105 protein-coding genes (2 of these 105 cut by a window edge) are annotated in these 111,905 nt (G+C 69.0%); 41 read left to right on the forward strand and 64 right to left on the reverse strand.

Annotated elements, in window-relative coordinates:
* The 12 genes from V5F74_RS08035 to arsH form a co-directional block, all read right to left on the reverse strand.
* Positions 1–8, reverse strand: partial view of an ABC transporter substrate-binding protein gene (locus V5F74_RS08035; RefSeq protein ID WP_394007242.1) — the beginning only. It extends 1,039 nt beyond the left edge of the window; only the first 8 of its 1,047 coding nucleotides appear in the window; the start codon lies at positions 6–8; its stop codon lies off the left edge, out of view.
* Positions 9–172: 164 nt separating this feature from the next.
* Positions 173–1,102 (reverse strand): NAD(P)-dependent oxidoreductase, encoded by a 930-nt coding sequence (locus V5F74_RS08040; protein WP_394007244.1) that lies wholly within the window; start codon positions 1,100–1,102, stop codon positions 173–175.
* A gap of 25 nt (positions 1,103–1,127) precedes the next feature.
* The gene (locus V5F74_RS08045) at positions 1,128–1,940 is read right to left on the reverse strand and encodes an alpha/beta fold hydrolase (protein WP_394007246.1); all 813 of its coding nucleotides are present in this window, start codon (positions 1,938–1,940) and stop codon (positions 1,128–1,130) included.
* A 113-nt stretch (positions 1,941–2,053) separates the two neighbouring features.
* Complete coding sequence (locus V5F74_RS08050; protein ID WP_394007248.1) at positions 2,054–2,836, reverse strand: GntR family transcriptional regulator; 783 nt, start codon at positions 2,834–2,836, stop codon at positions 2,054–2,056.
* A 59-nt stretch (positions 2,837–2,895) separates the two neighbouring features.
* Entirely contained in the window at positions 2,896–3,702 is an 807-nt protein-coding gene (locus tag V5F74_RS08055; protein WP_394007250.1) for an N-acyl homoserine lactonase family protein, read from the reverse strand.
* Complete coding sequence (locus tag V5F74_RS08060; protein WP_394007252.1) at positions 3,699–4,739, reverse strand: NAD-dependent epimerase/dehydratase family protein; 1,041 nt, start codon at positions 4,737–4,739, stop codon at positions 3,699–3,701. The genes V5F74_RS08055 and V5F74_RS08060 overlap by 4 nt, the downstream gene beginning before the upstream one ends.
* Positions 4,732–5,457 (reverse strand): enoyl-CoA hydratase/isomerase family protein, encoded by a 726-nt coding sequence (locus V5F74_RS08065; protein ID WP_029555562.1) that lies wholly within the window; start codon positions 5,455–5,457, stop codon positions 4,732–4,734. Before V5F74_RS08065 ends, V5F74_RS08060 begins: the two co-directional genes overlap by 8 nt.
* A gap of 171 nt (positions 5,458–5,628) precedes the next feature.
* Positions 5,629–8,595, reverse strand: coding sequence for a putative bifunctional diguanylate cyclase/phosphodiesterase (locus tag V5F74_RS08070; protein ID WP_394007254.1), 2,967 nt, complete (start codon positions 8,593–8,595; stop codon positions 5,629–5,631).
* A gap of 169 nt (positions 8,596–8,764) precedes the next feature.
* On the reverse strand, positions 8,765–9,259 hold the full coding sequence (locus tag V5F74_RS08075) for a hypothetical protein (protein WP_394007256.1): 495 nt from the start codon (positions 9,257–9,259) through the stop codon (positions 8,765–8,767).
* 92 nt (positions 9,260–9,351) lie between these two features.
* On the reverse strand, positions 9,352–14,259 hold the full coding sequence (locus V5F74_RS08080; protein ID WP_394007258.1) for a beta strand repeat-containing protein: 4,908 nt from the start codon (positions 14,257–14,259) through the stop codon (positions 9,352–9,354).
* Positions 14,260–14,577: 318 nt separating this feature from the next.
* Complete coding sequence (locus tag V5F74_RS08085; protein WP_394007260.1) at positions 14,578–15,765, reverse strand: MFS transporter; 1,188 nt, start codon at positions 15,763–15,765, stop codon at positions 14,578–14,580.
* Positions 15,762–16,484, reverse strand: a complete 723-nt coding sequence (arsH, locus tag V5F74_RS08090; RefSeq protein WP_394007262.1) for an arsenical resistance protein ArsH — start codon at positions 16,482–16,484, stop codon at positions 15,762–15,764. Before arsH ends, V5F74_RS08085 begins: the two co-directional genes overlap by 4 nt.
* Before the next feature lie 300 nt (positions 16,485–16,784).
* On the opposite strand from arsH, the gene V5F74_RS08095 reads away from it, so the two are divergent.
* Positions 16,785–17,930, forward strand: a complete 1,146-nt coding sequence (locus V5F74_RS08095) for a hypothetical protein (RefSeq protein WP_394007264.1) — start codon at positions 16,785–16,787, stop codon at positions 17,928–17,930.
* Between the two features lie 12 nt (positions 17,931–17,942).
* Here the strand turns inward: V5F74_RS08095 and V5F74_RS08100 are convergent, their stop codons facing one another.
* The 8 genes from V5F74_RS08100 to soxY form a co-directional block, all read right to left on the reverse strand.
* Positions 17,943–19,214 (reverse strand): FCSD flavin-binding domain-containing protein, encoded by a 1,272-nt coding sequence (locus V5F74_RS08100; RefSeq protein WP_394007266.1) that lies wholly within the window; start codon positions 19,212–19,214, stop codon positions 17,943–17,945.
* A gap of 4 nt (positions 19,215–19,218) precedes the next feature.
* A complete protein-coding gene (locus tag V5F74_RS08105) occupies positions 19,219–19,740 on the reverse strand; it encodes a DsrE family protein (RefSeq protein WP_029555570.1) in 522 nt (173 codons plus the stop codon).
* Between the two features lie 99 nt (positions 19,741–19,839).
* Positions 19,840–20,220 carry a c-type cytochrome gene (locus V5F74_RS08110; protein ID WP_394007490.1) on the reverse strand — a complete coding sequence of 127 codons (381 nt, stop codon included), beginning with the start codon at positions 20,218–20,220 and terminating at the stop codon, positions 19,840–19,842.
* Between the two features lie 96 nt (positions 20,221–20,316).
* A complete protein-coding gene (locus tag V5F74_RS08115; RefSeq protein ID WP_394007268.1) occupies positions 20,317–21,111 on the reverse strand; it encodes a c-type cytochrome in 795 nt (264 codons plus the stop codon).
* Positions 21,095–22,408, reverse strand: coding sequence for a sulfite dehydrogenase (gene soxC, locus V5F74_RS08120; RefSeq protein ID WP_394007270.1), 1,314 nt, complete (start codon positions 22,406–22,408; stop codon positions 21,095–21,097). Before soxC ends, V5F74_RS08115 begins: the two co-directional genes overlap by 17 nt.
* Before the next feature lie 78 nt (positions 22,409–22,486).
* A complete protein-coding gene (gene soxB, locus V5F74_RS08125; protein WP_394007272.1) occupies positions 22,487–24,181 on the reverse strand; it encodes a thiosulfohydrolase SoxB in 1,695 nt (564 codons plus the stop codon).
* A gap of 101 nt (positions 24,182–24,282) precedes the next feature.
* Positions 24,283–24,612, reverse strand: a complete 330-nt coding sequence (gene soxZ, locus V5F74_RS08130; protein WP_250167219.1) for a thiosulfate oxidation carrier complex protein SoxZ — start codon at positions 24,610–24,612, stop codon at positions 24,283–24,285.
* 82 nt (positions 24,613–24,694) lie between these two features.
* On the reverse strand, positions 24,695–25,168 hold the full coding sequence (gene soxY, locus V5F74_RS08135; RefSeq protein WP_374250041.1) for a thiosulfate oxidation carrier protein SoxY: 474 nt from the start codon (positions 25,166–25,168) through the stop codon (positions 24,695–24,697).
* A gap of 256 nt (positions 25,169–25,424) precedes the next feature.
* Here soxY and soxA point away from each other — a divergent pair, with 256 nt between their 5' ends.
* Positions 25,425–26,255 (forward strand): sulfur oxidation c-type cytochrome SoxA, encoded by an 831-nt coding sequence (gene soxA, locus V5F74_RS08140; protein WP_394007275.1) that lies wholly within the window; start codon positions 25,425–25,427, stop codon positions 26,253–26,255.
* Between the two features lie 14 nt (positions 26,256–26,269).
* Positions 26,270–26,896, forward strand: a complete 627-nt coding sequence (gene soxX, locus V5F74_RS08145; protein ID WP_394007277.1) for a sulfur oxidation c-type cytochrome SoxX — start codon at positions 26,270–26,272, stop codon at positions 26,894–26,896.
* Positions 26,897–26,938: 42 nt separating this feature from the next.
* On the opposite strand, the gene V5F74_RS08150 is transcribed toward soxX, so the two are convergent.
* Together V5F74_RS08150 and V5F74_RS08155 are read right to left on the reverse strand one after the other, a co-directional pair.
* Entirely contained in the window at positions 26,939–27,502 is a 564-nt protein-coding gene (locus V5F74_RS08150) for a SoxW family protein (protein ID WP_029555579.1), read from the reverse strand.
* A gap of 17 nt (positions 27,503–27,519) precedes the next feature.
* Positions 27,520–28,248 carry a cytochrome c biogenesis CcdA family protein gene (locus tag V5F74_RS08155; RefSeq protein ID WP_029555580.1) on the reverse strand — a complete coding sequence of 243 codons (729 nt, stop codon included), beginning with the start codon at positions 28,246–28,248 and terminating at the stop codon, positions 27,520–27,522.
* A 117-nt stretch (positions 28,249–28,365) separates the two neighbouring features.
* Between V5F74_RS08155 and V5F74_RS08160 the strand changes: the two genes are divergently transcribed.
* The 3 genes from V5F74_RS08160 to V5F74_RS08170 all read left to right on the forward strand — a co-directional run bounded on the left by V5F74_RS08160 (position 28,366) and on the right by V5F74_RS08170 (position 30,348).
* Positions 28,366–28,758 carry a thioredoxin fold domain-containing protein gene (locus V5F74_RS08160; protein ID WP_038192615.1) on the forward strand — a complete coding sequence of 131 codons (393 nt, stop codon included), beginning with the start codon at positions 28,366–28,368 and terminating at the stop codon, positions 28,756–28,758.
* Positions 28,759–28,790: 32 nt separating this feature from the next.
* A complete protein-coding gene (locus V5F74_RS08165) occupies positions 28,791–29,162 on the forward strand; it encodes an ArsR/SmtB family transcription factor (RefSeq protein WP_024280680.1) in 372 nt (123 codons plus the stop codon).
* Positions 29,163–29,241: 79 nt separating this feature from the next.
* Complete coding sequence (locus V5F74_RS08170; protein WP_024280681.1) at positions 29,242–30,348, forward strand: YeeE/YedE family protein; 1,107 nt, start codon at positions 29,242–29,244, stop codon at positions 30,346–30,348.
* 9 nt (positions 30,349–30,357) lie between these two features.
* Here V5F74_RS08170 and V5F74_RS08175 read toward each other — a convergent pair whose 3' ends face one another.
* Positions 30,358–31,701 (reverse strand): ATP-binding protein, encoded by a 1,344-nt coding sequence (locus tag V5F74_RS08175; RefSeq protein WP_394007280.1) that lies wholly within the window; start codon positions 31,699–31,701, stop codon positions 30,358–30,360.
* A complete protein-coding gene (locus V5F74_RS08180) occupies positions 31,698–32,360 on the reverse strand; it encodes a response regulator (RefSeq protein ID WP_394007282.1) in 663 nt (220 codons plus the stop codon). Before V5F74_RS08180 ends, V5F74_RS08175 begins: the two co-directional genes overlap by 4 nt.
* 76 nt (positions 32,361–32,436) lie before the next feature.
* Between V5F74_RS08180 and dsbD the strand changes: the two genes are divergently transcribed.
* The 3 genes from dsbD to V5F74_RS08195 are packed head-to-tail and all read left to right on the forward strand — an operon-like array spanning position 32,437 to position 35,594.
* On the forward strand, positions 32,437–34,257 hold the full coding sequence (gene dsbD, locus V5F74_RS08185; protein ID WP_394007284.1) for a protein-disulfide reductase DsbD: 1,821 nt from the start codon (positions 32,437–32,439) through the stop codon (positions 34,255–34,257).
* A gap of 22 nt (positions 34,258–34,279) precedes the next feature.
* Positions 34,280–34,909, forward strand: a complete 630-nt coding sequence (locus V5F74_RS08190) for a DsbA family protein (RefSeq protein ID WP_394007286.1) — start codon at positions 34,280–34,282, stop codon at positions 34,907–34,909.
* Between the two features lie 7 nt (positions 34,910–34,916).
* The gene (locus V5F74_RS08195) at positions 34,917–35,594 is read left to right on the forward strand and encodes a L,D-transpeptidase (RefSeq protein WP_394007288.1); all 678 of its coding nucleotides are present in this window, start codon (positions 34,917–34,919) and stop codon (positions 35,592–35,594) included.
* A 103-nt stretch (positions 35,595–35,697) separates the two neighbouring features.
* On the opposite strand, the gene V5F74_RS08200 is transcribed toward V5F74_RS08195, so the two are convergent.
* On the reverse strand, positions 35,698–37,800 hold the full coding sequence (locus tag V5F74_RS08200) for a c-type cytochrome (protein ID WP_394007290.1): 2,103 nt from the start codon (positions 37,798–37,800) through the stop codon (positions 35,698–35,700).
* 277 nt (positions 37,801–38,077) lie between these two features.
* Here V5F74_RS08200 and trxC point away from each other — a divergent pair, with 277 nt between their 5' ends.
* Positions 38,078–38,524, forward strand: coding sequence for a thioredoxin TrxC (gene trxC, locus V5F74_RS08205; protein WP_394007291.1), 447 nt, complete (start codon positions 38,078–38,080; stop codon positions 38,522–38,524).
* Between the two features lie 33 nt (positions 38,525–38,557).
* On the opposite strand, the gene V5F74_RS08210 is transcribed toward trxC, so the two are convergent.
* Together V5F74_RS08210 and V5F74_RS08215 are read right to left on the reverse strand one after the other, a co-directional pair.
* Positions 38,558–39,472 (reverse strand): alpha/beta fold hydrolase, encoded by a 915-nt coding sequence (locus V5F74_RS08210; RefSeq protein ID WP_394007293.1) that lies wholly within the window; start codon positions 39,470–39,472, stop codon positions 38,558–38,560.
* Between the two features lie 64 nt (positions 39,473–39,536).
* Positions 39,537–40,112: a TetR/AcrR family transcriptional regulator gene (locus tag V5F74_RS08215; RefSeq protein ID WP_038192618.1), complete on the reverse strand. Its 576-nt coding sequence runs from the start codon at positions 40,110–40,112 to the stop codon at positions 39,537–39,539.
* 371 nt (positions 40,113–40,483) lie between these two features.
* On the opposite strand from V5F74_RS08215, the gene V5F74_RS08220 reads away from it, so the two are divergent.
* Genes V5F74_RS08220 through V5F74_RS08230 form a run of 3 tightly spaced genes read left to right on the forward strand, consistent with a single transcriptional unit; the run spans position 40,484 to position 45,740 of the window.
* Positions 40,484–41,581, forward strand: coding sequence for an efflux RND transporter periplasmic adaptor subunit (locus V5F74_RS08220; protein ID WP_156026237.1), 1,098 nt, complete (start codon positions 40,484–40,486; stop codon positions 41,579–41,581).
* Between the two features lie 14 nt (positions 41,582–41,595).
* Complete coding sequence (locus V5F74_RS08225; RefSeq protein WP_029555593.1) at positions 41,596–42,654, forward strand: efflux RND transporter periplasmic adaptor subunit; 1,059 nt, start codon at positions 41,596–41,598, stop codon at positions 42,652–42,654.
* Entirely contained in the window at positions 42,651–45,740 is a 3,090-nt protein-coding gene (locus V5F74_RS08230; protein ID WP_029555594.1) for an efflux RND transporter permease subunit, read from the forward strand. Before V5F74_RS08225 ends, V5F74_RS08230 begins: the two co-directional genes overlap by 4 nt.
* A gap of 16 nt (positions 45,741–45,756) precedes the next feature.
* Here V5F74_RS08230 and V5F74_RS08235 read toward each other — a convergent pair whose 3' ends face one another.
* From V5F74_RS08235 to V5F74_RS08270, 8 genes are all read right to left on the reverse strand, one after another.
* Positions 45,757–46,824, reverse strand: a complete 1,068-nt coding sequence (locus V5F74_RS08235; RefSeq protein WP_394007296.1) for an ABC transporter ATP-binding protein — start codon at positions 46,822–46,824, stop codon at positions 45,757–45,759.
* Positions 46,824–47,672: a sn-glycerol-3-phosphate ABC transporter permease UgpE gene (ugpE, locus tag V5F74_RS08240; protein WP_394007297.1), complete on the reverse strand. Its 849-nt coding sequence runs from the start codon at positions 47,670–47,672 to the stop codon at positions 46,824–46,826. Before ugpE ends, V5F74_RS08235 begins: the two co-directional genes overlap by 1 nt.
* Positions 47,669–48,550 (reverse strand): ABC transporter permease subunit, encoded by an 882-nt coding sequence (locus V5F74_RS08245; RefSeq protein ID WP_394007299.1) that lies wholly within the window; start codon positions 48,548–48,550, stop codon positions 47,669–47,671. Before V5F74_RS08245 ends, ugpE begins: the two co-directional genes overlap by 4 nt.
* Positions 48,551–48,573: 23 nt before the next feature.
* Complete coding sequence (ugpB, locus tag V5F74_RS08250) at positions 48,574–49,914, reverse strand: sn-glycerol-3-phosphate ABC transporter substrate-binding protein UgpB (RefSeq protein ID WP_394007301.1); 1,341 nt, start codon at positions 49,912–49,914, stop codon at positions 48,574–48,576.
* Positions 49,915–50,036: 122 nt separating this feature from the next.
* Complete coding sequence (locus V5F74_RS08255; protein ID WP_394007303.1) at positions 50,037–51,740, reverse strand: diguanylate cyclase; 1,704 nt, start codon at positions 51,738–51,740, stop codon at positions 50,037–50,039.
* A gap of 388 nt (positions 51,741–52,128) precedes the next feature.
* Positions 52,129–52,623 (reverse strand): lipocalin-like domain-containing protein, encoded by a 495-nt coding sequence (locus V5F74_RS08260; RefSeq protein ID WP_394007305.1) that lies wholly within the window; start codon positions 52,621–52,623, stop codon positions 52,129–52,131.
* Positions 52,624–52,649: 26 nt separating this feature from the next.
* On the reverse strand, positions 52,650–53,621 hold the full coding sequence (locus tag V5F74_RS08265) for a c-type cytochrome (protein WP_394007307.1): 972 nt from the start codon (positions 53,619–53,621) through the stop codon (positions 52,650–52,652).
* A gap of 137 nt (positions 53,622–53,758) precedes the next feature.
* On the reverse strand, positions 53,759–54,697 hold the full coding sequence (locus V5F74_RS08270; protein ID WP_394007309.1) for a hypothetical protein: 939 nt from the start codon (positions 54,695–54,697) through the stop codon (positions 53,759–53,761).
* A 316-nt stretch (positions 54,698–55,013) separates the two neighbouring features.
* Between V5F74_RS08270 and V5F74_RS08275 the strand changes: the two genes are divergently transcribed.
* Positions 55,014–55,562, forward strand: a complete 549-nt coding sequence (locus V5F74_RS08275) for a hypothetical protein (protein WP_394007310.1) — start codon at positions 55,014–55,016, stop codon at positions 55,560–55,562.
* 15 nt (positions 55,563–55,577) lie between these two features.
* Here V5F74_RS08275 and budA read toward each other — a convergent pair whose 3' ends face one another.
* Positions 55,578–56,411: an acetolactate decarboxylase gene (gene budA / locus V5F74_RS08280; protein ID WP_038192622.1), complete on the reverse strand. Its 834-nt coding sequence runs from the start codon at positions 56,409–56,411 to the stop codon at positions 55,578–55,580.
* 171 nt (positions 56,412–56,582) lie between these two features.
* Between budA and V5F74_RS08285 the strand changes: the two genes are divergently transcribed.
* Both V5F74_RS08285 and V5F74_RS08290 read left to right on the forward strand, forming a co-directional pair.
* Positions 56,583–56,771, forward strand: a complete 189-nt coding sequence (locus tag V5F74_RS08285) for a hypothetical protein (protein ID WP_024280704.1) — start codon at positions 56,583–56,585, stop codon at positions 56,769–56,771.
* 94 nt (positions 56,772–56,865) lie between these two features.
* Positions 56,866–57,492 (forward strand): glycosyltransferase, encoded by a 627-nt coding sequence (locus tag V5F74_RS08290; protein WP_394007312.1) that lies wholly within the window; start codon positions 56,866–56,868, stop codon positions 57,490–57,492.
* 2 nt (positions 57,493–57,494) lie between these two features.
* Here V5F74_RS08290 and V5F74_RS08295 read toward each other — a convergent pair whose 3' ends face one another.
* The 6 genes from V5F74_RS08295 to V5F74_RS08320 form a co-directional block, all read right to left on the reverse strand.
* Positions 57,495–58,448, reverse strand: coding sequence for a cupin domain-containing protein (locus V5F74_RS08295; RefSeq protein ID WP_394007314.1), 954 nt, complete (start codon positions 58,446–58,448; stop codon positions 57,495–57,497).
* A complete protein-coding gene (locus tag V5F74_RS08300; protein WP_394007316.1) occupies positions 58,445–59,692 on the reverse strand; it encodes a Zn-dependent hydrolase in 1,248 nt (415 codons plus the stop codon). Before V5F74_RS08300 ends, V5F74_RS08295 begins: the two co-directional genes overlap by 4 nt.
* 201 nt (positions 59,693–59,893) lie before the next feature.
* The gene (locus tag V5F74_RS08305) at positions 59,894–60,799 is read right to left on the reverse strand and encodes an alpha/beta fold hydrolase (protein WP_394007318.1); all 906 of its coding nucleotides are present in this window, start codon (positions 60,797–60,799) and stop codon (positions 59,894–59,896) included.
* Positions 60,800–60,969: 170 nt separating this feature from the next.
* Complete coding sequence (locus tag V5F74_RS08310) at positions 60,970–62,103, reverse strand: pyridoxal phosphate-dependent aminotransferase (protein ID WP_394007319.1); 1,134 nt, start codon at positions 62,101–62,103, stop codon at positions 60,970–60,972.
* Positions 62,104–62,168: 65 nt separating this feature from the next.
* Entirely contained in the window at positions 62,169–62,948 is a 780-nt protein-coding gene (locus V5F74_RS08315; protein WP_024280710.1) for an SDR family oxidoreductase, read from the reverse strand.
* Positions 62,949–63,053: 105 nt separating this feature from the next.
* Positions 63,054–63,758, reverse strand: coding sequence for a GntR family transcriptional regulator (locus V5F74_RS08320; RefSeq protein WP_250167247.1), 705 nt, complete (start codon positions 63,756–63,758; stop codon positions 63,054–63,056).
* 240 nt (positions 63,759–63,998) lie between these two features.
* On the opposite strand from V5F74_RS08320, the gene V5F74_RS08325 reads away from it, so the two are divergent.
* From V5F74_RS08325 to V5F74_RS08355, 7 genes are all read left to right on the forward strand, one after another.
* Positions 63,999–64,850 (forward strand): ABC transporter ATP-binding protein, encoded by an 852-nt coding sequence (locus V5F74_RS08325; RefSeq protein WP_245279273.1) that lies wholly within the window; start codon positions 63,999–64,001, stop codon positions 64,848–64,850.
* A gap of 14 nt (positions 64,851–64,864) precedes the next feature.
* A complete protein-coding gene (locus V5F74_RS08330; RefSeq protein ID WP_394007492.1) occupies positions 64,865–65,656 on the forward strand; it encodes a class II aldolase/adducin family protein in 792 nt (263 codons plus the stop codon).
* 202 nt (positions 65,657–65,858) lie between these two features.
* Positions 65,859–66,881, forward strand: coding sequence for an ABC transporter substrate-binding protein (locus V5F74_RS08335; RefSeq protein WP_250167249.1), 1,023 nt, complete (start codon positions 65,859–65,861; stop codon positions 66,879–66,881).
* Positions 66,878–67,684: an ABC transporter permease gene (locus V5F74_RS08340; RefSeq protein WP_250167250.1), complete on the forward strand. Its 807-nt coding sequence runs from the start codon at positions 66,878–66,880 to the stop codon at positions 67,682–67,684. Before V5F74_RS08335 ends, V5F74_RS08340 begins: the two co-directional genes overlap by 4 nt.
* Positions 67,681–68,433, forward strand: coding sequence for an ABC transporter permease (locus tag V5F74_RS08345; RefSeq protein WP_029555614.1), 753 nt, complete (start codon positions 67,681–67,683; stop codon positions 68,431–68,433). The genes V5F74_RS08340 and V5F74_RS08345 overlap by 4 nt, the downstream gene beginning before the upstream one ends.
* A gap of 203 nt (positions 68,434–68,636) precedes the next feature.
* Positions 68,637–69,935 carry an LLM class flavin-dependent oxidoreductase gene (locus V5F74_RS08350; protein ID WP_394007323.1) on the forward strand — a complete coding sequence of 433 codons (1,299 nt, stop codon included), beginning with the start codon at positions 68,637–68,639 and terminating at the stop codon, positions 69,933–69,935.
* Between the two features lie 78 nt (positions 69,936–70,013).
* Complete coding sequence (locus tag V5F74_RS08355; protein WP_394007325.1) at positions 70,014–70,415, forward strand: VanZ family protein; 402 nt, start codon at positions 70,014–70,016, stop codon at positions 70,413–70,415.
* Between the two features lie 15 nt (positions 70,416–70,430).
* Here the strand turns inward: V5F74_RS08355 and V5F74_RS08360 are convergent, their stop codons facing one another.
* Together V5F74_RS08360 and V5F74_RS08365 are read right to left on the reverse strand one after the other, a co-directional pair.
* A complete protein-coding gene (locus tag V5F74_RS08360; RefSeq protein ID WP_029555617.1) occupies positions 70,431–70,976 on the reverse strand; it encodes a copper chaperone PCu(A)C in 546 nt (181 codons plus the stop codon).
* A 69-nt stretch (positions 70,977–71,045) separates the two neighbouring features.
* Positions 71,046–71,405 carry a hypothetical protein gene (locus V5F74_RS08365; protein WP_029555618.1) on the reverse strand — a complete coding sequence of 120 codons (360 nt, stop codon included), beginning with the start codon at positions 71,403–71,405 and terminating at the stop codon, positions 71,046–71,048.
* Between the two features lie 195 nt (positions 71,406–71,600).
* On the opposite strand from V5F74_RS08365, the gene zigA reads away from it, so the two are divergent.
* Positions 71,601–72,848, forward strand: coding sequence for a zinc metallochaperone GTPase ZigA (gene zigA / locus V5F74_RS08370; RefSeq protein ID WP_394007327.1), 1,248 nt, complete (start codon positions 71,601–71,603; stop codon positions 72,846–72,848).
* Between the two features lie 88 nt (positions 72,849–72,936).
* Here the strand turns inward: zigA and V5F74_RS08375 are convergent, their stop codons facing one another.
* Positions 72,937–74,436: a CoA-acylating methylmalonate-semialdehyde dehydrogenase gene (locus V5F74_RS08375; protein WP_029555620.1), complete on the reverse strand. Its 1,500-nt coding sequence runs from the start codon at positions 74,434–74,436 to the stop codon at positions 72,937–72,939.
* Between the two features lie 96 nt (positions 74,437–74,532).
* Here V5F74_RS08375 and V5F74_RS08380 point away from each other — a divergent pair, with 96 nt between their 5' ends.
* The gene (locus V5F74_RS08380) at positions 74,533–75,435 is read left to right on the forward strand and encodes a LysR family transcriptional regulator (protein WP_394007330.1); all 903 of its coding nucleotides are present in this window, start codon (positions 74,533–74,535) and stop codon (positions 75,433–75,435) included.
* Here the strand turns inward: V5F74_RS08380 and V5F74_RS08385 are convergent.
* A complete protein-coding gene (locus tag V5F74_RS08385; protein ID WP_394007332.1) occupies positions 75,422–76,315 on the reverse strand; it encodes a LysR family transcriptional regulator in 894 nt (297 codons plus the stop codon). The two genes, V5F74_RS08380 and V5F74_RS08385, sit on opposite strands and share 14 nt — an antisense overlap.
* Before the next feature lie 130 nt (positions 76,316–76,445).
* Between V5F74_RS08385 and V5F74_RS08390 the strand changes: the two genes are divergently transcribed.
* Complete coding sequence (locus V5F74_RS08390) at positions 76,446–78,086, forward strand: GMC family oxidoreductase (RefSeq protein ID WP_029555623.1); 1,641 nt, start codon at positions 76,446–76,448, stop codon at positions 78,084–78,086.
* Between the two features lie 22 nt (positions 78,087–78,108).
* Here V5F74_RS08390 and V5F74_RS08395 read toward each other — a convergent pair whose 3' ends face one another.
* The 3 genes from V5F74_RS08395 to pdxR all read right to left on the reverse strand — a co-directional run bounded on the left by V5F74_RS08395 (position 78,109) and on the right by pdxR (position 82,032).
* Positions 78,109–79,641, reverse strand: a complete 1,533-nt coding sequence (locus V5F74_RS08395) for a class I adenylate-forming enzyme family protein (RefSeq protein WP_394007334.1) — start codon at positions 79,639–79,641, stop codon at positions 78,109–78,111.
* Positions 79,642–79,829: 188 nt separating this feature from the next.
* Complete coding sequence (locus V5F74_RS08400) at positions 79,830–80,534, reverse strand: class I SAM-dependent methyltransferase (RefSeq protein ID WP_038192635.1); 705 nt, start codon at positions 80,532–80,534, stop codon at positions 79,830–79,832.
* 19 nt (positions 80,535–80,553) lie between these two features.
* On the reverse strand, positions 80,554–82,032 hold the full coding sequence (pdxR, locus tag V5F74_RS08405) for a MocR-like pyridoxine biosynthesis transcription factor PdxR (protein WP_197022930.1): 1,479 nt from the start codon (positions 82,030–82,032) through the stop codon (positions 80,554–80,556).
* 197 nt (positions 82,033–82,229) lie between these two features.
* Here pdxR and V5F74_RS08410 point away from each other — a divergent pair, with 197 nt between their 5' ends.
* Together V5F74_RS08410 and V5F74_RS08415 are read left to right on the forward strand one after the other, a co-directional pair.
* Complete coding sequence (locus tag V5F74_RS08410; protein ID WP_081837459.1) at positions 82,230–82,754, forward strand: CinA family protein; 525 nt, start codon at positions 82,230–82,232, stop codon at positions 82,752–82,754.
* Between the two features lie 10 nt (positions 82,755–82,764).
* Positions 82,765–83,724 carry a CobW family GTP-binding protein gene (locus V5F74_RS08415; protein WP_051678798.1) on the forward strand — a complete coding sequence of 320 codons (960 nt, stop codon included), beginning with the start codon at positions 82,765–82,767 and terminating at the stop codon, positions 83,722–83,724.
* A gap of 63 nt (positions 83,725–83,787) precedes the next feature.
* Here the strand turns inward: V5F74_RS08415 and V5F74_RS08420 are convergent, their stop codons facing one another.
* Positions 83,788–84,282 carry a hypothetical protein gene (locus V5F74_RS08420; RefSeq protein WP_029555629.1) on the reverse strand — a complete coding sequence of 165 codons (495 nt, stop codon included), beginning with the start codon at positions 84,280–84,282 and terminating at the stop codon, positions 83,788–83,790.
* A gap of 293 nt (positions 84,283–84,575) precedes the next feature.
* Between V5F74_RS08420 and V5F74_RS08425 the strand changes: the two genes are divergently transcribed.
* From V5F74_RS08425 to V5F74_RS08470, 10 genes are all read left to right on the forward strand, one after another.
* A complete protein-coding gene (locus V5F74_RS08425) occupies positions 84,576–85,325 on the forward strand; it encodes an orotidine 5'-phosphate decarboxylase / HUMPS family protein (protein WP_051678799.1) in 750 nt (249 codons plus the stop codon).
* Positions 85,322–86,779, forward strand: a complete 1,458-nt coding sequence (locus tag V5F74_RS08430) for an aldehyde dehydrogenase family protein (RefSeq protein ID WP_394007338.1) — start codon at positions 85,322–85,324, stop codon at positions 86,777–86,779. Before V5F74_RS08425 ends, V5F74_RS08430 begins: the two co-directional genes overlap by 4 nt.
* Before the next feature lie 119 nt (positions 86,780–86,898).
* The gene (locus V5F74_RS08435) at positions 86,899–88,155 is read left to right on the forward strand and encodes an amidohydrolase family protein (protein WP_024280732.1); all 1,257 of its coding nucleotides are present in this window, start codon (positions 86,899–86,901) and stop codon (positions 88,153–88,155) included.
* A gap of 114 nt (positions 88,156–88,269) precedes the next feature.
* The gene (gene nadC, locus V5F74_RS08440; protein ID WP_197022931.1) at positions 88,270–89,142 is read left to right on the forward strand and encodes a carboxylating nicotinate-nucleotide diphosphorylase; all 873 of its coding nucleotides are present in this window, start codon (positions 88,270–88,272) and stop codon (positions 89,140–89,142) included.
* 37 nt (positions 89,143–89,179) lie between these two features.
* A complete protein-coding gene (locus tag V5F74_RS08445) occupies positions 89,180–89,935 on the forward strand; it encodes a pyrimidine 5'-nucleotidase (protein ID WP_394007340.1) in 756 nt (251 codons plus the stop codon).
* 2 nt (positions 89,936–89,937) lie between these two features.
* On the forward strand, positions 89,938–91,065 hold the full coding sequence (locus V5F74_RS08450) for an ABC transporter substrate-binding protein (RefSeq protein ID WP_250167267.1): 1,128 nt from the start codon (positions 89,938–89,940) through the stop codon (positions 91,063–91,065).
* A gap of 195 nt (positions 91,066–91,260) precedes the next feature.
* The gene (locus V5F74_RS08455; RefSeq protein ID WP_374250096.1) at positions 91,261–92,145 is read left to right on the forward strand and encodes a branched-chain amino acid ABC transporter permease; all 885 of its coding nucleotides are present in this window, start codon (positions 91,261–91,263) and stop codon (positions 92,143–92,145) included.
* Positions 92,142–93,023 (forward strand): branched-chain amino acid ABC transporter permease, encoded by an 882-nt coding sequence (locus V5F74_RS08460; RefSeq protein ID WP_394007342.1) that lies wholly within the window; start codon positions 92,142–92,144, stop codon positions 93,021–93,023. Before V5F74_RS08455 ends, V5F74_RS08460 begins: the two co-directional genes overlap by 4 nt.
* On the forward strand, positions 93,023–93,793 hold the full coding sequence (locus V5F74_RS08465) for an ABC transporter ATP-binding protein (RefSeq protein WP_394007344.1): 771 nt from the start codon (positions 93,023–93,025) through the stop codon (positions 93,791–93,793). Before V5F74_RS08460 ends, V5F74_RS08465 begins: the two co-directional genes overlap by 1 nt.
* The gene (locus tag V5F74_RS08470; RefSeq protein WP_394007345.1) at positions 93,786–94,514 is read left to right on the forward strand and encodes an ABC transporter ATP-binding protein; all 729 of its coding nucleotides are present in this window, start codon (positions 93,786–93,788) and stop codon (positions 94,512–94,514) included. The genes V5F74_RS08465 and V5F74_RS08470 overlap by 8 nt, the downstream gene beginning before the upstream one ends.
* Positions 94,515–94,599: 85 nt before the next feature.
* Here V5F74_RS08470 and V5F74_RS08475 read toward each other — a convergent pair whose 3' ends face one another.
* Entirely contained in the window at positions 94,600–96,315 is a 1,716-nt protein-coding gene (locus tag V5F74_RS08475; protein WP_394007347.1) for a SulP family inorganic anion transporter, read from the reverse strand.
* Between the two features lie 187 nt (positions 96,316–96,502).
* Here V5F74_RS08475 and V5F74_RS08480 point away from each other — a divergent pair, with 187 nt between their 5' ends.
* Positions 96,503–96,997, forward strand: a complete 495-nt coding sequence (locus V5F74_RS08480; RefSeq protein ID WP_029555640.1) for a DUF2165 family protein — start codon at positions 96,503–96,505, stop codon at positions 96,995–96,997.
* 78 nt (positions 96,998–97,075) lie between these two features.
* Here V5F74_RS08480 and V5F74_RS08485 read toward each other — a convergent pair whose 3' ends face one another.
* The 3 genes from V5F74_RS08485 to V5F74_RS08495 form a co-directional block, all read right to left on the reverse strand.
* A complete protein-coding gene (locus V5F74_RS08485) occupies positions 97,076–98,329 on the reverse strand; it encodes an ABC transporter substrate-binding protein (RefSeq protein ID WP_394007349.1) in 1,254 nt (417 codons plus the stop codon).
* A gap of 74 nt (positions 98,330–98,403) precedes the next feature.
* Positions 98,404–100,098 carry a dihydroxy-acid dehydratase gene (gene ilvD, locus V5F74_RS08490; RefSeq protein WP_394007351.1) on the reverse strand — a complete coding sequence of 565 codons (1,695 nt, stop codon included), beginning with the start codon at positions 100,096–100,098 and terminating at the stop codon, positions 98,404–98,406.
* 17 nt (positions 100,099–100,115) lie between these two features.
* On the reverse strand, positions 100,116–101,441 hold the full coding sequence (locus tag V5F74_RS08495) for an FAD-dependent oxidoreductase (protein WP_394007353.1): 1,326 nt from the start codon (positions 101,439–101,441) through the stop codon (positions 100,116–100,118).
* A 119-nt stretch (positions 101,442–101,560) separates the two neighbouring features.
* Here V5F74_RS08495 and V5F74_RS08500 point away from each other — a divergent pair, with 119 nt between their 5' ends.
* Positions 101,561–102,613 (forward strand): LacI family DNA-binding transcriptional regulator, encoded by a 1,053-nt coding sequence (locus V5F74_RS08500; RefSeq protein ID WP_394007355.1) that lies wholly within the window; start codon positions 101,561–101,563, stop codon positions 102,611–102,613.
* 21 nt (positions 102,614–102,634) lie between these two features.
* Here the strand turns inward: V5F74_RS08500 and V5F74_RS08505 are convergent, their stop codons facing one another.
* From V5F74_RS08505 to V5F74_RS08530, 6 genes are all read right to left on the reverse strand, one after another.
* On the reverse strand, positions 102,635–104,239 hold the full coding sequence (locus V5F74_RS08505; RefSeq protein WP_394007357.1) for an MFS transporter: 1,605 nt from the start codon (positions 104,237–104,239) through the stop codon (positions 102,635–102,637).
* Positions 104,236–104,643 carry a DoxX family protein gene (locus tag V5F74_RS08510; RefSeq protein WP_156026242.1) on the reverse strand — a complete coding sequence of 136 codons (408 nt, stop codon included), beginning with the start codon at positions 104,641–104,643 and terminating at the stop codon, positions 104,236–104,238. The genes V5F74_RS08505 and V5F74_RS08510 overlap by 4 nt, the downstream gene beginning before the upstream one ends.
* 39 nt (positions 104,644–104,682) lie before the next feature.
* Positions 104,683–106,548, reverse strand: coding sequence for an amidohydrolase (locus V5F74_RS08515; protein ID WP_394007359.1), 1,866 nt, complete (start codon positions 106,546–106,548; stop codon positions 104,683–104,685).
* A 39-nt stretch (positions 106,549–106,587) separates the two neighbouring features.
* Positions 106,588–106,875, reverse strand: coding sequence for a XapX domain-containing protein (locus V5F74_RS08520; RefSeq protein ID WP_374250109.1), 288 nt, complete (start codon positions 106,873–106,875; stop codon positions 106,588–106,590).
* A 61-nt stretch (positions 106,876–106,936) separates the two neighbouring features.
* Positions 106,937–107,767, reverse strand: coding sequence for an alpha/beta fold hydrolase (locus V5F74_RS08525; protein ID WP_305852723.1), 831 nt, complete (start codon positions 107,765–107,767; stop codon positions 106,937–106,939).
* A gap of 196 nt (positions 107,768–107,963) precedes the next feature.
* Positions 107,964–108,587, reverse strand: coding sequence for a hydrolase (locus tag V5F74_RS08530; RefSeq protein ID WP_394007494.1), 624 nt, complete (start codon positions 108,585–108,587; stop codon positions 107,964–107,966).
* A gap of 119 nt (positions 108,588–108,706) precedes the next feature.
* On the opposite strand from V5F74_RS08530, the gene V5F74_RS08535 reads away from it, so the two are divergent.
* Positions 108,707–109,069: a winged helix-turn-helix transcriptional regulator gene (locus V5F74_RS08535; protein ID WP_051678803.1), complete on the forward strand. Its 363-nt coding sequence runs from the start codon at positions 108,707–108,709 to the stop codon at positions 109,067–109,069.
* 189 nt (positions 109,070–109,258) lie between these two features.
* Here V5F74_RS08535 and V5F74_RS08540 read toward each other — a convergent pair whose 3' ends face one another.
* The 4 genes from V5F74_RS08540 to V5F74_RS08555 all read right to left on the reverse strand — a co-directional run.
* Entirely contained in the window at positions 109,259–110,155 is an 897-nt protein-coding gene (locus tag V5F74_RS08540; RefSeq protein ID WP_394007362.1) for a helix-turn-helix transcriptional regulator, read from the reverse strand.
* Between the two features lie 136 nt (positions 110,156–110,291).
* Entirely contained in the window at positions 110,292–110,915 is a 624-nt protein-coding gene (locus V5F74_RS08545; protein ID WP_029555653.1) for a HupE/UreJ family protein, read from the reverse strand.
* A 47-nt stretch (positions 110,916–110,962) separates the two neighbouring features.
* Positions 110,963–111,484: a DUF1097 domain-containing protein gene (locus V5F74_RS08550; RefSeq protein ID WP_051678804.1), complete on the reverse strand. Its 522-nt coding sequence runs from the start codon at positions 111,482–111,484 to the stop codon at positions 110,963–110,965.
* A gap of 141 nt (positions 111,485–111,625) precedes the next feature.
* Positions 111,626–111,905, reverse strand: the 3' portion of a protein-coding gene (locus tag V5F74_RS08555; protein WP_051678805.1) for a nitrile hydratase accessory protein. It continues 59 nt past the right edge of the window; the window shows 280 of its 339 coding nt (coding positions 60–339); its start codon lies off the right edge, out of view; its stop codon occupies positions 111,626–111,628.

Raw genomic sequence — 111,905 nt, forward strand, 5'->3', positions numbered from 1 at the left:
ATGGACATTAGCTTCCTCCACGGATGCGACATTTGCTTGGCGGCGTCGCTTGAGGGGCGCTTGGCGCCCTCTTCATTTTCTGACTTATTGTATGACAATATGGCCAATGAGATGGATGTCAACCATGTCCGACTGACTTTCCGTCATCCGGCCCTCCCGCAGAAAGTCGCCGCTACTTTCCCCTGTTCAGAATCCCGTCCAGCGTCTCGCGGTCGACCTTGATCGCGACACCGGCGCGCTTTTCCTGCACCAGCATGGCGACACGGGAATCCCTCTTTCCCCAGCCCCGGTTGCGGGCTTCCGTCATCTCGGCCAGCGTCATCTCGGTGAACCGTGCCGGGACGCCGACCTCCCGCGCGAGGGCCGCGGCCAGCGACACGTCCTTAAACGCAAGATCGAGGGCGAAGGACACCTCGTCGAAGGCCGCCGGCAGGAACTGGTCGGCGAGACGGTCCACCACATTCTGGCGCCCGAGCGATCCTTCCCGGATCGCGGCGAACAGGGTGGCGGGGTCTACACCCGCCTTGACGCCGATGGTGATGACCTCCGCCAGAACCATCTGGATGCCGTAGTTCGCGCTGTTGTGGACCAGCTTGGCCGTGGTGGCCGCGCCGAGCGCGCCGAGGAACATCACCCGGTCGCCCAGCAGGTCGAGATACGGCCGGCAGGCCTCGAAAGCGTCCTCGCTGCCGCTCACCCAGATGGCCAGCCGGTGCGTGCGCGCGCCCTTGGGCCCGCCGCTCACCGGCGCATCCAGCAGGGCGACGCCACGGGCCGCGAGGCGCTCGCCCAGGGCACGCACCGCTGCCGGCGCGCTGGTGGTCATGTCGATGAGCGTCGCGCCGGCCGAGAGCCCCTCGGCGAGGCCGTCGTTGCCGAACACCACCGCCTCGACCTCGGCCGGACCGGGCAGCATGGTGAAGATCTCGCGGGCCCTTGCCGCGACATCGCGCGGCGACGGCACCCACAGAGCCCCCAGCGCCTCGAAGGGTGCCGCGGCCTCGCGTCGGCGCGTATGGATGACGAGTTCCTGGCCGGCTTCGAGGAGCCGCGTCGCCAGTGGAGCGCCCATGGCGCCGAGGCCGATGAAACCGATGGGCACGGACGTCACCTCCTGTTGCGCGGTGTCAGAGAGCGTTGTGGAAGGCGAGAAGCCGCCGGTTCACCTCGTCCGGGGCTTCCAGCGGCGCCATGTGCGAGGCGTCGGGAATGATCTCCAGCCGCGCGCCGGGGATGCCGCGCGCGATGACCTCGGATGCCGCGACGGGCGTCGTCGGGTCCTGCTCGCCCACCATCACCAGTGTTGGCTTCGCGATCTCGCCGAGGCGCGGCGCGACGTCGAGGGTCGAGATCATGTCCCACATGGCGGCATGAACATGGGGATCGGCCGCGCGCAAGGTCTTCGCGACCCGGTCGAGCACGTCGGGCCGCCGCGCGGCGAAGCCGGGCGTGAACCAGCGCTCCAGCGTGGGCGCGATGATCGCCTCCATGCCGCCCGCCCGCACCTGCGCCGCACGCCCGCGCACGGCCGTCCGCCCCGCATCGGCGAAGGTGCTGACCGTATCCATAAGGCACAGCGCGCGGACAAGATCGGGGCGCGCGAGCGCCAGCGTCTGGGCGATCATGCCGCCAACGGACAGCCCCACCACGCAGGCCGGCCCCGCCCCTGCCGCTTCGATGACCCGGGCGAGATCGGCGGCCGCATCATCGAACCCCAAGGGCATGCCGGGCGCGGGCGAGGCGCCGTGGCCGGCAAGGTCGTAGGCGATCACGTCGAAGCTTTCGGCGAGCGCGCCGATCTGCCGGTCCCAATAGGTCAGGTCGAGCGCGACGGCGTGGATGAGCACCACCAGCGGGGCGCCATGGCGTCCGGCGCGCACCTGGTGAAGCGCCGGGGTGGTCCCCGAAAGCGGCGGACTTGACGGGTCGGCATGGGGCATCACGCAAGCTCCTTCGGCGGCCCACGCTGGGCGTGCGCCATCAATCGCGCGCTCGAGGCGGCTGCACGGGTGTTTTCAACGGAACAGGCGCGGCCACCGCGCCTGAAGGCGGACTACATGCGGGCGAGGCGCGGCTCGCCCACGGCCGGAGCGGCGGCCCCCTTGTCCCTGGCGGATGTTTCCTTCGTGCCCCGCTTGCGGACCGGGCGGTCGCGCTCCGCCTCCTTGGCGGTGAGCACCGCATCGGCGATGGCTGCGGCGTTCATCACATGGCGGCGACAGGCCTGTCCGGCCGCCTCGGGATCGCGCCGGGCGATGGCCTCCATGATGTCGCCGATTTCACCGAGGCTCTTCGCCAGCCGGCCCGGCTGGGACAGCGTATGGGCGCGCAGCATGGTGACCCGCCAGTGGATCATGCGCAGCATGTCCTCCAGCATCGGATTGTGCGCGCCGGCCGTGAGCGCGGCATAAAAGACCGTCTTGACCAGCAGGAGATCGCTGCCCGGCTTGCCGCGGCTGGCTTTCCTGAAGGCGGCGAAGGCGCTCTCCAGCGCCTTGTGCTCGGCCTCCGTGGCCCGCTCGGCGAAGCAACGCCCGGCCATCTCCTCCAGCGTCGCGCGCAATTCATAGATCGAGCGCGCGTCCTCGGCGGTATAGATGGCGACGATGGGACCGCGATGGGGGATGATCTGCAGGATGCCCTCCGCGGCGAGCTGGCTCAGGGCCTCCCGCAGCAGGGTTCGGCTCACCTGGAACATCTCGCAGATCTCGCGCTCCACCAGTCGGTCGCCCGGCTGGAAGCGCCCTTCGAGAATGGCGGTGCGCAGGGCCTCGATCACCTGTTTCTTGAGCGATGCCGCCTGGTGCATGGCCGCAAGGCTGGCTGGCGTGGTCATTGCTGGCTTCCTTGGCTCGCGGTCCCGATGGATTCGATGCGCTGTGTCCACTGACGAAATCAGATGACGGGCGGCTCGTCGAGCCGCACGACGATGCCGTCCAGTTCCGGCTTCGGCGGCCGGTAGCGCTTCATCACCAGCGGATCGTGCCCGGGGATGATGTGGTCCGGCGAGGGCGCGGCCGCCTTCAGCCGATCGAAGCCTTCGAGCATGCATCCCACGTGGAAGGCGGTGACGAACGGACGCTCGGTGTCCATGTTCTCGTAGAAATGGGTCACGTCCGACGCCAGCACCACCAGTCCGCGGCGGGTGTTGACCCGCACGAACTGGAGCCCGGCGGAATGCCCGGGTGCGGGGTGCAGCGTCACGCCCGGCGCCAGTTCCGCACCGCCGTCATAGAAGCTGACGCGGCCGGCATAATTGGCGCGGACCATGCCCGCCACATCCTCCACCTCGAAGGAATGGCGCAGGCGGCGGTAGCGCATGTAGCGCCCCACCGCAAAGTGCATCTCCGCCTCCTGCAGGTGGAAGGTCGCGGCGGGAAAGAGGTCGAAATTGCCCACGTGGTCGTAGTGCAGGTGGGTGAGGATCACATCCTGCACGGTCGCCGGATCAAGCCCCACCAGCTTCAGCGCCTCGGCCGGGCAGCGCAGGAAATCGCGCTTGCGGCGGGCCGCGACCTCGGCGTTGAAGCCCGTATCCACCACGAAGCTGCGCGCTTCGCCGACGATGGCCCAGACGTAATAGTCGAGCGGCATGGACGCATCGTGGGGATCGCCGCCGATGAAATTGTCCGCCCGTTTCGCATCTCGCGTGGCGTAGCGGATGGCGAAGACCTCGTAGGTGGGGATCGCCTGTGCGCTCATGCCGCCTGCCCCTTCGGGTGAGACCCGCTCGCGCCGGCGAAGGCGCGGTAGCGCTCCGCATAGTCGCGGATGCCCTGTTCCAGCGTGAATTCCGGCGCCCAGCCGAGCACCGCGCGGGCTGCGGAAATGTCGAGGGAGGCGCGCATGCGCGCATTCACATCCTCCAGGGGCGACAGCGCGTCACCGATCTCGATATCGGCACCGGGCACGACCTGCCGGACGATCCGCGCCACCTCTGCGGCCGCCGTCGCCTGTCCAGCCGCCACGTTGAAGACGCGTTGTGCGCCCTCCGCCGGGGCTGGAACGGCGAGGGCGCGCACGACCGCCCTGGCGCAGTCCGGGACGTAGGTGTAGTCGCGCTTCATCGGCCCGCCGGTCACGAACCGCACGTGCCGGCCCAGCACCGCCCCCTCCACCATGGGCTTGATGAACATGGGCGTGCGCATGCCAAGGCCGTAGACGGCGGTCACGCGCAGCGCCAGCACGTCGAGTGCGTGGAAGGAGGCATAGGCGAGGCCGATGGCCTCGCAGGCCATCTTGGTGGTGCCGTAATGACCGGCGGGGTTGCCCTGCACCACCGAGAAGACCGAGTCCGTCTCCTTCAGCGGCGAGCCGTCGCCGCCATGGTATGCGGCGTTGCTGGACAGGTAGACGAGCCGCGCCATGCCGAGCTGCCGTGCAGCCTCGCACACATTCACCATGCCGGTGATGTTGGTGTGGTAGGTCGCCGCCGGCTGGGCGAGGGAGGTCTCCAGCCCCACGATGCCGGCGCTGTGGACGATGGCCTCGATCCGCTCTGTCCGGCACACGTCCATGAGACGGGCAAGGTCCGTAGTCTGGCCCGTGGCATGGACGACGTCGCCCGCCTCCGCGGCGGCGAGTGTGACGAGGGCTTCGGGCCCCGGCGCGGCCATGTCGTAGCTGACGACGCCATGTCCGGCCTTGGCGAGCGCCGCCGCCACATGGCTGCCGAGAAAGCCGGACCCGCCCGTCACCAGCACGCGCATGGGGCTGCCTCCCGAACCGGCCTCAGCCATGGGCCTTCTGCGCCCGCTCGGCGAGCAGGACGCTCATGAGCGAGACCGCGTATTCGCTGCGCTGCGGGTCGGAGAGCCCGGCGGCTTCGCGGCCGAACTTGCGCAGCAGGGTGATGGACATGGGGTCCTGGGCGGCGACGAAATCGGCGACACGCAGCGCTTCGGCCAGCGCGGCGCCGGGCGGGACCACGGAGGTGACGATGCCGTAACCCTCTGCGTCCGCAGCGGAAATTTCCCGGCTCGACAGGGACAGCTCGAAGCCCCGTTTGTAGGAGACGAAGCGGAACAGGTAGGACAGCACGATCAGCGGCGGCATGCCGTGGGACATTTCCGGCAAGGCGAAGCGGGCATTCTCGGCCGCGACCACATAGTCCGCCTGGGCCGACATGCCGAAGCCCCAGCCGAGCGCAAGGCCTTCCACTGCAAGGATAGTCGGCACCGGCAAGGCGGCGAAGGCGGCATTCACCTTGAGGATGGCGTTGAGGTCTTCCGCGACATCGGATGCCCGAGTCAGGCCCTTCTTGCCGACACGGCCGCCGCAGAAGTTGGCGCCCTGCCCGGCGACCACCAGGGCCCGCATACCGGGTTGATTTGCAAGGGTTTTGGCCGCCTCGGCGAGGTCCAGCAGGGCCTCAGTGTCCAGATGGTTCGGCTCGCCTTGTCCCACCAGCGTCAACACGATGACGCCATTGCCTTTTTCCTCGACGCGAACGGCCATTCCCGGGGCTCCCTGCGCGGCCCTCTGGCGGGCCGCCTTGTTTTTTTCATCGGGAGGGAGTGTGGCACCGCGGCCGAGGAATGTAAACTGATTGTACGACAATAATCTGCACAGACAAACGGACAGCCGGAGCCCGCGCGTGGAGGCATGGACCGCCCCGAAGGTCCCCGTTCAGCGCGATGCGGACTTCGCGCCGGCGGCACCAAAAGCGTTGGAAAACAAAGCCTCGAAGCGCTCCGGAGGCAGCGGCCGGCTCCAGAAATAGCCCTGCCCGAAGGTGCAGCCGTTGGCGACGAGGAAGGCCATCTGTGCGGCCTCCTCGACCCCCTCCGCCAGGATCTCGATGTCGAGCGCTCGCGCCATGGCGATCATGGCCCGGACCAGTTCGCCGTCGACCGCGGAGGCGGGCAGGTCGCGCACGAAACTCTGGTCTATCTTCAGCCGGGAGATGGGGAAGCGCTTGAGGTAGGCGAGGGAGGAATAGCCGGTGCCGAAATCGTCGATGGCGATCCTGACACCCAGTTCCGCGATGCGTTTCAGCTTCGATTCAGCACCGGAATCGGCGCCGAAAAGCATGCTTTCGGTGATTTCGAATTCGATGCTGTCAGCCGGCACCCCGGCGGCGGCGAGCGCCGCCTCGGTCTTCGCGCAGATGTCGGTGGCGTTGAGCTGCCCGGCGGAGATGTTCACGGCGACGAACGCGCACGGCAGCCCGGCCGTCCGCCAGCGCGCCATCTGGGTACAGGCGGTCGCCAGCACGAAGTCGCCGAGGGGGACGATGAGGCCGGTTTCCTCGGCCACCGGGATGAAGCGGTCGGGGCCGATCATCTCGCCCTCGGGGGTGATCCAGCGCACCAGCGCCTCGGCGCCGACGATGGTCTGGTCTTCGAGGCGGACGATGGGTTGGTAGTGGACGGTGAATTCGTGCTCCGCCAGCGCCCGGCGCAGGTTCGCCACCAGTTCCACGCGCGCCCGCGCATCGCGGGTCAGGGCGTCGGTGTAGAAGGCATAGGTCCGTCCGCCCCGGCTCTTGGCCTGGTAGAGCGCGGAATGGGCGTGCTGGAGCAGGGTCTCGGCGTCGCTCGCATCCTCGGGATAGAGGCTGATGCCGATGCTGGCATTGATGAAGAGATTGCTCACGCCCTCGGCCGCGAACGGCTCGCCGAGGGCGTCGATGAGCCGGTCGGCGAAGCGGATGGCCTCCTTCGGCCCCTCGCAGCCGTCGATCAGCACCACGAACTCGTCGGCGCCGTAGCGGCCGATGGTGGCATCCTCGGGCACCGCCTTGCGCAGGTGCTGCGCGGCCGCCCGCAGCACCTCGTCGCCGGCGGCGAAGCCGAGGCTGTCGTTGATGGTCTTGAGATGGTCGATGTCGATGTAGAGCACGGCGCACTGGGTGTCCGGGCGGGTCAGCTCGTGCTCGATCAGGGAGAAGATGAGGGTGCGGTTGGGCAGGCCGGTGAGCGGATCGTAGCGCGTCAGGCGGTCCACCTCGAGCTCGGACTTGCGCGCCTGGGTGATGTCGTTGAAGGCGCCCACATAGCTTTCCGGCGCGCCGGTGCGGCCGTAGACCGTGCTGATGACCGTCTGCTGCAGGTAGAGCGCGCCGTCCTTGCGGCGGTTCCAGATCTCGCCGCGCCAGACGCCGTTGTCCTTCAGGGCGGCCCACAGCAGCTGGTAGAACAGCCGGTCGTGCCGCCCGGAGCTGAGGAACCGCATGTTCTGGCCGAGCACCTCGGCCTCCCCGTGGCCGGTGATGGCGACGAAGGCCGGATTGACCGCCGTGATCCGTCCGGCGAGGTCCGTCACCACCAGCCCCTCCTGGGTGTTGGTGAAGACGGCCTCCGCCAGCGTCAGGTGATGCTCCGCGACGATGCGGGCGGTGGCATCGGAGGCCATCAGGATGATGTAGCCCTCGCCTTCCGGCGTGTCGCGCGCGATGGACTGGACGCACGACAGCCAGATCTCCTTGCCGGCACGGGTGAGGTGGGGCTGGTCGCTGCGCGCCTCGACGACCGTCCCCGAGGGCAGCGACGAGACGGCCTCGCGGCTGGTGCCGCCGACCGCCCCGGCCCGGATGTTCGGCCGCACGTCGGCATAGCTGCGCCCGAGCAGGTCCGCCCGGCCATAGCCCAGGAGGGCGCAGAGGGTTTCGTTGACCCTGAGGAAACGCCCGTCGAGGTCAAGATGGGCGATGCCCTCGGCGGCCTGTTCGAAGGTCGCCCGGAAGCGCTCCTCCGCCGCATGGAGCGCGGCCTTCTGGTCGGCTTCGGCCAGCGCGACGCGCAGCCTCTGGCGCTGGACGAAAAGCAGCGTCAGCGCGCCTACCACCACGAGGCAGGCGGCGGCGGTGATGGCGGAGAGGAAGGCGACGCCGCGCACGTCGTCCACCACGTCGGCCGTGGCGACGGTCGCGATGAGCACCGCGTTGGCCGCGGGCACCATCGCCGCCGCCACCAGCAGTGGCACGTCGTCCGGCGGGGTGATGACGTCGGCGGCGAGGCCGGCCGCGCCGGCGGCAGCGAGGGGCACCAGGGCGTCGGGCAGCGCCTGCTGGGCCCCGGCGATCATCCATCGCCCGTCGCTGCCGGTCTTGCTGGCGAGGAGCACCCGGCCGCTGTCGCCCATCAGGCCGGCGAATTCCTGCAGGCGGCTGAAGCCGGCGCTGCCGTCGGTGACGATGGCGAGGAGGGCCGCCTGCGGCTGTTGCGGCGCTTGCGGCGTCGCATCCAGCATTCCCCGCGCTACGTCCGCATCGATGGACCGGGCCACCGCCTCGGTCATGAATTCGAGCTGCCCCCTGCGCTCGCCGAGCAGCGTGTCGGAGGCCGACCGGAAGACCGCATAGCTGATGAGCCCGACCGGCAGCGTGAGCAGCGCGAGGAGCGCGAACAGCACCCAGCTCCGGAACGCGAGGACCGGCCGGGCCTCGTCCGTGCCCTGGGCGGCGGCATGCAGCGCGAAATAGAGAAGGGCGGTCGTGACCGCGACGAACACGAACCCCTTGAGGGTGGAGAAGACGCCGAAGCCGATGGAGCCGCCGACGCTCTCGATGAAGCGGTCGGACAAGTAGACCCACAACAGCGCGCCGACCGCGTAGGCGATCGTCACGGACGCGATGTACGAGCGGCGTTTCATCGGCGCGCTTCTTTCCGAAGCCAGCATCCGTCCATAGCACATATCCGGAGCTGAAAGTGCGGCCGGGCTCGGGATTGCGTGTCAGCCCAGCAAAAAAATACGTCCCCGCAAGGGGGTACGGCAAACCATCCGTACGGTCGAGCCCCACGGCGCGGTGGGGCGGACCGGCTCAGGGGATGGGCGCGACCACGTTGTCGAAGCTGATGACGACGTCGGTCTGCTGCTGCTTGGAGGTCATGCGGATCGGCAGGCCGCTGTCCACCGCGATCCACACCCGCTGGGGATCGAACGCGGGGGCTCCCGGCATGGGCGGCGGCGTGTAGTCGTAGGCCACCGCATTCTTGCCCTGCACCGTCTCCGGGCCGACGCGCCGGCAGTCCTTGAGGCTGGAAGCGCCGGGAATGACCTTCTTCTGCATCTCCACGCGCCCGCCCGGTCCAAGCGGCATCTTGGCCCACTTGGCCCCATGCTTGACGTACATGACATCGCCGACGATCACGGCCTCCATCAAGGGCGCGCCGGCCATCGCGGCCACCTGCCGGTAGGCCGGAACCTTGCTGAGCCGATCATAGGCGTCCGCCACGCTTTGGCAGTCATCGGCCCGCGCCGACGAGAGCGGCGCGACGAGACAACCCAGCACCAGGACCGCTGTGGCGGCGCGCATGACGTTTCCTTTCAGATTGGGCGCGCCAGCTTAGGCCTCACCATGCGGCTGCACAATCAACCGTCAGGACGTGGGACACACCTGCCATGTCCCTACCACTGATAGCGCACCCCGCCCCGCGCGTTCGCCGCCGCGTAGCCTTCGCCGAACTTGAGACTGGCGGTGGTGAAGCCATTCCAGCCGTTGCCCTTGGCGAACACGTTGAAGCCGCCGCCGATCTCGCCGAAGGCGCCGTTGAAGTCGTCGGCGACGGTCAACGGCAACCCGGGATTGTAGATGGTCACCGTATTGTCCCCAAGGAACTCGTACCAGAGTCGCGCATTCAGATTGGCCTCGATGCGCAGCGACGCGTTGTCGTAAACCGGCCCGCCCACGCGGGCGCCGAGGCCCACCCTCAGGCTGTCATTGCTGCCGAAGTCCGCCGCCGTGCCGGCGAGGAGCGGCAGGTTGTTGATGCGGGTGGACACATAACTCAGCGTTGCAATGGGCTCGAAGAAGCCGGTGGCGCCGAGCTTCGCCCGGTATCCGGTGTCCAGCGTGAAGCCGAGGCTGGTCGCCCGCACGCTCTGCCCGTAGGCCGCCACCCCGCCGAGGGTGGGCGCGGTGTAGTTCATGGAGAGGATGTCGGCCTTGAACAGGCCGTCCACGAACCAGTTGCGGTTGAGGTAGGTGGCATAGGCGCCCACCGTGCCGCCGGAATAATTGGCGGAGGTCGGCGAGGCATCGAAGCCGAGCTGGGAGGTGACGTAGCCGCCCATCACGCCGAACATCACCGCATCCCTGCCGGACGCGGACAGGTTCGTCTTGCCGAAGTCGGCGCCGGCGATGAAGCCGTAGGTGTCCTGCGCATAGCCCATGTCGTAGGTGTAGGCCCCGCCCGGCACCGTGGCGGTGGCGTTCGAGTCGCGCAGGCCCCAGCTACCCACGGCCTTGGCCCACACGCCCGGCGTCACGCTCTGCGATCCGGTGCTGGGGGCCTTGCCGACCACGCCCCCATTGCCCCCGTCGAGATAGGTGCGCAGGTCCGCCTGCCGGTCCAGCCAGCCGCCGCTGGTCTCGTACCAGATGCTCTGCGCGCCGGTGACGAGGCGCGGCAGTTCGTAGGCCTCCCGGTCGGGCACGCCGACGAGGTAGGTGTCGTTGCCGCGGGTCACGAGGTCGTAGAAGAACACGCCCTTGTCGATGACGCCGCCGAAGCGCGGATCGTAGCCGGCCGACTGGGAGGAGATGACGAAGCTCGCCTCCTGCGTGCCGTACTTGCCGTAGGAGACGGCATCGGGGTTCACCACCTCCACCACCATCATGCCCTTGGGATTGTAGCCGCCGGCGCTGCCGCTCACGTCGTTGATGACGATGGCGGTCTGCCCCTGCGTCGCCACGGTGCCGGCGGGCAACGGGTTGCCGTTGGCATCGAGGCCGCCCACCACCAGCTTGTCGGCGGTGGAGCCGGGGCCGCCGAGCCAGGCGTCGATGCCGAGGCGGCTGTTGCCCTGCCCCACGAACACGCCGCTCACATAGGTCACGTCGCGAGCGCCGTTATAGGCGGTCTGGCCGGGCGTTTCGTCGATCATGGTCAGCAGCCCGGCATCGGTAGAGACGAGGCTGCCGTTGACGAAGGTTTCGAGGCCCGTGAACGTGGTGGTCTCCCCCTGCGCGCCGTTGAGGGCGGTGACGGTGAGGCCGACATTGTTCACCTGGTCGATGCCGCCGCCGAAGCTGTTGGCGCCCACCGTGACCCAGGTGTTGGAGCTTCGATTGTTGAAGGTGTCGTTACCGTCGGAAAAGCTCACCCGGCCCACCACGGTGCCGTTGTTGGTGACGGTGGTGGAGCCCGCATCGGCCCGCATCGCCACGCGCCCGGCGGCGCTGGCGAGGTCGCCATTGGCCGCGTAGGTCCAGGAGCTGACCAGCGAACCCGTGCCGACATCGATGGTGGTGCCGGTGCCGCTCGACACGCGGATCACCGCCTCGTCCTCGGAGGAGCCCGAGCCGGACACCACGCTGAACGCGCCGATGCCCACCGCGACGGTGCCCGTCCCGTCGGCGCGGATGCCGTTGCCGGTGCCCCCCTGCCCCGCATCCGCATAGACGCGCGCGCCGGTGCCGAGGGTGACGACGGTGGCGCCGCCGCCGCCCGCCAGCGTGCGGATGCCGGTGCCCCCGGAGAGGATGCGGACGCCGTCCGCCAGCGTCACCGTCACGTCGCCGGTGCCGCCCGTCTGCGCCGCGACGCCGGCGCCGGCGCTGGTGATGTCCGCGCCCACGTCGACCCGCGCCGCCCCCGTGCCGCCGGAGGTCGCGCCCACGCCGAAGCTGCCGCCCGCCGTGATCTTGCCGGCGACCGTGACCGTGGTCGCGCCGCCGGTGTTGAGGGCGAGGATACCGGAGCCCGTCGCGTCGATCTCCGCCGTGTTCTTGACCGTCACCGTGCCCCCGGCGCCGGAGAGGCCGGCATCGATGCCGGTGGCGCCCGCCGTGACCTTGGCGTTGGTGGTGACGTTGACCGTTCCATTGTCGCCGGTGAGCGCGGCGAGGATGCCGGCGCCGCCCGCCTTCACGATGCCGTCCGTGGTGACGGTGACGCTCATGCCGGTGCCGGTGGCGCTGGCGTCGATGCCCTGCGCGCCGGAGGTGATGGCGCCGTTCGCCGTCGTCGTCACCGTGGCGGAACCGCCGGTGCCGGTGGAGACGGCGCGCACGCCGAAGCCCGAGACGGTGATGGCATTCTCCACCTTCACCTCGGTGGTCGCCGTGCCCGCCGCCGTGGCAGAAGCATCGGCGCCGCTGGCGCTGTCGGTGATGGCCCCGCGCAGGGTGAAGCGGCTCACGGCGTCGCCCGTGGTCGAGGTGGCGAGCCCCTTCACCGCCGTGCCGGTGCCGCCCTTCACGGTGGCGTCGGTGGTGATGAGCGTGGTGGCGTTGCCCTTGGTGCTGGTGGCGTCGGCGACGATGCCGCCGACATTGCCCGTCACGGCACCGGAGACGCCGATCTTGGTCTGGGTCGTCCCCTCCACCGAGGAGACGGCCGCGATGGCCGCGCCGCCGCTGCTGGAGACGGTGCCGGCGGTCGTCACGTCCACATTGCCGGAGATGCCGGTCTTGTCGATGCGGATGCCGCCCACCGCGCCGGACACCGAGGTGCCGGCCGCCGTTTCCACCACGATGTCGCCGGTGCTCGCCGCATCCGACGACACGCGCAGGCCGACGCTTGATCCCTTCACCTCGGTGGTGCCGCCGAGGTTCACGGAGACCTTGCCGCCCATCTGTTTCAGGAACACGCCGTCCGCCGTGCCTTCGATGGCCGCGCTGCCTGACGTGGTGAGGGTGATGGTGCCGGTGGCCTCGCCATAGAGGCCGAACCCGCCCGCCGCCGTGGACTTCGCCGTGCCGGAGAAGGTCTGGATGGAGAGGTCGCCGCCGGTGGCGTTGAAGAAGGCGCCGTATTGCCCGCCCGAGGCGCTGCCGCTGAAAGTGTCGGCCGTCACGCTGCCGCTCAGCGTACGCGCGAACACGCCCGCCCCGGTGCCGCCCGTCGCCGTGCCGGAGAAGCCGGAGACGGTGATGTCCCCGCTGGTGCCCGCCTGCGCGAAGATGCCGTACTGCCCGCCCGAGGCGCTGGCGGCGAAATTCTTCATGCTGATGCCGCCGGTGTCGGTGAGCAGCATCACGCCGTTGGCGCCGCCGACGATGTTGGGCGACCCGGCGGAGCCGCCGGTGAAATTGTCGGCGGTGATGGCGCCGCTGGTGGTGCGGCCATAGACGCCGTAGTCGCTGGTGCCCGTCGCGGTGCCGGAGAAGCCGGAGACATTGACGCTGCCCGCCCCGGTCTGGGCGAAGATGCCGTATTGCCCGCCCTGGGCGCTGGAGCCGAAATTCTGGATGCTGATGGCGCCCGACGTGGACAGCGCCTGGATGCCGGCAGCGCCGCCGGTGATGAAAGGTCCGCTGCCCGTGCCGGGGGTGAAATTGTCGGCGGTGATGGCGCCTGATGTGGTGGAGAGCAGGAGGCCGCTGCCCGCCGTACCCTTCGCCGTGCCGCTGAAGCCCGAGGCATCGATGGTGCCTGATGTGGCGAAGGCGAGAATGCCGTTCTGGCTACCCGTGGCACTGCCGCTGAAGGTCTTCAGCGAGATGTCGCCGGTGGTCACCACCTGGGTGAAGATGCCGTTGGCGCCGGAGCTTTGCGCCGTGCCGCTGAAGCCGGAGAGGTCGATCTTGCCGGCATTGGTCTGGGCGAAGATGGCATTCTGGCCCGCCGTGGCGCCGCCGCTGAAGTCGCGGATGTTGACGTCGCCCGTCCCGGTCACCTGCGCGAACACGCCGCTGGCGCCGGTGCCCTCGGTGGTGCCGGTGAAGCGGTCGATGGTGATGGTGCCGTTGCTCGACTGGGCGAACAGGCCGTTCTGGCCGCCCGTGGCGCCGCCGGCGAAATCATTCACCGTGATATTGCCGCCGGCGATGAGGGTGAGGCCGTCCGAGGTCGTGCCCTTGAAGGTGCCGCCCTCGGCCGCGATGTCGATGTTGCCGGTGGTGGAGGCGAGCACGCCGCTCGCCCCGCCGCTGAGGCTCGCGCCCGCCAGCACCCGCACGCTGGCATCGGTGGCGGGGAGGAGCGTGAGCGCGTAGCCGTCCGCCGTCACCGTGGCGCCGATGCCGGTGCCGGACGCCTGCGAGATGGCGCCGCTGGAAATCAGCACGATGCCGTCGGTGGTGGCCGTGAAGCTGCCGCCGATGTTGTTCAGGATGATGTCGCCGCCGCCAAGCCCGGAGCCGACGACCACCGAGATGGGTGCCGCCGCCGTGATGCTCGTGTCGTCGGCCGTGGTGATGGTGATGGTGTTGTCCGTGACCACCGCCGCGGCCGAACTCGCGCCCGAGCAATCGAGCGCCGTGGGGTTGCCCACCGGTCCGGAGGTGACGCAGGCGCCGTAGGCGACCGTCGCCGGCATCAGGCCCGCGAGCACGGTGGCGAGCGCCGATCCCGAGAGAAGCGCGCGCATGAGGCGCGCGCGCCGATGGGTCCCGGTTACGACCCGGCCAGGCCTGTGCCCGTGCGTGGCGCCGAACATGCGCTTGTCCTCCCTCCCGGTCCCGGACGCGCCCCCTTTAGCGCGGCACAAGGACTCCGGCGCACGTTCGCGCACGCGACCGGCCCGCCAGAGGGGCGCCGGTCGGCGACAGCGAAGCAGCCGTTTCGGGTGGGGACAGAATTTCCCATCATGGTTAACCTAGAGTTACGTAACGCAACAAATGCTCGCAAGGTCTTCCCGAAGCTCTCGCCGGCATTCTTCGCGCCCTGAGGGCTACACGCCTGAGGGCTACACCTGCCGCCACAGCAGCGCGAGCAGCACCGCCGCGCCGAGCCACAAGGTGATCAGCGCCGAGAGCACCGCGCCCGCCCCGCCGGCCGTCAGCAGCTGCGCTGCACCGAGCGGCGCCAGCGCCTGCGCCAGCAAGGCCGGCCGGGCGAGGCGGCCGGCGAGGACGGGATAGCGCTCCGCCCCCAGCACAGCCAGCGGCACCGTGCCCTTGGAAATGGAGAAGATGCCGTTGCCGGCGCCGTAAGCCACCAGCGCCACCGCGACGATGGGAAAGCCGGCTGCCAGCAGCACCAGCCCCAGCCCCATCAGCGCCACCGCCCAGATCATCGTCCAGAGCGGATGGTGACGCCCGCCGGACGCCTGCTCGATGATGCGCGCGAAAACCTGCGCCGGGCCGATGAAGGCCCCGGCGGCCACCGCCTCGGCGAGGCTCAGGCCGCGCGACTGGAGCAGCGCCAGCACCTGCACCGACATGGCGGAGGCGATGGTGCCGATGAGGGTGACGATGCCGGCCATGAGCAGGAAAGAGATGCGCTCGGGCCCGCCCAGCACCACCGGCCCGCCCCGCGCCGGCCGGCCGGTCTCCGCCCGCGGCGCGATCGCCGGCATGAAGGCCAGCACCAGCGGGATCGACACGAAGAGATGGAGGCCGGCATAGACGAGGCAGGTCGCCCGCCAGCCCAGATGCGCATCGAGGAAGGCGGTGATGGGCCAGCACACCGTGCTGGCGAAGCCGCCCCACAGGGTGAGCAGGGTGATCGCCCGCCGCGCACCGGCGCCATAGAGCCGGCCGAGGGTGGCGAAGGCCGCGTCATAGAGGCTGGCCGCCATGCCCGCGCCGGCGATGCACCAGCCCAGCATGAACATCGCCGGCCCCGGCGCCAGCGCCAGCAAGGCGAGGCCGCAGGCCAGCAGCGCGCATCCGCCCGCCAGCACGGGCCGCCCGCCGCGGGCATCGATCAGCGCGCCCACCTTCGGCGAGACGAGTCCCGCCACCAGAAGCCCGACGGAGAGGCTGCCGACGGTCCATTGCAGCGGCCAGCCCGTATCCCTGGAAATCGGCCCGGCCAGCACCGTGAGCAGATAGAAGGACGAGCCCCAGGTGAGGATCTGCACCACGCCCAGCGCGGCGATGACCGAACGGCCGGCGCCTTCCGTCCCGGCGGGTGAAGCGGCAGGGGTCACCGCACGGCCGCGTCGAGGGCGAGCCGCGCCTCCAGCGCCTCGGCCGCTTCCTTGCGCTCGCTGTAGCGGTCGGTGAGATAGGGGGAGATGTCGCGCGTCAGCAGCGTGAACTTCACCAGCTCCTCCATCACGTCCACCACCCGGTCGTAAAAGGCGGAGGGCTTCATGCGGCCCGCCTCGTCGAACTCCTGATAGGCCTTGGCGACGGACGACTGGTTGGGAATGGTGAGCATGCGCATCCAGCGGCCGAGGATGCGCATCTGGTTCACGGCGTTGAAGGACTGCGAGCCGCCGCACACCTGCATCACGGCCAGCGTGCGCCCCTGCGTGGGGCGGATGGCGCCCAGCGCGAGGGGGATCCAGTCGATCTGCGCCTTCATCACCGCGCTCATGGCGCCGTGCCGCTCCGGGCTGCACCACACCTGCCCTTCGGACCACAGCGTGAGTTCGCGCAGCTCCGCCACCTTGGGGTGCTCCACCGGGGCACCATCGGGCAGAGGAAGGCCGTCCGCGTGGTAGACCCGCGTTTCCGCGCCGAGCCGGTTCAGCAGCCGCTCCGCCTCCAGCGTCAGCAGGCGGGAATAGGAGCGCTCGCGTAGCGAGCCGTAGAGCAGCAGGATGCGCGGCGGATGGCGCGACGGTGCGGCCGGGAGCAGCCGGTCGAGGCTCGGGACGTGAAACAGGGCCTCGATTACGTTGGGTAGGGTGTCGTCGGTCACGGGGGCGTCCTCGCCTGGGCTGGCTCCGGCGCTCTCATAGCAGGCCCGCGCACGGCTCACAGCATCGATCCGCTCCCGGCGGCGTTGCGCCGCGCGGGAGCATCTGCACGCGGCTTGAGCAGCGCGAAAGTCAAAATATCATCAAAAGTACAAATACCGCGCACGATTGCGCGGAAAGCAGAAATTCCCTCCAATCATTCCGCCGCGATCCGAACTATTCGATTGACGCCGCGCGCGCCTGTCCGAATATATCCCGAAGCCTTCACGGCCCCGCATCCGCTTCGCAACCGGGAGATTGCTATGGGTCTTCAGTCCATGGGCGATTTCAAGTGGCCCGGCCTCATGCAGCCGGATGGCGCGCCCATCGCCCTCAATCGCGACGCCTTCATCGCCATCGATCGCTACAAGGACATCAGCTACGATCCGGTGTACCGGCCGCAGGCCCTCTATCACCGCGCGCTGGAAGGCCTTAACGCCAATAACGGCGCCTTCCTGCTGCAGGAGGTGGCGACCAACCTGCCCATCTACCGCGATGACACGGGGCCCACCGACTTCCACCTGCATCTGCCGCCCGGCGGCTTCCAGCTGGTGCTCGTCACCTCCGGCATGTTCACCTTCGACTATGACGGCAAGGTCCATTACGTGGGACCGGGCGCGGCGATGCTCCAGAGCGCCATCGTCCACCGCCAGCTGTTCTACACGTGGTCGGGCCTCTCCACGGAAGAGAACCTGAAGACGCCGCAGACCGTGGTGCCCGACCCTTTGTGCATGGGCTATTCCGGCAAGTTCCTCGAAGCCTTCATCACCGATCCCTCCACCTTTCCGAACCCCACCGTGGTCGGGCCGGACAAGATCCGCGAGGACGAGACGCCCCGCACCGCCTGGAAGCATCCGCTGCACAACCGGCCAAAGGGCGCGGGCTTCTGGGTTCAGGACCCGCTCGCCCTCGACGCCCTGTTCCGTCCCTATCCGGCCGATGCGCTGGGGCGGCTGGCCTCGCCCATGCCGGTGCATGTGCGTGACCTCGGCATCGAGGCGCCGAGCGGCCATCTCGTCACCGGCCACATCATCGCCACCGATCCGCGCGGCGGGTCGCTGCTGCCCAAATCGGCGATGGCGGCGGACGCGGAGGGGCTGGCGAAGGGCGAGGTCGTGGTCTACCGCATCATTCGCGGCACCGCCGGTTTCACAGACGGCGCGGGCAAGATCATCGAGCTGGCCACCGGCGATACCGTGACCGCCGGCAAGAGTGCCATCCGGCTCGCGGAGATCGGCGAGGACACGCAGATCCTGCGCCTCGGCCTCCTCAACGGCTTCGATGCCCTGAAGATGTGGACCCCCGGTCAGCGCGACGAGATCGACGCCCTCGCCGGCCGGATCATCACCCGCGCGGACCTGCGCTCGGATCGCCTCGCCGGAAGCCCGGTGGGCTATCTCTACGAATAAAGCGGGTGCCGGTCAGCCGAACATGCCCGCCACCATGGCGCGGTACCAGTCGGCATTCTCCTCGCGCAGGCGACGGCGCAGGGCCGGCGGTTCCCCGGCCGCTGAGACGGTGCCCTCAACCTCGCGGATGCGGCCGTCCTCCGGCCGGTAGAGCCCGCTCACCTTCACCGCGTCGTCGGCCGTGATGAGGCTCCAGCAGGTGCTGGCATAGCTGGCCGATGGGGCAGCCGCGCCGAACAGGCCGGCGAACAGGGCCCGCGCCGCCACCTGCGCCTGGCTCCCTGCGGCGAACGCGGATTTCGGGATATCGCCGCCGATGGCCGCATCGCCGATGACGAAGACGGACGGGTCCAGCGCCGAGGCCATGGAGCCGGCATCCACCGGGCACCAGCCCGATGCGTCCGCGAGCCCCGCCTGCCGCGCGATGCCGCCGGCCTTCTGCGCCGGGATCACGTTCACCAGAGCCGCCTCTTTGTAGGTCTCGAAACCGGTGACGACGGTGCCCGTCGCCGGGTCCACCGAGACGAGGCCGTCGGAGATATCAGGCGCCATCCATTCCACCATGCCGGGATAGTGCCCCTCCCAGCCTTCCTGAAAGAGGCCCTGCATGGAGAATTTCGGCTTCGGATCGACGATGACAATGCGCGCCCCGCCACGCCCGGTGCTCTTCAGGCGATGCGCCATCATGGAGGCGCGCTCGTAGGGCGCCGGGGGGCAGCGGAAGGGGTTGGGCGGGGCGGTGATGACGATGAGGCCGCCGTCGGGCACCTGATCCAGCCGCTCCTTCAGGAGGCGCAATTGCGCGCCGCCCTTCCAGGCGTGGGGCATGGCCGTCTCGGCGGCACGGCTCCAGCCGGGCACGCTGTCATAGTCGAGATCGATGCCGGGGGAGAGGATGAGGCGGTCGTAGGGAAGGCGGCCGCCATCGGCGAGCCGCACCTCGCGCCGCTCCCGGTCGATGGCGTCGGCCCGTTGCGGCACCACGCGCACGCCCGCCCGCGCGAGGCCCTCATAGCCGAATTCCAGCGCGGCGAAATCGATGATGCCGCCGAGCCAGAGGTTGGAGTGGAACACCGCCACGTAACGCGGCTCCGGCTCCACCAGCGTGACCTCCACCCGGCTATCGCGCAGCAGCGCCCGGGCGGCATTCGTCCCGCCGGCACCGCCGCCCACGATCACCACGCGCGGCTTCCCCTGCGCGGCGACGTGCGGCGCGCAGAGCAGCGCCGCCGCCAGCGCCGAACCGCCCAGCAGCGCCCGCCGCGAGACGCCCGCGCGCGTCATGCCGTCAGCCGACCTTGAGGTAGCCGAACCCCTTGCCCTGCAATGCGCCGGCGGTGGCGATGCCGGAGGGCACGAAGGCGATGAAGGCCTCATCGCGCGCCTTCTCCTTGGGCACATGATTGCGCTCGAAGGTGTAGGCGCACAGGTAGACCTTCAGCCCGTTCTTGGCGAGGGCGGCAATCTTCTCGTTGAGCGTGGGATCGAGGGTTTCCTTCTCCCACATGGTGCCGTTGAGATTGTCGAGGAAGAATTTGATGCCGCCCGCGTGGGCCACCATCACGATCTGCAGCGCGAAGGGATCCGCGCCGTAGGAAGCGTAGTGGTTGTTGATGTTGTTCAGCGTCTGGGCGAAGCGGGCATGGTCGCCATAGTCCACGTGATAGACGCAGGCGGTGTCCGCTTCCTTCTTGATGTCGGCGAGCTGGAGCGACTGCACGGCGGCATGGGCCGACGTTGAAGCCGCGATCGGCGCGGCGCCCGCAAGCGCCATGGTGCCGAGGAAGGCCCGGCGGTCGAACTGGGGCATGGTTTCCTCTCCCGTCATCGGCGTCTGGCGCGCCGTGTGCTTCGGACTGTGCCACCCGCCGCCCCCGCTCCGCAACGGCGCGGCGGGCTGGCGCGCGACCTATTTCTTCGAGCCGTCCGGCTTGAACTGGGCGAGGAAGGCGATGAGATCGGCGCGCTCCTGCTCGTTCTTGACGCCGGCGAAGGCCATCTTGCCCTTGGGCGCGAGGTGCTTGGGATTCTCGATGTAGTCGTTGAGGTTGGCCTCGTCCCACACCTTGCCGGCGGCGGCGCCGTCCTTGATGTCCTGGGAATAGGAATAGCCCTCGAAATGCGCCCATTTCGCGCCGACGATGCCATTCAGAGGCGGGCCGACCTTCACCTTCGCGTCGGGGCCGACCGCATGGCAAGCCATGCACTTCTTGAACACGGTCTCGCCCTTGGCGATGTCCGGGTCGGCGTGCGCCGGGGCAGCGGCGACGCAGAGCAGGAGGGCGACCATCACGGGGATGCGCACGATCCTCGTCCTTTCCGTTGGAGGGGCTGTGTGGTGTCCCGGACGCGGCCGGGACCCTTCCTTGGTGTCACGACGGACGGCTTACTCCAGATTGCCTTTGGGCGGATCGCCATCCGGCGTCACGTTGAGGATCTGGGCGCGGGCGGTGACATGGACCTCGCCGCTGCAGTCCTTCATGCAGGGGTTCTTCTTCCAGAACGCCTTTTCCGAGGTCTCCCGGTCGTCGTCGTAGAAGTTGGCCTCGTTGGGCAAATCCACCTTGGGGAAGTTCTCCTTCGAGAGCACGTAGTCTTCGGCAACGAGATCGTTGAGGTTCAGAAGATACGCGACGATGGCGTAGGTCTGGTCCGGCGAGAGCGACAGATTGCTGCCGAAGGGCATGGCGCGGTGCACGTAGTCATAGACCGTCGAGGCATAGGGCCAGAAGGAGCCTATGGTCTTTTCCGGCCGCTCGGATTTCAGGGTGCCGCGCCCGCCGGCCAGCACCGGCCAGCGGCCAGCGCCCTCGCCGAACTCCCCGTGGCACTGGGCGCAGTTCTGCAGGAACAGCTCCTCGCCCTCCTTCACCGAGCCCTTGCCCGGCGGCAGGCCCTCGCCATCGGCGCGCACGTCGATGTTCCAGGCGGCGATCTCCTCGGGCAGCGCGGGGCGGCCGAGGGCGATGGTCTTGGCGGCGGCCGGCGTTGTCGCGGCGGGAGCCGCCACGTTCACCGCCTGCCGGGCCTTCTCCGCGCCCATCTTGTCCGTGCCCGCCTTGTCCTTCTCGGCCTTTGCCGCGGGCTTTGCGGGCTGGGGATCGGCCACGGCCATGCCGGAGACGGCCAGAGCGCCGGCGAGCACGGCGGAAGCGAGGAGCGTCTCAGCCGACTTCCACATTTTCCGTCTCCCCGTTGGAGCGCACCAGCCACGTCTGGATGCCGTTGTTGTGATAGATGGAATTGGTGCCGCGAATGGCCCGCAGCTCCTGCTTGGTGGGCTGGACATAGCCGGTGTCGTCCATGGCGCGGGACTGCACCATCAGCTCCTGTCCGGCCCAGTCGAAATCGAGATAGAAGCGCGTCATAGACATGGGCGTGGCGGGTCCGTCGAGGCGCGCCGTGGTCCAGTTGCGCCCGCCGTCCAGCGACACGTCCACCCGCGCGATGGTGCCGCGCCCGGACCAGGCGATGCCGGAGAGCACGTTCGGCCCCTTGTGCTTCAGGGGCGCCTGCGGGCTCGGGCTCGTCACCACGGATTTCGCATCCATCACGAAGGTGAAGCGGCGCGAGCGGCCATCGGCGAGGAGGTCAGTGTATTTCGAGGTTTCCTCGCGCTGCTGCCAGGGCTGGTCGCCGATCTTGAGGCGGCGCAGCCACTTGACCCACATGTTGCCTTCCCAGCCCGGCACCACGAGCCGCACCGGATAGCCCTGCTCGGGCCGGAGCGCCTCGCCGTTCATGCCGAAGGCGACGAGGCAGTCATTCATCGCCTTTTCGAGCGGGATGGAGCGCGTCATCACCGCCGCGTCGGCGCCCTCGGCGAGCACCCATTTGCCCTTGGGATTGACGCCGGCCATGTCCAGCAGCGTCTTCAAAGGCACGCCGGTGTAGAAGAGATTGTGGATCATGCCGTGGGTGAACTGGCAGCCGTTGAGCTGCGCGCCGCGCCACTCCATGCCGGAATTCGCCGCGCATTCAAGAAAGTACGCACGGTTCACCCGGCCGGGCATGCGCTTCAGGTCTTCCAGCGTGAAGACGAGGGGCTTGTCCACGAGGCCGTGGATCATCAGCCGATACTTGTCCGGGTCGATCTCCGCCTGCCCGCCATGGTGCCGCACGAAGCACAGTCCGTTGGGCGTGATGACGCTGTCGAGGGCGTAGAGCGGCGTGAAGCTGACCGAGCTTTGCGAGCTGGCGGTGAGCCACGTCACCTCCCGGCGCACCACGTCCTTCTCGAACACGGAGGGCTTGCCATAGGGGTTCTCGTTGACCGGCGCGCCCAGCGTCTTGGTCCAGTCGGGCACCGGCACGATGTTGGGATCGGGCGTGCCGGCGGCCGGGGCGGCAAGGGCGGAACCTCCGCCGGCGGCAACGGCGCCCGCGCCGATCCCGGCGAGGTTGAGGAAGCGCCTGCGGGAGAGCGACGGTGTCGCGCCGGTCGCGCGTTCCGTCGGGGGCAGACTGGTGTCGGACATGGACGTCCTCCCTGATATTCTTTTATTCGTAGATTTGAATATTTCGATTGGAATCGTGTGCCGGAGGGGCGTTGCGCCTCACGCACCCGTCACCTTCACCGAGGCGTTGGGGGCGATCTTCACGGCCTTCGTGTCGGTCACGTAGCGCTCCACCAGCTCCCACACCGGCGGGCCTTCCACATTCTGGGCGATGGAGGCCCAGCCGGCGACCGTATAGGCCTTGTCGGCCTCCAGCGGCTTGCCGGTCTTGAGGAAGGTGAGGTCGGAGATGCGTTGGCCGGAGCCCTTCGACACGTCGATGGCGTAGCCCACCCCGCCGACGCGCACCATGTCGCCGCCGCCCTGGAAATAGGGATCGGGATTGAAGATGTTGTCGGCCACGTCTTCCAGCACATCCTTCAGCTGCTTGCCGGTCATGGTGTTGCGGTAGCAGGCGGGATAGGTGATGGCGGTGGCGTTGGCCACGGCATCGAAGGTGATGGGATCGCCCGGCAGCAGCGTGCCACCCCAGCGGAAGCCGGGGGAGAGGGCGATCTCCGCGTCGCGCTCCTTCATGATCGCATCGCAGATCATGTCGTCGAACGTGCCGTTGAAATTGCCGCGGCGATAGAGAAGGCTGTCGGCGCGGCCGAGTTCGCGGGAGAGATCCTTGGCGTAGGGCGCGCGGATGTCCGTCACGAGCTTCGCCATCTCCGGGTCCGGCGTGATGACGTCCGAGAACACCGGAATGAGCTGGAAGCGATAGCCGGTGACCTTCTTGTCCTTCACGTCGAGATCGAGGCGGGACACGAACTTGCCGTGGGAGCCGGTGGCCACCAGCAGCGCCTTGCCCACCTCCACCACGCGCGGCATGGCATCGTGGGTGTGGGCGGTGAGGATCACGTCGATGCCGGAGACGCGGGACGCCATCTTGCGGTCCACGTCGAAGCCGTTGTGGGAGAGCACCACCACCGCATCGGCCCCGCCGGCGCGGGCGGCGTCCACCTGCTTCTGCATGTCCTCCTCGCGGATGCCGAACTCCCAGTCCGGGATCATCCAGCGCGGATTGGAGATCGGGGTGCGGGGGAAGGCCTGGCCGATGACCGCCACCTTCGCGCCGCCCTTCTCGAAGGTCTTCGCCGCCTCGAATACCGGCTCCTGCCACTCGGCGGAGCGCACGTTCTGGGCGAGGAAGGCGAAGGGCGCCTTCTCCTTGATCTCGGTCACGCGGTCGGCGCCGTAGGTGAATTCCCAGTGGCCGACCATGGCATCCGTGCCGAGGGCGGAGAACACCTTCACCATGTCCTCGCCATGCGTCTTCAGGGAGGACCAGGAGCCCTGGAGCCCGTCACCGCCGTCCAGCAGCAGCACCTTGTCCGCGCCGCGCTCGGCCCGGATGGCCTTCACCAGAGTGGCGATGCGGTCCACCCCGCCCATGCGCCCATAGGTGTGGGCAAGCTGGGTGAAGTCTTCGGAGGTGAGGGAATAGGCGTCGCGGGTGCCGCCCTTCAGCCCGAAATACGTGAGGAAAGCTGCATCCGTGAGGTGCGGCGGCACGCCCCGCGCCTCGCCCACGCCGAGATTGATGGAGGGCTCGCGGAAATAGAGCGGCACGAGCTGGGCGTGGATGTCGGTGATGTGCAGGATGGTGAAGGTGCCGGCATTGCCGAACTTCAGCAAATCCGCCTGGCTCAGCGCCTGCGCGCCGACCGCCTGCGCCAGCCCGGTGCCGGACGCGGCGAGCAGGCCGGCGAGGGCCGTTCCGGCGGACAGAAAATCGCGCCTTGAGATCATGAGGGCCACGCTTTCTCAGGTCATGGCGGGAGCGCCCGCCGGATCGCGAGATCCGATGGCACGTCCACCGACAACAACGGAACAATGCGAGGGGCGTCGCCTCAGGCGACGGTGAGCTTCGCGGTGGCCTTCTGCTCGGCGCCGCCGTCATCCTTCCAGGTGAAGGTGAACTCGCCGCTCTCCTTCGCCTTGAAGAAGAAGGACTGGTAGGGGTTCGCCGAAATGGAGGTGAACCACTCCGCGGTGAAGAAGGGCTTGCCGTTGAAGGCGGCCTGGAAGGTGTTGATGATGTCGCGCGGCACGGTCTTGCCGGCGGCGTCCTTGCGCTGGCCGCTTTCCATCTCGTGCGAAATCAGGGTCTTGATCTCGATGATCTCGCCCGCCTTGGCCTGGGCAGGCACGCGCACGCGCGGCTGGGACTTGAGGGCCATGGGTTTCCTCCGGTTTCTGCTCGGCGGCGCTCCGGCGCGCGCCTGTTCTGTTCTTGTGTTGTCTTGCGATTCGTCTTGGTCGTCAGCCGCCGCAGCCGCCGATGGTGACTTTCACCTGCACCTTGGCCGAATAAAGCTGTCCGTTGGACATCTCCGCCACGGCGATGACGTTCTGCGTCTGCGCGAGGCGCATACGGGTGGAGGCGGAGGCTTTTCCGCTCTCGGGGGTGAAGTGATAGGTCACCACCTGCGGCAGCGGATTGCCGTCGGCGAAGACGTGGACGGACTTCACGAAGTCCGCCTCGGTCATCGGGCTTTCCACATCGATGTTGATGGGCACGACAAGGCCGTTCTCGGCGATCTCGGGCATGTCGAGCTTGATCTTGCCCTCGCCCATGGCCTTGCCGGCGAACAGCTTCTTCATTTCGTCCGCCACCTGCGCCTCGGTGGCGAGCGCCATGCGCGGCGCCAGCACGGCGGCGAATGCGGCAAGGCCGGCGAGCTTCAGCGCGCGGCGTCGCGTGGAGACAAGGGTGACGTCGAGACGGGGCGGCATGCGTTTTCCTCCTGGCACGACCGGCGCTTGAGGGCCGGCTTTTGGCGTTGTTCTTGTTGAATCTCGTCCCCGTGACGGCGGTGGTCTCGGCGGATCAATTTCACATATTGTGATATCGAATTTTTTGAATGTAAAGTAGCTCCTATCCGCCGATCGCATCCATCTATGAGGGATGGAGCGTCGCAGGTGGATCGCCGCGGCTCAAGGGCTTCAACGAGAAGGCCCCAGGCCCCGGACGTCTCGCTGGGGAGGATACATGCGACCCAAAGCCACGATTCTCACATGCCTGTGCGCCCTCGCTCTGGCGCTCTTGCCCTTCGTCACGGCCCGCGCGCAGGAGGACGCGAGCGAAAAGGAGATCGAGCGCTACCGCGCCATGATCAACGATCCCATGGCCAATCCCGGCTATCTCGCCGTGGACCGCGGCGAGGCCATCTGGGCCGATCCGCGCGGCACCAAGAACGTCTCGCTGGAGGCCTGCGACCTCGGCCAGGGGCCGGGCAAGCTGGAAGGCGCCTACGCCGCTTTGCCGCGCTATTTCGCCGACGCCGGCAAGGTCATGGACCTCGAACAGCGCCTCTTGTGGTGCATGGACAAGATCCAGGGCGTCGACATCAAGCCCATCATGGCCAAGCCCTTCTCCGGCCCCGGCCGCGGCTCGGACATGGAGGACCTCGTCGCCTTCATCGCCAACAAATCCAACGGCATGAAGATCAACATTCCCCTGGCTGATCCGAAGGAGAAGGAGGCCTATGCCATTGGCGAGGCGCTGTTCTACCGGCGCTCGTCCATCAACGACTTCTCCTGCTCCACCTGCCACGGCGACCCCGGCAAGCGCATCCGGCTCCAGGGGCTGCCGCAGCTCGACAAGCCGGGAAAGGATGCCCAGCTCACCATGGCCTCCTGGCCCACCTACCGCGTCTCCCAGAGCTCGCTGCGAACCATGCAGCACCGGCTGTGGGACTGCTATCGCCAGATGCGGATGCCCCCGCCGGACTATGCCTCCGAAGCCGTCACGGCGCTCACCGTCTTCCTGCAGGCGCAGGCGGCCGGGGGCGAGCTGAACGTGCCGTCCATCAAGCGCTGAGGGGAGGAAGAGCCATGAAGACAATCATCATCGCCGCGGCGCTTCTTCTTCCGCAGATCGCCCCCGGAATCGCGTTCGCCCAGCAGATCCCCCCTGCCCCGCCCGCCGTGGTGGACAAGGTGGTGAAGGAGAGCTTCACCAAGCTGCCCGACGGCTGGGCCGCCCGGCTCGTGCCCGATGAGACCATGGAAATCTGCTCGGTCACGCGCAACCAGCCCTCCGCCAAGCAGGCGGAGGCCATCATGGCCCGCGAGGCCAAGACGGTGAAGTATCCGCAAGGCAGCGTGCTCGGCGACTGGAAGAAGGGCGCGGAAGTCGCGCAGAACGGCCGTGGCGGCCAGTTCTCCGATCCGCCCGGCACGGTGAGCGGCGGCAATTGCTACGCCTGCCACCAGATGGACCCGAAGGAAGTCAGCTACGGCACCCTCGGCCCAAGCCTCGTCAACTATGGCGGAGAGCGGAAATTCTCAGCCGAGGATGCCAAGGCCGCCTATGCCAAGGTCTACAACGCGCAGGCCGTGTTCGCCTGCTCGCCCATGCCGCGCTTCGGGCATAACGGGGTGCTCAGCGAGGAGCAGATGAAGGACGTGGTGGCCTATCTGTTCGATCCCAACTCGCCGGTGAACAAGCCGGCGAAATGAGGTGACCGGCGGGGGCGCTCCGATGCCCCCGCCTTTCCCTTTTCAGCCCTTGCCCTGCCGGCCGAGCCACGCATCGAACGGCTCGCGCGCATAGGCGCCTTCGGCCACATAGCGGAACAGCGCGGAGAATTCCGGGCGCGGCAGCAGGCCCGGCATGCGCGCGACTTCCCTGGGCTTTCCGTCCACCTCGGCGAAGAACTGGAAGGTGGGCGTGGCGCGGATGCGCTCGCGCTGGCCGAGCGCCTTCTCGCTGAGCTTCGCGCCATCGAGAAACGTCACCTCCCGCGCGCCGAACAGATCGAGATGCACGATGTCGAACGCCTCCCTGATGGGCGTCTCGATGGCCGGATCGGCGAAATAGACGGTGTGCAATTCCTTGCAATAGATGCAGCCGCGCTGGCTCCACTGCAGCGCGAAGCCGCGCCCCTTCCCGCGCGCGGCGGCGAAGTCTTCCGGCAGGTCGAGGAAGCTGTCCACATACCAGTCTTCGGTATAGAGCCCGTCGTCGCCGAGGTGCGCCTTGGCCTGCGCGGCGGCGGGTACGAGCGCCGCAAGCCCCGCCGAAGCCTTCAGGAGGCGCCGGCGGCTAAGCGTGAGGTCTGCCATGGGGAGGTCCTCCTGTCCTATCCGATGGTGCCGAGGCCGGGCGCGGCGTCCAGCAGCCATTGGGCGATCTCGGGCATGAAGCCGGTCATGAAGGCGATGCCGGTGAGGATGAGCAGCCCGCCGGCGATCTTCTCCACGAGGCCGAGCCGGCTGCGCGCCGCCCGCGTCCAGGCGAGGAACCGCTCGGTGAAGGCCGCGGCGATGAGAAAGGGAATGCCGATGCCGGCAGCATAGATGGCGAGCAGCAGCATGCCCCGCCCCACCGATGCCTCGGCCCCGGCGACGAGCAGGATCGCCGCCAGCACCGGCCCGACGCAGGGCGACCAGCCGAAGCCGAAGGCGAGCCCCACCACGTAAGGTCCGATGAGCCCCGCCGGCCGCGCCATGGGCTCCAGCCGCGCCTGCCTATAGAGCAGCGGGATGCGGATGAGCCCCGTCATGTGCAGCCCGAACACCACCAACAAGGCGCCGGAGAGCAGCGTCAGGGTCTCGATATGATCCATCAGCACCCGCCCCAGCGAAGAGGCGGTGGCCCCGAGCAGGATGAAGACGGAGGCGAAGCCGAGGACGAACAGCAAGGCCGCGCCGAGGATACTGCGCCGTACGGGCGTGGTGCCCTCCCCGTCCTCCGCCGCCGCGCCCGCGAGGAAGCCGAGATAGGCCGGCACCAGCGGCAGCACGCAGGGCGAGGCGAACGAGAGGAGACCGGCAAGGAACGCCCCTGCGAGGCTGACATCGAGAGACATGCTCCTCCCCGATCGTTGGAAACCGCGTCGGTTCAAGGTGCGCGGATTGGTCCTTGCCCAAGATATATGCGAATGCGATAATATGTCTTGTGAAATCCACGTCTGGATTGTGAATTCATGCGCCCTTCAGCGGTCCTGATGCTCGCGGCCGGCCTCATCACGGCCGGTCTTTCGGTGTTTCTCGCGCCTGCTGCCTCGGCGCGGGAGCTGCTGATGTTCGAGCGCAAGGGCTGCGCCTATTGCCTGAAGTTCGACCATGACGTGGCGCCCATCTACGAGAAGACCGACGAGGGGCAGCGCGCGCCGCTCCGCCGGGTGGACCTCTCCAGCGGTGCGCCGGGCGACGTGGTGCTGGCCGCGCCGGTGCGCTTCACGCCCACCTTCGTGCTGGTGGACGAGGGGCGCGAAGTCGGGCGCATTACCGGCTATGCTTCAGATGAAGCATTCTGGGGCCTGCTCGGCTCGATGCAGAACACGATACAGGACAGGATGGCAGGCGCGCGGCCGTGAGGCCGCCCCGCCAGGATTGAGAAGGCAGGCACATGTCGATCGTTTCCAGGCGCCTTGAGGACGAGCTGCGGGAAGGCCCGGAGATTTCGCCCGAGCTCGACCGCCTCATGCGCAACGCCCGCAAGGCGAGCGACTTCCTCAAGGCGCTCTCCCACGAGAACCGCCTGCTGCTGCTGTGCCTGCTGGCGGAGGGCGAGCGCTCGGTGACGGAGCTGGAGAACATCCTGTCCCTGCGCCAGCCCACGGTCTCCCAGCAGCTGGCGCGCCTGCGCCTCGACGATCTCGTCACCACGCGGCGCGACGGCAAGACCATCTATTACAGCCTCGCCAACGATGATGTCCGCCGGGTGATCTCGGTCATCTACGACATGTATTGCGGCACGCCCGCATCGGACGCAAAGTAAGCTCAGTAAAAATGCGCCGGGCCGGCGACGGGACGCTCCATAAGTCCCGCTCCGGCCATCTCAGGGAGGAAGGCGCGCAATGGATGTTTCAAGCCCCTGGTGGACCGCGCTGGCCGGTCTCGCCGTGGGCGGGGTGGTCGGCTTCGCCGTGTTCCGCGCCCGCCTGTGCACCTTCGGCGCGCTGGAAGACGCCATGGTGGGCCACGACTGGCGCCGCATGAAGGTGTTCGCGCTCGCCCTCGGCCTCGCCGTGCTGGGCACGCAGGCCCTCACCATGGCCGGCATTCTCAGCCCCGACCGCACGAACTACGTCACCACCGCCCTACCCTGGCTCGGCATCCTCACCGGCGGCGTGCTGTTCGGCCTTGGCATGGCGCTGGTGGGCACCTGCGCCTTCGGCTCGCTGGTGCGCCTGGGCTCGGGCGACCTGCGCAGCCTCGTGGTGCTGCTGGTGTTCGGCGCGGTTGCCTACGCGACCTTGCGCGGCATCTTCGCCGGCATCCGGGTGGACGGGCTGGAGCGCGTCGCCCTTCTGCTGCCGGCCGGTACCGCCAGCGACCTGCCCTCCATCATGGGGCGGCTCACCGGGCACGATTTCAGGGGCATCCTCACCGCCGTCGCGGGCGTCGCGCTGGTGGCGCCGGCCTTCGCCGACCGCAGGCTGCGTCGCGCCGGACGGCTGATGACAGCGGGGGTGATGCTGGGCCTCGGCGTGGTCGCCGGCTGGCTCGCCACCACCTGGCTGGTGGATGAATTCGCCCACCCCATGGCGCCCCAGAGCCTCACCTTCGTCTCGCCGGTGGCCCGCGCTTTGTTCGGCGTGCTGTTCGAGCCCACGAGCCTCGCCGAGTTCGGCGCCGGCAGCGTCTTCGGCGTCGCCCTCGGCGCCTTCGCCGCCGCCCGCCTCGCGGACGAATTCCGCTGGGAAGCCTTCGACGACCCGCGCGAAATGAAGCGCCATCTGCTCGGCGCGGTGCTCATGGGCTCCGGCGGCATCCTCTGCGGCGGCTGCACCATCGGGCAGGGGCTGACGGCCGGCTCCCTCTTCGCCTTGTCCTGGCCGCTCGCGGTGGCGGGGATGGCGGTCGGCGCGCGGCTCGGCATCGCGCTGCTGATGGAAGGCTCGCTCACCGGCTTTGTGCGCCAGAGCGTGGCCGGCCGCTTCGGCTTCCACAACAAGCCCTGAGGACGCGCCTCAGGCGGCGGCGCGCGGCCACACGATGGTCGCCCTCAGGCCGGCGCCATCGCGGCGGTTCTCCAGCGTGAGCCGGGCACCGGCGCGGGCGGCGGCCATGGTGGCGATGGTGAGCCCGAGGCCGCTTCCTGCCCCGCTGCGGCTGCGGCCCCGGTAGAAGCGGCGCGTCACCAGCGGCAGTTCGTCCTCGGGAATGCCCGGCCCCTCATCCTCCACGCACAGCCCGCCGGCGCAGGGACGCCACGCGATGGCGCCGCCGGCCGCATGTTCGACGGTGTGCTCCACCGCGTTCTCGTGCAGGTTCCGCAGCATCAGATGCAGCGCCTCGCGGTCGCCCTTCAGCTTCACGGTGTCGAGGGCGTCATCCACCACCACATGCGCCGTCCCGGGCTTCGCCGTCTGGCGCACAATGTCGCGCAGCAGCGCCCCGGCCTCCGTCTCACCGGAGGCTTCCAGCGGCGGGGACGGTGTGCCTTCCAGCTTGGCCAGCGCCAGCAACTGCCGCACGAGGCGGGTGGTGCGGTCCACCGAGACGAGGATCTGCCGCAGCGCGCCTTCCCGCGTCGGCGCGTCGTGCGCCGCCAGCGCGATCTGGGCCTGCGTCTTCAGGCCGGCGAGGGGCGTACGCAATTCGTGGGCGGCGAAGGCGGTCACGTCGCGCTCCTGCCGGCGCGCGGCCTCCACCTTGGCGAACAGGCCGTTGATGGCCTCCAACAGCGGGCGAATCTCGGCCGGGGCCGCGGCGGGCGCCACGGGGCGCATGTCCTCGCCGTCGCGGGCGGCGATGTCGCCGGCCACCGCATGAAGCGGCGCGAGCCCCCGGCCGACGCTGATCCAGATCAGCAGGCCCAGCAAGGGCACGATGAAGATCACCGGCGCCAGCAGTCCCGCCACCAGATCGCGCACCAGCCGGTCGCGCAGGCCGATGCGGTCGCCCACCATCACCCGCACGCCCTTGTCCGGATCGAGGATGGTGTAGACCCGCCAGGGCTCGCCATTCACCGTGCGCTCGGAGAAGCCTTCCGCGGGCCCCGCCAGCGCCTCCTCCGGCGCACCGCCGGATTTCGCCACGAGGCGGCCATCCAGCGACCAGATCTGGCAGGAGAGCTGGCGCTCGTAGCCGACCTCCGGCGGAACTGTGGCCTGCGCCACGGCCTCGGCGGCCGCGATGTTGCCGCCGGCCACCAGCGAATGAACCATGCGCGCCGCCTCCTGCAGGCGGGTGTCGAGCACGTGCTCCAGCTCGCTGCGGCTGGAGGCGTAGATCCAGCCGGTGGCGCACAGCCAGATGACGCCGGTCGCCGCCAGCAGGATCAGCACCAGCCTGCGCTTGAGCGAGCTCATGCCGGCCCCCTGACGCGATAGCCGAGGCCGCGCACGGTCTCGATGGTCTCGCGGCCGACCTTGGCCCGAAGGTTGTGGATGTGCACCTCCACAGCGTTGCTCTCCACCTCCTCCTGCCAGCCATAGAGCCGCTCCTCGATCTCCATGCGGGAGCGGATCACGCCGGGCCGCTCCATGAGCGTGGAGAGCACCGCGAACTCGCGCCGCGACAGGGCGATGGACTGCCCGTCCAGCGTCGCCGCGAGGGTGGCGGGATCGAGCACCAGAGCGCCCACCTTGAGCAGCGGGCCGGCGCGGCCGTGGCCGCGGCGGGCGATGGCGCGCACGCGGGCGTTCAGTTCGTCGAGGTCGAAGGGCTTGCCGAGATAGTCGTCGGCGCCGCCATCGAGGCCGCGCACCCGGTCCGGCGCCTCGTCGAGGGCGGTGAGCAGGAGAACGGGCGTCGTGTCGCCCCGCGCGCGCAGGCCGGCGAGCACGTCGAGACCGGAGCCGTCCGGGAGCATCACGTCGAGCACCACCGCATCGAAGCGCGCGGCCGCGAGCGCCGCCCGCGCATCGGCGCAGGTCGTCGCATCGTCCACCGTCGCCCCGGCGAGGCCGAGCCCCACCTTGAGGCCGTCCATCAGGATCGGATCGTCCTCGACGACCAGTATGCGCATCACACCGCTCTCCTTGCCCCTTCCCTTCTACCCCGACCTTAAGGCCCGCTTAAGGTGGGCATCCGAGGGAGCGGTCATGGTCGCGAACACGCTCCGCTCTCCCCTGTCGCTCCTCCGCCGCGCGCGCATCGTGCTGGCGCTGGCCGTGCTGTCGGCCACCGGCGCCGCCCCCGCGCTGGCGCAGGGCCGTATCCTGAAGGCCGACGAGGCCTTCACCGTTTCGGCAACACGGGGGACGGACGGCAACCTCTCCCTGAACTGGCGCATCGCGCCGGGCACCTATCTCTATCGCGAGAGCCTGAAGGCCGGGAAGGACGGCGCCGCCGTGCCCCTCGCCTTGCCGCCGGGCGAGGAGAAGGATGATCCGAATTTCGGGCCGGTGGAGATCTATCACCGGTCCGTCACCGCGCAGGCCACCGGCCTGCCGGCGACGGGGGCGCTGGACGTCTCCTTCCAGGGCTGCGCCGAGCAGGGGGTCTGCTACCCCGCCGTGATACGGCGGGTGGATCTGGCGACGCTCGCCATCACCACCGCTCCTCCGCACGCCGAAGCCGCGCCCGTGGAGCAACCAGCCTCCCCGGCCGCAGTGCCCGAGGCCGCAGCGCCCGAGACCCCAGCGCAGCCCGGCGCCATGGATGCGCTGTTCCACAGGGGCCTGCTGCCCCTCCTCGGCGCCTTCTTCGGCCTCGGGCTGCTGCTCGCCTTCACGCCCTGCGTCTTCCCCATGCTGCCGATCCTCTCCGGCATCCTCGCGGGCGGCGGAGCGAAGCCGACACCGGCCCGCGGCCTCGCATTGTCCGGGGCCTATGGTCTTGCCATGGCCGCCGCCTATGGCGTGCTCGGCATGGGCGCAGCCTGGACCGGCGCGAACCTTCAGGCGGCGCTGCAGACGCCATGGGCCATCGGCCTGATGGCCGCCGTGTTCGTCGGGCTGGCCGGCGCCATGTTCGGCCTGTTCGATCTCGCCGTCCCCTCCGGGCTGGCGGCGCGGCTGCCGTCGGGCGGGCGCGGTTCCATTGCAGGGGCGGCGGGGCTCGGCTTCGCGTCGGCGCTGGTGGTGGGGCCGTGCGTGACCCCGCCGCTCGCCGCCGCCATGCTTTATGCGGCGCAGACGGGCGATGCCGCGCGCGGCGCCTCCGCCTTGTTCATGCTCGGCCTCGGCATGGCCGCGCCGCTGGTGGCGGTGGGGGCATTCGGCGCGCAGATCCTGCCCCGCTCGGGACGCTGGCTTGTCGCCATCAAGCAGGGCTGCGGCGTGCTCTTCCTCGCCATCGCCGCCTGGCTCGCGGCGCGCGTGCTGCCCGACGCCGCCGGCCTTGCCCTCTACGGCCTGCTCGCCCTCGGCCTCGGTGTGTTCGCCGGCGGCTTCGATACGCTGACCTCCGACGCCGATGCCGGCCGCCGGATCGGCAAGACGGCCGGCATCGCCGCCGTGGCGGGCGGGCTCCTGCTGCTGGTCGGCGCGGCCGGCGGGGCCAGTGATCCGCTGCGGCCCCTCGGCTTCCTCGCCGCATCGGTCCGCCCAGTCCCTGCGGAGGCACGGGAGGTGCGGGTGTCGTCCCCCGCGGCGCTGACGCAGGCGCTCGCCGACGCCGGTCAGGACGGCCGCCCCACCCTCGTCTCCTTCACCGCCGACTGGTGCACGGTCTGCAAGTCCAACGAGGCGGCGATGGCCGCGCCGGCCGCCGCCGCGCGCCTGTCGGGGCTCGATCGCATCGCCGTGGACGTGACCCGGTATGGCGACGGCGCGCAGGCCCTCATGGGCCGCTACGCGGTGATCGGCCCGCCGACCCTGTTCCTCCTCGATCCCACCGGACGCGAGGTGCCGGGCTCGCGCCACGTGGGCGCGCTGACCCTCGCCGATATCGACCGCCTCGCCCTTGAGGCAGGGCTCTGACCCCATGACCGAAGGACACCCCATGCAACGCAGGGACTTCATCCGCATCGCCGCGCTCGCGCCCCTGATGCCGGCCGTGCTGACGGCAGCAGGCACCGCATGGGCGGAAGGCGTCGACGTCAACGCCATCCTCCGCGACCCGGCCGCGCCGACGTTCGGCAATGCGGAGGGCGACGTCACCATCGTCGCCTTCCTCGACTACAACTGCCCCTTCTGCAAGAAATCGGCGCCGGACCTCGCCCGCGTGGTGAAGGAGGACGGGCACATCCGCCTCGTCTACAAGGACTGGCCGGTGCTCACCGAGGCTTCGGTCTACGGCGCGCAGCTGGCGCTCGCGGCCACCTATCAGGATCGCTACGAGAGCGTCCACAATGCGCTGATGGCCATCCCCGGCCGCCGCATCGACGAACAGACCATGCTGAAGGCGGTGGCCGGCTCGGGCGTCGACCTCGACCGGCTGATGGCGGATCTCAAAGCCCACATCGCCGACATCGGCGCGCTCCTGAAGCGCAACGCCGCGCAGGCGGATTCGCTCGGGCTCAGCGGCACGCCCACCTATCTGGTCGGCCCGCTGCTCGCCTCCACCCTTGACTACTCAAGCTTCAAGCGCGCCGTGGCCCAAGCCCGCCGCCGCCAGACCGCAGGGGAGTGAGCCGGCCTTGGATTCCCTTCCCGCGTCCCCCCTGCTGTCCCGCCGCGGTCTCTTCACCACCCTCCTCCTGCCGCTGGCCCTCGGGGCCTGCGTGACCACGCAGGACGAGATGCCGGTGAAGGCACCGCGCGTCGCCCCGGCCGATGCCGCGCGCTATGGCGCGCTGGAGGACGGCGGCTTCCGCATTCCCGCCGCCGATCCGGACGACATCAAGCCGCGCAACGTCCGCCAGCTGGTGAACAACCCCACCGGACAGGAGCCGGGCACGCTGGTGGTCGATCCGAAGAACCGCTTCCTCTATCTCGTGCAGGAGAACGGCAAGGCGCTGCGCTACGGCGTCGGTGTCGGCCGCGAAGGGCTCGAATTCTCCGGCACGGCGAACGTGGGCAACAAGCGCGAATGGCCGAGCTGGCGGCCCACCGACGCCATGATCGCGCGCGAGCCCGCCAAGTATCGCCCCTGGGCCGGCGGCATGGCCGGGGGCGAGACCAATCCGCTGGGCGCCCGTGCGCTGTATCTCTTCAAGGACGGCAAGGACACGCTCTACCGCATCCACGGCACCAACGAGCCCTGGACCATCGGCGAGGCGGTCTCTTCCGGCTGCATCCGCATGATGAACCAGGACGTGATCGACCTGTACCGCCGCGTACCCAACGGCACGAAGGTGGTGGTGCTTCCCGTCTGAGTTCTTCCAACCCATCCCCTTTCCACCCGTCCATTGTCCCGCGACGGGGGGATGCGCGAGCGCCCGGACCCTGCACGGTCCGGGCGCTCGTTGTTTCAGGGGGTCAGTAGCGGGCGTCCGCCGGCTTCTTGTCCTTCGGCCAGTCGTTCACCTTGGGGGCGAAATCTGGCCGCGGCATGTGGCTGAAGTATTCGGCCACATCCACCGCCTCCTGATCGGTGAGGCCGCCCTGGCCCAGCGGGAAGCCGCCGTGGAAGCCGATGGGCATATTGCGCTTCACGAAGGCCGCTGCCGTGTAGGTGCGCGCCATACCCGCGCCGATGTTGAAGGACTGGTCGCCCCACAGCGGGGGATAGACGAAGGCGCCGGCGGCGTCCTTGATGCCCTCGCCGTTCGAGCCGTGGCAGACGGCGCACTGGGCGGCGTAGACCCTGGCGCCGTTCTCCGTATCCGGCTTGATCTGCTGGCTGATCTTGCCGACGCCGCGGCCCTCCACCTTGTCCTCGGGCTTGGTCTCCCGCTTCATCCAGTCGAAATAGGCGACCATGGCCTTCATGTCGTCGCCGTCCTTGGCGAGCGGCTTGCCGTTCATGGAGCGCAGGAAGCAGCCGTTGATGCGGTCCTCCAGCGTGATCTCCCGTCCGGCCCGCGGCGCATAGCTCGGGAAGAAGGCGGAGACGCCCACATAAGGCGAGCCGTCGGCCACCGTGCCGGCATTGAGGTGGCAGCTGGAGCAGTTCAGCACGTTGCCCACATTCTTCGGCAGCAAGGTGTGCGTCTCGGTGTTGAGGCGCATGCCGCGCACCAGCTGGGTGGCGTTGGGCTCATTGAGCACGTCGGCGATGCGCGGCGTGTCGAAGGGCCGGGTGTCCACCTTCGGGTCGAGGGTCGCGCGCGCCGCCTTCACCTCGCCGGCCGTGACCGGTGCCGCCCCGCCGCCCCAACTGGCGCGGACGAAGGAGAGGATGTCGGCGATCTCGTCGTCCCCCAGCCGGGCGAAGCCGGGCATGGTGAAGACGCGGGCATGGGCCTGCGTCTGCGCCGTCGCCCAGCCGGTCAGGGTGATGTGGACGAGCGTCGAGGGGTCCTTGGCCGCGACGGTCGGATTGCCGGCAAGCGGCGGGAACACCTTGGCGACGCCGGCGCCGTTGAGGCGATGGCAATCGGCGCAGAACTGGGCATAGGCAAGCCCGCCCCGGCTGGTGAACATGGCCGCGGGAACCGCCGAGGCCACGCCCGTGTCCGGCGTCGCCGGGCGCGGGGCGCGCGGCTGGTCGGTCGGCAGACCGCCGAGATAGGTGGCGATGGCCACAAGATCCGGGTCGGTGAAGTTCTGGGTGGAGTTGTGGATCACCTCGGTCATGGAGCCGGAGACGGTGCCGAAGCGGTTCTGGCCGGTCTTCAGCAGCTCCACCGTGTCATCCACGTCGCCGAGGCCGCGCAGATTGACCGCGTTCCACTCCTCCACCTTGGAGCCGGAGAGGAACTTTTCGCCGCCGCCGCCCGTATCGCCCATGGCGAGCTCCTGGAAGCCGATGCCGCGCGGCGTGTGGCAGGCGCCGCAATGGCCGAGGCCCTGCACCAGATAGGCGCCGCGGTTCCACACCTCACCCTTGCCCGCGTCTGCGACGAAGGGATGACTGTCGAGGAACATCTGGTTCCAGAACGCGAGCGTCCAGCGCTGGTTGAAGGGGAATCCGATCCCGGACGGCCTGTTGAGGCTGTCCACCGGCGCCACGCCCTTCATGAGGTAGACGTAGAGCGCGTACATGTCGTCCGGCGACATCTTCGCATAGGACGGGTATGGCATGGCCGGGTACATGTGGGTGCCATCGGCGGTCACGCCCTTGCGCATGGCGCGGTCGAAGGCACCGAAGCTGTAGCGGCCGATGCCGGTCTTCGGATCGGGCGTGATGTTGGTGGAATAGAGCATGCCGAACGGCGTCTCCAGTCCGCGCCCGCCGGCCATGGGCTTGCCGTCCGCCGTGGTGTGGCAGGCGACGCAGTCGCCCAGCTCGGCGATGTACTTGCCGCGCGCGACCAGCTCCGCGTCCGCCGCCTGCGGCAGCGCGCGGCCGCCATCATCGATGCGCGGCGGGGTGACGACCCACCAGAACACGGCCGCGCCAACCACCGCGACGCCGGCTGCGGCCGCCGCGAGCGTCTTCAATCGCGGCCTGCGCCGGATTGTCCCTTCGTCGTTCATGGAACGACCTCCTGTCATGGCCGGCGCCCCGAACGCGCGCACGAACCCTTCCGGAGAAACCGCATCCCATCCCTCCGGCGATTCGCGGCTGCTTTCGCACCGCCTTCCAAGTCCCGCGCGACGACACTACAGCCGCACCGCAGCAGGGCATTGACGCACCGCAACTGTGAAATTCCCGCCCTTGCCTTGCGGCGCCGCCACGGCCGCCTATCTGGACGGGAGAAAGGAGCGGCCGCAGGCGAACCGGATCCGGCGCCGGGCGGCCGTCATCGACATCATGTCCGACAAGATCATCATCCCCTGCCCCCATTGCGGGCAGCTCAACCGCCTGCCCGCCGAGCGGCGCGGCGGCGGACGGTGCGGTTCCTGCGGGCAGGCCCTGTTCACGGGCCATCCCGTGGCGCTCACCACGGCGGCGTTCGACCGGCAGATCGGCTCGGACGACCTGCCGGTGCTGGTGGACTTCTGGGCCGGCTGGTGCGGCCCCTGCCGCGCCATGGCGCCGGCATTCGAGGCCGCCGCAGCGGCGCTGGAGCCCCTCGTGCGGCTGGCCAAGGTGGACACGGAGGCCGAACCGCAGCTTGCCGCCCGCTTCCAGATCCGCTCGATCCCGACGCTGATCCTGTTCCGCGGCGGCCGGGAAATCGCCCGCCAGAGCGGTGCCCTCTCCGGCGGGCAGATCCGCGCCTTCGTGGAGCAGCACGCCGCCAGCGCGGCACGCTGAGCCACGGCGGAGCGCGCGCGGTCGGAACCGCGCTCAGTGGCAGGTTGCCTGATCGCGGCCGGCCGATTTCGCCACACGAACGATGGCCTCCACCACCACGCGGTGGAGGCTCGCCGGCACGTGATGGCCCATGCCGTCGACCAGCAGGAATTCGGCGCCGGGGATCGAAGCCGCGGTGTCGGCGCCGCAGGCCGGCGGGATCAGGGGATCGCACGCGCCGTGGATGACCAGCGCGGGCACGGCGATGGTCGCGAGCCGCGCGCGGCGGTCCCCCGCCACGGCCATGGCGGCGAGCTGCCGGCCCGTGCCGCCGGGATCATGGGCGCGGCGCGCCTCCTCCAGCACAAGGCGGCCATGCGCGCCTTCGTCCACCGGATGCGCCGGACCGGCGATGCGGCGGGCGAAGGCGAGGCTGTGGGCCAGAAAGCCGGCTTCGTCGCGGGCGGGATCGGGCGCGGGGCGCATCATCATGGCCAGAACGTCCGGCGCGGCTTGGGGCAGCGCCGGATTGCCGGTGCCCGACATGATCGAGGTGAGGGACAGCACCCGTCCGGGGTGCTCGCTCGCCATGATCTGCGCGATCATGCCGCCCATGGACTGGCCGACCACATGCGCCCGCGGAATGGCCAGGGCATCGAGCAGGCCCATCGCGTCGGCCGCCATATCGGCGAGGGTATAGGGAACGTCCGGCCGCCGCCCCGCCATCAGCGCGGCGACGAGGGCGCCGAGGTCCGGCGGCGTGTGCTGGCCAAGATGGGTCGAGCCGCCGGCATCGCGATTGTCGAAGCGGATCACGCGAAAGCCCTGCCCCGCGAGGGCGGCACAGAACGGCTCGGCCCAGCGGATCCTCTGAACGCCGAGACCGGCGACCAGCAGGATCGCCTCGCCATCCTGCGGGCCGAAGCTGTCGAAGGCGATGTCGAGACCGTTGGCTTTCACGAGGGGCATGGCGACGTCCGGGAGAGGGCCCGCCATTAATACCCGGACGAAATTATAGTCAATATTACCCGGATCAAATTTTCGGACCGGCCTGCCCCAGCACCATCGCCAGCGTATCGGCGACGCTGCGCTCGAGGGTGCCGCCCGGTCCTTCCGAGAGGGCCGGAAGCTCCAGCACGTCGCGCAGGATCCCGACGCCCATCAGCAGCGCCGCCGCCAGCGCCGCACGCTGGGTGGCGTTGGTGTCGAGATGCGCGCCCAGCGGCGTCACGAACTCCTCCATCACCGCCGTGCGCAGCACCGCCGCCGCCTTCGGGCTGGTCAGGGACCGGATCAGGATGTCCATGGGCCGGACGGTCGCGTCCGGCTCGTCTTCAGCCAGCAGATGGGCCGCCAGCATCCGGGCCGGGTCGGCACCGAGCGCGTCGAAAATCTTGTCCATCTGCACGGCGCACTTCAGCGCTTCGTGAAACAGCTGCTCCTTGGAGCCGAAGGCGCGGTGCACGTAGGCGACGTCCACGCCCGCGTCGGCGGCGATCTCGCGCAGTCCGGTCTCGTCGTAGGACTGCCGCGAGAAGCGCGCGACAGCCGCCGCCAGAATGCGCTCCCGCCCGGAGGCGGGCGCCGAGCTGTCACGGGTCTTGGTCATCACATCCGTCCTCATCCGGCCTCAAGGCGTAGGAGGTCGCGGGCATCTGGTCAACACCCGTTGACTTTCACCCGCGGCTCGCGCTACAGGGATAGCAGAACCGAGGGGCGCAAGGTTCCGGAGCGGAGATTTTCATGCCTGTGCACCGGCGCGCGCGCCCCGGACATGCGTCCCCTCGAGATGAGCCCCCAGGACATCGGTCCCTTGGAGATCCGCACCCTGGACACTTGCCACCCGATTGCGCCGCAGGGCGCGGCGGCGGCGCGGTGCGCCGGGTCTTGAACAGAACGGCCTGATTTCTCATGCAATTCCCGTATCGCGCGCCGGCGGCGAACACCGGAGCGGGCGTTCGTTCGCCTGCGCGACGGCCGATGGCCGCGCTGATCTGCATCTTCGCCCTCTCGGGCCTGCTCGCCGCCTGCGACGGACAGGGAACCCCGAAGGACGCGTCCCACCCGACACCCGAGGCAGGGCGGCCCGCGTTCGTGGTCCGGGCCACGGCCGTCGCGGTCACGAACCGCACCACCTCCGTCTCGCTGACGGGGGATGTCGAGGCCAAGGTGCTCACCCAGCTGTCCTTCCGGGTCGGCGGGCGGGTCACGGAACGCCTGGTGGACGTGGGCGCGCACGTCGCCGCCGGCGATCTGCTGGCGCGGATCGATCCCACCGAGCAGCAGGCCGAACTCGACGCCGCCACGGCCGCCGTCTCCGCCGCCGAATCCCGGCTGCGCGTCGCCAATGCCAATTTCCAGCGGCAGTCGACGCTGCTCGCCAAGGGCTACACCACCCGCGCCGCCTACGATCAGGCGACGGAGACGGCCGGCGCGGCGGAAAGCGCGCTGGAGACCGCGCGCGCCCAGCTGGGAACGGCGCGGGATGCGCTGGGCTACGCCGAGCTGCGGGCCCGCGCGGCCGGCGTCATCACCGCCCGCACCATCGAGGTGGGGCAGGTGGTGCAGCCCGCCCAGCCGGCGTTCACGCTGGCCGAGGACGACACGCGCGACGCGGTGTTCGACGTCTACGAGACCTTCTTCCACAACAGCGACACCGACCGCATCAGGGTCTCGCTCGTCTCCGATCCCAAGGTCGTCGCGGACGGGCGCGTGCGGGAAGTGTCGCCGGTCATCGATGCGACCACCGGCACCGTGCGGGTGAAGGTGGCCATCGACGCGCCGCCCGAAGCCATGCCCCTCGGCAGTCCGGTGACCGGAACCGTGATGTGGAAGGCGAAGCCGCGCATCGTCCTGCCCTGGAGCGCGCTGGCCTCCGATGGCGGAGACCCAGCGGTCTGGCGGATCGATCCGAAGACCCATGCGGTATCCCTCGCCAAGGTCGTCGTGGACGCCTTCGAGACCGGCTCCATCGTGATCTCCTCCGGCCTCGCGCCGGGCGACCTCGTGGTCGTGGACGGCGCCAAACGCCTCAGCACCGGCCAGACCGTCGACTACACACTGGAGAGCGGCTCGTGAGACATGCCCATCTGATGCTGGTGCTCGCCGCGACGGCCGCCCTCGCCGGCTGCGGCGAGCAAGCGGCCGCTCCCGCCGTTCCGCCGCGTCCGGTGCTGACGGCGGTGGTGCAGCCCATGTCCCGCGAGGTGCTCGAAGTGGCGGGCACCATCGAGCCGCAGGTGCAGACGGACCTCAGCTTCCGGGTGCTGGGGCGGCTGCTCGTGCGGTCGGTGAACGTGGGCGATGTGGTCGCGAAGGACCAGGTCGTCGCCGCCATCGACGACACCGCCCTGAAGCTCTCGGTGCGGTCCGCCCTCGCGGAGGTCGCCAACGCCCAGGCCCAGCTCACCAACGCCTCCGGCACGGAGGACCGCCAGCGGACCCTTCTGGAGACCGCGGCCACCAGCCGGGCGACGTTCGAGACCGCCGAGCAGGGCCGCTCGGCGGCCGAGGCGTCGCTGGCTCGCGCCCAGGCGAACCTCGTCAAGGCGCGCGAGCAGCTGGGCTACGCGCAGCTCAAGGCCGAGTTCGCCGGGGTCGTCACGGCGGTCGGCGCGGAGCTGGGACAGGTGGTTTCCCCCGGGCGCAGCGTCGTCACCATCGCGCGGCCCGACATCCGCGAGGCGGTGGTGGATATCGGCGAGGACTTCATCGGCGATATCAGGATCGGATCGCCGTTCCAGGTCAGCCTCCAGCTCGACGGGGCGCCCGTCGTGACCGGCCGGGTGCGGGAGATCGCGCCCCAGGCCGACAGCGTGACCCGCACCCGCCGCGTGCGCATCACCCTCGACCATCCGCCCGCGGTGTACCGGCTCGGCTCAACCGTCGCGGCGCGTCCCGCCGACACTCTTGCGGCCGACCTGTTGATTCCGGGCTCTGCGGTGTTCACCCGCGACGGCAAGTCCTTCGTCTGGTGCGTCGCGGCGGACGGCCGGACGGTGCACGCGCAGCAGGTCACCGTGTCCGCCGCCTCCGGCGACAAGGCGCGCGTGACCTCGGGATTGGCAGCAGGAACGCGCCTCGTGACAGCGGGCGTGCACAGCCTGTCCGAGGGCCAGAAGATCCGTCTAGAGCAGGATGTCCAGCCGTGAAGTCGTTCAACCTGTCCGACTGGGCGCTCGAGCATCGCTCGCTCGTCTGGTACTTCATGCTCGCCTTCGTCCTCGCGGGCTTCCTGTCCTACCTGCAGCTCGGCCGCGAGGAGGACCCCGCCTTCACCATCAAGACCATGGTGATCCAGGCGCAATGGCCCGGCGCCTCGGCTCAGGAGATGACGCGGCAGGTCACGGACCGCATCGAGAAGAAGCTCGAGGAGCTGGAGGCGCTGGACTACACCCGCAGCCTCACCGTGCCAGGCGAGACGACGATCTTCGTCAACCTGCGCGACACCACCAAGGCCCGCGATGTGGTGCCCACCTGGCTGCAGGTGCGCAACATGGTCAACGACATCCGCGGCACCTTCCCGCAGGGGGTGACGGGGCCGCAGTTCAACGACCGGTTCGGCGACGTCTACGGCAACATCTACGCCTTCACCAGTGACGGGCTGACCCAGCGCCAGCTGCGCGACCGGGTGGAGGAGGTGCGCGCGCAGGTGCTCACGGTGCCCAATGTGGGCCGCGTGGACATCATCGGTGCGCAGGACGAGGTGATCTTCCTCGAATTCTCCACCCGCAAGATGGCCGCCCTCGGCATCGACCAGCGCGCCGTCCTCACCTCGCTCCAGGCGCAGAACGCGCTGGTACCCTCCGGCGTGCTGCAGGCCGGGCCGGAACGCATCGCCGTGCGCGTCAACGGGCAATTCACCTCCGAGGAGAGCCTCAAGGCCATCAACCTCCGGATCAACGGCCGCTTCTTCCCCTTGACCGACGTCGCCACCATCCGGCGCGGCTATGTGGACCCGCCGCAGGCGCTGTTCCGCTTCAACGGCGAGCCGGCCATCGGCCTCGCCATCGGCATGAAGGCCGGCGCCAACCTGCTTGAGTTCGGCGAGGCGCTGAAGGCGGAGATGGCGCGCATCGAGGCCGACTTGCCGGTGGGCGTCGGCGTGCATCTCGTCTCCGACCAGCCGCAGATCGTGGAGGAGGCCGTGGGCGGCTTCACCCGCGCCCTGGTGGAGGCGGTGGTGATCGTGCTCGCCATCAGCTTCGTCAGCCTCGGGTTTCGGGCGGGGCTGGTGGTGGCGATCTCGATCCCGCTGGTGCTCGCCATCACCTTCATGGTGATGGCCTATTCCGGCATCTCGCTCCAGCGCATCTCGCTCGGCGCGCTCATCATCGCCCTCGGCCTCTTGGTGGACGACGCCATGATCGCGGTGGAGATGATGGTGGCGCGGCTGGAGGCCGGCGACACGCTCAGGAAGGCCGCCACCCACGTCTACACCTCGACGGCGTTCCCCATGCTGTCGGGCACGCTGGTGACGGTGGCCGGCTTCATCCCCATCGGCCTCAACAGCTCCAACGCCGGCGAATTCACCTTCACCCTGTTCGTCGTCATCGCCGTGTCGCTGCTGGTGTCGTGGCTGGTGGCGGTGCTGTTCACCCCGCTGCTCGGCGTCGCCATCCTGCCGAAGAGCCTGCCGCATCATCAGGAAGGCGGCGGCCGCTTCGCCCGTGCGTTCGCCTGGATCCTGAAGCGCGCCATGCTGTGGCGCTGGACCACCATCGGCGTGACACTGCTCGTCTTCATCCTCTCCATCGCCGGCATGGGCCTCGTCCAGCAGCAGTTCTTCCCGTCGTCCGACCGCCGCGAGCTGATCGTCGACTGGAACCTGCCGCAGAACGCCTCCATCGCCGAGACCAACGCCCAGATGGCGCGCTTCGAGCAGGAGGCGCTGAAGGGCAATCCCGACATCGACCACTGGTCCACCTATGTGGGCACGGGCGCCCCGCGCTTCGTGCTGCCGGTGGACGTGCAGCCGGCGGACGTGGCGTTCGGCCAGACCATCATCGTCACCAAGGGGCTGGAGGAGCGCGACCGGCTGAGGGGGCAGTTCCAGGCCTATCTCGACAAGACCATGCCGGGCACCGACGCCTTCGTGCACTTCCTCGACATCGGCCCGCCGGTCGGCCGCCCGGTGCAGTATCGGGTGAGCGGGCCGGACATCCAGAAGGTGCGCACCATCGCCCTCGACTTCGCCAGCGTCATGCGCAGCAATCCGCACCTCGGCAATGTGGTGTTCGACTGGATGGAGCCCGCCCGCGTCATCAAGGTGGACGTGCTCCAGGACAAGGCGCGCCAGCTGGGCGTGACCTCCGAGGACATCGCCGGCGCGCTCAACGGCGTGCTGGACGGCACGGCCATCACCCAGGTGCGGGACGACATCTATCTCGTGACCGTGCTCGGCCGCGCCAATGCGCAGGAGCGCCAGTCCATCGAGACCCTGCGCGACCTTCAGCTGCCCGGCTCGGGCGGGCGCTCCGTGCCCCTCGCGGCGGTGGCGACCCTGCGCTACGAGATCGAGCAGCCCACCATCTGGCGGCGCTCGCGGCTGCCGACCATCACGGCGAAGGCCGGCATCATCGATGCGGTCCAGCCGAACACGGTGGTGGAGCAGCTCACGCCCGCCGTCGCGGCCTTCAACACGAAGCTGCCGCCCGGCTATAGTGTCGTCATCGGCGGCGCGGTGGAGGAGAGCCAGAAGAGCCAGGCCCCCATCCTCGCGGTGATGCCGCTGATGCTGTTCATCATGGCCACCATCCTGATGATCCAGCTCCAGAGCTTCCAGCGGCTGGTGCTGGTGTTCGCCGTGGCCCCGCTGGCGCTCATCGGCGTGGTCGCCGCGCTGGTGCCGAGCGGCGCGCCGCTGGGCTTCGTCGCCATCCTCGGCGTGCTGGCGCTCATCGGCATCCTCATCCGTAACTCGGTGATCCTGATCGTCCAGATCGAGCATCTGCGGGCCGAGGGCCACCCGCCGTGGGAGGCGGTGCGGGAGGCGACGGAGCACCGCATGCGGCCCATCATGCTCACGGCGGCGGCGGCGAGCCTCGGCCTCATTCCCATCGCCCGCGAGGTGTTCTGGGGGCCCATGGCCTACGCCATGATGGGCGGCATCATCGTGGGAACGGTGCTGACGCTCCTGTTCCTGCCGGCGCTCTATGTGGCCTGGTTCCGCATTCCCGCACCGAAGGCCGGGGATGGCTCGCAAGACCCCGACGCGACCGGCGCGCACACCGGGTGAGCCGGGGGGCGGCGCATCATCGGGCCACCGGACCGGCCGGCCCGATGCGTTGCCCCGAACCCGGATCGAACAGGTGCAGCCGCTGCGCCGGGCAATGGAAATCGAGGCGGGACCCCAGCGCGAAACTCGCCGGCAGCGTGCGCACCGAGAATGCGGCGCCGGTGTCGAGGCGCCCCACCAGAAGCACCTCGGCGCCCATCGGCTCCACCGTGTCCGGGGTGAAGCGCAGGACCAGCCCGTCGCCGTCGGGGTGCCCGCCCGCCACATCCTCGGGCCGGATGCCCACGAGCACCGGCCGTCCGTGCCCCGTGTCGCCAGTCTCCAGTCGCACCCGGCCATTGGCGTCGAGCCATCCGGGAAGCAGGTTCATGGGCGGATCGCCGATCAGCTCCGCCACGGCGGTGTCGGCCGGGCGGGCGTAGATCTCCATGGGCGGTCCGAGCTGCGCCGGACGGCCCTCGTTCAGCACCAGAATGCGATCGCCGAGGCTCATCGCCTCATGCTGGTCGTGGGTCACATAGAGGCTGGTGACGCCAAGGCGGCGTTGCAGGCGCTTGATCTCGGCGCGCATGGAGGTGCGCAGCCGCGCGTCGAGGCTGGACAGGGGCTCGTCGAACAGGAACAGGCGCGGCTTGCGCACCACCGCCCGGCCGATGGCGACGCGCTGGCGCTGGCCGCCGGACAGCTCGCGCGGCTTGCGGCCCAGCAGCGGCGAAATGTGCAGCATCTGGGCGGCCTCCTCGACGCGCGCGGCGATCTCGGCGCGCGGCAGGCGGCGCACCTTCAGCCCATAGGCCATGTTGTCGAACACGCTCATGTGCGGATAGAGCGCATAGTGCTGGAACACCATGGCGATGTCCCGCGCGGCGGGATCGCGCGCGGTGATGTCCTCGCCATCCAGCATGATCCGGCCGGAACTCGGCTGCTCCAGACCGGCGACGAGCCGCAGAAGCGTGGACTTGCCGCAGCCCGACGCCCCGACGACCACCACCATTTCGCCCGGCGCCACATCGAGGTCGATGCCCCGCAGCACCTCGGTGCGGCCGAAGCTCTTGCGCACCTGATCGAGGACCAGCCCGGCCATCAGCGTTCGCTCTCCGTAAGGCCCTTCACGAACCATCTGAGCATGGCCAGAACCACCAGCGTGGGCGGCAGCATGGCGAGGATGGCGGTCGCCATCACCTCGTTCCAGGCGGTGCGGGATTCCGGGCCGATCATGCGCACGATCCCCACCGTGATGGTGTCGAGCCGCGGGTCGGTGGCCACCACCAGCGGCCACAGATACTGGTTCCAGCCGTAGACGAACAGGATGACGAACAGCGCCGCCATGTTGGTGCGCGACAGCGGGATCAGCACGTCCCGGAGAAACCGCCAGGGACCGGCCCCGTCCATGCGGGCGGCCTCCACCAACTCGTCGGGCACCAGCACGAAAGCCTGCCGGAACAGCAGGGTCGCCGTCGCCGAGGCGGTGAGCGGCAGGACGAGGCCGGCGAAAGTGTTCACCATGCCGAAATCCGCCACCACCGCGAAGGTGGGGATGATGCGCACCTCCACCGGCAGCATGAGGGTGACGAACAGCAGCCAGGAGCACAGCATGCGGCCGGGAAAGCGGAAGAAGGCCACCGCATAGGCCGAGAGCAGCGAGACGGCGATCTTGCCGGCGGCGATGGCGAGCGCCATGGCGAAGGAAAGGGCCAGCATGCGCCACACGGGCACCCCGCCGGGCGCGGGCGAAAGCAGGCGCGGGTAGATCGCGAGGCCTTCGAGGCGCGGCAGGAGGCCGATATCGCCCCGGTTGATGGCGCCGCTGTCCAGCGTCGATCCCACGAACACCAGCCAGATGGGCAACAGGAACAGGGCCGTGCCCATGAGCAGCACCGCGTGGGCCAAGAGATGTCCCCGCATCGGGGAGCGCAGGGCCGGCGCCTTCATCGTTCGCCCCGCCGCCTGAGGAAATGGAACTGCAGCGCCGTCAGCCCCATGACGAGGGCCATCAGCACCACCGACTGGGCGGCGGAAGCCCCGAGGTCCAGATTGACCACACCGTCGCGATAGACCTTCACCATCAGGGTCTGCGTCGCCCGGCCCGGTCCGCCCTGCGTCAGGGCCTCGATGGTGCCGAAGGTCTCGAAGGCGGAATAGACGAGGTTCACCACCACCAGGAATGCGAGCGTCGGTGCGAGCATGGGCAGGAGGATGGTGCGGAACCGCCGCCAGCCACGCGCCCCGTCCATCCGCGCGGCATCGATGATGGTGCGCGGGATGGATTGGAGGCCCGCGAGGACGAAGATGAAATTGTAGCTCACCTGCCGCCACGCGGAGGCGCCGACCACGGCGATCATGGCCTGCGTGTCGTTCAGCTTGTAGTTCCAGGCGATGCCGAGATGCTTCAGGAGGCCGGCGACGCCGCCGATCTGCGGATGGAGCAGCAGCGCCCAGATCACGCCCGCGGCCGCCGGCGCGACCGCATAGGGCCAGACCAGCGCCGCCCGGTAGGCGCCCCGCCCGCGGATGTCCGCGTCGGCGAACACCGCCAGCAGGACCGCGAGGCCGAGCGCCAGCCCCGTCACCGCCCCGCAGAACACCAATGTGCGCCCGATGGCGGCGAGATAGAGCGGATCGGTGAAGAGCGCGGTGAAATTGTCGAGGCCCGCGAAGGTCTCGCTGAGGCCGAACGGATCGGCGCGCATGACGCTCGCGCGCACCGCCACCGCCGTCGGCCACAGGAACAGCAACACGGTCAGCGCCATCTGCGGCACCAGCAGCAGCGCGGGCGTCGTCCAGCCCGGAAAGATCGTTCGCCGCTCCATGTCCGGGCCGTGCTCCGCAGGACCTATCTGGATACGGACTTCTCGAACTCGCGCAACACCTTGTTGCCGCGTGCCACGGCCGTGTCGAGGGCGGCGCCGGCGTCCTGCTTGCCCTGCAGGGCCGTCTCGAACTCTTCCTCGACGATGGCCCGGATCTCGGTCAGCCGCCCGAGGCGCAAGCCCTTGGAATTGACCGTGACCTCGCCGCGGTTGAGCTGGCGGATGGGGATGTCCGCGCCCGGATTGCGGGCATAGTAGCCCTGGGCAAGCGAGAGGCCCGCGCCGCCCAGCGTGACCGGGACATAACCCGTGCGCTGGTGCCAGGACGCATCGGTGTCCGGCCGGGCGAGGAAGGCGAGGAAGCTGGCGACGGCCTTGTATTCCGCCGCCGACCGGTCGGGCGCCGTCATGGTCCACAGGCTCGCGCCGCCGATGATCGAATTGTTCGGTGTGGCCCGCACCGCCGGGTCATAGGGCAGTTGCGCCGCCATGGGGCGGAAGCGGGCGTCGCGCACCACGGCAGCGCGGATCCCGGACGAGTTGAAGGAGATGCCCGTGTCGCCGGCCGGGTAGAGGCTGTCGCCGGCGGCGCCGCGGCCGGCATAGGTGAAGGTGCCCGCCTTCGCCATTTCCAGAAGGCGGGTGATGTGGCTGCGCATGGGCGGGGAATTGAACACCAGCTCGGCGTCGAGCCCCTCGAAGCCGTTGGCCTTGGTGGCGAAGGGCACATCATGGATGGCGCCGAAGCATTCCAGATGCACCCAGGTCGGCCACGCGGTGGTCATGCCCACCTTGGCGCCGCCCTTGGACCGCAGCGCCTCGGCCGCCGTCACCACCTGCTCCCAGGTCTCCGGCGGCCGCTCGGGATCAAGGCCGGCGCGCTCGAACAGGTCCTTGTTGCACCACATGATGGGCGTCGACGAATTGAACGGCATGGAGGCCATGCGGCCATCCGGCAGGCTGTAGTAGCTGCGCACGGCCGGCATGTAGATGGCCGGATCGAGCCGGACGCCGGTCTCGTCGGCGAGCTGCCACACCTGCTTCACCGCCGCGCCGGCGGCCAGCATGGAGCCGGTGCCGACCTCGTACATCTGGACCAGATGCGGCGCCTTGCCGGCACGAAAGGCGGCGATGGCCGCGGTCATGGTCTCGGGATAGGTGCCCTTGAACACCGGTTCCACCACCACCGCCTTCTGGACGGCGTTGAAGGCGTCGCAGAGCCGCTTCAGTTCGTCGCCGAGGGGGCCGGCCATGGCGTGCCAGAACGTGATCTGGACCGGTGCGCCTTGCGCAAGGGCGAGGCCCGGCACCAGCGCGAGGCCGGCAGAAGCGGCGGTTCCGGCGAGCAGTTCGCGGCGATTCATCGACACCTCCTGGACGCGGACGGGCGCAAGCGCGGCTCGGCGCGGTTCAATTGTGGAGAAAGGCGCGCGACCTTGCCAAGGGGGGATGACGCCCGCGTGACCTTCCGGCGAAGCAGCCATCCTCAGACGGCATGCTGTACCTCCGTGCAGTTCCGCCCCGAGCTTTTGGCCCTGTAGAGGGCCTCGTCGGCGATGCGGATCAGCCCGGCCATGCTGGCCCCCTGCGGGGCCCGCGCGATGCAGAGGCCGATGCTGACGGTCACCGCGTCGAGGCCCGGCGCCACCGCCGACCACGGCTCCCGCTTGAGATCGTTGTGGATGCGCTCGCAAAGCGCCTGCCCCTGCCCTCCGGAGGCATTGGGAAGCAGAAGCACGAACTCTTCCCCGCCATAGCGGGCCGCCAGCCCGGCTCCGGGCGGGAGATTGGCCTTGATGACCATCGCCACCCGCTTGAGACATTCGTCCCCGGCGAGATGCCCGAAAGTGTCGTTGACCGCCTTGAAGCGATCGATATCCACCATCGCCAGGCACAGCCCCAGCCGCTCGCGTCCCGCCCGGTGCCATTCCTCATCGAAGATGGCCTCGAAGCGGCGCCGGTTCGCAAGGCCGGTCAACGGATCGCTGCCGGCGATGAGCGCCAGCTCCTCGTGCGCCCGCTTGAGCGCCCGCTCCGCGAGCACCCTTTCGCGGGCGTCGCGCAGCGAGCAGATGAAGGCGATGTCGGCTCCGTCGAGCGTCGTCTCCTGAACCGCTCCGATGGAGGCTTCCATCCACACCCAGTCGTCATGGCGGGCACGCACCCGGCACACGAAAGCGGCGCTGCGGCCAAGACCGCTTCCCTCGCCGGCGCAGAGCGCCGCCAGGAACATGGGCTGCTCATCGGGGTGGAGGAAATCGATCACGTCGCGATCGAGCATCTCCGAAGGCCCCCACCCGAGAATGCGGCTGCAGGCCGGCGACATGAAGCGGATCGTCCGGTCACCGGAGATCGCGGCGATCACGTCGGTCGAGTTCTCCGCCAGCAGGCGATAGCGCCGCTCCCCCTCCCACGCCCGGCGTTCCGCCACCAGCAGGTCCGCCTGCTGGCGCTTGAGGAGGGAAATGTCCGAATGGGTGAAATACCCGATGCCGTCGCTGGTGCGACGGGCGATGACACGGCGCCATTGATCGCGCGGCAGCTCGATCTCGAACGGCGATCCGGCGAAGCGCATGTTGTCGAGAAGCCCGGGCTCCAGCTGCTCGTCGGGCCGGCCGGCCGCCGCCCAGGCCCGGCGGACCACGGCGGCGAACGGCTGGCCGACCACGGTCTCGCTCGGACGCACGCCATAGAGCCGGCGGAATTCGTCGTTGGCGGCGATGATGAGGTCGTTCTGGTCGAGCACCATGGCCCCGTCGGGAATATGGTCGAGCAGGTCGATGGAGAAGCCGCGCTGCGCGTCGCTCCGTTCGGCCTCTGCCGGCTCCTGCACGAGCGCCTGCCAGATGCGGACGCGGTTACCATCGGAGTCCGTCAAGGCATTCACGCGCAGGCGCCGGCCGCGATGGTCGAAGACGAAGGCGCGCGATTGCGTCCGATGCCGCAGGACCCCGTCGCGGATGTAGCGCTCGATGTTGGCCAGCTCCGAAGCATCGAGCCGGGCGGCGTAGAAGCGCCGGAGGTTCGCCTCATAGGGCTCGCCCACATGGACGTGGCCGTCATGCTCCGGAAAAAACTTCAGGAATGTGTTGTTCCACAACAGGCAGCGGTCGTCCGCATCGAAGAGGCACAGCCCCATGTCCATGCCGTCGAGCAGGTCGGCGAAGAAATCATAATGCCGGCCGGTCACCGCAACACTCCGCTGGAGCTCATGACGGATCGAGCCGCCCCTGAGCTTCGACGCGAATCTTTTCCTCCGCGCAATCACCTTAAAGGGAAAGATCGAAATCGCCTATGGTCAGCCATGCGGGGCTCCGGCGGTGCGGAATGACAAGTCTAAGCTTGCTGATTACCCCTCATGATACCGCCAGCAGGAATCGGGAAAAGGGCGCGGCCGCCGGATGGCGGGAGGTCGTCACGCCGGGATCTTCACGCTCCCCTGCGGGGAGGAGCGCCGGCGGGCCGCGCCAGTTGCCCACCATCCATCGGAGGATTGCCCGGCGTGGTCGCGCCATCGCCTAGCTGGTGGGATTCCGTTGAAAACCGAACAGGCGCCCGGCAGGGGCCAGAGGCCCGCGTCATTTCACGCGATCGAGCTCCAGATGCGGCACGAACTGCCGGCCGGAGGCATCGGTGATGGGCGCCGCCCTGACCTTCAGGTGGTCCCCGTCGAGCGCCTCGATGGTGCGCAGCAGGGTCTGGCCCTGCCATTGGGGAAAGGTCGATTGCCAGACCGCGGTGGAGAAGGTGTGCGCCACTTCGTCGACGCTGTAGGCGCCGGCATAGGCCATGGCAGGCCCCACCGGCTCGGAGGGCACGCCGCCGGCCCGTGCCGTCCGGTCCCGGCCGACGATGATGGCGCTGAACTGGCCGCCGGGCGTGAAGACGACGAGGCCCTGCGCCCCCGGCCCCCAGGTGTCGCGCCGCGACCCGTCGGTGAACGCGTCGTACACGCTCACGATCTTCCACGCGCCCACGAGCCGGGCGCCGAGCGTATCCGCGGCCAGGGCCGCGCCGGCGTTGCACGCAGCGAGCGCCACAACGACAGCGGGAATGAAGGTCCTCATGCGCATGGCTATTCTCCAGTCTTTCGGGGCAATCAGGGCTTCAGGGACGCCGCATAGGCGGCAAGCGCCACCATTTCCGGCTCGCTCATCTCTTCGGTGTTCGCGCGCATGGGCGCGGCCAAGGGGCCGTTGCGAAGGCCGTGCTTGAACTCGTAGAGCTGGCGCACGAGATAGGACGGCGAGCGGCCGGCGAGCGGCGGGATGTCGCCGATGCCCTTCAGTCCCTCGCCATGGCAGGCGACGCAGGCCGGGATGCGCGCGCCGAGCCCCTCATTCGCGATGCGCTCGCCCAGCGCGACGCTGCCGCGCGGGACATAGGCGGTGAAGGTCACGTGGTAATCGCGGTTGACGAAATTCTCCTCGTCGTCCGGCATCTCGATGATGCGGCCGGAGAGCGGCTCGGATGTCCCGTCCTTTTTCGGCGTGTAGTACCAGGAGGGGACAGTGTTCGCGGGAACCGTGTCGGTCTCCACCACATGGATGCGCGGCGGCAGCTTCAGCGCGGCGTAATAGGTGACGGCCTCGGCGATCTCCTGCTCGCTCAGGCTCCTGAGGGCGGCGATCATGCGGAAGACGTGGGTTCGCGCCTTGACCCCGGTGGAGCGGGCGCCGCTGCGGAAGTCATCGATCTGCCGCAGCATGTAGTCGGCCGGCAGGCCTGCGAGGCTCGCATTCTCCGGCCCGCCGACGCCCTCGGGCCGGTGGCATACGCCGCAGGGCCGGGTATCGGGGTGGCGCCCCTCCGCCACCACGGCGGGCATGGGCGGATGGGCGTCGGGAAACCAGTCGCGGGCCACGAAGAGGTCGCGGATCTCGGTCAGCGTATAGCCCCGGCTGCTGCCCGGCACATGGCGCACCGTGCCGTCGTCCTTGGGCGGCACAGTGTCCGGCGGTGCGATGGGATAGGCCCAGACGGGCGGCGCCTCGTCGGCCCCGGCGGCCGAGGCGAGGAGGCAGGCTGCGGCGACGATAACGCCCCGCGCCAGCCGGCACGGAAAAAACATCTGCGGCCCCGATGAGTGCGAGATCGGCAGCCACCCCCTGATGCGGCGCCGCGCAGATTATTATCGGGGCCGTGGGCGTGATGGACGGCAAAGTTTGCGTCTATTGACGGGCGGATGCGTCCGCCCGGCACGCACGATCACGCCTGCTTCACCCATACCCTATCGGCAGGTTCCGCCGGGGCGCATGGCTGCGGGGCCAGCTCAGCCGAGGCGCGCAGAAAGGCGATGTCGCGCAGCCGGGCGCCGACGCCGTGGCCGATGGCGTCGCTGCGCCAGAGCCGGGGCAGGATCTCCACCGCCCGCCCGCCGCGGCCGTGCAGGCGGATGAACCTGGCCGCCTCCGCATCCTGCATCACCCCGCGCACGTGGGAGCGCGAAAGGCCGAAGCGATGGGCCACGTCGCCGAAGACGAACGGACACTCCCGGCCATCGGGGGAGGACAAGGCGGCCTCGAAGAGGGCCTCCAGCACCATGAGCCCGCCGGGCCGGCTGAAGAACAGGAGGAAATCCGTCTGCTCGCAGAGCAGGCGCGCACCTTCGGGCAGCAAGGCGAGGGACTGGCGCCGGATGGCGGCGTGGACCGCCGGGTCCCGGTTCCGCACGCCGGCATAGCCGTTCCTGGGGCACAGGGTGTCGAGGATGATGTAGTCCGTGGCCATCCACTCCCGGTCGTGGGCCAGCATCCTGTCCGTGAGGCGGAGCAGCTTCACCCGGCGATCCCGCGGGGCGTGGCTGATCTCCACGAAGCCCACCGCCTGCATCCGCTCGATGAGGTGGTCCACATGGCGCGGGCTCGTCATGCCGAAGGCGGCCATCTGCTGCTTCAGCCGCCCCACCGAGAACCAGGTCTCCCGCCGGTCCCCATCGTGATTGGCGTTGAGGATCACCGAGAGCGTGAACAGGAGGTAGCGGCTGGAATCCGTCAGCAGGCGGATTAGGAACGGGTTGCGGTCGAACAGAGCGAGGAAGCTGTCGCAATAGAGCTTCCGCGCCCGCAGATAATCGGGATGATCGGCGACCTCCTCCACCGTCACCGGCACCCGCCCCAGCATTTCCATACCGCCGCCCTGCAACATGACGCCCCCGACGCAACCGTGACGCAGCGACAACCGCAATTCGACTGCGCGGAAACGTGAGGAGGGCAGCGGCGGCATCGCGAAAACAGGCGACTATACCATTGCGAACCATCATCCGCAGCGCGGAGCGCAGGCCGATTACCTGCCGCAACGGCATCGCCGATGGCGCCGCGACGAGAGGGAGCTTGAGCGTCTCCGTGTTGCCTTCGCCTTCCCGCGCATGTACGCCCCCGCCACGCCGCGCCACATGCATCACGCGGTGGGGGTCGCGGCCCGGCGACGACATCGGGCGGGCCGCAACAGGGGGAGAGCGGGCATGAGCGAGCGGAATCCGAAGGCCGAGGGGACCGCCAGCCGGGCCGCGGCGCTGAAGGGGATGGCCATCCGGCAGGCCCGCAGCTTCGTGGTGTTATTCCTGTATCTGTGGGTTCTGCTCGGCCTCTTCGTGCTCAATCAGGCGCTGGTGGAGCGCGCCCACGGCGATACCGTCACCTTCCAGGGCTTCGCCTTCCTCAACGCGCTGGTGCTCGCCAAGGTGATGCTGGTGATCGAGGAGCTGGAGGTCGCCCGCTGGCTCAGGGGCCGGCCGCTCATCCTCGTCATCTTCTACGAGGCGGCGATCTGCACGCTGTTCTTTCTCGTCTTCCACGTCATCGAACGGTCGGTGATCGCCAAGTTCAGCGGCCATGCCATCACCGCCAGCGAGATCGAGATCGGTGGCGGCGGGCTGGTGGGCGCGCTGATCGTGTCCGTCATCCTGTTCGTGTCGCTGCTGCCCTTCTTCGCCTTCAAGAACGTCACGCGGGCCATCGGCGCGGACCGGATGCGGCACATCCTGTTCAGCCGCCACGCCGCCGCCGACTGAGGTGGCGGGCGCCGCCTAGCTGTGCGAGCGCTCCACGCTGCTGAGGGTCGCCGCCACGTCCTGGTCGAGGTTCGCCTTCAGGAAGTGCTCGGTCTCGGGCAGGATGAGGTGGAAGTCGGTCAAATTCTCCACCGCGATCCTCAAGGGCCCCGCCTCCACCTCCAGCACGTGGCCGCCCTGGCTGCGGTCGTCGGAGAGGAAGTGGAAGTGGTAGCCTTCCACGCTGAACTCGGCGGAATAAGCCGGCGACCAGATGCCCACCAGGGTGCCATCCACATCCTCGAAGGTGAATTCGCTCTGGGTCTTCGCCGCATCGGCCAGCAGCGTGCCGGGCTTGGGCGGGCATACGGCGCGGGCCTTCACGCGCTTGAAGCGCCCGTCGAGCCGCACGGCGTGGAAGATGTTGTTGGAGGAGCGGAAGCAGTCGCAGGCGGCGCCGAGGCCGTCGAAGCTGGTGACGCCCTCCGTCTCCCCCACCTGATCAGCGGAAAAGCGCGTCACCACGGCGAAGGGCGAGCCCGCCTCCGCCGGCGCCTCATGCACCTCGCCGCCGGCCCGCGCCTGGAAGGCCTTGCCGTCCAGCACCACCATCTCACCGTCGAGCCCCGCGAAGGTGCCGAGGCCGAAGTCGCCATGCTCCAGGAGCGCGCCGACGCTGACCTCCCGGTCGTAGACCCCCGCAACCAGCGCGCCTGATGTGGAGATCTGGAACACCGTGTGCACCTCGGCCTTCAGGTGGTCGGCGAGGATGGCGCGGATATGCGCGCCGAGGTCCTTGCCCGACCGGGCCGCCTCCTGTTCCAGCGCGGTCTTGAGGGAGAGCGGAAGATCGATCTCGATGCGGGGCATGGGTCCGTCTCTCCGGCCGTCTCAGAGGCAACCGCCCTCCAAGAGCAGATTCAGGAGGCCGAGGCAAACGCCGGCGCGCCGGCGGAACGCCAGCTCGGGCGGGGCCATTCTTGATTCGGCGGGCGGGCGAACCCATACTGGCGGCATTGCCATCGCCAGCGGATTTTTGCCATGCCTTTGAAGGAAGAGGATATTCAGCCCGGCAAGTGCTACAAGACGAAGGGCCTCGACAATTACAAGGTCATCTCCATGACCCGGGGCATCGTCACCTACCAGACCTGGACCTCGCCTTTGCGCATCAACGTGGGCGTGAAGCAGTTCGCCGATGCGGTCTACAAGGAAGTGCCCTGTCCGAAATAGCGCGGCCGCTGGGTTCGGATGACGCATCCGTCAGGAATGTTGCATTGCGGCATCGACGCGGCACGTCGGTAGAGGTATAGCTGGGAAACGCCCTGTGAGAACGTTTCCCGTGCTGTCCGCCGTCATCGCAACGCACAATTCCGAGCGCCGGCTCGTCCCGGTGCTGTCCGCGCTCGTGCAGGGCGTGACGGCCGGCGTGCTGAGCGACGTGACGCTGGCGGATTCCGGCTCCACCGACGGCACGGCCACCATCGCCGATGCCGCCGGCTGCAATTTCTTCAAGGGCGCGCAGGATCTCGGCCTCCGGCTGAAGCAGGGCGCGGCGCAGGGCCGGGGCTCCTGGCTTCTCTTCCTCACCGACGGCTCCATGCTGGAGGAAGGCTGGCCGCGCGAGGTGCTGGCCTTCATCGAAACCGCCCAGCGGCGCGGACAGGCGGACCGGCTCGCCGCCACCTTCCGCCTCGCCGTGGATGGCTACGGCCTGCGTCCCCGTCTCGGAGAAGCCATGGCCGCCGCCCGCCTCGCCGTCATCGGCCTGCCGGCGCCGGGACAGGGCCTGCTGATCTCCCGCCGCTACTACGACAGGCTCGGCGGCCATCCCCAGGGGTCCAAGGCCGAGCGCCGCCTCGTCGCCCGCATCGGCCGCCGCCACATCCACGTGCTGCGCCCCCGCGTGCTGCTGCCGGAGACCGGCAAGGCACCCGAGATTATCCCGGCCTGATCTCACTCCAGGAAGCTGAAGCCCATGGTTCGGGCGTGATAGTGCAGCCCGCCATCCTGCACGATGAGGAACAGCGCGCGTTCGCTGCCATCATTGTGGTGCGAGTGGGGGGCGCCGGGCGGCGTCACCAGCGTCGCCCATTGGCGCCACGGGCAGCGGGCGCCGTCCACCATGGAGTGGCAGGTCTCGCCCTGGAGCACGAGGGTGATGGCTGCCGAATTGTGCCGGTGTGCCCGCTGGTGCTCGCCGGGCGGCAGCGTGTTCAGCGACAAGGTGAGGCTCGGCAGGATATTGCGCGCCGCCGCCTGCGGCTCCGACGAGAAGATGAGGGCGATGCCTGAGGTCTGATTGTTCTGGGCGTGGTCGTAGATGATGTCGACCTGCCGGGCGATCTCCGCGGCCGGATAATGCACCACCGCCACGGGGCGGCGCGCCTCGTCCGGCGGCAGGTCGCCATTGAGGGCGAGCTGCGGCTCGTTGGAGACCACCCACAGCACGAGCTTTTCCGTCCCGGCGGTGATGCGCGCGGGCGAGCCCGGCAGCAGGAACACGTCGCCTGGCGCAACCGCAAGGCTCTCGCCGAGGCAGTCCACCTGCCCCCGCCCCGCGATCACGTACCAGATGGAGCCGGTGGCCCTGAGGTCGACGGTGAAGCGCGCGCCCGCCGCCACCACCGCATAGCGCGCCAGCATCAGCGGCGTGGTGGCGGGGAAGACGCAGGCCAGCGCGTCCGACTGGTCGCATGGGATGAAGCCGGTGGTCGCGCCATCCGCCAGCGCGCGCGCCGGCTCGTCGGTGAACAGGCGGCTCGGCACCGGCGGCAGCTTGATGTTGAAGGCGTTGCCGGAATTGAAGTAGCGCGCCCGCGCCTCGGCCGGGCTGTTGGGCGCGGCGGGCATCTGGGCCGGCAGATCGGCCATATCGGGTTTTTCACGCACGGCGGCTTGCTGGCTCATGATGCGGTCTCCTCGGAAACCAGCGCACCCAGCACGTCGGCCAGCACCTGCGTGCCGGCGGCGATGTGGGCGGGCTCGGCGAATTCATGCTCGGCGTGGGACACGCCATCGCGGCAGGGAATGAAGATCATGGCGCTGGGGCACACCTTGGCGAGGTGGCGCGCGTCGTGCCCGGCCGCCGAAAGGATGGGCATGGCGGGAATGGCGTGGCGCTCCGCCGCCGCCGTGATCTTCGCCATCAGGCCGGCATCGAAGTCGTTGGGCGGGGCATCGACGAGGCGCGTCAAAGTGAGGCCGCAGGGCGCCGCCTCCTCCGCGCAGATGGCCTCGAAGCGCGCGCCGAGCAGGTCCAGCGCCGCGCCGTCGGGATGGCGCAGGTCCACGCGGAAGGTCACGCGGGCGGGCACCACGGAGGGGGCGTTGGGCTCCATGACCAGCCGGCCGATGGTGAACATCACCTGATCGTCGTGGCCGCCGACCTCGGGATAGAGCCGGTGCGCCATGCGGGCGAAGGCGGCAAGCGCATCGCGCCGCTCGGCCATGGCCAGCGTGCCGGCATGGCCGGGGGCGCCTTCGATGACGGCGTCCCACGTCTTCTTGCCCTGGATGCCGGTGACGACGCCCACCACCTTGCCTTGCGCTTCCAGCACTGGCCCCTGCTCGATGTGCAGTTCCAGATAGGTGGCGACGGGAAAGCCGAGGGGCCGGCGCGGCAGATCGGGGAAGGCGGCGTGCACCGCATCGAGCGCGGTTGCGACGCTGACGCCCTCCGCATCCGTCACGGCGCGGATGTCGGCGAGGGAGCGCGCGCCGGCGAAGGCTTCCGAACCCATCATGCCGGGGGCGAAGCGGGAGCCTTCCTCATTCATCCAGGCGACGACGGTGAGGTCACGGCGGGGCTTTACCCCCGCGCGCTTTAGCGTCACCACCGCTTCCAGCGCCGCCATCACGCCGGCCGCGCCGTCATACTTGCCGCCGGTGGGCTGGGTGTCGATATGGCTGCCGGCGAGGATGGGCGCGAGCGTCCGGTCAGTGCCCGGCCAGGTGAGGAAGAGGCTGCCGGCATCGTCGCACGCCGCCTCCAGTCCTTCCTCCCCGGCCCATGTCAGGATGAGCCGCCACGCTTCGATCTCGCCCTGCGTGAGCGCCTGCCGGTCCACCCCGCCCTTGGGCAGCGCGCCGATCTCGGCGAGCCCCATCAGACGAGACATGAGGCGGTCGGGGGAGATGGATGGTGTCGTCATGCCATGCCTCGTGTCCCGGCCGACTGGAGCGGAGCGCAAGGAGAGCCGGGGCCCAGCGCAAGAACGTGCCGAAGGCGCGACACCCCTGCCGCCGCAGGGGTCTTGACCGCTGCGCGGACGTCTCTCCTGGGTCCCGGCTCGGCGCTCCGGCTATGCCGTCGCTGGTCCGGGAGGCGTGTGCACGCACCGTCCATCATCCCCTCACGCGGTGCGCATGATCTGGCCGGGGATGGCGCGCGGGTCGCGCGGCAGCCATTTGCCGGCTTCCACCTGCGCGATGAACTCGGCAAGCTGGGCGTTGAACAGCGCCGGCTCCTCGAGATTCAGCGTGTGCCCGGCCTTGGGGAAAACGCTGAGGCCGCAAGCGGGGATCATCTTCTTGAGATAGATGCCCGGCTGGAGGCAGTGGTCGTCCTCGTCGCCCACCATGACGAGGGTGGGCACCATCATCGTCTTCAGCCCCTCTTCCAGATCCCAGAAGGAGGGTCGGCGCGCCTGCACGCCGCGCATGGTCAGCGCCGCGCCGATGTCCGAATGGGTGGCGAGGCGGTCGGCGAACTCGCGCCAGCCGCGCGGGTCCTTCACCTCGAACTGCACGCGGCTCGCGCCCAGCGCGTAGATCTTGGAGAATTCCTTCGCGCCCAGCTTCTCGAAGTTTTCCGCGACCGCGAGGGAGACGCCGCGGAAATATTCCTCATGCGCCTTCTCGCAGCCATAGCCTGCACCAGCGACGGTGAGGGAGAGGGCGCGCTCGGGCGTGCGCAGGCCGAAATGCACGGTGCAGAAGCCGCCCATGGAGAGGCCGACGATGTGCGCCTTCTCGATGCTGAGGCCGTCCAGCACCGCCACGGCGTCATCCGCCGCAATGGCCTGCGAATAGGCCTCCACATCGGTGGGGATGTCGGAGGGGGCATAGCCGCGCGCGGCGTAGGTGATGCAGCGGTGGCGGCGGGCGAAGAACCGCATCTGCGGCTCCCAGCTCATGTGATTGCCGCCGAATTCGTGGATGAAGAGGATGGGCGTGCCCTGCCCCGCCTCCTCCACATGGAGCTTCACGCCGTCCTTGGCTGAAATTTTGTGGGTCGCGGTGAGGTCTGCGTAGGTCATGGCAATGGTCCCTTGAGGGGAATAGTCAATTCTAGCGCACAGTCATGGCCGGGCTTGTCCCGGCCATCCACGTCGTAGCGCCGGGAACACCTACCTGGCATGTGTCTCGTCGGCCCGACGTGGATGCCCGGCACGAGGCCGGGCATGACGGCGTGACAGGAAACCCGTCCTCAGAACTGCGCCGGCACGTCATTCAACGTGCGGGCCTCGGCCACCAGCGACGGCAGCAGCTCCACGAAGCGGTCGGCCCAGTCTTCCGGCACCGAGGTGGACACCTTGATGAAGCGGTCGCCGAAGCGGGCGGTGTGGTAGGTGCCCTGGCGGATCATCAGATCCTTGCGGCGGGCCGCTTCCACCAGCGCCTCGGGTCGGATGCCCGCCGCCTCCGTCTCGATGACCAGGAAGTTGCCGTGGGAAGGATAGACCGGCACGCTCAGGCCCTCGATGGCGAGGGCCGCGTCGTGGATCTTCGCCTTGTTGGCGCGGTCGATGCGGCGCACCGTCTGCATCCACTCGCCCTTCACCTTCAGCCCCGCCTCCGCCGCGCGCTGGGCGAGGACGCTCGCGCCGAGCACGGAGGTGGTGCGGGCCGAGCAGGCGTCGAGCAGCTCCGGCGCGCCCACCAGCGCGCCGATGCGCATGCCGGCGAGGCCCAGCCACTTGGAGAAGGAGAGCGAGACCAGCGCGCGATCCGGCGCCGCCAGCAGCGCGGGATAATGGCCATCGGCGAAGTCGCGGTAGGTGCAGTCGTGCACCAGCAGCGCACCGCACTCCTTGGCGATCTCGCAGAACGCCTCGATCTCCTCGCGGGTGTAGCGGATGCCCAGCGGATTGTTCGGGTCCACCAGATAGATGATGGCGGTGCGCTCATCCACGTTGGCGCGCAGCGCCTCGGGGGTGAGCTTGTAGTTCACGGCCGGGTCGTAGATCGGGATCTCGATCACCTCGGCGCCCATCTGGCTGGCGAACAGGCAGGGCCACTTCCAGGTGGGATCGGTGGTGACGAAGGTGGTGCCCGGCCGGCAGTGGGCGCGGCACACGAGGGCCAGCGCATTCACGCCGCCCTCGGTGATGAGGGCTTCAGCGCCCGGCGTGCCGAGGTCGTCCACGATGGCGGCGCGCAGCGCCTCGAAGCCCAGCGGGGGCGCGTAGGCATTGTATTCCTGCGCGCGGATGGAGGCGATCATGGCCTCTTCCACGGCGGGATGGGCGGCGATGTGGTTGGTGTTCTGGCCCATCCACATGAGGCCGGGGGTGGAGAAGAGGGTGTCGAAATAGCGGTTGCGCAGCCGGGCGGAGGACATGAAGGCAGTTTCCTCGAAAGGGGGGCCGGCGCCCGCCGTCGCGGCGGCGCCGGCAAACGGATGCGTCAGATGACCGAGCCGCGGGCGGAGATGCCGCCGTCGATGGTCACGTTGGTGCCGGTGATGTAGCCGGCGCGCGGGGAGGCGAGGAAGGCGACGAGATCGGCCACTTCCTCGGCGGTCGCGGGGCGCTTGCCGGGATACTTGTCGAACAGCTCCTCCCAACGCTCCTCGGCGCCAAGCATATCGATGGCCTTGCGCTTCATGATCTTGAGCATGCGGTCGGTGGCGACGGGGCCGGGGTTCACGCCCACCACGCGCACGCCGTCATTCAGGCTCGCGCCGCCCAGCGCCTTGGTGAAGCTCATGAGCGCGGCATTGCCGGTGGAGCCGGCGATGTAGCTCGCATCCCAGTTCTCGCCGGAATTGCCGATGACGTTGACGATCACGCCGTCCTTGCCGCGCATGCGGGCGTAATAGGCGCGCGAGAGGGTGATGTAGCCGAACACCTTGAGGTCGAAACCCCGCCGCCAGGAAGCATCGTCCACCACGTCCAGCGAGCCGGCCGGGATGTCGCCGGCATTGTTGACGAGGATGTCCACGTCACCCACGTCCGCCGCCAGCTTCTCCATGGCTTCCGTGGAGCCGAGGTCCACCGGATAGATCCACACCTTCACGCCGTGGGCGGCCTCGATCTCGGCCTTGGCCTCGGCGAGGGCCTCGCCGTTGCGGGCGGCGAGATGGAGATGGCAGCCTTCAGCCGCGAACACGCGGGCCGTCGCAAGGCCGATGCCCTTGGACGCGCCGGTGATGAGGGCGGTCTTGTCGGTGAGGTCGAGCTTCAAGTTTGCATCTCCGATGGGCAGGTGGCGCCGAAGGGGTCGCCAAATTGGATATACAAACTCTAGCAATATGCATACCAAGAAATTCAAAAAACGCTCAGAAGCGGGTCATCCGTAGGCGGCGAGGAAGTCCAGAAGATCGTCCCCAAGTAGGTTCACATGGTCCCGCATGGCGCGCTGGGCGGCCTCGTCATCGTGCACGCGGATGGCCGCGATGACCTCGCCATGTTCTTTCAATGTCTTGGGAATCCGGCTCGGGCGGTGGGTCACGCGGCGGCGATAGGCGGCCACCTGGTTGCGCAGCCGGCGCGTCTGGTCGGCGAGGAAGCCGTTGCAGGAGGCCTCGTAGACCGCCTCGTGGAACTCCTGGTTCACATCATAGAAGAGATCCACGTCGCCTGACGCGCTAACCTCCTCCAGGCGCTTGTGAATTGCCTCGATTCGGCCGAGCTGCGCGGGGCTCGCCCGCCGCGCCGCCAGGCGCGCGCACAGGCCTTCCAGCTCGGCCATCACCTGGAACATCTCGATCAGGATCTGCGCGGAAATGGTGCGCACGACGGCGCCCTGCCGGCCGCGCAATTCCACCAGATGGCTCGCGGCGAGCAGCCGAAAGGCCTCGCGCACGGGGGTGCGGGACACGCCGAACTGCTCGGCAAGCTCTTGTTCGTCCAGCTTCGAGCCCGGCTCCAGCCGGCCGGAGGAAATATCCGCCTCCAGCGTGCGGCGGATGCGATCAGCCAGGGTCTCGCCGGGCAGGCCGGAGCGACCATTCTGATCAAGCGGCAGGCAGGTGCTGCCTTCTTGTGCACTCATGATAGCCATTTGCATTCTCGAAATTGCAGTTCAGTATACATCAACGCAACCGCGGCATCCATCCAAGGGCCTCCGGAACGCGCAATGTCCCGTTACCTTCAGTGGTTGACGCCCGGCGTGCGGTCCATAGAGTGTCCTTGCAAGAAGTGTGGCATGTCGATTGCTAGCAGGGAAGGCATGACCACCGTTCTTTCGCATGCGCCGATGGGCGCTCATTATACAAAGAAGAAAGAGGCAGGCTTGCCGGTTTCCATCCAAGGTTCCGGCGAGGCCGCCCTCGCCGCCAAGGCGGCGGGCGCGTCCGACGCCGCGCAGATTCTCTCCCTCACCGGCGTCACCAAGACGTTCGGGGCCACCCGCGCCCTCGACGGCTTCACGGCGACCATCGACAAGGGCGAGTTCGTCACCGTGGTCGGCCCCTCCGGCTGCGGAAAGAGCACGCTCTTCAACATCGTCGCCGGCCTCGAGGAGCCGGACCCCGGCTGCGCCATGCGCTTCGAGGGCAACAGCGTGATCGCCGCCGACCTGCTCGGCCGCGTCTCCTTCATGCCCCAGCGCGACCTGCTGCTGCCATGGCGCACGGTGATCGACAACGCCATCCTGGCGCTGGAGGTGGAGGGCGCCCCCCGCAAGGAGGCCCGCGCCCTCGCGGAAAAGATGCTGCCGGAATTCGGCCTCACCGGCTTCGGCCAGCAGTATCCGCACCAGCTCTCCGGCGGCATGCGCCAGCGCGTGGCGCTTATGCGCACCTTCCTGTTCAAGCGCGACCTGATGCTGCTGGACGAGCCGTTTGGCGCGCTGGACGCCCTCACCCGCACCATGATGCAGCGCTGGCTGCTGGACGTGTGGCAGAAGCACCAGCGCACCATCCTGTTCATCACCCACGACGTGGACGAGGCCCTGTTCCTCGGCGACCGCGTGCTGGTGATGAGCGCCCGCCCTGGCAAGGTGAAGCTGGAGCAGAAGGTGGACCTGCCCCGCCCGCGCCCGGCGGAGATCGTCATCTCCCCCGAATTCATCCGCCTCAAGCGCACGCTTCTGGAGGCCATCGAGGAGGAAGCCATGAAGTCCTTCACCGCGGAGGGCAAGTGATGACCACTCAAGTGATGGCCACTCAAGTGATGGCAGCTCTTGCTGAAAAGCCCGCGTCCATGGAGGCCTCCGAGTGGGAGGCCCGCGTCGCCCTGGCCGCCTGCTACCGCATGGTGGCGAAGCTCGGCATGGACGACCTGATCTACAATCACATCTCTATGCGGGTGCCGGGGCATGAAGAGCAGTTCCTGCTCAACCCCTACGGCCTTCTCTTCGACGAGATCACCGCATCGAGCCTGGTGAAGATCGACATCGACGGGCGCAAGATCGACAACACGCCCTACGAGATCAATCTCGCGGCCTTCGTCATCCACGCCGCGATCCACAAGACCGGCTCGGACGCCGCCTGCGTGCTGCACACCCATTCGGACGCGAGCGTCGCCGTCTCGGGGCAGGAAGAGGGCCTTCTGCCGCTCTCCCAGTTCGCCATGCGCTTTTACAACCGGCAGGCGTTCCACGATTACGAGGGCGTCGCCATCGACATGGACGAGCAGGCCCGCCTCGTGGCGGACCTCGGCACGAACAAGGTGATGCTGATGCGCAACCACGGCATCCTCACCGTGGGCCGCACGCCGGGCGAAGCCTTCATGCTGCTCTATTATTTCGAACGTGCCGCGCGCATCCAGCTCGCCATGCAGGCGGCCTGCGCCTCCGGCGTGAAGCTGGTCATGCCGCCTCCCGAGGTGTGCGAGAAGGCCGCCCGCCAGTTCTGGGAGATGCAGGGCGACATCCTTGTTCCCGGCGAGCGCGAATGGCCGGCCCTCATGCGCCAGCTCGACCGCGCCGACCCGAGCTACCGGAGCTGAGCGGCATGGCCGGTTCCCGCCGCGCTGTCATGCCCCGGCTCGTCCGGGGCATTCCCCCCGCCGCCCGTCGGCTGGCGGGCGCCCCGGAGCCGGCCCGGCCGTTCCGTGGGTTCCCCGGACAAGCCGGGGGATGACGAGCGGATAGAGCCAGACGACCCTTACAAAAACACCAAGAACGCACCCTTCCAGCGGAGACCACCTGATGATCCCTCGCCGAACCTTCCTCTCCACCCTCGCGGCCGGCGCCGCGCTTCTCTCCACGGCCGTCGGCGCCCTGCCGGCCCTCGCGGCTGACCCGGTCCCCGCCACGCTGCGCCTCAAGTGGCTGCCGCAGGCGCAGTTCGCCGGCTTCTACGTCGCGGTGGCCAAGGGCTACTACAAGGCCGAGGGCATCGACCTCACCATCAATCCGGGCGGCCCGAACATCCTCGCGGAAAACCTCGTCGCCACCGGTGCCGACACGTTCGGCCTCTCGGGCGGCCTCGACAGCGTGTTCGCTGCCCGCGACAAGGGCCTGCCGGTGGTGTGCGTCGGCATCTCCCACCAGCTGACGCCCTTCGTCTTCGTGGTGCGCGCCGACGGTCCCATCAAGACCATCCAGGACTTCAAGGGCAAGAAGGTCACCACCTGGTTCACCGGCGCGAACCACGTGCTCAAGGCCATGCTGACCAAGAACGGCGTCGATCCCGCGCTGGTGGACATCCAGCCCCAGCAGGTCAGCGTGACGCCGTTCGTGGACGGGCAGGTCGATGTCATCACCGCCACCCGCTACAACGAATACTACACCATCAAGACCCGCATGGGCGAAGAGAAGCTCCGCACCTTCGTGGCGGAGGATTCCGGCATCACCTTCCCGCGTGACACGCTGATCGTCTCCGAGACGACCGCCAAGGAAAAGCCGGAGCTGGTGAAGGCCTTCCTGCGCGCCTCCATCAAGGGCTGGAAGGATGCCTTCTCCGATCCCAAGGGCGCGGTGGACACCATCATGAAGGCCGCCCCCACGCTGGACCGCGCCCATCAGGAATTCCAGCTCGCCGAGGTGCAGAAGCTGATGACGGCCGGCAAGGTGAAGGAGGACGGCCTGTTCTGGATCGACATGGACGCGGTGAAGATCACCCAGCAGCTCTTCCTCGACGCCAAGGTCATTTCCAAGCCCGTCGACCTCGCCGCCACCTTCAACCGCTCCTTCCTTGAAGCCATCCCGGTGGCGGACCGCCGTCCGTGAGCGCGACAACCCTCCAGTCCCCGGCCACACGGCCGGGGACTTCCCCGCTCGTCACGGCGCTCTTCCGCGCCGTGCGCGGGCTCGCCATCCTCCTCGCCGTGCTGGCGGCGGTGGAGGGACTCGTCATCGTCCTCAATGTGAAGCCCTGGTACGTGCCGCGGCCGACCCTGGTGCTGAACGCCATCCTCGCCACCCCAGAGCCCTATGTGCAGGGCTTCCTGCGCACCCTCACCGAGACGCTGATGGGCTTCACCTCGGGTGCGATCTTCGGCGTGGGCATCGCCATCGTCTTCTTCCGCGCGCGGGTGCTGCGCGAGCTGATCTTCCCGGTGTTCGTGGTCTCGCAGACCATCCCGGTCATCGCCTTCGGTGCGCTGGTGGTGCTGTGGTTCGGCAACACGCTCATCGCCAAGGCCGCCATCTCCTTCTACCTCACCTTCTTCCCGGTGACGGTGAACGCGCTGCTGGGCCTTGAAAGCGTGGACCCGCGCCAGGAGGCGCTGATGCGCTCCTTCGGCGCCAGCCGCTTCCAGATCCTCACCCGGCTCCAGCTTCCGGCGGCGCTGCCGCAGATCTTCGTGGCGCTGCGCCTCGCCTCGGCGCTGTCGCTGGTGGGCGCCATCGTCGGCGAATGGTTCGGCGACACGGTGGGCCTCGGCGTGCTGCTGCTGCAAGGCATGTACAACGAGAACGTCGTCGCCATCTGGGCCGCCATCGCCATGTGCGCGCTGCTCGGCACCGGCTTCTATGCCGTGGTGGCCGCCGCCGAGCGCGCCCTCGTCTTCTGGGGGGCCGAGCAATGAGCGCGCCTCAATCCTCCCGCGCGCTCCAGCGCGGCGCCCTCGGCATGGTGCTGCTGGTCCTCGCCTGGGAAGGCGTCGCCCGCGGCTTCAATCTGCCGGCCTATACGCTGCCCTCGGTCAGCGCCATCCTTGGCAGCATCTTCGACCACCGCACGACGCTGTTCCTCGCCGGGGCCTACACCTTCGCGGAAGCCTTCTCCGGCTATGTCATCGGCGCCGTCATCGGCATCGCGCTGGCGGTGGTCATCACCCTCATCCCGATGACGCGCAACGCCATCGTGCCGGTGGCCACCTCCATCAATTCGGTGCCGGTGGTGGCGTGGTCGCCGCTGATCCTTTTGTGGTTCGGCATCGGCATGCCGTCGAAGGTGGTGATGGTGGCGCTTGCCGTCTCCTTCACTGTCTTTCTCTCGGCCCTCGCCGGCCTCGACCGGGTGGATCGCCGCTCGGTGGACCTCATGCGCTCCTTCGGGGCGGGGCGGCTCGCCATCCTGTTCCGCCTGCGCCTTCCCACCGCGCTGCCGCTGATCGCGGCGGGCCTGCGCGTCTCCACCGTGCGCGCGGTCATCGTCGCCATCGTCACCGAGATGCTGGGCGCCTATGACGGCCTCGGCTGGGTGATCTACCAGGCGGTGCTGCAGGTGGATTTCGTGAAGGTGTGGTCGGCCATCTTCATCGCCTCGGCCGCAAGCCTCGCCTTCTTCGGCCTCGTCGGCCTCGCCGAGCGACGGCTGGTGTTCTGGAAGTAGAGCGGTCGCAGTGACCGCCTCCACTTCACCGCCCTAACCGTCATGGCCGGGCTCGTCCCGGGCATCCACGTCGTGCCGATCGCGCCACCGTCGGCGTATGGAGCGCCCGGCCGCGCCACATGGATGGCCGGGACAAGCCCGGCCATGACAGCCCCCAGATGTCTGCCCCGAGCGATTCCACGACCTTTCACAACGGACCGCCCATGACCCGCAAGATGCATTTCGGACTGTTCCTGCTCGGAACGGGGAGCCACATCGCCGGCTGGCGCGTGCCGGGGGCCGTCGACACCTTCGAGGACATCGAGGCGGTGCGGCAGATCGCGGCCACCGCCGAGCGCGGGCTGTTCGACCTCATCTTCATGGGCGACAACCTCAACGCCGACCCGTCCGCGCACCCCTCCTACACGGCGCGGCTCGAGCCGCTAACGCTGCTCTCCGCCGTCGCCGGTGCGACGAAGCACATCGGCCTCGGCGGCACCGTCTCCACCACCTATTCCGACCCCTACACGGTCGCCCGCGCCTTCGCCTCTCTGGACCACATCTCCGGCGGGCGCGCCGTGTGGAACGCGGTGACGACGGCAGCCCCGGCCGCCGCCGCGAACTTCGGCACCCAGCACCCCGACCATTCCAAGCGCTACGAGATCGCCGGCGAGTTCCTCGACGTGGTGAAGGGTCTGTGGGACTGCTGGGCGGACGACGCCATCGTCGCCAACCGGGAGACCGGCCTCTACATCGACCCCGCCAGGGTGAAGGCGCTGGACCATGAAGGCGAGTTCTTCAAGGTGAAGGGGCCGCTCAACATTTCCCGGTCCCCGCAGGGCCATCCCATCATCTCGCAGGCCGGCGGCTCCGAGCCGGGGCAGCAGCTCGCCGCGCGGACGGCGGACATCGTGTTCGCCGTGGTGCAGGACATGGCGGAGGCGCAGGCCGGCTACAAGTCGCTGAAGGATCGCCTGCCCGCCCTCGGCCGCAAGCCCGAGGACGTCTGCGTGCTGCCGGGCGTGATGCCGGTGGTGGGCCGCACGGCGCAGGAGGCACGCGAGAAGCTCGCCGAGCTGATGCGCTTCGTGGATGCGAAGAACGCGCTGGGCATGCTCTCCGAGCGGTTCGGCACGGACATGAGCGCCTACGACCTCGACGGCCCCATCCCGGACCTGCCCGAGGCGGACACCTACAAGTCGTTCACCGGCGTCATGCTCGCCAAGGCGAAGCGCGAGGGCGGCACCCTGCGCGACGTCTACAACATGGTCGCCGCCGCCCGTGGCCACTGGGTGCTGGTGGGCTCGGCGGAGGAAGTCGCCGACACGCTCCAGCTCTGGTTCGAGAGCGGCGCGGCGGACGGCTTCAACGTGATGCCGCCCTATTTCCCCGGCGCGTTCGACGATTTCGTCGATCTGGTCATTCCGATCCTGCAGGAGCGCGGCCTCTTCCGGACCGCCTATGAGGGGCCGACCCTGCGGCACCTTCTGGGGCTGGAACGGCCGGTCAACCCGAACTTCTGAGCGGCAGGCAGACGACTGCCTTTCCTTCGCCGCGGCGATCGGCCAAACAGGCCCATTGCCGCGCCGCAGGGTTGCCCCATGTCCTTCGTTCCTCCCCGCGCGGTCCTCGACCGGCTCCGGCCGGAAGGCCCGCTGCTGAAAGCGCTCGCTGCCGCCTGTTGCCTCGTCATCACCGTGCTGTCACTGCTGCCGGGGAACGAGCGGCCGCACACTGGCTTCTCCGGCAATATCGAGCATGTGGTCGCCTATGCCGGAACAGCCTGCTTCGTCGCGCTGGCGCTGCGGCGTCCGTCACTGCCGGTGCTGGTGATCGCCTTCTCGGCGGCCTCCGCTTTCTTCGAGATCTGCCAGATCTGGATACCCGGCCGCTCCGCCGGGTTCGACAACTGGTTCGCGAGCACGCTCGGGGCGCTGATCGGGGTCTCCTCCGCCCGCTATATCGTGCTGCCGCGCCTTTCGGCGTGGCTCGCCCGCCGCTAACGGCGGGCGCGCACCTCACTGCCCCAGCGGGTGGTGCATCTTGTCGATGGCGGTCGCGCCGATGGCCTCGATCCTGTACTGGATCTTGACCTTGCCGGCCTTCTCGAAGGTCAGCGTGGCGTCCATCATCTCGCCCTCCTTGAGCTGCTCCTTCAGGTCGACGAAGACGAGGTGATGGCTGCTCGGCTCGAGCACGAGGGTGCCGCCGGCAGGGATCTCCAGCCCGCCCTTGATGGGCATCATGCGCATCAGGCCATCCTTCATGGTCATCTCCTGAAGTTCGACGCGCCGGGCGAAGGGCGCGAAGGCGGAGACCAGGCGGTCGGGCGTCGCGCCTGAATTGTGGATGGCGACATAGCCGGCGCCCATGTCCGATCCGAGCGGGGTCGCCCGCGCCCAGGGATGGTCGATGAGCAGGTCGCCGACCTTGTATTCATGGGCCAGAAGCTGCTGCGCCGAGACGAGCAGCAGGCAGAGCGCGAAGAGCGTCGCGGCAAGGATTTCCTCGCCATAGAAACGGCCAATAGGGCGGCTGCGCCGCGGGTGCGGACGTTGGGGCATGTTTCCTCCGGAGATGCGATCCGCCTGGGCGGACGTTTGCGTCTGGTCAGCGACCGAGCGGTGGACGCATCAGACCGGGGGCGCACGCGCGGGCGGGAGCGGTCGCCCCGGAGCCAGACGAACGGCGACGCCATCGGCGCTCCGGCGGACCGGTGCAGCCTGCCCTTCAGGCAGGTGCGGCACAGGCGGCAGCGGGCCTTCCAGCGCATCGAGGACGAGGCAGGCGCCGATGCAGCAATCATCGCCGGAAACCGCGTGGCCAGACGCCGCGCCGCTGCCCGCGCCGGCGGCCGAGACAGCGCACAGCGCACCATCCCCCGTGCCGGCGAATGCGCCGCCCGCCAGCCCCGCCAGCAGAAGCTGAAGGACCAGCACATAGGCGCTCAGGATCGCAATCGTCTCGCGCGCGGCGGGACGCGGGGCAGCCATGATGGAGGCCTCAGGCGGCGCTGATCGCGCGCAACGAACTCGCGCGCCCATCAAGCTTGCCACCGCCTGCGGCCGACGAAAAGCGCCGTCGTTACGGCATCTTGCTGCGCGCCTTGACGCACGCCCCAATCATTCTATTGATACATTATATCAGTTCATGCGCCGCACCTGCGCGCGCTCGTCCGGAGCCTGCCCATGATCCCAATCCGCCGCGACGTCACCGACGCCCGCACCGATGCCCGACTGCCCACCACCGTGCTTTCCGGCTTCCTCGGCGCCGGCAAGACGACGCTGCTCAACCACATCCTCGCCAATCGCGAGGGGCTGCGCGTTGCCGTCATCGTCAACGACATGAGCGAGGTGAACATCGACGCCGAACTGGTGCGCTCCGGCGGCGCCAACCTCTCCCATACCGAGGAGAAGCTGGTGGAGATGACCAACGGCTGCATCTGCTGCACGCTGCGCGACGACCTCCTCACCGAGGTGCGCCGCCTCGCCCAGGATGGGCGGTTCGACTATCTCCTCATCGAATCCACCGGCATCGCCGAGCCCTTGCCGGTGGCCGCCACCTTCGATTTCCGCGACGAGGACGGCCAGTCCCTCTCCGACGTGGCGCGGCTCGACACCATGGTGACGGTGGTGGACGCGGCGAACCTGCTGAAGGACTTCGGCTCCCGCGACTTCCTGCGCGACCGGGGCGAGGTGGCCGGCGAGGAGGATCAGCGCACGCTGGTGGACCTTCTCACCGACCAGATCGAGTTCGCCGACGTCATCATCCTCAACAAGGTGTCGAGCATCGACGAAGAGCGGCTGAAGATCGTGCGCGGGGTGGTGAAGTCGCTCAATCCCGATGCGCGGCTGATCGAGACGGACCAGTCCCGCGTGCCGCTCGCCGAGGTGCTGGGCACCGGGCGCTTCGATTTCGAGAAGGCGAGCACGCATCCCGTCTGGTTCAAGGAGCTGAACGGCTTCAAGGACCATGTGCCGGAGACGCAGGAATACGGCGTGTCGAGCTTCGTCTATCGCGCGCGGCGGCCGTTCCATCCCGAGCGCTTCCAGGCCTTCCTGGCGCGGACATGGCCGGGGCTGGTGCGGGCGAAGGGGTTGTTCTGGCTGGCGACGCGGCCGAAGCGCGTGGGCGAGATGAGCCTTGCCGGCTCCATCTGCCAGACCGGCACCGCCGGGCGCTGGTGGGCGAGCGTGCCGAAGGAGCACTGGCCGACCCAGCCGGACTGGCGCTCGTGGCTGCGCTCCCACTGGGTGCCGGGCTATGGCGACCGGCGGCAGGAACTGGTGTTCATCGGCATGGGGCTGGACGAGGGCGCCATGCGCGCGGCCCTCGACGCCTGCCTCGTCGGCCCGGCGGACCCCAAGAGGTTCGACGCCAGCGCCTTCAAGAATTTGCCGGACCCCTTCCCCAACTGGGAAGCGGTGCCGGCCTGAGCCAAAAAAGAAAGGGAGGGGCCTGAGACCCCTCCCCTCGCCTCACGTCATGCAAGGACGGGAGGGGCGCGCGCCTCTCCCCTCTTCCTCACTTCATGGTGGGCATCACGAATTCGGCGCCGGCGCGGATGCCGGTGGGCCAGCGGGTGGTGATGGTCTTGAGGCGCGTGTAGAAGCGCACGCCCTCCGGCCCGTGCATGTGGTGGTCGCCGAACAGCGACGCCTTCCAGCCGCCGAAGGAGTGGAACGCCATGGGCACCGGGATCGGCACGTTGATGCCGATCATGCCCACCTTGATGCGGTGCGCGAACTCGCGGGCGGCATCGCCGTCGCGGGTGAAGATCGCGGTGCCGTTGCCGAACTCGTGCTTATTGATGAGGTCGGCGGCGGTGTCGTAGCTGTCGGCGCGCACCACGGAGAGGACGGGTCCGAAGATCTCCTCCTTGTAGATGCGCATGTCCGGCGTCACGTGATCGAACAGGGTGCCGCCGATGTAGTAGCCGTCCTCATAGCCCTGAAGCTTGAGGCCACGGCCGTCCACCACCAGCTTGGCGCCTTCCGCGACGCCCTGGTCCACATAGCCCGACACCTTGTCGAGGTGCTGCTGCGTCACCAGCGGACCCATCTCGGACTCGGGGTCCGTGCCGGGGCCGACCTTGAGCGCGCGCACCCGCGGCTCCAGCTTCGCCATCAGCGCCTCGGCGGTGGCCTCGCCCACCGGCACGGCCACCGAGATGGCCATGCAGCGCTCGCCGGCCGAACCGTAGGCGGCGCCCATGAGGGCGTCCACGGCCTGGTCCATGTCCGCGTCGGGCATGACGATCATGTGGTTCTTGGCACCGCCCAGCGCCTGGCAGCGCTTTCCGGTGCGCGCGGCGGTCTCGTAGATGTAGCGGGCGATGGGGGTGGAGCCCACGAAGCTCACCGCCTGGATGTCCGGATCGTCGAGCAGCGCGTCAACGGCGGTCTTGTCGCCGTGGATGACGGTGAACACGCCGTCCGGCAGGCCGGCTTCCTTCAGCCACTGGGCCAGCAACAGGGAGGCGGAGGGATCGCGCTCGGAGGGCTTCAGGACGAAGCAGTTGCCGCAGGCCAGCGCCACCGGGAACATCCACATGGGCACCATGGCCGGGAAGTTGAACGGCGTGATGCCGGCGACGACGCCGAGGGGCTGGCGCACCGCGTGGCTGTCGATGCGGGTGCCCACATCCTCGGTGATCTCGCCCTTCAGAAGCTGCGGAGCGGCGGTGGCGAACTCCACCACCTCCATGCCGCGCTGCACCTCGCCCTTGGCGTCGGAAAACACCTTGCCGTGCTCGGCGCTCACCACCTCGGCGATCTGGTCCACACGCTCTTCCAGGATGCGCAGGAAGGCGTTGAGGATGCGCGCGCGGCGCAGCGGCGTGGTGGCGGCCCAGCCGGGGGCGGCCTTGTTGGCGATCTCCACCGCCGCGCGCACTTCGGCGGCGGACGCGAGCGGAACCTCGCCGGTCTGCGCGCCGGTGGCGGGATTGTAGACCGGCGCCGTGCGGCCGCTGGTGCCGGCGACGAGCTTGCCGCCGATGAAGTGGGAAATCTGCGTGGGCATGATGCGCCTCCCGTTAGAATTGCCTCCGTGATGGCGCTTCAAACGACGCGCAGCAATGCCATTGTCCGAGCATCTGTTGTGCGAATATTATAGCCCATGGACATCGCCCTCGATTGGGATCACCTGCGCGTCTTCCTCGCCGTCGCCCGGCGCGGGCAGTTGCTCGCCGCCGCAAAGCAGCTGGCGCTGAACCACGCCACCATCGCCCGCCGGCTCGATGCGCTGGAGGCGGCGCTGGGCAGCCCCCTGTTCGACCGCCGCCCCACCGGCTGCGTGCTCACCCAGGCCGGCGAGCGGCTGCTGCCGGCGGCGGAACGGGTGGAGGCGGAAATGCTGGGCATCGCCGAGCGCTTCCGCAAGGAGGAGGCGGAGGTCTCCGGCACCGTGCGCATCGGCGCGCCGGACGGGCTGGGCAATTATTTCCTCGCGGCGGAGCTGGGGCGGCTCGCGCTGCTCCATCCCCATCTGGTGGTGGAACTGGTGCCGCTGCCGCGCACCTTCTCCCTCTCCCGGCGCGAGGCGGACCTTGCCATCGTGCTCGACCGGCCCACCGAGGGCCGCCTGACGGTTTCGCGCCTCACCGACTACACGCTGGGCGCCTATGCCGCCGCCAGCTACATCGCGGCTTTCGGCGCACCGGAGAGCGAGGCGGAGCTGGCCGGCCGGCGGGTGGTGACGGGGGTGGAGGACCTCGCCTATGCCTCGGCGCTGGATTATTCCGGCGTGCTGGAGAAGCACGGCGGCCAGCCCTTCCGCTGCGCCAGCGTCACCGGCCAGATGGAGGCGGTGCGCTCGGGTGCCGGCATCGGCGTGCTGCACGATTTCGCCGCCGCTTATTATGGCGACGCGCTGGTGCGCATCCTGCCGCGCATCGCCTTCCGCCGCAGCTATTTCCTGCTCGCCCATCCCGACACGGTGGAGGTGCGCCGCATCGCCACCGTGCGCGCCTTCCTCGCCCGCCGTTTCCGCGAGGAGCGCGCCCGCTTCATCTGCGAATGAACGCGGCCCGGTCCGCCCGCACCACCGCTGTGATGGTGTCCAGCACTGCCCGCACACGGGCGAGGTGGGCGAGATCGTCGTGCACGGAGAGCCAGTAGCTGCGGGTGAGGCGCACCTCGTCCTCCAGCAGCGGCACGAGCGCCTGATGGGGTGCCGCGAGAAAGGCCGGCAGCACGCCGATGGCGGCGCCGGACAGCACCGCATTCACCTGCGCGATGACGCTGGTGGAGCGGATGACCGGCTTCAGCTCCACCCCCGGCCCGAGCTGCGAGAAGTTGAGGGCGCGGGTGAAGAGGAGTTCGGGGATATAGCCGGCGAGCACATGGTCTTTCAGGTCATCCGCCGTCGCCGGCCGTCCGCGCCGGTCGAGATAGGCCGACGTGCCATAGAGCCCGAGCGTGTAGTCCGTGAGCTTGCGCACCTTCACCTGCCCGGCAATGGGCCGGTCCAGCGTGATGGCGATGTCCACCTCGCGGCTCGCCAGCGAATAGGAGCGCGGCAGGGCTACCAGCTCCGTCTCCAGCCTCGGATTGTCGGCGGAGAGCGCCGCGAGCCGGGCCGCGAGATAGCCGACGCCCAGCCCCTCCGGCGCGCCCACGCGCACCCGCCCGGTGGGCTGGCGCTCGCCCTCGCCGAGGCCGGTGATCTTGCGCAGCACGAGGGATTCCATCTCCTCCGCCGCCTGCGCCAGCTTCTGCCCCTCCTCGGTGATGAGGGTGCGCCGCCCGGCGCGGGTGACGAGGGGCGCGCCCACCGCCGCCTCCAGCCGCGCGACGCGCCGGCCCACCGTGGTATCGTCCAGCCCCAGCGCCCGCCCGGCACCGGCCATGCGCCCGGTGCGGACGAGCTGGAGGAAGATGCGCAGGTCGTCCCAATCCATGATGCGGTGAAGTCCGTGCGCGTGTTGAGGCCATTCCTGCAAAATTGCAGGATGGATCGGAACCTATCGTTCTTGCGTGCAGAAATCCAAGCTGGGATCACCAGCGGAGACAAACAAGCGGGAGGCGCCAGTGGAACGGCTCGAAGGGGATTACGACTATATCGTCGTCGGCGCCGGCACGGCCGGCTGCATCGTCGCGAACCGCCTCTCGGCCGATCCGCGCACCCGCGTACTGCTGCTGGAAGCCGGCGGGCGGGACAACTGGATCTGGTTTCACATCCCCGTCGGCTATCTCTTCGCCATCGGCAATCCGCGCGCCGACTGGATGTTCAAGACCGATGCCGAGCCGGGCCTGAACGGCCGCGCGCTGAACTATCCCCGCGGCAAGGTCATCGGCGGCTGCTCGGCCATCAATGCCATGATCTCCATGCGCGGCCAGGCGGCGGACTATGACCACTGGCGTCAGCTCGGCCTCTCCGGCTGGGGCTGGTCGGACGTGCTGACGGCCTTCAAATCGCTGGAGGACCATTTCCTCGGCGCCAGCGACATCCACGGGGCCGGCGGCGGCTGGCGCATCGAGCCGCCGCGCATCGAGTGGCCGGTGCTGAACGCGGTGGCCGATGCCGCCACGGAGCTGGGCATCCGCAAGGTGCCGGACTTCAACACCGGCGACAACGAAGGCGTCGGCTATTTCCATGTGAACCAGAAGTTCGGCCGACGCTGGTCCTCCGCGCGCGGCTTCCTCAAGCCCGCCCTCGGCCGTCCGAACCTCCGGCTGGAAACCGAGGTGCTGGCCGATCGCCTCATCATCGAGCACGGCCGCGCCGTGGGCGTACGCTATCGCCAGAACGGGCGCTGGATCGAGGCGCGCACGCGCGGCGAGGTCATCCTCACCGCCGGCTCCATCGGCTCGGTACAGATCCTCCAGCGCTCGGGCGTCGGGCCGGGCGAGTGGCTCGCCGAACGCGGCGTCGAGACGGTGCTGGATCGGCAGGGGGTGGGGCGCAATCTGCAGGATCATCTCCAGCAGCGGGCCATCTACAAGGTCTCCGGCATCCGCACCCTGAACGAGACCTATTATTCCCTGCCACGCCGCGCCCTGATGGGCGTGGACTATGCCCTGCGCCGGCGCGGGCCGCTTACCATGGCGCCCTCGCAGCTCGGCATCTTCACCAGGTCCGATCCCCATCAGGAGCGGGCGAACATCCAGTTCCACGTGCAGCCGCTGTCGCTGGACAAGTTCGGCGAGCCGCTGCACCGCTTCCCGGCCATCACGGTGGCGGCGTGCAACCTGCGCCCCACCTCGCGCGGCATCGTGCGCATCACGGGGGCCGATCCCGAGGCAAAGCCGCAGATCGCGCCGCACTATCTCACCACCGAAGAAGACCGGCAGGTGGCGGCCGACGCCATCCGCGTCACCCGCCGCCTCATGCGCCAGCAGGCCCTCGCGCCCTATCGGCCGGAGGAATATCTGCCCGGCCCGTCCGTGGGCGACGACGATGCGTCCCTCGCCAAGGCGGCGGGCGACATCGGCACCACCATCTTCCATCCCGTGGGCACGGCGAAGATGGGCCGGGTGGATGATCCCATGGCGGTGGTGGACGAGCGCCTGCGCTTCATCGGCCTCGGCGGGCTGCGCGTGATCGACGCCTCCATCATGCCCACCATCACCTCCGGCAACACCAACACGCCCACGGCGATGATCGCGGAGAAGGGCGCGCGGCTGGCGCTGGAGGATGCGCGGGCCGGGGCCTCTTCGGCGGCAGCGTGAGGGCGGGGCGGCAGCGCCGCCCCTACCCCCTGAGCGCCCGGCGCATCACCTTGCCGGAGCCGGTGCGGGGCAGTTCCTCGATGAAGACATAGGCGCGGGGGCGCTTGTATTCGGCGAGGTGCTCCGCGGCCCAGGCTTCGAGCGCCGCCGCATCGGCCTCGCCCCCCGCCTGCAGCACCACGAACGCGGTAACGAGGGAAACGTCGCCCGATAGCGTCTCCGCCACCGCCACTTCCGCCACGTCCGGATGGGCGGCCAACGCCCGCTCCACCTCTTCCGGCGCCACGCGATAGCCGAAGGCGTTCATCTGGTCGTCCGCGCGGCCCTCGTACCAGAGGTAGCCATCCGCATCGAAGCGGGCGAGGTCGCCGGTGAGGAACCACGCGCCGCGCATCGCTGCCGCGGTCTCTTCGGCCAGGCCCCAATAGCCCAGCATCAGGCCGGGATCGGAGCGATGCACGGCGAGCACGCCGGTATCGCCCGCCGGAAGCGGGTGGAGCGCGTCCGGCGCCTCGCCCTCCGGCGGCAGCACGACCACGCGCCGCCCCGCCTGCGGCTTGCCGGGACTGCCCGGCCGGGTCGGCACGAGAGGGCCGGAGGAGACGTAGGTGGAAATCTCGCTCATCCCCAGCGCCTCGTAGAGCGTGCGCCCGGTTGCCTCCACCCATTCACCGTGCAACGCCGCTTTGAGCGCCTCACCGGCGGTGAGGCCGTGGCGCAGGGCAGGAAAACGGTCGGGCGTGATGCGGGCGTATTTCAGGATGCGCCGGTAGAGGCCGGGCACGGCGGCGAACTGGGTGGCGCCGGTCTCCTCCAGCAAATCGGGCCATGCGCCGGGCGGGCGATCGCCCAGATGGACGATGCTGGTCGCCCCCACCGCCCAGGGGTCCATGAGGCCGACGCCGAGCGTATAGGTCCAGTTGAAGGCGCCGGCGTGAAACAGCAGGTCGTCGCCCTTCAGGTCATGCCAGCCGGCGCGCATGGGGATGCGCCCGAGCCCCACCCTCTGGGCGTGGGCGACGCCCTTGGGCCGCCCGCTGGTGCCGGAGGTGAAGACCAGAAAGGAGAGGTCGTCCGCGGCCGTATCGGAGAAATCGATGGCGGAGGCCGCGCCGAGCCGCGACATGCCGGCGGCATCGATGATGGAAACGCCCGCGCGCGGCATGGGCATCACGCCCGAACCGTCGCCCACCACCAGAGCCGCGCCGGAATCGTCAAGGATCATCTCCACCTCATGCGCCGTGAGCATGGTGGAGGTGGGGATGGGCGCGAGCCCGGCGGCGATGGCACCGAAGAACATCAGCGGGAATTGCGAGGTGTTGCCCACCCGCAGCAGCACCCGCGACCCGCGCGGCAAACCGTATCCGGCGAAGCCGCCGGCCACGCGCAGCACGGCCTCCCGCAATTCACCGTAGCTCCAGCGTTCGATGATACGTCCCTTCGGTCCCTCGGCCACCAGCAAGGCCGGCTTGTCCGCCGCCGCGCCCGCCCCGGTGAGGCAGAAGCGGGCGAGGTTGAAGGGATGCGGGGCAGCCTGATTCACGGTCTCGGTCATGGTGCGATCATGGCTGGCGCGCCCCGCCCGCGCCAGCGCGATTGCAGAGGTTCAGCTCGGCCACCAACCGGACGCACGGGACCGGACGTCCGCCGCATCGTTCCATCCGCCCGCCGGAGCAGCACCACCGAGAACGGCACCATGGCTGTCACGGCGGCGAGGAGGTCCTTCACCCTCTCAGAGCTGTCTCACGCCCGCGCCAGCAGAAGCGCCCGGTGGGGCTGCTCCAGCCGGATGCCGCCGACCTCCGCGACACCCCATCGGGCCAGCAGCGCCTCCACTGTGCCGCGATGCTGCTCCGCCGCCGCAGCCCGCGCGGGATCGACCGCAACCGCACGCGCGAGAAAGCCATCCACCCCGGCGACACGACGCACGTCGTCGTAATCGAGCCGACGCACCGCCTGTGCCGCGCCGCTTGCGAGGCAGGCCGAGAGGGCCTTCTGGGCGAGGGCGCGGATGGCGGTTTCGTCCTCCACCGGCCGCAGCGCTTCGAAGTAGCTGCCCTCCGCCAGCGGCTCCACCACCAGCACCGGCCCACGGCTGACCCGGAGCGCCTCGCCGAGCGCCGCGGCCATCAGGCCCGCCGGCACATGATGCAGGCTGTTGAGGAAGATCGCGGCATCGAAACTTCCGTCCGCGAAGGGCAGCGCCTCGGCCCCCGCCTCGGTGAACGTCGCCTCCGGCACCGCCGCACGGGCCGACGCGATGGCCTCCGGCCCGGGATCGATGCCGTGGACGCGGGCGCCCTGCGCCGTCAGAGCCCGCGCCAGCGCGCCATGGCCGCAGCCGATGTCGAGGATGGACCGACCGGCCAGCGGCCCCAGCCAGTCCTCGATCACCGCCAGCGCCGTGCCCTGCGGCCGCCCCGCCGCCTCTGCCTGCTGCCCGCTCATTCCGCTTTCTCCCTGCCGCCTACAGCGCGCCGCGCAGGCGGTGAATGCCGGCTTCGATCTGCTCCTCGGCGAGGGAGGCATAGCCGAGGAGGAGCCAGTCGTTGCTCACATCGGCGCTGCCGTATTCATGTCCGCCGCCGTTCTGGATGGTGTAGAGGCCGACATTGCGGCTCTTCGCCAGCGCCGCCATCTGATGCGCGCGAGGCATGCCGGGCGGCAGCTTCCAGGCGAGATGAGTGCCGGCCTCCGTGCCGCGCAGCTCCACCCGCCCGAAGGCGTCGCGCAGCGCGGAGACTAGCACGTTGCGGCGCTGCTGGTAGCGCAGCCGCACCCGCCGCAGGTGGCGCACGAAGCCGCCGGTGTGGAGGAATTCCGCGAGCGCCGCTTGCTCCAGCCAGACATGGCCGTTGTCGAGCAGCGCCTTCGCCGCCCCCGCTGCCGGGGCGAGGTGATCGGGGAAGATGGCGAAGCCCGTGCGCAGCCCCGCGCCCAGCGATTTGGAGAAGGTGCCGAGATAGATCACGTTTTCCGGGCTCATGGCCTTGAGCGCCGGCAGCAGCATGCCGCCATAGTGGAACTCGCTGTCGTAATCGTCCTCGATCAGATAGGCGCCAGTTCGATCGGCCCAGGCGAGCAAGTGCTGGCGCCGCTCCAGCGAGAGCACGCCGCCCATGGGGTATTGGTGGGAGGGCATCACATAGGCGAGCTGCGCCGCCACTCCCGCCAGGCGCGACGTGTCGATGCCGTGTTCGTCCACGGGCAAAGGGTGGGGGCGCATATTGACGCTTTCGAACAGATAGGCGGCGCCCTGGCTGCACGGATTTTCCACCACCACCGCGTCGCCCTCCCGCGCCAGCACCCGGAGCGCGAGGTTGAGCGCGAGCTGCGCGCCGGCGACGATCACCACCTGCTCGGGGCGCACGTGGATGTCGCGCATCACCGCCACATGGTCGGCGATGGCGGTGCGCAGCGCCATCAGGCCGCAGGGCTCGCCATATTCGGTGAGATTGTGCCCGGCCACGGCGAGGGCGTGCAGCACGAGGCGGCGCCATGTCTTCAGCGGGAAGGCGCGCGGATCGGTGCGCTGGGGCCAGAAATCGATGGGGATGCGGCTGGTGTTGAGGATGGAATGGGGCCGGCCGGTGAAGGCGGCGGGGGCGAGCTTCTCCGGCGAGCGCCGCTCCGCCGGGGCCGGCGCCTCCGCGCGCACCGAGGCGGCCGAGGCGGACGCGCTCACCGCGCTCATGGCGGCTTCCGGCACCACCGCAGCCACATAGGTGCCGACCATGGGGCGGGTGACGAGGTAGCCCTCGTTGATGAGCCGTTCATAGGCGAACGTCACCGAGTTGCGCGAGACGCCCAGTTGCTGGGCGAGATGGCGGGAGGACGGCACCGCCGACTCTGCCTTCAAACGCCCGTCGAGGATCTGCTGACGGATCTGTTCGAAAAGCTGTTCCTGGAGACTCAAAGCGGAGGCGCGGTCGAGGGAGATCAGCACGGCGTCGCATCCCATTGGTCCGGGCAGCGCCCCATGTTGGCACCTGTTGGGGCCAGTGGCGAGAGGGCCAGTCGCTGTCGGCGTTTTGGGGCCACCCCGGCCGCTTGCTTGACTTGACCGAGGGGGGACAACCATTTTCACCGTCGACACGCGTGCTTTAATGAATTGCGGCCGCGCCCGCATCTGAGGCGACACTTATGCCCGACACCGCTTTGCTCCAGGCGGACGAAACCCTGTTTCCCGCGCCCCTCCTCACACTTGCCGCCGACGTGCTGGCGGCCGCGCGGGCGCGAAACATCCGGCTCGCCGCCGCCGAGACGGTCACGTCCGGCCTGGTTGCCGCCTGCCTCACCTCGGTGTCCGGCGCTTCGGAGATCTTCGAGCGGGGCTATGTGCTGTATCACTCCTCCGCCAAGGCCACCGGGCTCGACGTGCCGGCCGCCGTCTCGGCCGCCCATGGGGCGGTGAGCGCCGAGGTCACGCGCGGCCTCGCCCAGGGCCTGCTCGACCATTCCGAGGCCGGCGCCACCGTCGCCATCACCGGCTATGCCGGGCCGGGCGGGGGCAATGCGGTGAACCCCGTGGGCACCATCTTCATCGCAGTCGCCACCCGCGACGGCGGCCTCGCGGAAGAGCGCCACGTCTTCCCTGGCAGCCGGGACAATGTGCGCCTGTGCGCCGTGCAGGCCGCCCTCGCGCTGCTCAAATCCCAGCTCGGCTGACGCCCCGCGCATGAGCGACATTCCGGTCGTCCTCGTCACCGGCTTTCTCGGCGCGGGCAAGACGACCCTGCTCAACGATCTGCTGAAGCGCCCGGCCTTCCGCGACACTGCCGTCGTCATCAACGAGGCGGGGGACGCGGGCATCGATCATGCGCTCATCGAGACCGGCAGCGACGAGGTGATGCTGCTGGAAGGCGGCTGCATCTGCTGCCGCATGAAAGGCTCGCTGAACGCCACGCTCAACGGCCTGCTGCGCCGCCGCGCCATGGACGACTTCGCCTTCCGCCGTGTGGTGGTGGAAACGAGCGGCCTCGCCGATCCCGCGCCGGTGCTCCATGCGCTGATCGCCGATCCGCTGTTCAACCGGCATTTCTCCATCGCCGGCGTGACCACTGTCGTGGACGCCGCAAACTTCGCCACCACCCTCGCCCACCATCCCGAGGGGATGACGCAGGTGGCCCTCGCCGACCGCATCCTCATCAGCAAGGCGGACCTTGCGACCGCGGACCAGCTCGCCGCGGCCGAGCGCGAGGTGGCGATGCTCAATCCGCTGGCGGAATGCCATGTGCTGCCGGCATCGGCGCGCGATGGCACGCTGCTGTGGATCGACCCGCGCGAGACGCCGCGCCCCCTCAGCCGCCGCTTCTCGGCGACCGGCGTCGGCCATGCGGTGACCACCGCCTCCCTCGCCTTTCCCGGACGTCTCACCCAGGACCAGGTCGATGCCTGGCTCGACCGGGTGAGCGACCTGTTCGGCGCCGCCTTGCTGCGCCTCAAGGGCATCCTGCATCTGGAAGAGGTGCCGCAGCCGGTGGTCCTGCATGGGGTGCAGGGACTGGTCTACTCCCCCGGCCTGCTCGCCAACGCGGCGGGCGGCGAGAACCGCATGGTGCTCATCGCCCGCGGCATCGAGGAGCAGGACCTCGCCGACGCGCTGACCCTGCTCGCCGGAATGGCACGCCCGGACTGATACCCGAGGCGCCTGGGACTGGCCCGATCGGCCTCGATCGAAGACCGAGGCCGATGGCATCGCTCACCCGCCGTTGGCCTGGACGCACTGGTTCACGCGCGCCCAAGCCTGCTGGGCGCTCTTGCCAAGATTGACCGTGCCCATATCCTCGGAATCCGGCAGCGAGAACTGGTAGGCGCCGGCGGCCACGATATGGTCGATGGCGACGAATGGCATGATGAACCACATGCGGTTGCCATCGGCGCCGCCCGGCACCGTCCATTCCAGCATGCCGCGCGGCTTGCCGGGGACGTTGATGATGGTGCCCTTGAAGTCGCCCTTGCGGCCCTCGGCCTTGACGCTCATGTAGACGTGGCCATCGGTGCGCCGCGCGATGAGGTCGTCGCGGTTGCCGACTTTTCGGACGGCGCGGCAATTGATGATGCCGGATTTCTCCGTGGTGGCGGTGAAGGTCCAGCCATCGAAGCCCGCTCCATAGGGCTTGACCTGTGCCAGCGCTCCGCCGGTGGTGGCGAGCGTGGCGGCGACGGCGAGCGCGGCGAGAATACCCGTCTTCATGGGCGGCCCTCTTGGGTCGGAGATGAGGGGTGCATGTGGGCGTCGCGCCCTGCCGGCTTGCCCCCCGGTCAAGCTCCAGCAGGGCCATGTGTATGAAACATCGAGTGAATGCAAGCTGAACCAAGCGTGGCCGAAGGCGGGCGCGACGCCGGCGGAACGCGGGCGACCGCGCGGACCGCCGCCACTGGCCCCATGCTCCAGACTGGCCCCATGAGCCCGCCACGAGCCGGCGCTACCGTGGCCCCCTCACCGGCCCTAGCGTTCAGCGACAGATGGAAACGAGCGAGACCGTGATGGCCAGCACTTTTTCGGCGAAGACCTTTTCCGGCACCGTGGGCATCGTCCCCGCCCTCGACATCGAGACGCAGGAGAAGTTCGATGCGGTGGTGAAGGCGACGAGCGGCGTCCCCGGCGTTGCCGGCTACAAGCTCGGCCTCACCAGCGTGCTGCGCCATGGCCTGAAAGAATCCATGCGGCGCGTGCGTGACCTCACCGATCTGCCCATTCTCTACGACCACCAGAAGGCCGGCCCGGACATGCCGGACATGGCGAAGAAGTTCACTGCCCTGTGCGCCGAGGCCGAGGTGGATGGGCTCATCCTCTTCCCCGTCGCCGGCCCGACCGCCGTGGACGGCTTCGTCGGCGAAGCGCTGAAGGCCGGCATCGCACCGGTGGTGGGCGGTGAGATCCCGGTCGCCGATTACGGCGTCTCCGGTGGCGGCTACCTTCTCGACAATGCGCTGGACCTCATCCTGGAGCGCTCGGTCCAGGGCGGCGCCGATCATTTCGTGCTGCCGGCGCACGATGCCGCGAAGGTCACGCGCTGGTCGCGCTGGATCGCGGCGAACGTGAAGAACCCGCTGGTGTTCCTCACCGGCTTCGGCTCGCTGGGCGGCACCATCGAAGGCGCGTTCGCCGCCGCCGAGGCCTGCCCGCGCCGCTTCGCCATCGTCGGCCGCCTCATCACCGATGCGAAGGACCCGGCCGCCGCCGCCACCGCCCTCTATGAGAAGATGCAGGCGCTGGAGGCGACGGCACCATGAACGCCCTGCTGCCGGCCCTCCACCGCGAGCCCTTCGTCGGCGGGCGCTTCGTGCCTGCCATGGGCGGCGGCGTCGAGGCGCTGGTCGATCCCTGGACGGGCACGCCCCTCGCCGAGGTCGCGCTGGCCGGGCCGGTGGAGGTGGAGGCGGCCATCCGCACGGCACGCCGTGCCTTCGATGCCTGCGACTGGCCCCATCTGCCGCCGGTGGACCGCGGCGCGGTGCTCCACCGCATCGCCGCCGGGATCAAGGCCCGGCAGGACCAGTTCGCACAGATCGAGGCGGTGAACGCCGGCAAGCCCATCTCCGGCGCCCTGCGGGAGGTGGAAGGGGCGATCCGCGTCTTCACTTATTATGCCGGCGCCATGGACAAGGTGTTCGGCGACACCATCCCCCTCGGCAAAGATCTCCTCGATTTCACCCTGCGCGAACCTCTCGGGGTGGTGGCGCAGATCGTGCCGTGGAACTTCCCGCTGCTCGGCGCCTCCTGGAAGCTTGCCCCCGCGCTCGCTTCCGGCTGCGCCGCAATCCTCAAGCCCGCGCCGCTCACGCCGCTCAGCGCCCTTTTGCTCGCCGAGGTATGCCGCGAGGCGGGTGTGCCCGACGGCTTCCTCTCCGTGCTGCCCGGCGGCGCGGACGTGGGGCGGCGGCTGGCAGAAGATCCACGCATCGACGGCATTTCCTTCACCGGCTCCACCATTGTTGGGTCGGAAGTGATGCGGCTGGCCTCGGCCTCCATCAAGCGCGTGGCGCTGGAACTGGGCGGCAAGAATGCCGCCCTGATCTTTGCCGATGCGGACATGGAGAAGGCGGCGGCGAGCGCGGTCGGCTCCGGCTTCGGCAATGCCGGCCAGTCCTGCTCCGCCCGCTCGCGCCTTCTGGTGGAGCGCAGCGCGTTGGAGCCCTTCGCCCGTGCCTTCGCTGCCGCGGCGGCCCGGCTGAAAACCGGCATGGCGCTGGACCCCGCGACCAGTCTCGGCCCGCTCATCTCCGCCTCGCACCGGGATGCGGTGGACCGCACGGTGGCGCAGGCGCGCGAGGCGGGCGCGGACCTCGTGACCGGCGGGGTGATGCCCGAGGGCGACGGCTTCTTCTATCCCGCCACCATCCTCTCCGGCGTCGGGCCGGACAATCCGGCCTTCAGCCGGGAGATCTTCGGCCCGGTCTGCTCCCTCACGCCGTTCGACAGCGAGGCCGAGGCCATCGCGCTGGCCAATGACAGCGAGTATGGTCTCAATGGCTCGGTCTGGTGCCGCGACATCGGCCGCGCGCTCCGGGTGGCGCGGGCCATGCGCACCGGCATGGTGGCGGTAAACGGCCTGCCCAGCGCCTCGAAGACCAGCGTGTTCGCGCCGTTCGGCGGCTACAAGCGCTCCGGCATCGGCCGCGAGCTTGGCCTTCAGGCGCTCGATTTCTATTGCGAGATCAAGAACGTGACGGTGGACCTCACGTAACGGGACAAGCAAGGAGCCACCACTGGCCGTCTGGACCCATCGTTGTGTCGGCGGCTGGCTCTCAAGGCTCAACAAATGGCGTTGCTAACTTTTTGAACAGAGCGAAAGGCAAGGCGCGTATGGCCATCGCAATCGTCGGCGGAACCATGATCGACGGCACGGGGGCGGACCCGGTGCCGAACGCGGTCGTGGTGATCGAGGAAGGGCGCATCGTCGCCGCCGGTCCCGAGAGCCGGGTGAGCGTGCCGGCAGGCGCCCAGAAGCTCGACGCGGCGGGGCGCACCGTGCTGCCCGGCTTCATCGATACCCATGTCCACGGCACCTACCGCGCCCGCGACATGCGCCAGCATCTGCTCAACACGCCCACCTACAACGTGCTGAAGTCCATCGAGGTGTTCCGCGAGACCATCGCCTGCGGTATCACCACCGCCCGCGACATGGGCGGCGCCGACGCCGGCTTCCGACAGGCCATCGAGGAAGGCATCATCGACGGGCCGCGCCTGTTCATCTCGCTGGGCATGGTCTCGCAGACCGGCGGCCATGGCGACTACTGGCTCCCCGCCGGCATGCGCATCCAGAAGCGCGCCTGGCTGCCCCACACGGTGGCGGACGGGGTGGAGGAGATCCGCCGCCTGGTGCGCGAGCTGCTCATGCGTGGCGCCGACTTCATCAAGATCTGCGCCACCGGCGGCATCACCTCGGTGACCGACAGCTGGGACGAGCCGCAATTCACCATCGAGGAAATCTCCACCGCCGTCTCCGAGGCCGCCGCCAAGGGCAAGCGCGTGGCCGTCCACGCCGAGGGCCTCGCCGGCATCAAGAACGCGGTGAAGGCCGGCATCCACTCGCTGGAACACGGCTGGTTCATGGACGAGGAGAGCGTGGACCGTATGATCGCGGGCGGCATCTGGTGGGTGCCGACGCTGGCGCTGGTGCCGCTCTCCATCGAGCATCGCCGCAAAAACACCGCCTGGGCCAGCCACCAATTGGGCCAGGAGGACGTGAAGGACGCGCAGATCTATTCCCTCATGCAGACGCAGATCCCCCTCTGGAAGGAGGCGGTGAAGCGCGGCGTGAAGGTGGCCATGGGCACCGACCAGTCGCACCGCCTGCTGGTGGGCGAGAACATGGCCGAACTGGCCTTCATGGTGGACTGGCTCGGCATGTCGCCCATGGAGGTGATCGTGGCCTCCACCACCAAGGCAGCGGAATGCATCGAGCAGCCGAACCTCGGTGCGCTCCGGGCCGGCTGCATGGCCGACGTGCTGGTGCTGGACGGCGATCCGCTCGCCGACATCCGCATCTTGGAGCAGCGCGACCGCCTGCACCTGGTGATGAAGGGCGGAAAGGCCTTCACCAACCGCCTGGACGGCTGAGCGCTGTCGATAAATGATTTTGTCAATTGATATAGTAGAGAACAGCTGCTAGGCAGCATCACAGAGCCGGGCGGGGAACGCCCCAGGAGCCGCGTAATGAAGTTGAACCGCTTTATGATCCGGCCTCTCGTGGAGCTGGGCCTGCGCGAGGAGTTAAGCTCCGGCGATACAACCGGAGGCTTTCTCGTCGGCGACGATCCGGTGCAGACGGCCAATATCTACGCTAAGGCGAACGGGATCGTCTGCGGCATGCTGTTCGCTGACGAGACCATCCGCTCCATCGAGCCCGATGCGCGCATCGAATGGCTGGTGGAGGACGGCGCCGCGGTAGAGCCCGGCACCGTGCTGATGCGGGTGCAGGCCCGCGCCTCCACCTTCTTCGTCATCGAGCGCTCGGCCCTCGACTGGCTCCAGCAGATGAGCGGCATCGCCACCAAGACGCGCCGCTACGCCGAGCTGGTGAAGCACACCGGCGTGCGCATCACCGACACCCGCAAGGGCTGGCCGGGCCTGCGCATGGTGCAGAAATATGCCGTGCGCGTGGGCGGCGCCCACAACCACATCTTCAACCTCGCCAACTGCGTGCTGGTGAAGGACAATCACATCAAGATCGCCGGCTCCATCACCGAGGCGGTGAAGATCCTGCGTGCGAGCGCGCAGCACACCTTCAAGTTCGAGGTGGAGTGCGAGAGCCTGGAGATGGTGCAGGAGGCGCTGGACGCCGGCGTCGAGATCATCATGTTCGACAACATGGACCTCGACGAGATGCGCGAGGGCCTGAAGCTGACCAAGGGCCGTGCCATGACCGAGGCGTCCGGCGGCATCAACGAGACCACCATCGTACCCATCGCGGAGCTGGGGGTGGACGTGATCTCCATCGGCGACCTCACCCACACGGTAAAGGCCCTCGACATCAGCCTCGATGTGCGGGACATCAAGCCGAGCGCTCAGCGGACCATCGACCGCCTCAAGCAGCTCTCGAACTGAGCACAGGCGGACGATGCGCGGGGACTTGCAAGGGGATTTGCCCTTTCGTCTGAGGCCGGGAACGGAGACCTTCGTCTTCGACCTCGACGATACCTTGTACCCGCGCTCCGCCGGCCTGCACGGCCAGATGCTCGCCCGCGTCTGGCTGTTCATCCAGCAGCTCACCGGTTCCACGCCGGAAGAGGCGGCGGCGCTGCACGCGCATTACTATGAAACCTACGGCACGTCGCTCGTCGGCCTCCAGCGCCACCATGCGGTGAAGCCGCAGGATTTCCTCGCCTTCGTCCACGAGATCGACCTCTCGGTGCTGGACGAAAGCAGCGAATTGCGCGCGGCGCTCGCCTCCCTGCCCGGCCGCCGCCTCGTATTCACCAACGGCTCGCGCGCCCATGCCGAGCGGGTGCTGGAGCGGCTCGGCATCGCCGACCTGTTCGAGGGCGTGTGCGACATCGCCGCCTGCGATTACGTGGGCAAGCCCGAACGCGCCGCCTATGACACCATGCTCGCCCGCCACGGCGTCGCGCCCGAGCGGGCCATCATGTTCGACGACCGCGCGGTGAACCTCGCCGTGCCCCACGCGCTCGGCATGCAGACAGTGCTGATCGGCGACCACGGCCTCCCCGAGACACCGGACGCCGCGCACGTGCATTTCCATTCCCTGGCGCTCGCGCCCGTGCTCGCCCAGATCGAGCCGCGCACGCCCCTGAGACCAACGCCAAAGGCCGCACAAAGCCTCCATAAGGGCCCGCAAAATAAGGGCTCATCAACGACCGACCTTCCTCAGGAGCCATGATGATGCACGCCCGTCTCACGCGCCTACTCATCGCCGCCACCGCCATCTCGCTCGCCGCCGCGCCTGCCCTCGCGGCGGATGTGAAGCTCGGCATCGTGCAGTCCACCTCGGGTGGCTCGGCCGCGCTCTACGGCACCATGCAGAAGAACGGCGCGGAGCTGGCCGCCGCCGAGATCAACGCCTCCGGCAAGCTCGGCGACCTCAAGCTGGTGCCCGTCCACCAGGACGACGCCGGCGATCGCGGCCAGACCGTCAACATCTTCCAGCGGCTCATCAATCAGGACAAGGTGACGGTCATCTTCGGGCCGACCCTGACCACCTCGGCCTTCGCCGCCGACCCCATCGCCAACGCCGCCAAGGTGCCGGTGATCGCCTCGTCCAACACCGCGCCCGGCGTGCCGGCCATCGGCGAATACATCTTCCGCACCAGCGCCCCCGAGGCGGCGGTGTTCCCCGGCGTGCTCGCCTATGCGGTCAAGCGCTACCAGCCCAAGACGGCGGCGCAGATCTACGGCATCGACGACGTGCTGATGAAGGCCGCCTACGGCGTGCACAAGGCGGCCCTCGACAAGGCCGGCATCAAGGTGGTGGCCACCGAGACCTTCCAGAAGGGCGACGTGGACTATTCCGCCCAGCTCACCAAGATCAAGGCGGCGAACCCCGACATCATCGTGGTCGGCGGCCTCGCGGAAGAAACCGCCAACATCGTGCGGCAGGCGCGGCAGCTCGGCATTCCGCAGTCCACCGTCTTCCTCGGCGCCAACGCGGCCATCTCCACCAAGCTCAACGACCTCGCCGGCCCCGCCGCGCAGGGCTTCCTCGTGGGCTCGGGCTGGTTCATCGACTTCGACACGCCCGCCAACAAGGCGTTCGTCGAGGCCTACAAGGCCAAGTACGGCAACGCCCCCGACACCTTCGCCGCGCAGGCCCATGCCGCCGTCACCATCTTCGCCGATGCAGTGAAGCGCGCGGGCGGCGTGTCCGATCCGGCGAAGCTGCGCGCCGCCATCGCCGACACCAAGGACCTTGAGACCGTGCTCGGCCCCTTCTCCTTCGACAAGGACCGCGAGCCGGTGCTGGTCGCCAAGGTGCTGGAGCTGAAGGACGGCAAGTTCCAGCTCGCCCAGTGATCCTCCACTGGCTCCGGTCTTGGCCGGAGCCAGATGGATTGGCGCGCCGTGCCGCGCGGATATCTGCCGCTGCACGATGCATAGACCGGTTCCGGCACAAGCCTGAACCGGGCGCCGCGCGGGCCAGACAAAAGCCCATGAGCCAAACTCACGGGCCTCTGGCATGATCCGCGGGCACGTCCGGGGGATCAGTGCATGACCACGTTTTTGCAGCAGGTCGTGAACGGGCTTTCGCTCGGCTCGATCTATGCCGTCTTCGCCATCGGCTGCACGCTGATTTTCGGCGTGCTGAACATCGTGAATCTGGCGCAGGGCGCCTTCTTCATGGTGGGCGCCTATCTGGGGCTGGAAATCGCCCTCCTCGGCCTGCCGTTGCCGCTGGCGCTCGTCGTGGCGCTGGTGGGCGGCGGCGTGCTCGGCATGGCGTCCGAGCTTCTGGTGTTCCGCGTGCTCCGGCTGCGCGGCGGGCACAAATGGATGGGCCTCGTCGCCAGCCTTGCGCTGGCCCGCCTGCTGGTGGGCATCGCGCAGGAGGTGTTCGGTACCGCCGTGCACGGCTATCCGCCTAATCCCTTCACGGCCATCGTGTGGGAGATCGGCGGCGTCCGCGTGCAACTGCTTCAGGTCATCGTGGTGATCACGGCGGTGATCCTGATGGGCATCCTCGGCTTCACCCTGCAGAAGACCTCGGTAGGCCGCGCCATCCGCACGGTCGCCTTCTCCGAGGACGTCGCACGCATCGTCGGCGTGGAGGTGGGGCGCACCATCCTCATCACCTTCTTCATCGCCGGGGCGCTCGCTGGCGCGGCCGGCGTGCTGCTGGGCCTCCTCTTCAACGTGGTCTCCCCCTTCATGGGCGAGCACATGCTGGTGAAGGGCCTCACCGTGATGATCCTCGGCGGCCTCGGCAACATTCCCGGCGCAGTGGCCGGCGGCTTCCTGCTGGGGTTGGTCGAGGTGTTCTCCGTCGCCTATGTCTCCTCCGCCTTCCGCGATGCCATCGGCTTCGGGCTCATCTTCCTGATCCTCCTGGTGAAGCCCACGGGCCTGTTCTCCGGCTTCGAGGAGCGCCGCGCATGATGGCTGCCCTCGATGCCTTTCTCGCCAGCTACGGCAACCTCGTAAACTTGTGCCTGCTCAACACCCTGCTCGCCTACGGGGTGTGGCTGGCGCTGGCGGCCAACATGTTCACCTTGGGCACCGGCGGCTTCATGGCGGTGGGCGCCTATTGCAGCGTCTATCTCACCATGCAGCTCGGCGCGCCCTTCGCCGTGGCGGTGGTGGCGGGCGGGCTCTTGGCGGCGGCGGTCGCGCTCATCATCGGCGCGCCGGTGCTGCGGCTACGGGGCGACTATTTCATGCTCGCCACCTTCGCCTTCACCGAGGTGGTGCGGGTGATCGCGCTGAACTGGGATGCCGTCACCGGCGGCGCCATCGGCATCTACGGCATCCCGCGCTACACCGAGACATGGCAGCTGGTGCTGCTGGTTCTCATCGCGCTCTACTTCGTCTTCGCCTTGCGCCGCTCCTATTTCGGCCGCTCCATTCTCGCCATCCGGCAGGATGACGTGATGAGCGAGGCGATGGGCCTCAACGTGTTCGGCCAGCGCCTTTCGTTGTTCGTCGCCTCCGGCTTCGTCAGCGGCGGCGTGGGCGGCCTTGCGGCACATCTCAACTTCTTCGTCGGTCCCTCGGACTTCGGCCTGCTCAGGAGCGTGGATGCGCTCGCCTACCCCATCCTCGGCGGCGTGAACGCGCTTCTGGGGCCGCTGGTGGGCGCCATCTTCACCACGCTGCTGCCGGAGCTGCTGCGCTTCTCCAGCCAGTGGCGCGAGATCCTGATGGGCCTGCTCATTCTCGCGGTGGTGCTGTTCCTGCCCGGCGGGGCCATGTCGCTGCTGCGCTGGCGGCCGCGCAAGGCAGCGGCCCGCCGGCCCTCCACCCAGGGAGCCGAATGATGGCGGCGGCGCAGCTCGAACTCTGGCAGGTGGCCAAGCGCTTCCAGGGCGTGGTGGCGGTGGACAGCGTGTCGCTGACCGCCACCGCCGGACAGGTGACGGCCCTCATCGGCCCGAATGGCTCCGGCAAGACCACCACCATGAACATGATCACCGGCCTCTATCCCACGGACGCCGGCCATATCCGCCTCGACGGCGTGGACATCGCCCGCCTCGCCCCGCACAAGGTGGCGGCGCTGGGGGTGGCCCGCACCTTCCAGAACATCCGCCTGCTGGCGAGCGAGACGACCCTCGCCAATGTGCTCCTGGGCGCCCACCGCCACCAGTCGGCGAGCCTCCTCGACGTGCTCTTCGGACTGCCGGCGGTGAAGAGCAGCGAGACGCGCGAAAAGGCGCGCTGCGAGGCGCTGCTCGATCTTGTGGGCATCGCCCCTCTCAGGGACGTGGCCGTGGGCGGCCTCTCCTACGGCGACCGGCGGCGCGTGGAGATCGCCCGCGCCCTCGCCACGAAGCCACGCCTCCTGCTGCTGGACGAGCCGGCGGCGGGCATGAACTTCGCGGAGAAGCGGGCGCTCGCCGACCTCGTGCTCGCCATACGGGACATGGGCATCACCGTGCTCCTCATCGAGCACGACATCGAGTTCGTGGCTCGGGTGAGCGACCATATCGTGGTGCTCAATTTCGGCCGCGAGATCGCCGCCGGCACGCCGGAGGAGGTGCGCCGCATGCCGAGCGTGATCGAGGCCTATCTGGGGACCGAGGATGCTTGATCTCGTCAAGGTCACCTCCGGCTACGGGTCCGTCGCGGCCGTCGAGGACATCGACATCACCGTCCCCGCCGGCGCCTGCGTCTGCCTCATCGGCGCCAACGGCGCGGGCAAGACGACGACGCTGCTCACCATCTGCGGCCTCGTGCGCGCCTTCTCCGGCACCGTGCGCATCGAGGGGCGGGACATGACCGCTCGCCCCGCCGACAAGATCGTCCGCGCCGGCGTCTCTCTGGTGCCGGAGGGGCGGCGGGTGGTGGCCTCCATGTCGGTGGAGGACAATCTCAAGGTCGGCGCCTATGTGCGCGGCGGCGACCCCGCCATCGCCGACGACATGGATCTCATCTACACCCGCTTTCCCCGCCTCAAGGAGCGGCGCTTCCAGTATGCCGGCTCCCTCTCCGGCGGCGAGCAGCAGATGCTGGCCATGGGCCGGGCGTTGATGGCGCGGCCGAAGCTGCTGTTGCTGGACGAGCCCTCCATGGGCCTCGCGCCCCATGTGGTGAACGACATCTTCGCCACCATCGCCGACATCAACGCCAAGGGCACCACCGTGCTCCTCGTGGAGCAGAACGCCCGCAAGGCACTTTCCGTCGCCAGCTACGGCTATGTGATGGAGCACGGCCGCATCCTGTTCGCCGACACCGCCGACGCGCTGGCCCGTGACCCGCGCGTGATCGCCGCCTATCTCGGGATGCGTGCGGCGGAGACGGCTCAGGCCTGATCGCAGCCTTCGCTCAGGCGCCGCGCAGGCTTTCTTCGTTGCCTTCGCTCAGGCGCCGCGCGGGCTTTCTTCGTTTTGCCTTCGCTCAAGCGCCGCGCGGGCTTGGGGCCTCCCCGCTCGCCTCGAAGGCGCGATAGGCGTCGTCGAGGTCGTCGAAGATCATGTCCGGGCCGATGGCATCCAGAAGCCCCGCGCGGTCGAGGAGGGTGCGCACCTCGTCGTGCATCTCGGCGATGCCGAACTTGAGGCCGCGCCGCTCCAGCTCCGCCCGCACCTCTTCCAGCGCCGCGGCGGCGGTGGAGTCCACCTGGGTGATGGCGCTGGCGTCCAGCACCAGCCAGCGGGTGCCGTCGACCAGGGTGTCGGCGATGGCGTCGATGCGGCCCTGCATGCGGTCGGCGTTGAAGAACAGAAGGTCGCCCTGGATGAGCACGATGGCGAGCCCCGGCACCTGCCGCGCATCGGCCCGCCGGTGCAGCTTGTAGAAGCCCTCGTGGCCCGGCACCCGCCCGAGCAGCGCGTCGCGCGGATACATCATCTTGTGCAGGAGGTAGGCGAAGGTCGCACCGATGGCGATCAGCACGCCGTTCAGCACACCCAGGCTGATGGGCGCGAACAGCGCGATCATGGCGAAGGCGAACTCCATGCGGCTGATGCGCCATAACTGGCGCAGGGCCGGCAAATCCACGAGACTCAGGGCTGCCGAGATCAGGATCGCGCCCAGCGCCGGAATGGGCAGGATGGCGAGCGCCGGCTGCAGGAACAGCACGATGGCGAGCAGCGCCAGCGCCGCCACCACGCTGGCCAGCTGCGAGCGTCCGCCGACGCTGGCATTCACCGCCGTGCGGGAATCCGAGGCGGTGATGGGGAAGGCGGCGAACAGGCCGGCCGCGATGTTGGCGGCGCCGAAGCCCACCATCTCGCGGTTGGCATCCACCGGATAGCCTCCGCGCTCGCCGAAGCTGCGCGCCGTGACAATGCCCGCCGCGAAGCTGACGAGGAAGATCGCCGCCGCGCCGATCAGCAACTGGTCGATCGCCGCGCCGCCCCCGGCCGGCAGCGCCAGCGCCGGGAGGCTGGAGGGGATCGCCCCCACCACGGCGATACCGTGCCCCGCGAAATCGAACAGAGCGGAGAGCGCCACCGACAGCACCACCACCACCACCTGCCCCGGCACGGGAAGACGCGCGCGGCGCACGAGATGGAGCACGGCGAACATGCCGAGCGCCAGCAGCAGCGAAGGCCAGTGCACTTCATGGGCCTTGCGCAACAGCTCGATGACCGGCGCGATCAGCCCGTCCCCGACGATGGGTATGCCTGTGACGCGCTTGAGCTGCCCGACGAGGATGGACAGCGAGATACCAGCGAAGAAGCCCACCAGAATCGGCCGCGACAGGAAGGTGGAGAGCACCCCGAGCCCCACCAGCCGCGCCGCGAAATAATAGCCGCCCACCACGAGGGCGATGAGGGCGGCCACCCCCGGCTTGTCCACGGCCGCAAGGTCCGGCATGCCGGCGAGCACGGCCGCGAGCACGGTGATGGTCGCCGCATCCGGCCCCACCACCAGTTGCCGGGACGGGCCGAACACCGCATAGGCGATCAGCGGCGCGATGGAGGCATAGAGCCCGGTCTGCGGCGGCAGGCCTGCGATCGCGGGATAGGCGATGGCGCTCGGCAAGCCCACCGCCGCGATGGCGAGTCCTGCCGCAACGTCCGTCTTGATCCAGCTCGGCCGATATCCGGCGAAACTCGCCAGCAGCGTCCGTGGGGCTTCTTGGGAGGACGCACCGTCCGCTGCCACCGGTCAATCTCCGTCCGCCGGCATGAACTCCGCCGGGCTGGCGGGACCATGCCACAGGCAGGGATGGCCCGGAAAGTCCGTCAAAACCCGGCGTCGCCCTGCTGCGCGGCGTGCCTTGCATCACGGGCTGCCGCTTCTAGAATCGCCGCGGGTGCCGCATCAACGCGGCCAGGCGGGGGCAGGAACGATGGTTCTGATCCGGCTGTGCAAGATCGCCCTCGTGGCGACGATCGCCGTCTTCTTCTCGCTGGTCGCCTTCGGCAACATCACGGACTACGGGACGAACTGGGCCTTCGTCCAGCACGTGCTGGCGATGGATACGATCTTCCCGGATTCCACGCTGCGGTGGCGGGCGATCACCGACGAACGGCTCCAGACCGCCGCTTATGTGGTGATCATCGCCACGCAGGCCGCCATCGCCCTTGTGCTGTGGACCGGCGTCGTGCGGATGCTGGCTGCGCTCCGCACACCCGGCTTCCGCCGCGCGCGGACGACGGCCGTGCTCGGCCTCACGCTGGGCCTCCTGCTCTACGGGGCCGGCTTCGTTGTCATCGGCGGCGAATGGTTCGCCATGTGGCAATCGAAGACATGGAACGGACAATCCACCGCCTTCGCCTTCATCGGCTGGATCTCCGCCGTGCTTATCATCCTCCTCCTGCCGGAGCAGGAGGAGGAGCGCTGACGACGCGCGGCATGCCGTCGGCATCGGCCTGCGGCCGATGCTAAGCGGGCCTCGCTCAGGCGCCGCGCGGGCTTGGTCTTACTTCACCAGCGGGCAGTTGCCGGCCGCGATGGGGCGGAAGGCCTTGTCGGCGGGAACGGTGGCGATGAGCTTGTAGAAGTCGTAGGGCCCCTTGGATTCCGCCGGGCTCTTCACCTCGAACAGGTACATGTCGTGGATCGCGCGGCCGTCCGGACGCACCGCGCCCTTGCCGAACAGGGGGTCATCCGTGGGAATGGCCTTCATGGCCTCCACCACCTTGGCCCCGTCCTTGGCGCTGCCCACCTTCTCCACCGCCTTCAGATAATGCAGCAGCCCGGCATAGACGCCGGCATGGACCATGTTGGGATAGCGCCCGCCATTGGCCTCGGCGAAGCGCTTGGCGAAGGAGCGGGTCTGGTCGTTGAGGTCCCAGTAGAAGGCTTCCGACAGGAACAGGCCCTGCGCCGTCTCCAGCCCCAGCGCGCTGATGTCGTTCAACACCATGAGCATGGCGACGAGCTTCTGCCCGGCCTTGACGATGCCGAACTCGGACGCCTGCTTCACCGCGTTGATGGTATCCGCCCCGGCGCTGCCGAGGCCGATCACCTTGGCGCCGGAGGCCTGGCCCTGGAGCAGGAAGGAGGAGAGATCTGATGTGCCGAGTGGGTGCCGCACGGTGCCGAGGATCTTGCCGCCGGCCGCCTTGATGGCCTCGCCCGCGTCGCGCTCCAGCGCATGGCCGAAGGCATAGTCCACCGAGATGAAGTACCAGGTGTTGCCGCCGGCCTTGGTCACGGCCGTGCCCACCGTATTGGCCTGCGCCCAGGTGTCGTAGGTCCAGTGGACAGTGTTCGGCGAGCAATCCTTGCCGGTGAGGTCGGAGGTGCCGCCACCGGAGATGATCGCCACCTTGTTCTTCTGCCTGGCGATGCCGCTGACGCCCAGCGCCACGGCTGAATTCGGCACGTCCAGCACCGCGTCCACGCCGTCCGTGTCGAACCACTGGCGGGTGACGTTGACGCCGATATCGGCCTTGTTCTGGTGATCGGCGGCGACCAGCTCGATGGGCATTCCGGCGACCTTGCCGCCGAAATCTGCGATGGCCATCTTCGCCGCCACCACAGATCCGGCGCCGGCGAAGTCCGCCTGCACGCCGGCCTGGTCGTTGAGCACGCCCACCTTCACGCTCTCGGCACTCGCGCCGCCGGCAAAGGCCGCGCAGACGAGGGCTGCGAGCGCGGTGGAGGCCAGAGCGGCCCTCAGCGTCCCGGACCTTGCAGTCGTCCCGGACCTTTCAGTCTTCTTGGGCATTTCAAACCTCCCGATCCTGTCTGTTCGTTCTTGTTGTCGTCTTCGTTCAGGGCCGCCTTGTTTGTCGTCGGCCCTCAAGGCCGCATGGGCTTCAGCACGGCACCCTTGGAGAGCGGCTGCACCATGGCCGCATACTGGCCGAGCCAGCCGCGGATCTGGCTGTGGTCCGGCGCGCGCCACATGGCGCGGCGGGCGGCCAGCTCGCTCTCGGAAACGTCGAGATCGACGCGGCGGGCGCCGATATCGATGGAGATGACGTCGCCCTCGGCGACAAGGCCCAAAGGCCCGCCTTCCGCCGCCTCGGGCATCACTTGGCCGATGGTGATGCCGCTATTGAGGCCGGAGAGCTCGCCGTCCGTCACCACCGCAACGCCGGCTCCCAAGCCGGCCCCGATCAGCGCCGCCATGAAGCTCGCGGCGAACACGGTGCCCGGTCCGCCCTTCGGCCCGAGGCCGCGCAGCACCACCACGTCGCCGGGCTTGATGGAGTGGGTCTCCAGCGCCTTGATGGCGACCGCCTCGTCCTCGAACACTCGCGCCTTGCCGGAGAAGGTGCGCACTTCGGCGGGCACGGCGGAAACCTTCACCACCGCCCCGTCCGGCGCGAGGCTGCCGCGCAGGATGGTCAGGCCCGGCTCGTGCCGGAAGGGGTCCGCCAGCGGGCGGATGAAGGTGCGGTCGGGCTCCGGCACGTCGGCGAGGTTCTCGCCCAGCGTCTTGCCGGTGACGGTCATCACCGAGAGGTCGAGCACGTCGGAGAGCTCGCGCATCACGCCCCGGCAGCCGCCGGCCTTGTCGAGATCCTCGATGCGATGGGGGCCGTTGGGCCGCACGGTGGTGATCTGGGGCGTGTCGTTCAGCGCCTCCAGTTCGGCCACGATGTCGATGTCCATCTCGGCTTCCGAGGCGGTGGCCGCGAGGTGGCGCACGCAATTCACCGAGCATCCCGTGGCCACCGCCACACGCAGAGCATTGCGGAAGGCGGCGGGGGTAAGAATCTGCCGGGGCCGGATGTCCTTGAGGATGAGATCCACAATGGCCGCACCAGCGCGGGCGGCATTCTCCATCAGCGCCTGCGAGCCGGCGCGGATGGGCGCGCTGCGCGGCAGGGCCATGCCGAGGGCCTCGGAGAGCACATGCATGGTGTTGGCGGTGGCGAGGCCCGCGCACACACCCGGCCCGGTGATGGCGGTGCAGGTCATCGCCTTGAGATCGGCCAGCGAGATGGACCCCGCCTTCAGCGAGCCGACGCTCTTGTAGACCTCCTCGATGTCCACTTCCTTGCCCGCGCAATGGCCGCCGAGCTGGTAGCCGCAGGGCAGCACCACGGAGGGCACGTTGAGCCGCGCCGCGGCCATGAGTTGGCCGGGGGTGGTCTTGTCGCAGGAGGCGAGCAGCACCATGCCGTCCAGCTCCGCGCCTTCCACCTGTACCTCGATGTCGTTCACCAGCAGGTCGCGGCTCGGCATCAGATAGCGTGCCTGACGGCCCGCGCTGGTGACGAAATCGGACGGCGCCACGGTGCGGATCTCGAACGGCAGGCCGCCGGCGTCGCGGATCGCCTGCTCCACCACGCGGCAGACATCGTCGAGATGCGCGTAGCAGACCGACAGCTTGCTGGAGCTGTTGACGATGGCGATCTTCGGCTTCAGCAGGTCTTCCTCGCTGTAGCCCATGGCGAGCCACTGGGCGCGGCGCACGGCCCAACGGGTGGTGCCGGGCTCGAAATTGCTGCGCAGCGTGGGCTTCTTCTGTTCGGCGTCGGACATGAAACGTCCCTGTCTCGTCAGTTGAGCTGGGCGCCGAGCGCGTTCAGCGCGGCGCGGATGTCGGAGCCGGACGGCAGCGCCGCCGGATCATCGCAGAGCTGGTCGGCGACGAGGCCCATGGCCTGCCCGTAGCCGAAGCACTGGGCAGTGACGCGGGCCGACGCCATGGCCTCGTGTTCGGCCGAGAGGCAGCGCCCGGCCATCACGAGTCCCGAGCCGGTGGCGGGCAGGAAGCAGCCGAGGGGGATCTCGTAGTAGTCGTCGAGAATCCAGTGCAGCTTCGGCTTCTCGCCGGAATGCAGCTCGATGGGCCAGGGCGAGCGGCAGATACCGTCCGCGCGCTTGCGGGCGGAGGTGACATCCTCGTTCTTCAGGAGGTCGCGGCCGACGATCTGCCAGGTCTGGCGGATGCCCACCTGCACGCCGGTGTCGTTGACGAAGGAGGCCTCGCAGCCAGTGATATGGTCGCGGATGAAGCGGGCGTATTCGCGCACCTGCTTGCGCCCCTCGATCTCCGCCTCGCTGAGGTCGGCCATGCGGGTGGCGTCCAGCTCGCGCCCATCGGCACCCACGATGCGGGTGGCGTTGCAGATCAGCTCGCCGGGGCGGGGCGTGGGGAAGAGGAAGATCTTGGCGCGCGGCAGGCGGTAGGCGCCGGAGGCGTTCAGCTCCTGGATGAGCGTCATGACCCGCTCGTCGAGGATGGAATCCGGCCCGTGCGCGGCGAGGAAGCGCGCCATGTCCACGCCGAGGATGCGGAAGATCATGGTGGGGTTCTGGATGGCGCCGTCGCGGCCCTTGGTGAGGGCGCGGCCCGCCATGGCCGCCACGTCTGCGTCGCCCGAGGCGTCCACGGTGATCTTCGCGCGCACCTCGAGCGGCCCCTGCTTGGTGAAGGCGGTGACGCCCCGCACATGGTCGCCCTCGGCGAGAACGCCGGTGACGGTGACGTGGTAGAGCACGCGAATCTTGCCCTCGGCGCCGAGCAGCGCGTCGCTCGCCTCGCGCCAGACCAAAGGATCGTGGACCCGCACGTAGGTCTTGCCGTACTGGACCGGGCCGGTGAGCCCGCCGCGCGTTTCCATGGCCGCGATGAACTCGTCCACGAAGCCGTGCACCACCTGCTCCGGCTCGGCGTTGCGGCGGTCGGAGGCGGCATAGAGGCCGCAGATGGTGCCGGAGAGGCCAGCCACCGCGGCGCCGCCGCTGAAGCCGTAGCGCTCCAGCAGGATGACACGCCGCCCCTGCCGCGCTGCCGCGACCGCGCAGGCAAGGCCCGCCGCGCCGCCGCCGACCACCAGCACGTCCGTCTCCAGAACCTCCGCGGGCCTGACGTCGGGCATTTTCACCCATCCTTGTTTTTAATTGTTAGCGCTATCATTTGTTAGCGCTAACCAGTCTCTATTGTCAAGCGGCCGGCAGGCCATATGGTGAGCCGGGGCCAGTGGTGACGGAATCGGCGATGCGGCAGAAAAGGGGGGGACGGGCGGCGGGCGTCACCATGGAGGATGTGGCGCGGGTGGCGGGCGTCTCCGCCATGACGGTCTCGCGCGTGTTGCGCCAGCCGACGCTGGTGAACGCCGACCTCAAGGCCAAGGTGGAAGCGGCGATCCGCGAGACCGGCTACATCTACAATCTTGTCGCCTCCTCCCTCGCCTCCCAGCGCAGCGGCATCATCGCGCTGATCCTGCCGACGGTGGCGTCCTCCATCTTCACCGACAGCGTGAAGGGGGTCTCGGACGTGGCCCGCACCCACGCGGTGCAGATGATCATGGCGGAGACCAACTATTCCCCGGCGGAGGAGGAAAAGGTCATCGAGGCGCTGCTGCGGCGCCGGCCGGACGGCTTCGTCATCGTCGGCGTCTCCCACACCCGCGCCACGCGGGCGCTGCTGGAAAAATCCGGCGTGCCCGTGGTGGAGACGTGGGACAGCACGCCCACGCCCATCGACAGCCTCGTGGGCCTCTCCAATTTCGATGCCATGAAGGCCATGACCGAGGCGCTGGTGGCGCAGGGCTTCCGCCGCATCGCCTTCGTCGGCACCGCCACCCGCGACCGCCGCGCCCAGATGCGCGCCAAGGGCTACGAGGCCGGCATCGCCGAGGCCGGGCTCGGCGCGCCGCTCATCCTCAATGCGGACGATCTCACCAGCATGGAGTCCGGCCGCGTCGTCGCCGAGCGGGTCGCAGCGCTGCATCCCCGCCCCGACGCCCTGCTGTGCCTCAACGACGTGCTTGCGGCCGGCGCGCTGCTGGCGTTCCAGCGGATGGGCCTCGCCGTGCCCGGCGACATCGCGGTCGCCGGCTTCGGCGGACTGGATTTCTCCAGCCACCTCAACCCGTCGCTCTCGACCGTGGACATCCCGCGCTACGAGATGGGGCAGAAAGCCGCCGAGATGCTGATCGGCCGCATCGCCGGCACCGCCGCGCAGGGCGGCACCTGCGAGATGGGGTACCGGATCGTGCTGCGCGAGAGCACGGGGAGCAGCCGCCCGGCCGAGACTCAAGCCTCTTAGCCAGGGCGTCCTGATCCCGCGCTATCGCGGCGGATCGACCCCGATCCAGTGGCGCACCACCGGCGGCGCATCGCCCTGGTGGAACGAGAGCACCTCCGCCTGCACGTCCGCATCGGCACGGGAGACCCGGCGGTGCTGGCGTCGATGCTCAGCCCAGGATTCCACCATGAACCACTCCAGCATTTGCTCGGGATCGGCGGAATCTTCGCTGACGCCCCAGGCGTAGGCCCCGTCGCGACGCCGGGCGGCCGAAAGGCGCTCCAGCGCCTTCAGGAACGCATCCCGGTCCGCCCGCGCCACCCGGTACTCGATCAGGATCAGCACCGGCCCCCGGTCATTGGGGATGGGCTCGGCCATCGCCGGCTCGGGCCAGTGCATGGAGGGCGTCAGATCAGCCTCGCCTGCGGGCAGCGGCACCCGGTGCATGATGAGGCCCACCACCGCGAGACCGCCCGCCGCGATCACCAGCGCCGCCTGCAGCCCCACCGCCTGCGCCACAAGACCCCAGGCGATGCTGCCGCCCGCCATCGCGCCATTGAAGACCGTGAGGTAGACCGCGAGCGCCCGCCCCCGCACCCAGTTGGGCAGGATGGACTGCGCCGTTGCGTTCAGCGTCGTCAGCGCAGTGATCCACGCCGCGCCCATGGCGAGCAGGATCGGCACCGCCAGCCAGCGCGGCGGGGCCAGCGCGAGGGCCACCGTCGCCACGGCGGTGACGAGCGAGGCGGCGAGGATGAGCCCGTCCGCCGAGAGACGGCCGCGCAGACGCGGCATCAGCAGCGCCCCACCGATGGCGCCGACGCCCACCGACCCGAGCAGCAGGCCGTAATAAGCCGCATCCCCCTTGAGCAGCCCGCGCGCGACCAGCGGCAACAGCGCCCAGACCGCACTGGCGAAGGCGAAAAAGAAGGCCGAGCGCAGGAGGACGACATGCATCTCTTTGCTCGACCGCGCATAGCGCAGCCCGGCACGGAAGGCGCCGGGGAAGCGCTCGCCCAGTTCGTCCTGCGGGGTGGCGGGCCGACGCCACCAGACGAGGGCGGCGATGACGAAAACGTAGCTCGCCACGTCCGCCCCGTAAGTCACCGCGGCGCCGAAGGCGGCGAGCAGCACGCCGCCCAGCGCCGGCCCGATGGAGCGGGAGATGTTGATGCCGAGCGAGTTGAGCGCCACCGCGCTTTTCAGGTCCGAACGCGGCACCAGCTCCGGCACGATGGACTGCCAGGTGGGTGCCATCAGCGCCGCGCCGATGCCGCCGAGGAAGGTGAGCGCGATCAGCGAGGAGACCGTCATCAGCCCGGTCAGCGACAGCAGCATCAGGGCGCCGCTGACGCACGCCAGCCCGATCTGGATGGCGATGAGGAAGCGTCGCCGGTCGAGGATGTCGGAGAGCACCCCCGCCGGCATGGCGAGGAGGAACACGGGCAGCATGGCCGCCGCCTGGATGGTCGCCACGGCGGCGGGCGAGGCGGACAGGTCCGTGACGATCCACGCGCTCGCCACGTCGCGCATGAAGCTGCCCGTGTTGCCGAGCACGGTCGCCACCCACAGCACGGCGAAGACCGGCCGCTTCAGGGGCGCGAAGGCACCGGGGGTGGACGGCGGGGATGGGGGATTTTCGCTCATGCTCGCTGTCCCTCCGTTTTGCCCGCAAGATCGTACCACGCCACCAGCACGAAGGCCCCGGCGAGGCCGAGATGCTCGAAGAAGGCGTTGGCGGCGGCGAAGCGTTCGGCTCCCGCCATGCCCCAGAAACGGTTGGCGAGCAGGCTCGCCGCGACCGTGAATGCGGCGAGCGCCATCGCCCCGGCCCAGCGCAGCAGGCCGGAGAGCACCATGACCGGCGCGATGATCTCCAGCGCGATGACGGCGGCGGCGAGCGGGGCCGCCGGGGCGAGGCCGAAATGGGTCATCTCAGCGACGGCGCTCGGAAAATCCAGCACCTTCGTGAGGCCGCCCTGCAGATAGGCAGAGGTGAGCGCGAGCAGCGCGAACGCCCGCACCGGGCGCGGCGATAGAAACGGCCTCATGGACGCTGCGAGGCGGTCGGGAAGGTCCGGTCCCATCCCTCAGAAGCCCCAGCAGGCGCAACCCAGCGCGCCGAAGAAGCCCTGCTGGTCTCCCACAGGCACGCTCGCGCCCCACGCCCCGGCATGGGCATGACCGTGGACGCCGCAGGCCTTGGCGCAGCCGCAGGCGGCGGCGAAGGCGTATTTCTGCGTACTGTCCGCCTTGCGGGGCTGGTAGCCGCCGAAGGTGCGCACCGGCGACCAGTCCGGCATGGCCGGTGGCAGCGGCGGCGCGAGATCGCGGAACGCGCCATCCCCATGCACCGGCGTGCCGCCGAGCAAGGTGAGGACGGAGGTGATGTCCTGGATGCTGTCCTCGGACACCGAGAAATAATCATCCGAAAGCACCACCAGATCGGCGAGCTGGCCGTCCTTGATCTGCCCCTTCTTGCCCGGCTCGCTGGAGAACCAGGTGTTGGCCTCAGTCCACAATCTCAGCGCATCTTCCCGGTCCAGCCGGTTCGCCGGCGGATAGAGGGAGAGCCCGCCGAGCGTGCGGCCCGTCACCAGCCAGGACAGCGAGACCCACGGATTGTAGGAGGCGACGCGGGTGGCATCCGTCCCCGCGCCCACCGGGATGCCGGCCTCCAGCATGCGGCGGATGGGCGGGGTGCGCTCGGCCGCCTTGGCGCCGTAGCGATCGACGAAATATTCACCCTGATAGGCCATGCGGTGCTGCACGGCGATGCCGCCGCCCAGCGCCGCGATGCGGTCGATGTTGCGGTCGGTGATGGTCTCCGCATGGTCGAAGAACCAGTTGAGGCCCCTGAGCGGCACATCGGAATCGACCTTCTCGAACACGTCGAGGGCGCGCGAAATGGTCTCGTCATAGGTGGCGTGCAGGCGGAACGGCCAGCGGTTTTCGGCCAGCAGCCGCACCACCGGCTCGAGGTCGCCTTCCATGGCGCCGGGAAGGTCCGGCCGCGCCACCTGGAAGTCCTCGAAGTCGGCCGCGGAATAGACCAGCATCTCGCCGGCGCCGTTGTGGCGATAGAGGTCGTCGCCCTGCCCCGGCGTGACGGACTTGGACCAGCCGGCGAAATCAGCCAGCTCCGCCTTCGGCTTCTGGGTGAAGAGGTTGTAGGCGATGCGCACGGTGAGGTTTCCCTCCCGGTGCAGATCCTCGATGACGGAATAGTCTTCCGGATAGTTCTGGAAGCCACCACCCGCGTCGATCACCGAGGTGACGCCAAGGCGGTTCACCTCGCGCATGAAGTGGCGGGTGGAGTTTTTCTGGTATTCTGGCGGCAGCTTCGGCCCCTTGGCCAGCGTCGCATAGAGAATGGTGGCATTGGGTTTGGCCACCAGCAGGCCTGTGGGATTGCCGTTGGCGTCGCGGATGATCTCACCGGCGGGCGGATCGGGCGTGTCCTTGGTGTAGCCCACCACGCGCAAGGCGGCGGCATTGAGCAAGGCGCGGTCGTAGAGGTGCAAGATGAAGACCGGCGTGTCCGGGGAAACCGCATTGATCTCCTCCAGCGTCGGCAGGCGCTTCTCGGCGAACTGGTGCTCGGTGAAGCCGCCCACCACGCGCACCCATTGCGGGGCGGGCGTCACGGCCACCTGCCGCTTCAGCATGTCCATGGCCTGGCTAAGCGAGCGCACGCCGTCCCAGCGCAGCTCCATATTGTAGTTCAGCCCGCCCCGGATGATGTGCATGTGGCTGTCGATGAGGCCGGGGATGACCCGCCGGCCGCCCACGTCGATGATCTTCGTCGTCGTGCCGGCGAGGCGCATGGCATCATTGGTTGGGCCGACGAACACGATCACGCCGTCGCGCACCGCCACCGCCTCCGCCGTGGGATTGGTGCGGTCGAGGGTGGTCATCTTGCCGTTGAACAGGATGAGGTCGGCGATCTCGCTCATGGTGCGCGCCTTCTGCTGGGGGGCGACGAGAATGAAAGCTCAGGATTTGGGAGGGGTCGTGTCGCCAGAGGCCGGCGCATCCGCCGCATCGCGCCGGCCCGGAAGCTGGCCCAGCACATGGTCCTTGCAATCGGCAAGGCCGATGGCGCGGGCGAGGCCGTCGCCGTTCATCAGATGACGCGCGACGGGCAGGATCTGCTCGCCGACCAGAATGCCGAGCAGCCCCAGCAGCGCCACCACCGGCGGGGCCGGGGAGCGCACGTTGATCAGGCTGTAGACGACACCGACCAGCAGGCCGGCGCCCAGCGAGGCGAGATAGAGCTTCATCGGCCCTCCGGAGGTTCGAACATCCGGCGCCGGCCGGGGGGAGGCCGGCGCCGGAAGGAGATCACGCCTTGATGAAGGCGAGGAGGTCGGCGTTGATCACGTCCGCATGGGTGGTGCACATGCCGTGGGGATAGCCGGGATAGACCTTCAGCGTGCCGTGCTTCAGCAGCTTGGCGGAGAGCAGCGCGCTGTCGGCGATGGGGACGATCTGGTCGTCATCGCCGTGCATCACGAGGGTGGGCACCTCGCACGCCTTCAGGTCGGCGGTGAAGTCGGTCTCGGAGAAGGCCTTGATGCCGTCGTAATGGGCCTTGGCGCCGCCGGTCATGCCCTGCCGCCACCAGTTCCAGATGGCGCCCTGGGAGACCTGCGCGCCGGGACGGTTGAAGCCGTAGAACGGGCCGGTGGGCACATCGAGGAAGAACTGGGCGCGGTTGGCGGCGAGCGCCTTGCGGAAGCCGTCGAAGACCTCCATGGGCAGGCCGCCCGGGTTGGACTCGGTCTTCAGCATGATGGGCGGCACGGCGCCGATCAGCACCAGCTTCGCGACGCGCGCCTTGCCGTGCTTCACGGTGTAGTGCAGCGCCTCGCCGCCGCCGGTGGAATGGCCGATGTGCACGGCGTTCTTGAGGTCGAGATGGTCCATCACGGCCGCGGCGTCGGCGGCGTAATGGTCCATGTCGTGACCGTCGCTCACCTGGGTGGAGCGGCCGTGGCCGCGGCGGTCGTGGGCGACCACGCGATAGCCGTTGTTCACGAAGAACAGGAGCTGCGCGTCCCAGTCGTCCGAGGACAGGGGCCAGCCATGGTGGAACACGATGGGCTGGGCGGTCTTCGGACCCCAGTCCTTGTAGAAGATCTCGACGCCGTCCTTGGTGGTCACGCTGGGCATGGGTTGAACTCCGTGGGGGTGGGAGGCTGCGGGGTGGGAGGCTGCGAAGGCCGCGGCGGGAATGTCGAGGCCGAATGCGGCGGCGAGTGCCGCGGTGGCGCCGGCACCAAGCACGGTCCGGCGCGAGACAAGGGGGAACTGTTCCGGGAGGCGCTCGCCGCCCGGTGCGTCATTGTCAGTCATGGGGTTTGGTCCTTCAGTGCCCTTCGGAGGCGCCGAACATGGTCTTGGCGTAGATGATTCCGAGGCCGTAGGCGCCGCCGTAGGTCTTGGCGATGCCGGTGGTCATGTCGTAGGTGGCGGTGCGGGCCCAGTCGCGCTGGAGCTCCAGCAGATATTGCAGCGAGGTCATGGGACGCGCGCCGGCCTGGATCATCCGCTGCATGGCGCGCTCGTGCGCCTCGTCGGAGACGTCGCCGCAGGCATCGGCGATCACGTAAACTTCAAAGCCCTGATCGAGCGCCGACAAAGCGGGGCCGACGATGCACACGCCGGTCCACAGGCCGGATAGCACGATGCGGCCCTTGCCGATCTCGTTGACACGGGCGATGACGGCTTCATCCTCCCAGGTGTTCATGGAGGTGCGGTCGAGCAGCTTCTCGCCCGGAAACGCCTCGGTGATCTCGGAGAACATGGGGCCGGAGAAGCTCTTCTCGGCCACCGTGGTCAGGATGGTGGACACCCCGAAGCCGGCGGCGGCGCGGGCGACCAGAGCCGCGTTGTTGCGCAGATTCACGGCGTCGATGGACTTGGTCGCGAAGGACATTTGCGACTGAAAGTCGATCATGATGAGCGTATGATCCTTCGGCGAAAGAAGCATACTGCCGGGGGCGGCGACAGCGTGGGGCACGGTTGCATCTCCTGTGTGAAAGCCGGGGCGAAGCTAGCGCCCGTTACGGGCTGAGACCATTAGTTACTGGCGGGATACCGGGCACATCCATGAATTTCCAAGACAAGATCGATCCTCAGGCAGACAAGGCGTGCATGGCCGAGCCCCTCCTGAAGTTCTTCGCTCAGGAGTGGATGGCTCATGTGGTCGCGGCACTGTCGCGCCACGGCACGTTGCGGTTCGGACAGCTCCGGAGAAGCTTGCCGGGGCCGATTTCGGCGCGTGTTCTCTCTGCCCGGCTCAAGGCACTTGAGGCCGGGGGATATGTGACGCGGCGGGAGATCGAGGGGCGGGTCCGTCAGGTGGAATACAGGCTGACGGACTCGGGGCGCGCCATCGACCTTCTTCTGGTGCAGGCGGAATCTGCGCTGTACCTGGAAGGCACGGTGGGCGCGCTCACTAACGAGCGCTGACCGCACCCACCTTTGGTGGATCGCAGCATGTGGAGAACTTGAGCGAGGCAGTGCTCATCGGTTCGATCCCTTGCCGGAAGGCCCGAAGCGGGGCTGATGGGGCGGACTATGGCGTTGCAGCTGGAGCCCGTCTTGCCGAAAAGCCCGCATCCTTGAACGATGGGATTTCCCGAAGGCGCCCCCGCTCGCTCAATGGCCGCGCCGCCACAACCCCGGCGCTGATCCGGTGAGGCGCGTGAAGGTGCGCGTCATGTGGCTCTGGTCAGAAAATCCGCAGATGATGGCGATATCCGCCAGCGGCAACCGGGAGCCGACGATGAGGTCCCGCGCCCGCTCCACCCGCAGGTGAAGCATCCACTGGTAGGGCGTGAGCCCCGTTTCATCCCTGAAGCACTTGATGAAATGGCCGCGCGAGACGCCGCAGGCGGCAGCGATGTCGGAGATCAGCACGTTGCCGTCGAGCCCCGCGGCGAGCCGCTCCTTGGCGATGGCGAACTGGCGTGGCGAGAGACCGCCGGGAATGCGCACCGCAGCGCCGTGATAGCGCGTGGCGAGATGGGTCTGGATGGCCGAGACCACCTGATCCAGGAACAGAGGCACCTGCCGCTCCGGCGCGTCGAGCATGGGCAGAAGCGCCCGCGAGAGGTGCGCCAGCACAGGGTCTTGCGTGCCGGGCGTGCAGGAGACGCACTCCGCCAGCGGCAGCCCCATCTCGCTGAAGGTCTGGTGCAGCGCCGCGTGGGAGATCTCCAGCAGGAAGAAGTCGAACCCCGTCTCGATGTCGGCGCGATAGGTGTCGGAGAAGGAGCGGACATAGCAGCTGTCCGGCTCGAAATCGTAGGCGGTCGCCGCGCCGTCGCCGAAGATGCGGCGGCGGTGCCCGCCGGAGAGGGCAACACCCATCAGCAGGCCACGGCCGCTCGGCGGGGTCTCGACGCGGCTGGTGACCGCGCCATCATGCTGCTTGCGGTAGACGACGAAGCCGGTGCCGACCAGCTCCCTCTCGTCCTCCAGCGCGGCGACGGAACAGCCGAGACTGTCGCGTCGCGTGATTCCGCCGGGTGCCGCCGTGTCTAAACGGGCCATCTGAAGCCTCGGGGCTGGCTTGCTGGTGCGCGAACCTACACCAGAAGCGGGACGGGTAAAATGAAGCGGCGCTGACTTAGGCTATAGACAAAGGTTTAAAGCCGGCGCCCGTAGGCGGGCGCCGGCTTCCGACCGTTCAGCCCGGGATCAGCTGGGTCACCACCGCCGACAGGCCGATGCCGAAGGCGGCGGCGCCGGCGAGCCGCGGGGCCAGAGACGTGGGGGTCCAGGCGCGGCCCGACGCGACGAGGGCGACACCCGCGCCGATCACCGACTGCACCACCGCGAGGCCGGCGAGATAGGCGACGAGCTGGGTGGGCTCGGCACCGACGATGGACTCGCCATAGGCGTAGCCATGGAACAGGCCGGCGATGGTGAACAGGCCGATCCAAACCCCGCGCGCAGGCTTTTCCCGGCCGGCGGCGAGCAGGCCGCCGATGGCCACCACGCTCAGCGCGATCACCGTCTCGGCGAACGGCAGGTTCACGAGCTGCACATGCAGCATGACGCCGGCAATGGAGGCCACCACGAAGGCCACCGGCACGAAGGCGCCGAGCCCCATCACTCCGGCGATCAGGCCGGCGGCGACGATGAAGCCCAGATGGTCGAGCCCGATCACCGGATGGGCAAGGCCGGAGATGAAGCCTTCGCCGAAGGTCGCGGGCAGCCGCCCGCCCATGGCGTGGTGCGCTTCCGCATTGGTGGCTGCGAGGAGGGGGACGAGGGACAGGAGCGCGATCCTGCTGACGAGACGGGACATGATGTTCTTCCTTGCTCTGGATGGGTTGAAAACGGGGGATACGGGTCTCAGACGGGGCTGCGCTCCGGCTGGAGCAGCGCCTGCCGGATGCGCGCCGCGCACAAGGCGGAGGCGTAGGCGAAGCAGGCGCCGAGGATCATGGAGAAAGGCACCAGCAGGAGCGCGTTGCGGCCCGTGAGGGACAGCATCGCGACCGGCGTGAAGGCATCCGCGTTCTGGGTGAGGAACGCGAAGGTCGCTGCGTAGCCGTAGGTCACGGCCGGGATAGAGGAGAAGGCCGGGATGTAGGCGGCGAGGATGTAGAGGGCGATGGACAGCCCGACGATGACGGCGCCCACCGTCGGCCCAGGCACGAGGGTGGCGAGGACGAGCCCCGTCGCCCACGCCACCACGACGCCGAACACGTTCGAGACGATGGTGGTCCGGAACGCCGCGGCGTCGCCGCCCGAGTGGAAGAAGCACGCCCAGGCGATGAACGCCGCCCAGATGAGGAACGCCTGCGTGGTCAGGAACAGCCAGGTGCACAGGCCTCCCAGCACGCCGACGCTCAGGGCCAGGGAAATGATCATGTCGAAGCCTCCGCTGAGGCGGTGAGACAAGCCTCTCCCGTTCCGGCGCGCGGGTGGCGCGCCGGGGGCAAGAGACGACGGTAGGTTGACGGCGATTGATGGCTGGCGTGGCGGCGGACCCGATGCGGCCCGCCGCCCGGCTCAGATCACCTCTTCGCGGGTCCGGTGGAGGAATTCCTCCGTCCTGCGATCCAGCTCCTCAGCGCTGACGAGGCCGCGCTCCAGAGCGAGCTTCTCGAACGCCGCCAGCCACTGCTGGTAGTAGTTCCAGGTCTCGTCATCGGGGGCGTGGGACTTGTCCCAGGTGCCGATGGTGCCGATCAGGCTCTGGCGGAAATCCTCCCACTGGTAGGCCTTGGCCTCGGCGAGGGCGAGGGCCATGCCGAACGCGCGGCCCTGCCAGGGCTCCTCGAACTGGAGG

It is taken from the genome of Xanthobacter aminoxidans, assembly GCF_043193615.1.
GTDB lineage: Bacteria > Pseudomonadota > Alphaproteobacteria > Rhizobiales > Xanthobacteraceae > Xanthobacter > Xanthobacter aminoxidans.

Bases quoted from the DNA above. Each gene is read 5' to 3' on its own strand.
- V5F74_RS08045 (WP_394007246.1), bottom strand. From the start codon at position 1,940: ATGCCCCATGCCGACCCGTCAAGTCCGCCGCTTTCGGGGACCACCCCG.
- V5F74_RS08050 (WP_394007248.1), bottom strand. From the start codon at position 2,836: ATGACCACGCCAGCCAGCCTTGCGGCCATGCACCAGGCGGCATCGCTC.
- V5F74_RS08055 (WP_394007250.1), bottom strand. From the start codon at position 3,702: ATGAGCGCACAGGCGATCCCCACCTACGAGGTCTTCGCCATCCGCTAC.
- V5F74_RS08060 (WP_394007252.1), bottom strand. From the start codon at position 4,739: ATGGCTGAGGCCGGTTCGGGAGGCAGCCCCATGCGCGTGCTGGTGACG.
- V5F74_RS08065 (WP_029555562.1), bottom strand. From the start codon at position 5,457: ATGGCCGTTCGCGTCGAGGAAAAAGGCAATGGCGTCATCGTGTTGACG.
- V5F74_RS08070 (WP_394007254.1), bottom strand. From the start codon at position 8,595: ATGAAACGCCGCTCGTACATCGCGTCCGTGACGATCGCCTACGCGGTC.
- V5F74_RS08075 (WP_394007256.1), bottom strand. From the start codon at position 9,259: ATGCGCGCCGCCACAGCGGTCCTGGTGCTGGGTTGTCTCGTCGCGCCG.
- V5F74_RS08080 (WP_394007258.1), bottom strand. From the start codon at position 14,259: ATGCGCGCGCTTCTCTCGGGATCGGCGCTCGCCACCGTGCTCGCGGGC.
- V5F74_RS08095 (WP_394007264.1), top strand. From the start codon at position 16,785: ATGGGTCTTCAGTCCATGGGCGATTTCAAGTGGCCCGGCCTCATGCAG.
- V5F74_RS08100 (WP_394007266.1), bottom strand. From the start codon at position 19,214: ATGACGCGCGCGGGCGTCTCGCGGCGGGCGCTGCTGGGCGGTTCGGCG.
- V5F74_RS08105 (WP_029555570.1), bottom strand. From the start codon at position 19,740: ATGCCCCAGTTCGACCGCCGGGCCTTCCTCGGCACCATGGCGCTTGCG.
- V5F74_RS08110 (WP_394007490.1), bottom strand. From the start codon at position 20,220: ATGGTCGCCCTCCTGCTCTGCGTCGCCGCTGCCCCGGCGCACGCCGAC.
- V5F74_RS08115 (WP_394007268.1), bottom strand. From the start codon at position 21,111: ATGTGGAAGTCGGCTGAGACGCTCCTCGCTTCCGCCGTGCTCGCCGGC.
- soxC (WP_394007270.1), bottom strand. From the start codon at position 22,408: ATGTCCGACACCAGTCTGCCCCCGACGGAACGCGCGACCGGCGCGACA.
- soxB (WP_394007272.1), bottom strand. From the start codon at position 24,181: ATGATCTCAAGGCGCGATTTTCTGTCCGCCGGAACGGCCCTCGCCGGC.
- soxZ (WP_250167219.1), bottom strand. From the start codon at position 24,612: ATGGCCCTCAAGTCCCAGCCGCGCGTGCGCGTGCCTGCCCAGGCCAAG.
- soxY (WP_374250041.1), bottom strand. From the start codon at position 25,168: ATGCCGCCCCGTCTCGACGTCACCCTTGTCTCCACGCGACGCCGCGCG.
- soxA (WP_394007275.1), top strand. From the start codon at position 25,425: ATGCGACCCAAAGCCACGATTCTCACATGCCTGTGCGCCCTCGCTCTG.
- soxX (WP_394007277.1), top strand. From the start codon at position 26,270: ATGAAGACAATCATCATCGCCGCGGCGCTTCTTCTTCCGCAGATCGCC.
- V5F74_RS08150 (WP_029555579.1), bottom strand. From the start codon at position 27,502: ATGGCAGACCTCACGCTTAGCCGCCGGCGCCTCCTGAAGGCTTCGGCG.
- V5F74_RS08155 (WP_029555580.1), bottom strand. From the start codon at position 28,248: ATGTCTCTCGATGTCAGCCTCGCAGGGGCGTTCCTTGCCGGTCTCCTC.
- V5F74_RS08160 (WP_038192615.1), top strand. From the start codon at position 28,366: ATGCGCCCTTCAGCGGTCCTGATGCTCGCGGCCGGCCTCATCACGGCC.
- V5F74_RS08165 (WP_024280680.1), top strand. From the start codon at position 28,791: ATGTCGATCGTTTCCAGGCGCCTTGAGGACGAGCTGCGGGAAGGCCCG.
- V5F74_RS08170 (WP_024280681.1), top strand. From the start codon at position 29,242: ATGGATGTTTCAAGCCCCTGGTGGACCGCGCTGGCCGGTCTCGCCGTG.
- V5F74_RS08175 (WP_394007280.1), bottom strand. From the start codon at position 31,701: ATGAGCTCGCTCAAGCGCAGGCTGGTGCTGATCCTGCTGGCGGCGACC.
- V5F74_RS08180 (WP_394007282.1), bottom strand. From the start codon at position 32,360: ATGCGCATACTGGTCGTCGAGGACGATCCGATCCTGATGGACGGCCTC.
- dsbD (WP_394007284.1), top strand. From the start codon at position 32,437: ATGGTCGCGAACACGCTCCGCTCTCCCCTGTCGCTCCTCCGCCGCGCG.
- V5F74_RS08190 (WP_394007286.1), top strand. From the start codon at position 34,280: ATGCAACGCAGGGACTTCATCCGCATCGCCGCGCTCGCGCCCCTGATG.
- V5F74_RS08200 (WP_394007290.1), bottom strand. From the start codon at position 37,800: ATGAACGACGAAGGGACAATCCGGCGCAGGCCGCGATTGAAGACGCTC.
- trxC (WP_394007291.1), top strand. From the start codon at position 38,078: ATGTCCGACAAGATCATCATCCCCTGCCCCCATTGCGGGCAGCTCAAC.
- V5F74_RS08210 (WP_394007293.1), bottom strand. From the start codon at position 39,472: ATGCCCCTCGTGAAAGCCAACGGTCTCGACATCGCCTTCGACAGCTTC.
- V5F74_RS08215 (WP_038192618.1), bottom strand. From the start codon at position 40,112: ATGACCAAGACCCGTGACAGCTCGGCGCCCGCCTCCGGGCGGGAGCGC.
- V5F74_RS08220 (WP_156026237.1), top strand. From the start codon at position 40,484: ATGGCCGCGCTGATCTGCATCTTCGCCCTCTCGGGCCTGCTCGCCGCC.
- V5F74_RS08225 (WP_029555593.1), top strand. From the start codon at position 41,596: ATGCTGGTGCTCGCCGCGACGGCCGCCCTCGCCGGCTGCGGCGAGCAA.
- V5F74_RS08235 (WP_394007296.1), bottom strand. From the start codon at position 46,824: ATGGCCGGGCTGGTCCTCGATCAGGTGCGCAAGAGCTTCGGCCGCACC.
- ugpE (WP_394007297.1), bottom strand. From the start codon at position 47,672: ATGAAGGCGCCGGCCCTGCGCTCCCCGATGCGGGGACATCTCTTGGCC.
- V5F74_RS08245 (WP_394007299.1), bottom strand. From the start codon at position 48,550: ATGGAGCGGCGAACGATCTTTCCGGGCTGGACGACGCCCGCGCTGCTG.
- ugpB (WP_394007301.1), bottom strand. From the start codon at position 49,914: ATGAATCGCCGCGAACTGCTCGCCGGAACCGCCGCTTCTGCCGGCCTC.
- V5F74_RS08260 (WP_394007305.1), bottom strand. From the start codon at position 52,623: ATGCGCATGAGGACCTTCATTCCCGCTGTCGTTGTGGCGCTCGCTGCG.
- V5F74_RS08265 (WP_394007307.1), bottom strand. From the start codon at position 53,621: ATGTTTTTTCCGTGCCGGCTGGCGCGGGGCGTTATCGTCGCCGCAGCC.
- V5F74_RS08270 (WP_394007309.1), bottom strand. From the start codon at position 54,697: ATGTTGCAGGGCGGCGGTATGGAAATGCTGGGGCGGGTGCCGGTGACG.
- V5F74_RS08275 (WP_394007310.1), top strand. From the start codon at position 55,014: ATGAGCGAGCGGAATCCGAAGGCCGAGGGGACCGCCAGCCGGGCCGCG.
- budA (WP_038192622.1), bottom strand. From the start codon at position 56,411: ATGCCCCGCATCGAGATCGATCTTCCGCTCTCCCTCAAGACCGCGCTG.
- V5F74_RS08285 (WP_024280704.1), top strand. From the start codon at position 56,583: ATGCCTTTGAAGGAAGAGGATATTCAGCCCGGCAAGTGCTACAAGACG.
- V5F74_RS08295 (WP_394007314.1), bottom strand. From the start codon at position 58,448: ATGAGCCAGCAAGCCGCCGTGCGTGAAAAACCCGATATGGCCGATCTG.
- V5F74_RS08300 (WP_394007316.1), bottom strand. From the start codon at position 59,692: ATGACGACACCATCCATCTCCCCCGACCGCCTCATGTCTCGTCTGATG.
- V5F74_RS08305 (WP_394007318.1), bottom strand. From the start codon at position 60,799: ATGACCTACGCAGACCTCACCGCGACCCACAAAATTTCAGCCAAGGAC.
- V5F74_RS08310 (WP_394007319.1), bottom strand. From the start codon at position 62,103: ATGTCCTCCGCCCGGCTGCGCAACCGCTATTTCGACACCCTCTTCTCC.
- V5F74_RS08320 (WP_250167247.1), bottom strand. From the start codon at position 63,758: ATGAGTGCACAAGAAGGCAGCACCTGCCTGCCGCTTGATCAGAATGGT.
- V5F74_RS08330 (WP_394007492.1), top strand. From the start codon at position 64,865: ATGGCCACTCAAGTGATGGCAGCTCTTGCTGAAAAGCCCGCGTCCATG.
- V5F74_RS08335 (WP_250167249.1), top strand. From the start codon at position 65,859: ATGATCCCTCGCCGAACCTTCCTCTCCACCCTCGCGGCCGGCGCCGCG.
- V5F74_RS08345 (WP_029555614.1), top strand. From the start codon at position 67,681: ATGAGCGCGCCTCAATCCTCCCGCGCGCTCCAGCGCGGCGCCCTCGGC.
- V5F74_RS08350 (WP_394007323.1), top strand. From the start codon at position 68,637: ATGACCCGCAAGATGCATTTCGGACTGTTCCTGCTCGGAACGGGGAGC.
- V5F74_RS08355 (WP_394007325.1), top strand. From the start codon at position 70,014: ATGTCCTTCGTTCCTCCCCGCGCGGTCCTCGACCGGCTCCGGCCGGAA.
- V5F74_RS08360 (WP_029555617.1), bottom strand. From the start codon at position 70,976: ATGCCCCAACGTCCGCACCCGCGGCGCAGCCGCCCTATTGGCCGTTTC.
- V5F74_RS08365 (WP_029555618.1), bottom strand. From the start codon at position 71,405: ATGGCTGCCCCGCGTCCCGCCGCGCGCGAGACGATTGCGATCCTGAGC.
- zigA (WP_394007327.1), top strand. From the start codon at position 71,601: ATGATCCCAATCCGCCGCGACGTCACCGACGCCCGCACCGATGCCCGA.
- V5F74_RS08375 (WP_029555620.1), bottom strand. From the start codon at position 74,436: ATGCCCACGCAGATTTCCCACTTCATCGGCGGCAAGCTCGTCGCCGGC.
- V5F74_RS08380 (WP_394007330.1), top strand. From the start codon at position 74,533: ATGGACATCGCCCTCGATTGGGATCACCTGCGCGTCTTCCTCGCCGTC.
- V5F74_RS08385 (WP_394007332.1), bottom strand. From the start codon at position 76,315: ATGGATTGGGACGACCTGCGCATCTTCCTCCAGCTCGTCCGCACCGGG.
- V5F74_RS08395 (WP_394007334.1), bottom strand. From the start codon at position 79,641: ATGACCGAGACCGTGAATCAGGCTGCCCCGCATCCCTTCAACCTCGCC.
- V5F74_RS08400 (WP_038192635.1), bottom strand. From the start codon at position 80,534: ATGAGCGGGCAGCAGGCAGAGGCGGCGGGGCGGCCGCAGGGCACGGCG.
- V5F74_RS08410 (WP_081837459.1), top strand. From the start codon at position 82,230: ATGCCCGACACCGCTTTGCTCCAGGCGGACGAAACCCTGTTTCCCGCG.
- V5F74_RS08415 (WP_051678798.1), top strand. From the start codon at position 82,765: ATGAGCGACATTCCGGTCGTCCTCGTCACCGGCTTTCTCGGCGCGGGC.
- V5F74_RS08420 (WP_029555629.1), bottom strand. From the start codon at position 84,282: ATGAAGACGGGTATTCTCGCCGCGCTCGCCGTCGCCGCCACGCTCGCC.
- V5F74_RS08425 (WP_051678799.1), top strand. From the start codon at position 84,576: ATGGCCAGCACTTTTTCGGCGAAGACCTTTTCCGGCACCGTGGGCATC.
- V5F74_RS08430 (WP_394007338.1), top strand. From the start codon at position 85,322: ATGAACGCCCTGCTGCCGGCCCTCCACCGCGAGCCCTTCGTCGGCGGG.
- V5F74_RS08435 (WP_024280732.1), top strand. From the start codon at position 86,899: ATGGCCATCGCAATCGTCGGCGGAACCATGATCGACGGCACGGGGGCG.
- nadC (WP_197022931.1), top strand. From the start codon at position 88,270: ATGATCCGGCCTCTCGTGGAGCTGGGCCTGCGCGAGGAGTTAAGCTCC.
- V5F74_RS08450 (WP_250167267.1), top strand. From the start codon at position 89,938: ATGCACGCCCGTCTCACGCGCCTACTCATCGCCGCCACCGCCATCTCG.
- V5F74_RS08455 (WP_374250096.1), top strand. From the start codon at position 91,261: ATGACCACGTTTTTGCAGCAGGTCGTGAACGGGCTTTCGCTCGGCTCG.
- V5F74_RS08460 (WP_394007342.1), top strand. From the start codon at position 92,142: ATGATGGCTGCCCTCGATGCCTTTCTCGCCAGCTACGGCAACCTCGTA.
- V5F74_RS08465 (WP_394007344.1), top strand. From the start codon at position 93,023: ATGGCGGCGGCGCAGCTCGAACTCTGGCAGGTGGCCAAGCGCTTCCAG.
- V5F74_RS08470 (WP_394007345.1), top strand. From the start codon at position 93,786: ATGCTTGATCTCGTCAAGGTCACCTCCGGCTACGGGTCCGTCGCGGCC.
- V5F74_RS08480 (WP_029555640.1), top strand. From the start codon at position 96,503: ATGGTTCTGATCCGGCTGTGCAAGATCGCCCTCGTGGCGACGATCGCC.
- V5F74_RS08485 (WP_394007349.1), bottom strand. From the start codon at position 98,329: ATGCCCAAGAAGACTGAAAGGTCCGGGACGACTGCAAGGTCCGGGACG.
- ilvD (WP_394007351.1), bottom strand. From the start codon at position 100,098: ATGTCCGACGCCGAACAGAAGAAGCCCACGCTGCGCAGCAATTTCGAG.
- V5F74_RS08495 (WP_394007353.1), bottom strand. From the start codon at position 101,441: ATGCCCGACGTCAGGCCCGCGGAGGTTCTGGAGACGGACGTGCTGGTG.
- V5F74_RS08500 (WP_394007355.1), top strand. From the start codon at position 101,561: ATGCGGCAGAAAAGGGGGGGACGGGCGGCGGGCGTCACCATGGAGGAT.
- V5F74_RS08505 (WP_394007357.1), bottom strand. From the start codon at position 104,239: ATGAGCGAAAATCCCCCATCCCCGCCGTCCACCCCCGGTGCCTTCGCG.
- V5F74_RS08510 (WP_156026242.1), bottom strand. From the start codon at position 104,643: ATGAGGCCGTTTCTATCGCCGCGCCCGGTGCGGGCGTTCGCGCTGCTC.
- V5F74_RS08515 (WP_394007359.1), bottom strand. From the start codon at position 106,548: ATGAGCGAGATCGCCGACCTCATCCTGTTCAACGGCAAGATGACCACC.
- V5F74_RS08520 (WP_374250109.1), bottom strand. From the start codon at position 106,875: ATGAAGCTCTATCTCGCCTCGCTGGGCGCCGGCCTGCTGGTCGGTGTC.
- V5F74_RS08525 (WP_305852723.1), bottom strand. From the start codon at position 107,767: ATGCCCAGCGTGACCACCAAGGACGGCGTCGAGATCTTCTACAAGGAC.
- V5F74_RS08530 (WP_394007494.1), bottom strand. From the start codon at position 108,587: ATGCTTCTTTCGCCGAAGGATCATACGCTCATCATGATCGACTTTCAG.
- V5F74_RS08535 (WP_051678803.1), top strand. From the start codon at position 108,707: ATGAATTTCCAAGACAAGATCGATCCTCAGGCAGACAAGGCGTGCATG.
- V5F74_RS08540 (WP_394007362.1), bottom strand. From the start codon at position 110,155: ATGGCCCGTTTAGACACGGCGGCACCCGGCGGAATCACGCGACGCGAC.
- V5F74_RS08545 (WP_029555653.1), bottom strand. From the start codon at position 110,915: ATGTCCCGTCTCGTCAGCAGGATCGCGCTCCTGTCCCTCGTCCCCCTC.
- V5F74_RS08550 (WP_051678804.1), bottom strand. From the start codon at position 111,484: ATGATCATTTCCCTGGCCCTGAGCGTCGGCGTGCTGGGAGGCCTGTGC.